The sequence below is a fragment of the Chryseobacterium sp. DZ-32 genome (assembly GCF_059587025.1).
The window spans coordinates 173,015-288,357 of the sequence record NZ_JCAIOM010000002.1 but is presented as its reverse complement, the minus strand read 5'-3'; the positions used below and the strand labels follow the sequence as shown (position 1 = coordinate 288,357).

At 36.6% G+C, this 115,343-nt stretch carries 102 protein-coding genes and 4 tRNA genes (2 of these 106 running past the window's edge); 56 read left to right on the top strand and 50 right to left on the bottom strand.

Annotated elements, in window-relative coordinates:
• Positions 1-2,242 carry the 5' portion of an ATP-dependent helicase gene (locus tag AC59HC_RS03360; RefSeq protein ID WP_202843329.1) on the bottom strand. It extends 89 nt beyond the left edge of the window, so 2,242 of the gene's 2,331 nt are visible here — the first part of the coding sequence; it begins with the start codon at positions 2,240-2,242; its stop codon lies beyond the left edge, outside the window.
• 303 nt (positions 2,243-2,545) lie between these two features.
• On the opposite strand from AC59HC_RS03360, the gene AC59HC_RS03355 reads away from it, so the two are divergent.
• The 3 genes from AC59HC_RS03355 (at position 2,546) to secG (ending at position 6,439) form a co-directional block, all read left to right on the top strand.
• On the top strand, positions 2,546-3,859 hold the full coding sequence (locus AC59HC_RS03355) for a M16 family metallopeptidase (RefSeq protein ID WP_047429324.1): 1,314 nt from the start codon (positions 2,546-2,548) through the stop codon (positions 3,857-3,859).
• A 53-nt stretch (positions 3,860-3,912) separates the two neighbouring features.
• Positions 3,913-5,958 carry a M16 family metallopeptidase gene (locus AC59HC_RS03350; protein ID WP_496558003.1) on the top strand — a complete coding sequence of 682 codons (2,046 nt, stop codon included), beginning with the start codon at positions 3,913-3,915 and terminating at the stop codon, positions 5,956-5,958.
• A 133-nt stretch (positions 5,959-6,091) separates the two neighbouring features.
• Positions 6,092-6,439, top strand: coding sequence for a preprotein translocase subunit SecG (gene secG, locus AC59HC_RS03345; protein WP_110010885.1), 348 nt, complete (start codon positions 6,092-6,094; stop codon positions 6,437-6,439).
• Positions 6,440-6,489: 50 nt separating this feature from the next.
• Here the strand turns inward: secG and AC59HC_RS03340 are convergent, their stop codons facing one another.
• Together AC59HC_RS03340 and recR are read right to left on the bottom strand one after the other, a co-directional pair.
• A complete protein-coding gene (locus AC59HC_RS03340) occupies positions 6,490-7,329 on the bottom strand; it encodes a glycosyltransferase family 2 protein (RefSeq protein ID WP_496558030.1) in 840 nt (279 codons plus the stop codon).
• On the bottom strand, positions 7,325-7,936 hold the full coding sequence (gene recR, locus AC59HC_RS03335; protein WP_496558002.1) for a recombination mediator RecR: 612 nt from the start codon (positions 7,934-7,936) through the stop codon (positions 7,325-7,327). Before recR ends, AC59HC_RS03340 begins: the two co-directional genes overlap by 5 nt.
• Positions 7,937-8,173: 237 nt before the next feature.
• Between recR and AC59HC_RS03330 the strand changes: the two genes are divergently transcribed.
• From AC59HC_RS03330 to AC59HC_RS03310, 5 genes are all read left to right on the top strand, one after another.
• A complete protein-coding gene (locus tag AC59HC_RS03330; RefSeq protein ID WP_496558001.1) occupies positions 8,174-8,779 on the top strand; it encodes an LURP-one-related/scramblase family protein in 606 nt (201 codons plus the stop codon).
• Between the two features lie 23 nt (positions 8,780-8,802).
• Complete coding sequence (locus AC59HC_RS03325) at positions 8,803-9,294, top strand: hypothetical protein (protein WP_496558000.1); 492 nt, start codon at positions 8,803-8,805, stop codon at positions 9,292-9,294.
• Between the two features lie 80 nt (positions 9,295-9,374).
• The gene (locus tag AC59HC_RS03320; protein WP_482399682.1) at positions 9,375-10,817 is read left to right on the top strand and encodes an aminoacyl-histidine dipeptidase; all 1,443 of its coding nucleotides are present in this window, start codon (positions 9,375-9,377) and stop codon (positions 10,815-10,817) included.
• Between the two features lie 215 nt (positions 10,818-11,032).
• Positions 11,033-11,614 (top strand): LOG family protein, encoded by a 582-nt coding sequence (locus AC59HC_RS03315; RefSeq protein ID WP_496557999.1) that lies wholly within the window; start codon positions 11,033-11,035, stop codon positions 11,612-11,614.
• Positions 11,615-11,631: 17 nt separating this feature from the next.
• Positions 11,632-12,000, top strand: a complete 369-nt coding sequence (locus tag AC59HC_RS03310) for a hypothetical protein (RefSeq protein WP_202843343.1) — start codon at positions 11,632-11,634, stop codon at positions 11,998-12,000.
• 64 nt (positions 12,001-12,064) lie between these two features.
• Here AC59HC_RS03310 and AC59HC_RS03305 read toward each other — a convergent pair whose 3' ends face one another.
• On the bottom strand, positions 12,065-12,394 hold the full coding sequence (locus tag AC59HC_RS03305) for a 2Fe-2S iron-sulfur cluster-binding family protein (RefSeq protein WP_034697026.1): 330 nt from the start codon (positions 12,392-12,394) through the stop codon (positions 12,065-12,067).
• A gap of 12 nt (positions 12,395-12,406) precedes the next feature.
• Entirely contained in the window at positions 12,407-13,462 is a 1,056-nt protein-coding gene (locus AC59HC_RS03300; protein WP_062675398.1) for an NAD(P)/FAD-dependent oxidoreductase, read from the bottom strand.
• A 153-nt stretch (positions 13,463-13,615) separates the two neighbouring features.
• On the opposite strand from AC59HC_RS03300, the gene AC59HC_RS03295 reads away from it, so the two are divergent.
• Complete coding sequence (locus tag AC59HC_RS03295; RefSeq protein ID WP_202843345.1) at positions 13,616-14,386, top strand: DUF3108 domain-containing protein; 771 nt, start codon at positions 13,616-13,618, stop codon at positions 14,384-14,386.
• Between the two features lie 408 nt (positions 14,387-14,794).
• On the opposite strand, the gene pheS is transcribed toward AC59HC_RS03295, so the two are convergent.
• Positions 14,795-15,805: a phenylalanine--tRNA ligase subunit alpha gene (pheS, locus tag AC59HC_RS03290; protein ID WP_343641627.1), complete on the bottom strand. Its 1,011-nt coding sequence runs from the start codon at positions 15,803-15,805 to the stop codon at positions 14,795-14,797.
• A 126-nt stretch (positions 15,806-15,931) separates the two neighbouring features.
• Entirely contained in the window at positions 15,932-16,591 is a 660-nt protein-coding gene (locus AC59HC_RS03285; protein WP_202843347.1) for a YceI family protein, read from the bottom strand.
• Between the two features lie 75 nt (positions 16,592-16,666).
• Here AC59HC_RS03285 and AC59HC_RS03280 point away from each other — a divergent pair, with 75 nt between their 5' ends.
• Positions 16,667-17,602 carry a sulfate/molybdate ABC transporter ATP-binding protein gene (locus AC59HC_RS03280; protein WP_433627918.1) on the top strand — a complete coding sequence of 312 codons (936 nt, stop codon included), beginning with the start codon at positions 16,667-16,669 and terminating at the stop codon, positions 17,600-17,602.
• 303 nt (positions 17,603-17,905) lie between these two features.
• Here the strand turns inward: AC59HC_RS03280 and AC59HC_RS03275 are convergent, their stop codons facing one another.
• Positions 17,906-18,250: a zinc ribbon domain-containing protein YjdM gene (locus AC59HC_RS03275; protein ID WP_062675403.1), complete on the bottom strand. Its 345-nt coding sequence runs from the start codon at positions 18,248-18,250 to the stop codon at positions 17,906-17,908.
• 585 nt (positions 18,251-18,835) lie between these two features.
• Here AC59HC_RS03275 and AC59HC_RS03270 point away from each other — a divergent pair.
• The 14 genes from AC59HC_RS03270 (at position 18,836) to AC59HC_RS03205 (ending at position 32,807) form a co-directional block, all read left to right on the top strand.
• Positions 18,836-20,041 carry an RsmB/NOP family class I SAM-dependent RNA methyltransferase gene (locus AC59HC_RS03270; protein ID WP_062675404.1) on the top strand — a complete coding sequence of 402 codons (1,206 nt, stop codon included), beginning with the start codon at positions 18,836-18,838 and terminating at the stop codon, positions 20,039-20,041.
• 187 nt (positions 20,042-20,228) lie between these two features.
• Complete coding sequence (locus tag AC59HC_RS03265; protein ID WP_496557998.1) at positions 20,229-21,896, top strand: GLPGLI family protein; 1,668 nt, start codon at positions 20,229-20,231, stop codon at positions 21,894-21,896.
• Between the two features lie 321 nt (positions 21,897-22,217).
• Positions 22,218-23,885, top strand: a complete 1,668-nt coding sequence (gene asnB, locus AC59HC_RS03260; protein ID WP_496557997.1) for an asparagine synthase B — start codon at positions 22,218-22,220, stop codon at positions 23,883-23,885.
• 294 nt (positions 23,886-24,179) lie between these two features.
• Positions 24,180-25,022: a hypothetical protein gene (locus AC59HC_RS03255; RefSeq protein ID WP_227944262.1), complete on the top strand. Its 843-nt coding sequence runs from the start codon at positions 24,180-24,182 to the stop codon at positions 25,020-25,022.
• Positions 25,023-25,161: 139 nt separating this feature from the next.
• Entirely contained in the window at positions 25,162-26,565 is a 1,404-nt protein-coding gene (locus AC59HC_RS03250; protein ID WP_227944261.1) for an MFS transporter, read from the top strand.
• Positions 26,566-26,727: 162 nt separating this feature from the next.
• Positions 26,728-27,603 (top strand): pirin family protein, encoded by an 876-nt coding sequence (locus AC59HC_RS03245; RefSeq protein ID WP_496557996.1) that lies wholly within the window; start codon positions 26,728-26,730, stop codon positions 27,601-27,603.
• A gap of 153 nt (positions 27,604-27,756) precedes the next feature.
• Complete coding sequence (locus AC59HC_RS03240) at positions 27,757-28,068, top strand: GNAT family N-acetyltransferase (protein WP_496557995.1); 312 nt, start codon at positions 27,757-27,759, stop codon at positions 28,066-28,068.
• 60 nt (positions 28,069-28,128) lie between these two features.
• On the top strand, positions 28,129-29,028 hold the full coding sequence (locus AC59HC_RS03235) for a pirin family protein (protein WP_496557994.1): 900 nt from the start codon (positions 28,129-28,131) through the stop codon (positions 29,026-29,028).
• A gap of 21 nt (positions 29,029-29,049) precedes the next feature.
• Positions 29,050-29,580, top strand: a complete 531-nt coding sequence (locus AC59HC_RS03230) for an NADPH-dependent FMN reductase (protein ID WP_202843361.1) — start codon at positions 29,050-29,052, stop codon at positions 29,578-29,580.
• Positions 29,581-30,159 (top strand): TMEM175 family protein, encoded by a 579-nt coding sequence (locus AC59HC_RS03225; protein ID WP_062675413.1) that lies wholly within the window; start codon positions 29,581-29,583, stop codon positions 30,157-30,159.
• Between the two features lies 1 nt (position 30,160).
• Positions 30,161-30,379, top strand: coding sequence for a (4Fe-4S)-binding protein (locus tag AC59HC_RS03220; RefSeq protein ID WP_120233505.1), 219 nt, complete (start codon positions 30,161-30,163; stop codon positions 30,377-30,379).
• Entirely contained in the window at positions 30,379-30,774 is a 396-nt protein-coding gene (locus AC59HC_RS03215; RefSeq protein WP_330745392.1) for an OsmC family protein, read from the top strand. The genes AC59HC_RS03220 and AC59HC_RS03215 overlap by 1 nt, the downstream gene beginning before the upstream one ends.
• A gap of 1 nt (position 30,775) precedes the next feature.
• The gene (locus AC59HC_RS03210) at positions 30,776-31,063 is read left to right on the top strand and encodes a GNAT family N-acetyltransferase (protein ID WP_171006298.1); all 288 of its coding nucleotides are present in this window, start codon (positions 30,776-30,778) and stop codon (positions 31,061-31,063) included.
• 184 nt (positions 31,064-31,247) lie between these two features.
• Positions 31,248-32,807, top strand: a complete 1,560-nt coding sequence (locus AC59HC_RS03205) for a sodium:solute symporter (protein ID WP_343643446.1) — start codon at positions 31,248-31,250, stop codon at positions 32,805-32,807.
• 75 nt (positions 32,808-32,882) lie between these two features.
• Here the strand turns inward: AC59HC_RS03205 and AC59HC_RS03200 are convergent, their stop codons facing one another.
• Positions 32,883-35,117: a reprolysin-like metallopeptidase gene (locus AC59HC_RS03200; RefSeq protein ID WP_496557993.1), complete on the bottom strand. Its 2,235-nt coding sequence runs from the start codon at positions 35,115-35,117 to the stop codon at positions 32,883-32,885.
• 322 nt (positions 35,118-35,439) lie between these two features.
• On the opposite strand from AC59HC_RS03200, the gene AC59HC_RS03195 reads away from it, so the two are divergent.
• From AC59HC_RS03195 to AC59HC_RS03185, 3 genes are all read left to right on the top strand, one after another.
• Positions 35,440-35,958: a hypothetical protein gene (locus tag AC59HC_RS03195; RefSeq protein ID WP_110010859.1), complete on the top strand. Its 519-nt coding sequence runs from the start codon at positions 35,440-35,442 to the stop codon at positions 35,956-35,958.
• 77 nt (positions 35,959-36,035) lie between these two features.
• Positions 36,036-36,920, top strand: coding sequence for a transketolase (locus tag AC59HC_RS03190; RefSeq protein WP_227944265.1), 885 nt, complete (start codon positions 36,036-36,038; stop codon positions 36,918-36,920).
• Between the two features lie 99 nt (positions 36,921-37,019).
• Positions 37,020-37,964, top strand: coding sequence for a transketolase family protein (locus AC59HC_RS03185; RefSeq protein ID WP_110010857.1), 945 nt, complete (start codon positions 37,020-37,022; stop codon positions 37,962-37,964).
• A 195-nt stretch (positions 37,965-38,159) separates the two neighbouring features.
• Here the strand turns inward: AC59HC_RS03185 and AC59HC_RS03180 are convergent, their stop codons facing one another.
• The 4 genes from AC59HC_RS03180 to AC59HC_RS03165 all read right to left on the bottom strand — a co-directional run bounded on the left by AC59HC_RS03180 (position 38,160) and on the right by AC59HC_RS03165 (position 40,312).
• Complete coding sequence (locus AC59HC_RS03180; protein WP_496557992.1) at positions 38,160-38,678, bottom strand: hypothetical protein; 519 nt, start codon at positions 38,676-38,678, stop codon at positions 38,160-38,162.
• Complete coding sequence (locus tag AC59HC_RS03175; protein WP_110010856.1) at positions 38,656-39,135, bottom strand: hypothetical protein; 480 nt, start codon at positions 39,133-39,135, stop codon at positions 38,656-38,658. The genes AC59HC_RS03180 and AC59HC_RS03175 overlap by 23 nt, the downstream gene beginning before the upstream one ends.
• 143 nt (positions 39,136-39,278) lie before the next feature.
• The gene (locus tag AC59HC_RS03170) at positions 39,279-39,812 is read right to left on the bottom strand and encodes a DUF4303 domain-containing protein (protein WP_496557991.1); all 534 of its coding nucleotides are present in this window, start codon (positions 39,810-39,812) and stop codon (positions 39,279-39,281) included.
• 179 nt (positions 39,813-39,991) lie between these two features.
• On the bottom strand, positions 39,992-40,312 hold the full coding sequence (locus AC59HC_RS03165) for a magnetosome magnetite crystal formation protein family (protein WP_496557990.1): 321 nt from the start codon (positions 40,310-40,312) through the stop codon (positions 39,992-39,994).
• A gap of 238 nt (positions 40,313-40,550) precedes the next feature.
• Between AC59HC_RS03165 and AC59HC_RS03160 the strand changes: the two genes are divergently transcribed.
• From AC59HC_RS03160 to gwsS, 9 genes are all read left to right on the top strand, one after another.
• On the top strand, positions 40,551-42,401 hold the full coding sequence (locus AC59HC_RS03160; protein WP_496557989.1) for a helix-turn-helix transcriptional regulator: 1,851 nt from the start codon (positions 40,551-40,553) through the stop codon (positions 42,399-42,401).
• A gap of 611 nt (positions 42,402-43,012) precedes the next feature.
• The gene (locus tag AC59HC_RS03155; protein WP_227944251.1) at positions 43,013-43,222 is read left to right on the top strand and encodes a TIGR04139 family peptide modification target; all 210 of its coding nucleotides are present in this window, start codon (positions 43,013-43,015) and stop codon (positions 43,220-43,222) included.
• Between the two features lie 69 nt (positions 43,223-43,291).
• Positions 43,292-44,152, top strand: coding sequence for a hypothetical protein (locus AC59HC_RS03150; RefSeq protein WP_496557988.1), 861 nt, complete (start codon positions 43,292-43,294; stop codon positions 44,150-44,152).
• On the top strand, positions 44,149-45,051 hold the full coding sequence (gene gwsG / locus AC59HC_RS03145; protein WP_496557987.1) for a grasp-with-spasm system ATP-grasp peptide maturase: 903 nt from the start codon (positions 44,149-44,151) through the stop codon (positions 45,049-45,051). The genes AC59HC_RS03150 and gwsG (AC59HC_RS03145) overlap by 4 nt, the downstream gene beginning before the upstream one ends.
• Positions 45,052-45,443: 392 nt before the next feature.
• Positions 45,444-45,671 carry a TIGR04139 family peptide modification target gene (locus tag AC59HC_RS03140; protein ID WP_496557986.1) on the top strand — a complete coding sequence of 76 codons (228 nt, stop codon included), beginning with the start codon at positions 45,444-45,446 and terminating at the stop codon, positions 45,669-45,671.
• Positions 45,672-45,722: 51 nt separating this feature from the next.
• Entirely contained in the window at positions 45,723-46,343 is a 621-nt protein-coding gene (locus tag AC59HC_RS03135) for a GLPGLI family protein (protein WP_496557985.1), read from the top strand.
• A gap of 191 nt (positions 46,344-46,534) precedes the next feature.
• Positions 46,535-47,437, top strand: coding sequence for a grasp-with-spasm system ATP-grasp peptide maturase (gwsG, locus tag AC59HC_RS03130; RefSeq protein WP_343643456.1), 903 nt, complete (start codon positions 46,535-46,537; stop codon positions 47,435-47,437).
• 239 nt (positions 47,438-47,676) lie between these two features.
• Positions 47,677-48,483, top strand: coding sequence for a GLPGLI family protein (locus tag AC59HC_RS03125; protein ID WP_496557984.1), 807 nt, complete (start codon positions 47,677-47,679; stop codon positions 48,481-48,483).
• 17 nt (positions 48,484-48,500) lie between these two features.
• Entirely contained in the window at positions 48,501-49,571 is a 1,071-nt protein-coding gene (gene gwsS, locus AC59HC_RS03120) for a grasp-with-spasm system SPASM domain peptide maturase (RefSeq protein WP_496557983.1), read from the top strand.
• 84 nt (positions 49,572-49,655) lie between these two features.
• On the opposite strand, the gene AC59HC_RS03115 is transcribed toward gwsS, so the two are convergent.
• From AC59HC_RS03115 to AC59HC_RS03105, 3 genes are all read right to left on the bottom strand, one after another.
• Positions 49,656-50,033, bottom strand: a complete 378-nt coding sequence (locus AC59HC_RS03115) for a hypothetical protein (protein WP_202843392.1) — start codon at positions 50,031-50,033, stop codon at positions 49,656-49,658.
• Between the two features lie 69 nt (positions 50,034-50,102).
• Entirely contained in the window at positions 50,103-50,573 is a 471-nt protein-coding gene (locus AC59HC_RS03110; protein ID WP_002984446.1) for an Lrp/AsnC family transcriptional regulator, read from the bottom strand.
• A gap of 134 nt (positions 50,574-50,707) precedes the next feature.
• Positions 50,708-55,498, bottom strand: a complete 4,791-nt coding sequence (locus tag AC59HC_RS03105; protein WP_496557982.1) for a translocation/assembly module TamB domain-containing protein — start codon at positions 55,496-55,498, stop codon at positions 50,708-50,710.
• Between the two features lie 4 nt (positions 55,499-55,502).
• Between AC59HC_RS03105 and tsaD the strand changes: the two genes are divergently transcribed.
• Genes tsaD through AC59HC_RS03090 form a run of 3 tightly spaced genes read left to right on the top strand, consistent with a single transcriptional unit; the run spans position 55,503 to position 57,603 of the window.
• The gene (gene tsaD, locus AC59HC_RS03100) at positions 55,503-56,519 is read left to right on the top strand and encodes a tRNA (adenosine(37)-N6)-threonylcarbamoyltransferase complex transferase subunit TsaD (protein ID WP_110010838.1); all 1,017 of its coding nucleotides are present in this window, start codon (positions 55,503-55,505) and stop codon (positions 56,517-56,519) included.
• Entirely contained in the window at positions 56,516-56,911 is a 396-nt protein-coding gene (locus AC59HC_RS03095; RefSeq protein WP_110010837.1) for a hypothetical protein, read from the top strand. Before tsaD ends, AC59HC_RS03095 begins: the two co-directional genes overlap by 4 nt.
• Positions 56,908-57,603 (top strand): RsmE family RNA methyltransferase, encoded by a 696-nt coding sequence (locus AC59HC_RS03090; RefSeq protein ID WP_496557981.1) that lies wholly within the window; start codon positions 56,908-56,910, stop codon positions 57,601-57,603. Before AC59HC_RS03095 ends, AC59HC_RS03090 begins: the two co-directional genes overlap by 4 nt.
• Before the next feature lie 47 nt (positions 57,604-57,650).
• Here the strand turns inward: AC59HC_RS03090 and AC59HC_RS03085 are convergent, their stop codons facing one another.
• Entirely contained in the window at positions 57,651-58,331 is a 681-nt protein-coding gene (locus tag AC59HC_RS03085) for a TrmH family RNA methyltransferase (protein WP_202843407.1), read from the bottom strand.
• 159 nt (positions 58,332-58,490) lie between these two features.
• On the opposite strand from AC59HC_RS03085, the gene AC59HC_RS03080 reads away from it, so the two are divergent.
• From AC59HC_RS03080 to AC59HC_RS03065, 4 genes are all read left to right on the top strand, one after another.
• Positions 58,491-59,507 (top strand): asparaginase, encoded by a 1,017-nt coding sequence (locus AC59HC_RS03080; RefSeq protein ID WP_343643849.1) that lies wholly within the window; start codon positions 58,491-58,493, stop codon positions 59,505-59,507.
• A gap of 55 nt (positions 59,508-59,562) precedes the next feature.
• A tRNA-Ser gene (locus AC59HC_RS03075) sits at positions 59,563-59,649 on the top strand.
• A gap of 177 nt (positions 59,650-59,826) precedes the next feature.
• Positions 59,827-60,243, top strand: a complete 417-nt coding sequence (locus AC59HC_RS03070; RefSeq protein WP_047428034.1) for a hypothetical protein — start codon at positions 59,827-59,829, stop codon at positions 60,241-60,243.
• Positions 60,244-60,647: 404 nt separating this feature from the next.
• Positions 60,648-61,442 carry a DUF2490 domain-containing protein gene (locus tag AC59HC_RS03065; protein ID WP_343643850.1) on the top strand — a complete coding sequence of 265 codons (795 nt, stop codon included), beginning with the start codon at positions 60,648-60,650 and terminating at the stop codon, positions 61,440-61,442.
• A gap of 121 nt (positions 61,443-61,563) precedes the next feature.
• Here AC59HC_RS03065 and AC59HC_RS03060 read toward each other — a convergent pair whose 3' ends face one another.
• From AC59HC_RS03060 to AC59HC_RS03030, 7 genes are all read right to left on the bottom strand, one after another.
• Positions 61,564-62,259: a hypothetical protein gene (locus AC59HC_RS03060; RefSeq protein ID WP_110010832.1), complete on the bottom strand. Its 696-nt coding sequence runs from the start codon at positions 62,257-62,259 to the stop codon at positions 61,564-61,566.
• A 604-nt stretch (positions 62,260-62,863) separates the two neighbouring features.
• Entirely contained in the window at positions 62,864-64,396 is a 1,533-nt protein-coding gene (locus AC59HC_RS03055; protein WP_202843419.1) for a M20/M25/M40 family metallo-hydrolase, read from the bottom strand.
• A 321-nt stretch (positions 64,397-64,717) separates the two neighbouring features.
• Entirely contained in the window at positions 64,718-65,482 is a 765-nt protein-coding gene (gene map / locus AC59HC_RS03050) for a type I methionyl aminopeptidase (protein WP_496557980.1), read from the bottom strand.
• Positions 65,483-65,683: 201 nt separating this feature from the next.
• Positions 65,684-67,141 (bottom strand): TolC family protein, encoded by a 1,458-nt coding sequence (locus AC59HC_RS03045; protein ID WP_202843429.1) that lies wholly within the window; start codon positions 67,139-67,141, stop codon positions 65,684-65,686.
• A complete protein-coding gene (locus AC59HC_RS03040) occupies positions 67,113-70,304 on the bottom strand; it encodes an efflux RND transporter permease subunit (RefSeq protein WP_496557979.1) in 3,192 nt (1,063 codons plus the stop codon). The genes AC59HC_RS03045 and AC59HC_RS03040 overlap by 29 nt, the downstream gene beginning before the upstream one ends.
• 21 nt (positions 70,305-70,325) lie before the next feature.
• Positions 70,326-71,408 carry an efflux RND transporter periplasmic adaptor subunit gene (locus AC59HC_RS03035; protein WP_411414327.1) on the bottom strand — a complete coding sequence of 361 codons (1,083 nt, stop codon included), beginning with the start codon at positions 71,406-71,408 and terminating at the stop codon, positions 70,326-70,328.
• Between the two features lie 146 nt (positions 71,409-71,554).
• Complete coding sequence (locus AC59HC_RS03030) at positions 71,555-71,941, bottom strand: hypothetical protein (RefSeq protein ID WP_110009503.1); 387 nt, start codon at positions 71,939-71,941, stop codon at positions 71,555-71,557.
• 639 nt (positions 71,942-72,580) lie between these two features.
• Here AC59HC_RS03030 and AC59HC_RS03025 point away from each other — a divergent pair.
• Positions 72,581-72,973, top strand: a complete 393-nt coding sequence (locus AC59HC_RS03025) for a multicopper oxidase domain-containing protein (RefSeq protein ID WP_496557978.1) — start codon at positions 72,581-72,583, stop codon at positions 72,971-72,973.
• A gap of 38 nt (positions 72,974-73,011) precedes the next feature.
• The gene (locus tag AC59HC_RS03020) at positions 73,012-73,446 is read left to right on the top strand and encodes an META domain-containing protein (protein ID WP_202843434.1); all 435 of its coding nucleotides are present in this window, start codon (positions 73,012-73,014) and stop codon (positions 73,444-73,446) included.
• Between the two features lie 54 nt (positions 73,447-73,500).
• On the opposite strand, the gene AC59HC_RS03015 is transcribed toward AC59HC_RS03020, so the two are convergent.
• The 9 genes from AC59HC_RS03015 to AC59HC_RS02975 all read right to left on the bottom strand — a co-directional run bounded on the left by AC59HC_RS03015 (position 73,501) and on the right by AC59HC_RS02975 (position 84,171).
• Positions 73,501-73,761, bottom strand: a complete 261-nt coding sequence (locus AC59HC_RS03015; protein ID WP_343644050.1) for a SemiSWEET transporter — start codon at positions 73,759-73,761, stop codon at positions 73,501-73,503.
• Between the two features lie 34 nt (positions 73,762-73,795).
• Positions 73,796-74,830 (bottom strand): NAD(P)/FAD-dependent oxidoreductase, encoded by a 1,035-nt coding sequence (locus tag AC59HC_RS03010; RefSeq protein WP_429816435.1) that lies wholly within the window; start codon positions 74,828-74,830, stop codon positions 73,796-73,798.
• 138 nt (positions 74,831-74,968) lie between these two features.
• Positions 74,969-75,907, bottom strand: a complete 939-nt coding sequence (gene porN, locus AC59HC_RS03005) for a type IX secretion system ring subunit PorN/GldN (protein WP_110009508.1) — start codon at positions 75,905-75,907, stop codon at positions 74,969-74,971.
• Positions 75,908-75,929: 22 nt separating this feature from the next.
• Entirely contained in the window at positions 75,930-77,522 is a 1,593-nt protein-coding gene (gene porM, locus AC59HC_RS03000; RefSeq protein WP_202843440.1) for a type IX secretion system motor protein PorM/GldM, read from the bottom strand.
• 51 nt (positions 77,523-77,573) lie between these two features.
• Positions 77,574-78,266 (bottom strand): type IX secretion system motor protein PorL/GldL, encoded by a 693-nt coding sequence (gene porL, locus AC59HC_RS02995; protein ID WP_110009510.1) that lies wholly within the window; start codon positions 78,264-78,266, stop codon positions 77,574-77,576.
• A gap of 56 nt (positions 78,267-78,322) precedes the next feature.
• Positions 78,323-79,744, bottom strand: a complete 1,422-nt coding sequence (gene porK / locus AC59HC_RS02990; RefSeq protein WP_110009511.1) for a T9SS ring complex lipoprotein PorK/GldK — start codon at positions 79,742-79,744, stop codon at positions 78,323-78,325.
• Positions 79,745-79,852: 108 nt separating this feature from the next.
• Entirely contained in the window at positions 79,853-81,706 is a 1,854-nt protein-coding gene (gene glmS, locus AC59HC_RS02985; protein ID WP_110009512.1) for a glutamine--fructose-6-phosphate transaminase (isomerizing), read from the bottom strand.
• A gap of 30 nt (positions 81,707-81,736) precedes the next feature.
• Complete coding sequence (locus tag AC59HC_RS02980; protein WP_496557977.1) at positions 81,737-83,386, bottom strand: DUF4270 family protein; 1,650 nt, start codon at positions 83,384-83,386, stop codon at positions 81,737-81,739.
• A gap of 14 nt (positions 83,387-83,400) precedes the next feature.
• Positions 83,401-84,171, bottom strand: coding sequence for a glycogen/starch synthase (locus AC59HC_RS02975; RefSeq protein WP_411414302.1), 771 nt, complete (start codon positions 84,169-84,171; stop codon positions 83,401-83,403).
• A 170-nt stretch (positions 84,172-84,341) separates the two neighbouring features.
• On the opposite strand from AC59HC_RS02975, the gene panC reads away from it, so the two are divergent.
• Positions 84,342-85,190, top strand: a complete 849-nt coding sequence (panC, locus tag AC59HC_RS02970) for a pantoate--beta-alanine ligase (protein ID WP_330745365.1) — start codon at positions 84,342-84,344, stop codon at positions 85,188-85,190.
• A 183-nt stretch (positions 85,191-85,373) separates the two neighbouring features.
• On the opposite strand, the gene AC59HC_RS02965 is transcribed toward panC, so the two are convergent.
• The 3 genes from AC59HC_RS02965 to AC59HC_RS02955 all read right to left on the bottom strand — a co-directional run bounded on the left by AC59HC_RS02965 (position 85,374) and on the right by AC59HC_RS02955 (position 85,692).
• Positions 85,374-85,446 (bottom strand) — tRNA-Lys (locus AC59HC_RS02965).
• Between the two features lie 55 nt (positions 85,447-85,501).
• Positions 85,502-85,584, bottom strand: a tRNA-Leu gene (locus AC59HC_RS02960).
• A 35-nt stretch (positions 85,585-85,619) separates the two neighbouring features.
• Positions 85,620-85,692, bottom strand: a tRNA-Lys gene (locus AC59HC_RS02955).
• 115 nt (positions 85,693-85,807) lie between these two features.
• Between AC59HC_RS02955 and AC59HC_RS02950 the strand changes: the two genes are divergently transcribed.
• Entirely contained in the window at positions 85,808-86,323 is a 516-nt protein-coding gene (locus AC59HC_RS02950; RefSeq protein WP_047428102.1) for a shikimate kinase, read from the top strand.
• A 19-nt stretch (positions 86,324-86,342) separates the two neighbouring features.
• On the opposite strand, the gene AC59HC_RS02945 is transcribed toward AC59HC_RS02950, so the two are convergent.
• Complete coding sequence (locus AC59HC_RS02945) at positions 86,343-86,780, bottom strand: RNA-binding S4 domain-containing protein (RefSeq protein ID WP_110009516.1); 438 nt, start codon at positions 86,778-86,780, stop codon at positions 86,343-86,345.
• A gap of 55 nt (positions 86,781-86,835) precedes the next feature.
• On the opposite strand from AC59HC_RS02945, the gene AC59HC_RS02940 reads away from it, so the two are divergent.
• Entirely contained in the window at positions 86,836-87,603 is a 768-nt protein-coding gene (locus AC59HC_RS02940; RefSeq protein WP_411414303.1) for a hypothetical protein, read from the top strand.
• Between the two features lie 64 nt (positions 87,604-87,667).
• Here AC59HC_RS02940 and AC59HC_RS02935 read toward each other — a convergent pair whose 3' ends face one another.
• The 5 genes from AC59HC_RS02935 to AC59HC_RS02915 form a co-directional block, all read right to left on the bottom strand.
• Positions 87,668-89,185, bottom strand: a complete 1,518-nt coding sequence (locus AC59HC_RS02935) for an FMN-binding glutamate synthase family protein (RefSeq protein ID WP_496557976.1) — start codon at positions 89,183-89,185, stop codon at positions 87,668-87,670.
• Between the two features lie 54 nt (positions 89,186-89,239).
• Positions 89,240-90,586: a tRNA (N(6)-L-threonylcarbamoyladenosine(37)-C(2))-methylthiotransferase MtaB gene (gene mtaB, locus AC59HC_RS02930; protein ID WP_202843462.1), complete on the bottom strand. Its 1,347-nt coding sequence runs from the start codon at positions 90,584-90,586 to the stop codon at positions 89,240-89,242.
• Between the two features lie 66 nt (positions 90,587-90,652).
• Entirely contained in the window at positions 90,653-91,243 is a 591-nt protein-coding gene (locus tag AC59HC_RS02925; protein ID WP_202843464.1) for a DUF1572 family protein, read from the bottom strand.
• Between the two features lie 84 nt (positions 91,244-91,327).
• Positions 91,328-93,430 carry an FIDD domain-containing protein gene (locus AC59HC_RS02920; protein WP_411414305.1) on the bottom strand — a complete coding sequence of 701 codons (2,103 nt, stop codon included), beginning with the start codon at positions 93,428-93,430 and terminating at the stop codon, positions 91,328-91,330.
• A 193-nt stretch (positions 93,431-93,623) separates the two neighbouring features.
• The gene (locus tag AC59HC_RS02915; RefSeq protein WP_202843467.1) at positions 93,624-94,421 is read right to left on the bottom strand and encodes a hypothetical protein; all 798 of its coding nucleotides are present in this window, start codon (positions 94,419-94,421) and stop codon (positions 93,624-93,626) included.
• 204 nt (positions 94,422-94,625) lie between these two features.
• On the opposite strand from AC59HC_RS02915, the gene glgP reads away from it, so the two are divergent.
• Positions 94,626-96,290 carry an alpha-glucan family phosphorylase gene (gene glgP / locus AC59HC_RS02910; protein WP_202843469.1) on the top strand — a complete coding sequence of 555 codons (1,665 nt, stop codon included), beginning with the start codon at positions 94,626-94,628 and terminating at the stop codon, positions 96,288-96,290.
• Positions 96,291-96,292: 2 nt separating this feature from the next.
• Here glgP and AC59HC_RS02905 read toward each other — a convergent pair whose 3' ends face one another.
• The 5 genes from AC59HC_RS02905 to AC59HC_RS02885 all read right to left on the bottom strand — a co-directional run bounded on the left by AC59HC_RS02905 (position 96,293) and on the right by AC59HC_RS02885 (position 101,762).
• A complete protein-coding gene (locus tag AC59HC_RS02905) occupies positions 96,293-97,390 on the bottom strand; it encodes a formylglycine-generating enzyme family protein (RefSeq protein ID WP_238349700.1) in 1,098 nt (365 codons plus the stop codon).
• A 42-nt stretch (positions 97,391-97,432) separates the two neighbouring features.
• Positions 97,433-99,043 (bottom strand): sulfatase, encoded by a 1,611-nt coding sequence (locus AC59HC_RS02900; protein WP_496557975.1) that lies wholly within the window; start codon positions 99,041-99,043, stop codon positions 97,433-97,435.
• A 16-nt stretch (positions 99,044-99,059) separates the two neighbouring features.
• The gene (locus AC59HC_RS02895) at positions 99,060-100,655 is read right to left on the bottom strand and encodes a sulfatase (RefSeq protein ID WP_496557974.1); all 1,596 of its coding nucleotides are present in this window, start codon (positions 100,653-100,655) and stop codon (positions 99,060-99,062) included.
• Positions 100,656-101,085: 430 nt separating this feature from the next.
• The gene (locus AC59HC_RS02890; protein ID WP_202843477.1) at positions 101,086-101,274 is read right to left on the bottom strand and encodes a DUF6496 domain-containing protein; all 189 of its coding nucleotides are present in this window, start codon (positions 101,272-101,274) and stop codon (positions 101,086-101,088) included.
• A 14-nt stretch (positions 101,275-101,288) separates the two neighbouring features.
• Positions 101,289-101,762 carry a hypothetical protein gene (locus tag AC59HC_RS02885; RefSeq protein WP_062675487.1) on the bottom strand — a complete coding sequence of 158 codons (474 nt, stop codon included), beginning with the start codon at positions 101,760-101,762 and terminating at the stop codon, positions 101,289-101,291.
• Positions 101,763-101,882: 120 nt separating this feature from the next.
• On the opposite strand from AC59HC_RS02885, the gene AC59HC_RS02880 reads away from it, so the two are divergent.
• Positions 101,883-104,012, top strand: coding sequence for a S9 family peptidase (locus AC59HC_RS02880; RefSeq protein WP_496557973.1), 2,130 nt, complete (start codon positions 101,883-101,885; stop codon positions 104,010-104,012).
• Between the two features lie 56 nt (positions 104,013-104,068).
• On the opposite strand, the gene AC59HC_RS02875 is transcribed toward AC59HC_RS02880, so the two are convergent.
• The 3 genes from AC59HC_RS02875 to AC59HC_RS02865 form a co-directional block, all read right to left on the bottom strand.
• Complete coding sequence (locus AC59HC_RS02875) at positions 104,069-104,896, bottom strand: GLPGLI family protein (RefSeq protein WP_202843486.1); 828 nt, start codon at positions 104,894-104,896, stop codon at positions 104,069-104,071.
• Between the two features lie 6 nt (positions 104,897-104,902).
• Positions 104,903-106,462, bottom strand: a complete 1,560-nt coding sequence (locus AC59HC_RS02870; protein ID WP_496557972.1) for a vitamin K epoxide reductase family protein — start codon at positions 106,460-106,462, stop codon at positions 104,903-104,905.
• A 72-nt stretch (positions 106,463-106,534) separates the two neighbouring features.
• The gene (locus AC59HC_RS02865; protein WP_120233440.1) at positions 106,535-106,723 is read right to left on the bottom strand and encodes a hypothetical protein; all 189 of its coding nucleotides are present in this window, start codon (positions 106,721-106,723) and stop codon (positions 106,535-106,537) included.
• A 262-nt stretch (positions 106,724-106,985) separates the two neighbouring features.
• On the opposite strand from AC59HC_RS02865, the gene AC59HC_RS02860 reads away from it, so the two are divergent.
• The 6 genes from AC59HC_RS02860 to recG all read left to right on the top strand — a co-directional run.
• Positions 106,986-108,641, top strand: a complete 1,656-nt coding sequence (locus tag AC59HC_RS02860) for a peptide MFS transporter (protein ID WP_202843490.1) — start codon at positions 106,986-106,988, stop codon at positions 108,639-108,641.
• Positions 108,642-108,775: 134 nt separating this feature from the next.
• Positions 108,776-110,530 (top strand): peptide MFS transporter, encoded by a 1,755-nt coding sequence (locus AC59HC_RS02855; RefSeq protein ID WP_496557971.1) that lies wholly within the window; start codon positions 108,776-108,778, stop codon positions 110,528-110,530.
• Positions 110,531-110,588: 58 nt separating this feature from the next.
• Positions 110,589-111,581 carry a PDDEXK nuclease domain-containing protein gene (locus AC59HC_RS02850; protein WP_496557970.1) on the top strand — a complete coding sequence of 331 codons (993 nt, stop codon included), beginning with the start codon at positions 110,589-110,591 and terminating at the stop codon, positions 111,579-111,581.
• 23 nt (positions 111,582-111,604) lie between these two features.
• Complete coding sequence (locus AC59HC_RS02845; protein WP_343641814.1) at positions 111,605-113,116, top strand: peptide MFS transporter; 1,512 nt, start codon at positions 111,605-111,607, stop codon at positions 113,114-113,116.
• 41 nt (positions 113,117-113,157) lie between these two features.
• Positions 113,158-113,691 (top strand): thioredoxin family protein, encoded by a 534-nt coding sequence (locus tag AC59HC_RS02840; RefSeq protein WP_202843502.1) that lies wholly within the window; start codon positions 113,158-113,160, stop codon positions 113,689-113,691.
• Between the two features lie 167 nt (positions 113,692-113,858).
• Positions 113,859-115,343 carry the 5' portion of an ATP-dependent DNA helicase RecG gene (gene recG, locus AC59HC_RS02835; RefSeq protein ID WP_343641811.1) on the top strand. The gene runs 603 nt beyond the window's last position, so 1,485 of the gene's 2,088 nt are visible here — the first part of the coding sequence; the start codon lies at positions 113,859-113,861; its stop codon lies beyond the right edge, outside the window.

Below are 115,343 nucleotides of genomic sequence, written 5' to 3'. Positions count from 1 at the left end.
CTGTTCCATCCAGGAAAGTCACTTCTCCAATTCCGAAACGATCGTGTCTCACTTTATCACCCACTTCAATATCCTGAGAAGAAGCTCCGCTTGGATTGATAATTTTAGCCGTACTTACCGGTTTCAGTTTTCTGACTTCAGGAGCAGGTTTGGAAGTATCTCCTCTGTCGATGGTCTTTTTCTCAACCTTTTTGAAAGATCTCATTTCAGATGGATGCTCATCAAAGATATTGGATTTCACTCCTGAATTATTGATAAACCTTTTTTCCAAAGCCGGATTAAGGAATTCAATATATTCATCATCAATTTCGCTTAAGAATCTTGAAGGTTCAGCATCTGTAATTTTTCCCCATTGAAAACGGGAAACCGCATAAGAAAAGAAGGCTTGTTTTTCCGCTCTTGTCAATGCCACATAGAATAATCTTCTCTCCTCTTCCAGGTCTTCTCTGGTTGCAGAGCTCATAAAGCTAGGGAAAAGGTTTTCTTCAAGTCCTACCAGGTGAACCACCGGGAACTCCAGCCCTTTTGAAAGGTGAATCGTCATTAAAGAAACCATGTCATCTTCCAGATCTTTATCCTGGGTATCTGCAGAAAGGGCAATATTTTCAAGGAAGTTGGAAAGACTAGGATCTCCGTCCTCAAGCTGCATCTGTTCTTCAATGAAACCCTGCATGGAGTTCATCAATTCCTGAACGTTTTCTACTCTGGAAATTCCTTCCGGAGTCTGATCATCTTTTAAAAACTTGATTAAACCGCTTCGCTTTGCCACTTCCATAGCCACGCTGTAAGCTGTTTCTGTTTTCAGTAATACCTGAAAAGCTTTGATCATGGACCAGAAATCGTTCAGTTTGTTTAAAACTCCGTTGTTCAGGCCTAACTGCGGTGCATACATAGGAAGGTTCTCCAACACTTTTGAAACTGCAATATTATGAGCATCTGCAAAAACGATCAGCTTATTCTGAGTAGTTTCTCCAATTCCTCTTGCAGGATAATTGATAATCCTCATCAATGCTTCAGAATCATTTTCATTGATCAGAAGACGAAGGTATCCAATAAGGTCCTTTACTTCTTTTCTTTGGTAGAAAGAAAGACCTCCATACACTTTGTACGGAATATTTTTACGTCTCAGCGCATCTTCAAAAGCACGCGTCTGAGAATTGGTTCTGTATAAGATGGCAAAATCACTGTATTTTCTCTGGTCGCGGTTACGAAGTTCCCAGATATTTCCTGCCACAAAATTCGCTTCATCAGCATCGGAAAGGGAACGGTATATTTTGATCTTGTCTCCTTCTTCATTATCACTGAAAACATTTTTCTTAAACTGCTGCAGGTTTTTAGCGATAACAACATTAGCAGCGTTTACAATATTCTGTGTAGAACGGTAATTCTGCTCCAGAGATACCGTTATAGCATCGGGATAATCTTTTTTAAAGTTTAAGATATTGTAGATATTCGCTCCACGGAAAGAGTAAATAGACTGTGCATCGTCTCCTACCACACAGATATTTTCAAATTTCGAAGCCAGAGCTTTTACGATAAGATACTGAGAATGGTTGGTATCCTGATACTCATCTACCATGATGTATCTGAATCTGTCCTGATATTTTGCCAGTACTTCCGGGAAACGGGTCAATAGTTCATTGGTTTTCAATAAAAGATCATCAAAATCCATAGATCCGTTTCTGAAACACTGATCTACGTATTTCTGATAAATCTGCCCGATGAATTTCATATTCGCTTTTTCATCCGCTTCCATGAGTTCCGGATTGTTGAAATAAGCTTTTACCGTAATCAGGTTATTTTTATAAGTCGAGATTCTTGCCTGAACTTTTTTAGGTTTATAAAGATCGGCATCAATATTCATATCCTTCAGTACTTTTTTAATCACATTCAGGGCATCCTGCTGATCATAAATGGTAAAATTGGAAGGATACCCAAGATAATGGGCTTCAATCCTTAAAATCCTTGCAAAAACAGAGTGAAAGGTTCCCATCCAAAGGCTTCTTGCATTGCTGTCTCCTACTACCTTCGCAATACGTTCTTTCATCTCACGTGCCGCTTTATTGGTAAAGGTAAGCGCCAGAATATTGAAAGGGTCTATTCCATTGTGTATTAAATGGGCAATACGCATAGTCAATACACGCGTTTTACCGGAACCAGCTCCGGCAAGCACCATCAGAGGTCCCTGTAAAGAGGTAACGGCTTCATATTGTGATTCGTTGAGTCCTTTCAAATAGTCCATACAGCAAAAAATTTTGGGAACACAAAATTAAGGTATTCAGAGGAGAATTCAAACTTTCATAGAGAAGTTAGGGATATGAAGCATTAAGACTGTATTGATAGCATTTGTCAATGGTCAATTTTGCTTCGCAAGTAAATCGTAAATGGTTATTCTTAATCTCAAATCCCGCAACCCGAATCACGTAACAAATTGACAAGCGAAGCGAATTCACCATTAACTATTCACCGTCACCTTTATATTTATACACATTCTGTAACATTTAATTCACTTTTCATACTAATTGGTAAACAATTTCTAAATTTTATGAAAAAGCGACTTCTTTCTGCTGCTGCCGTAGCTTTCTTCGGGCTCATGCTGAATGCACAGCAAATCAAATTCGAAGAGTATGACCTTCCCAATGGTCTGCATGTAATTCTTCATCAGGATAATTCGGCACCGGTGGTAACGACAGGTGTAATGTATCATGTAGGTGCAAAAGATGAAGTAAAAGGCAGAACAGGTTTTGCTCACTTCTTTGAACACCTTTTATTCGAAGGAACTCCTAACATCAAGAGAGGAGACTGGTTTAAAATCGTTTCTTCAAACGGAGGGCAGAACAACGCCAACACGACCAATGACAGAACGTATTACTATGAAACATTCCCTTCCAACAATGAACAGCTTGGTCTTTGGATGGAGGCAGAAAGAATGCGTCACGCTGTTATCAACCAAATTGGTGTAGATACCCAGAGAGAGGTTGTAAAAGAAGAGAAAAGATTAAGAATGGATAACCAGCCTTATGGGAATCTTTTCACGACTATTCAGAAAAATTTATTCACAAACCACCCATACAACTGGCCGACAATCGGTTCAATGGAAGATTTAAACTCTGCTAAACTAGAGGAATTCCAGGCGTTTTATAAAAAATATTACGTTCCGAATAATGCTACTTTAGTGGTTGCAGGAGATATCAAACCCGAGCAGACAAAAAAATGGATCGAAACCTACTATGGAGGCATTCCAAAAGGAACCCTTTATCCAAAAGATTTCCCGAAAGAAACACCTATCACTCAGGAAAAAGAAGTAACTGCTACAGATCCCAACATCCAGCTTCCGGCTTATGTTTTCGCATATAGAACTCCGGCTAACAAAGAGAAAGATGCTTATGTTTTAGATATGCTTTCTTCTTATTTAAGCAGCGGTAAATCTTCGGTTTTATATAAAAAATTAGTAGACCAGGACAAAAAAGCACTTCAGGTGGCTGCTTTCAACCAGGGACTTGAAGATTACAGTATTTTTGCCTTCTTCGCAATTCCAATGGGACAGACTACGAAACAGGCTTTACAGACTGACATTGATGCTGAAATCAAAAAGCTTCAGACTACTTTAATTTCTGAAGAGGATTATCAAAAACTTCAAAACCAGTACGAAAACCAGTTTGTAAATGCCAATTCAAGCATTCAGGGAATTGCCGCTTCATTGGCAACCAACCACGTATTGATGGGTGATACGAATCTGATCAACAAAGAAATCGACATTTACAGATCTATCACAAGACAGGATCTTCAAAATGCTGCTAAAAAGTATCTTAATTCCAACCAAAGAATAATCATCAATTACGTACCTGAGAAAAAGTAATCATGTTCAACTTTCAGGTTACCTTATGATTATTAAAAATTAAATTTTTACAAATGAAAAAGCAATTAACATATATAGCTGCAGCATTTTTCTTTACAGGAATGGTTTCAGCACAAAAAATAGATCTTAATGCAATGCCAAAACCAGGACCTACTCCTGCGATTAACATTGCGAAGCCAAAAACCTTCCAGCTAAGCAACGGTCTTACCGTAATGGTGGTGGAGAACAACAAATTACCAAGAGTAAGTGCCAGCCTTTCTATGGACAGACCTCCATACAACGAAGGAGCAGTAACCGGAGTAAGCGGAATTATGGCTGAGCAGTTCGAAAACGGAACTACCAATATCAGCAAAGACGACTTCAACAAAAAAGTAGATTATCTTGGAGCAAACCTTAATTTCTCTTCGGGAGGTGCTTCTGCCAATTCACTTTCAAAATATTTCCCTGAAGTTTTAGGTTTAATGGCTGATGCCATCATTAATCCTAAATTTTCTGCTGAAGAAATTCAAAACTCTAAGGAGAGAACGATTGAAGGATTAAAAGCTGACGAAAAAAATGCTTCTTCTATTGCTGAAAGAGTATCCAACGCTTTGATGTATGGAAAAAATACTTCAAGAGGTGAGTTTGAAACGGTTGAATCTATCAACAAAATCCAGCTTGCTGACGTACAAAATGTTTATAAAAAATACTACGCTCCGGATAATGCTTATTTAGTAATTGTAGGAGACGTAAAGTTTGACCAGGTAAAACCTTTGATCGAAAAAGCTTTCAGTGGCTGGAAAAAAGCAAACACTCCTATTACACCATTGGAACCTGCTTCTAATGTTGCCAAAACAGAGATCAACGTAGTAGATGTTCCTTCTGCAGTACAGTCTGTTGTTTCTTTAAACAACCTGAACACCCTGAAAATGAAAGATGCCAACTACTTCCCTGCTACAATCGCCAATTACATCCTTGGTGGTGGCGGTGAAGCCAGACTTTTCATGAACCTTCGTGAGAAAAACGGATTTACCTATGGGGCTTACTCAGAAATGGTGGCCAGCAAATATTCTCCACAATTCTCTGCGAGTGCAAGTGTAAGAAATGAGGTTACAGACAAAGCTGTTAAGGAATTCATGAATGAACTTAATGCGATCTCTACCATAAAACCAGAAGAATTAGCGAACGCTAAAGCTAAATTAAAAGGAGCTTTCATTCTTGCCCTGGAACAGCCTGCCAATATCGCAAGATTTGCTTTAAACCTGAAGGTTCAGGATTTACCTGCTGATTTTTATACCAATTACTTAAAATCTATTGATAAGGTAACTGCAGCAGATGTTTCCAATGCTGTAAAAGCTACAATTTTGCCCAACCAGAGCAGAATTTTCATCGCTGGTAAGGCATCTGATATTTCTGAAGGATTGGAAAAACTGGGTTATCCTGTAAAATATTTCGATAAAGATGCCAATCCTGTGACGAAACCAACGGTACAGAAAGTAGATGCCAGCGTAACTGTTGCATCTGTTGTTGACAAATACATCAATGCTATCGGAGGAAAAGCTAATCTTGCAAAAATCACTTCTTATACTACCAATGCCTCAATGTCTATGCAAGGACAAAACATCGATTTTAAAATCGTTAAGGCACAAGGCGGAAAGGAACTTACCACGGTAACGGCAATGGGACAGGTTGTTCAGAAGCAGGTTTTCGATGGAAAAACCGGTTATTCGATGCAAATGGGACAAAGGGTGGATATCACACCGGAAGAAATTGCTGAAAAACAAAAAAATCCTGAGATTTTCGAAGAATTGGGGTTTGCAAAATCTCCCGACTATAAATTAGGAGGAATTGAGAAAATTGGCGGAGAAGATTCTTATGCTATTAAAGGTGGAAATACAACGTATTACTACAGTGTGGCAACGGGATTAAAAACCGGAGAGACAAAAAAAATAAAAGCTAAAGGTCAGGAAATGACCATTCCGACAACCTACTCTAATTATAAAGATGTAGAAGGCGTAAAAATGCCTTTCACGATCTCTGTAAGCCAGATGGGAATGGATATGACCATGAATGTAAAGTCTTATGAGATCAATAAGGCTACAGATGCTGATTTTAAATAATAACATCCTATTTTTATAGAAAAAACGGCAACAAATGTTGCCGTTTTTATTTTTATCAACATTTGGCGATATCTTTTTTTGTAATTCAGTAAAAAAAGATTAAATTTGCCCATTCAAAAAGATATCAGAATTAATGGATACTATATTTACACTATTGATGGTTCTTATTATGATTGCCAGTGTCTTATTGGTAATTATTGTTATGGCACAAAATCCAAAAGGAGGAGGCCTTTCCAGTACATTCGGAGGTGCATCATCTGCACAGTTCGGGGTACAGAGAACCAATGATTTCATGGAAAAAGCAACATGGACTCTGGGCGGAACTATCATCGTTCTTATCCTTTTAAGCGTTGTTATTACAGGTAAGCCTTCTCAGGCACTTCCTACACAACAGCCTGCTAAGAAAGAAGCTCCGGCAAAACAGTCAGCTCCTGCTTCTTCTACAACCACTCCGGCACAGACTCCTGCACCGGCAAAATAAGAAGAATATCATCTTACATACAACAAAAGCAACTCAAATTGAGTTGCTTTTTATTTTAACCTGATCTTTTCAATCTGATGCCGAAGCTTTAATCCTGCCTTTAAAAATGAATACTGTACAGGCTTTGATTCTTTATAATATTTATCAATAAAGATCTGCATGGCTCCGTAAAATCTATTGAGGTATACTTCATCTTTAATGGTACTTTCCCCTTTGTGATGAAGAATTGAAACTTTTCCATAATAGAAGTTTTGATATCCGTTTCTTAAAAAGGTATAACAAAGATCAATATCTTCTCCATACATAAAATAAGCTTCATCCAATCCTCCTATTCTCTCGTAAACGTCTTTTTTAGCCAATAAAAATGCTCCGGTGATTACTTCCACTTCAGCAATAGCATTTTCTTCTATATCGTTTCTGTAATAGGATTTCGAGTTGTTCTTTTTAAAATTGGTAAACAGCTTTTCAAACGAGTTGAACATATCCGGAACCGATCGCTTGCTTTCAGGAAGAAAATTTCCTCCGGCATCATGCATTCTCACCCCCAGACATCCGAATGAAGGCTGTGCATCTGCAAAATCCAGCAATTCTTTCATATAAAATCCTTCCAACTCCGTATCAGGGTTTAAAAGCAGAATATACTCCCCTTTTGCCATTTGAACAGCTTTGTTATTCGCCTTTGCAAAACCACCATTTGTTGTAGAAGATATAAAGTATACATTGGGAAACTCAGGGATAAGGTCACCCCATGAATTGTCTGTAGAAGCATTATCAATGACAATCACTTCATAATCTATTTCCTGTACATACTTCCGGAGCGACAGTAGGCAGCTTCTGAGCAATTGGGTAACATTATAATTAACAATAATAACGGACAACTTCATATTAATCCTTTTCGTTGTAAGGCAGTCTGTTGATAATAGATCTTCCTAAAGAAATTTCATCTGCATATTCCAGTTCATCTCCCACAGAAATTCCTCTTGCAATGCTGGAAAAATTCACATTGAAATTTTTAAATTTCTTGTAAATATAATAGGCGGTGGTATCACCTTCCATTGTAGCACTCAGAGCAAAAATAAATTCCTTTACCTGTCCGTCATTCAGTTTCTTTTCTATGCTTGGAATATTCAGCTGGCCTGGCCCTACTCCTTCCATGGGAGAAATTTTCCCGCCAAGAATCAGATATTTCCCGGTGTATTTTCCTGTATTTTCTATAGCAATCACATCCCGTACATCTTCAACAATACAAATCAGTTCACCATTTCTCTTTTCATTGCTGCATATTTCACAAATGTCAAAATCTGAAAAATTATGACATTCTTTACAATATTTTATTTCATTGACAAGGTTAATCAGGGAGTTGCCAAGGTTTACAGCTCTTGAATTGGGCTGCTTCAACAAATGTAATGCTAATCTCAAAGCCGTTTTCCTGCCAATTCCAGGCAGCCCGGAAATTTCATCTACTGCCTTTGCCAATACTTTACTAGGGTAATCCATAAGTACAAAAATAAGGATTAAAGTTGATAATTGATAGTGAATAATGAATCGTCGATTCGCTTCGTTTGTGAATTTGTATAAAGTGATTATTGACTATTGGCTTTGCGCAGCAAAAATTGACTATTGACCATGAGGTTAATGTCCCATTATGATATTTTATATTTCCCGTGTATCTGAGGACACTAAAAAAACCTTTATATTTGCGGCTTAAATTAAATATGAAAAAAATAAACTGACATGGTACTTAACAATCTTAATTATCCTCTGGATTTCAAATTCAAAATCACTACTTTAGCAAGTGACTTCAACATTACTGACAAAAACGGAAATTATGTGGCATATGTTCGTCAGAAAATGTTCAAGTTGAAAGAAGATGTTATCATTTTTAATGATGAAAGCAAGTCTAAGGAACTTTTCAGAATTAAAGCTAACCAATGGATTGATTTCAACGCTTCTTATTCTTTGAACGACCTCATCGACAACAAAAACTTCGGCAGGCTGGCAAGAAAAGGAATGCGTTCTCTGTGGAAAGCAAGTTATGATATCCTGGATGCACATGATCAGCCTAAGTTTAAAATTCAGGAAGACAGCGCATGGGTAAGATTCTGGGACAGCTTTGTAGGAGAACTTCCTATCATCGGGATGTTTACAGGGTATTTCCTTAATCCATCTTACACCGTAACAGGAATTGATGGAAAGGCTTATTTTAAGCTTAAAAAAATGCCTTCATTCTTTGGAAGAAGATTTCAGCTGGACAGACTGATTGATATTGATGATGAGGAAGAAAGCCTGGTAATCCTTTCTTTATTGATGATGACACTTCTTGAAAGAGCAAGAGGATAAACAAATTATAAAACCACAAAGACATGAAATATGTAATCATTGTATTTTCCGCATTTCTATTGGTAGCCTGTAAAAAGGAAAAAGAAACTGTGTCGGGTTCTGCTCCTGCTGATTCTTTACATATCACTAAAGATACTGCTTCTATCGGACCTTCTTCAGGAAATATTCTGGTGGGGACCATTCCGTTTCCAAAAGAAATCAAAGAATGTTCCTGCTATTTTGCAGCCAGCAAATCTGATTTTGAAAATGAAAGATATATCTACGCGGATGATGCCGGAAAAACAGCATACATGATGCTTGACGGTAAAAGAGTGGCGATGAATCTCATTTCATCAAGTGACATGGAAGTAGATGAATTGCTGACCAAGGAAATAGAAAATGATGATTACAAAATTTCTGTAAAAGGTAAAAAAATAAAGGGCGAAGAGGCTTTACTGTTTGAAGGAACTCTGACTATAGAGAAACCGGACGGAACTACATTTACCACTCCGATCTATGGAGAGTGTGGATGTTAATAAAGCTAAATCCTGCAAAAATGCTTCTGTATCTCATGGAAGCATTTTTTATTTCGTAAATTTGAGAAAAATAAATTTCAATGGAATTATCTAATATAGAACCGCAGATTATATGGAAAAATTTCTCCAGATTAAATGCTGTTCCAAGGCCTTCAAAAAAGGAGGAAAAAGTAATAGCTTTTATCAAAGGATTTGGTGAAAATTTAGGACTGGAAACTACGGTAGATGAAGTAGGAAACGTTATTATTAAGAAACCGGCCACGGCAGGAATGGAAAACCGTAAATCGATCGTGCTTCAATCGCACCTTGATATGGTTTGCCAGAAAAACAATGATGTGAATTTCGATTTTGAAACGGAAGGAATCAAAATGGAAATTGATGGTGACTGGGTAAAAGCAAAAGGAACTACTTTGGGCGCTGATAATGGTTTAGGAGTAGCAACCATTATGTCTATTCTTGAAAGTTCAGATATTCCACATCCTGCATTGGAAGCTCTTTTCACGATTGATGAAGAGACCGGAATGACAGGTGCTTTAGGATTAAAACCAGGACAATTGACAGGACAAATTCTATTGAATCTTGATACGGAAGAGGATGATGAAATTGATATCGGCTGTGCAGGAGGTGTAGACGTGACAATCACTCAAACCTATGCTGCAGAAGCTTCAAAAGGACAAATTGTAAGACTTGAAGTAAAAGGTCTTCAGGGAGGACACTCCGGAATGGATATCCATAAAGGTTTCGGAAATGCCAATATCATTCTGGGAAGACTTCTTTACAGCGGATTGGACAACCAAAATATTGAACTGGTTTCTATCGACAGCGGAGGTTTGAGAAACGCTATTCCAAGAGAAGGAGTTGCTATAATCTCAGTGAGAAATGCTCAGGAGTTTATTGAAAATGTAACGGTTCTTAAAAAAGAGATCTTAGAAGAATTTGCTGCTGTAGAACCGGGAATCCAAATCAATATTGAAAACTCTACGTCTTCCGACAAAGCTATTTCAGAAGCAGATTCTAAGAAAGTGATCCTTACTTTAAAGGCTCTTCACAACGGAGTATACAGAATGAGCCCTGATGTGGCTGATCTTGTAGAAGCGTCCAACAATGTAGCAAGAGTAGAACTGAAAGGCGGAGAACTTAAGATCTTAAACCTTACGAGATCTTCTGTAGATTCTTCCAAATATTCAGTGGCAGAACAATTGAAATCGGTAGCAGAGCTTGCTGGAATGAATGTTGAATTCAGCGGTTCATATCCAGGATGGAAGCCAAAACCTGGTTCAGAAATTGTACAGCTGATGGAGAAACTTTATATTGAAAAGTTCACTGAAAAGCCTCATGTAGTAGCATGCCACGCAGGTCTTGAATGTGGTATCATCGGTGCCAACTATCCTGAAATGGAAATGGTAAGCTTCGGACCTACTATCAGAGGTGCACACTCTCCTGACGAGAAGGCAAACATCCCTTCCACTCAGAAATTCTGGAGCTTCCTGAAAGATATTTTAGCGAATATTCCTCAGAAATAGAACATTAAAATTGCTATATTCAATATCCAAAGTCTTATGATTTTGGATATTTTTAGTTTTAATCTGAATATATTTATTTAATTATAAAAATGCTTCGACAGGCTCAGCATGACGCTGCTAAAAATTTATCTCTAAAAAAAGCAGTTAGTATTAGAGATGTCATGCTGAGCTTGTCGAAGCATCTCAACAATAGCATAAAAAACAAATCTAATACAATGAAAAGTATCACCGTATTCTGTGGCTCAAGCTTTGGTTCGCATGATATTTACAAAGAACAGGCATTTTTATTGGGACAAACTTTAGCTCAACAAGGTATACAGCTTATATATGGCGGTGCTGATGTTGGTTTGATGGGAACTATAGCAGACGGAGCATTAGCCAAAGGAGGCAAGGTTATTGGAGTCCTTCCCCAATTTTTACAATCCAAAGAAATTGCTCACAAAAACCTGACAGAGCTTATCATCGTGGAAACCATGCACGAAAGAAAAACCAAAATGAATGACCTTTGTGATGGGGTTATCGTTCTTCCCGGCGGATATGGTACATTAGAAGAATTCTTTGAGATGATCACGTGGGCACAGCTCGGGCTTCACAAAAAACCGATTGGGATTTTGAATATTGACGGATTTTATGATGATCTGATCAAACTGGTTCAGACGATGGTCGATAAAGGATTTTTAAAGCAAATAAACAGAGATATGCTGCTGATCAGCAATACCATTGACGACCTGCTGGAAAAGATGAGAAATTATCAGGCTCCTACGGTTGGAAAATGGATTTCTAAGGAAGAAATTTAAGTTTTATAGTCTTTCACATGAATAACTACAACGTTAATAAAGAAATGCTCGGAGTTGCCACAGCATTTGTAACTATATTCGTTATTGTTCCTGCTCTTTCTTCTTATTTTATGGAAGATTGTAAGACTGCGATGGAAAGAGTTAAGAAGCAAAAATGTAAAATTAGAGTCGAAAGTATTGAAGGTATAAAATCTCTTAAATTAAAGGGAACTATTCCTGAAAGCATTCAACCTTGTGAATGTTATGAAAACGGCCAATGGTGGGTTTCCTATAAAGATGAAATAGAACCGGGAGATTACTTTATAAAGAATGAAGGTGAAAGTTACTTAGAAATCATTAAAGAAGACACTCTAATCAGACACGAGTATATATGTTCTCAGAAATAAATATAAAAACAAAACCCGTCCGAAAAATCCGGACGGGTTTCTTATTAAGATTAAAAAATATTTTCTAAGGATAAGGAGCAATTTCCACTTCGAGCCCTTCCATAGCATCGGCAATATGTAACTGGCATCCCAATCTGCTGTTGTCTTTCACATGGAAAGCTTCAGCCAGCATGGCATCTTCTTCATCTCCCATCGGTTCCAGACCCGGATCATTGATTACATATACCTGGCATGAAGCGCACATCGCCATTCCTCCGCATACCCCAATAGTACCTTCTTCTGCCAATTCATAGGAACGGATAATTTCCATTAAATTCATGGACATATCCGTAGGCGCTACGACATCATGGGTTACCCCTTCTCTGTCGGTGATTTTAATATTAACGTCTGACATAATTCTGCAAAATTAGTCAATTTTTTTCACAACTGCCTTCTCAGCTTCTTTACGGCTTCCGTCAAATCCGTCTACACCACTTACCGTTGTATATTTTAATACGAATTTTTTACCAGGATTTAGTCTGTTGTACACACTCTGACACATTAAAGTAGCTTCGTGGAAACCACAAAGGATCAACTTCAGTTTTCCGGGGTATGTATTGATATCTCCGATAGCGTAGATCCCATCAATGTTAGTTTGATAATCAAGAGCATTGTTTACAACGATTGCATTTTTTTCGATATTTAATCCCCAGTTTCCGATCTCACCCAATTTTGGTGTCAATCCGAATAAAGGAATGAAATAATCTGTTTCAATATCGTAAGCTTCCTGGCCTTCTACTTCTACAGTAATCGCTTCTACTTTTCCGTCACCTTTAATACCGGTAACTTCAGCAGGCGTAATTAGTTTGATTTTCCCCTGGTTTTTCAGATCCTGAACTTTCTCTACAGAATCCAAAGCTCCTCTGAACTCGTTTCTTCTGTGGATCAAAGTTACTTCACTGGCAACATTGGAAAGGAAGATACTCCAGTCTAACGCGGAGTCACCTCCACCAGCAATCACCACTTTTTTATTTCTGAAGTGTTCAGGTTCTTTAACGAAATATTCAAGACCTTTTTCTTCATAATCAGCGATATTTTCAAACGTAGGTTTTCTTGGCTCAAAAGTCCCTAAACCTCCTGCGATGGCAATCGCTTTACATCTGTGAACGGTTCCTTTGTTGGTAATCACCTCAAACCATTCATCATCTATTTTTGTATAAGAAACAGCGGTTTCCCCTAAGGTAAATCCAGGCTGGAACTGCTTGATCTGCTCCATCAGATTATCCACCAATTCTCCTGCATTCACAGAAGGATAACCAGGGATATCGAAAATAGGTTTTTTAGGATAAAGTTCAGCCAATTGCCCTCCCGGCTGAGGAAGTGCATCAATAATATGGCACTTCATTTTTAATAAACCAGCTTCAAAAACTGCAAAAAGTCCTGTAGGTCCCGCACCTATGATCAATATATCAGTGGTTATCATAATCTTTAAGATAATTTAATTATACATGTAACTGCAAATTTACTAATTTTAATGCGAAGCATATTTAATTGATTCTAAATAAAAACCTGAGATTTGTCAAATATCTATCTTTTAAGATTTTAAATTTGGCAATATTTTTGTAAATGTCTTGTTATGAATAAACTTTTGAACCTTTTTGCTGTATTTATATTCTTTTTAGGCTCTGCCCAGATTGATAATATCGCAGATGGCGAATCTATTACTCTTAGAATCCACTATGGTTTCCTTAATGCAGGAACTGCCAATCTTACTACCAAACAAACTACCTACAAAGGAGTTCCTCATCTTTATGTAAAAGGGACAGGACAAACTACAGGTGCCGTAAAAGCATTCTTCAAAGTAGAAGATTTATATGAAAGTTTCATCAATACACAGACGGGATTACCAAGCTTTTATGTCAGAAATGTACGTGAAGGAAGTTACCGCCAGCATTTTGAAACCGTTTTTAATCACGATAACAACACTTTAATTTTAACAGATAAAAAGACACCAGCCAATGGTTCTAAAGTTCTGAAATCAGTAAAAGGTGTTCAGGATATGCTTTCCTGCTTTTATTATTTAAGAAGTAAAAGCCCGGATGAACTGAAAGTGGGAACTGTTATTAATATGAATGTATGGATTGATGATGAAATGTTTCCTTTTCAGCTGAAAGTAACAGGAACAGAAAATTTAAAAACCAAATTTGGAACTATTAACTGTTTAAAAATTATTCCGTCTGTAAAAAGCGGAAGAGTGTTTAAGGAAAAAGAAGGCGTAACCATGTGGGTTTCCAATGATTCCAACCACATTCCTATGCTGTTGAAGGCTGAGCTTGCAGTAGGATCACTGAAAGCCAGTATTGATGATTATAAAAATGTGAAGTATCCTTTAAAGTTTAGTAAATAACAATCCACAGTTGTAAAGATAAAACCTGTCTCAAAAGTCAAATAATTTGATTTTTGTCATTGACTACGTCGAATCTTCGATTTCTGACGAAGGAAGAATCTCATCGATAATTAATAACCTGAGATTCTTCACTCCATTCCATTTCGTTCAGAATGACACTTTTGAGACAGGCTTTTTTATTTTCAATGTAATATATTCCTGCTACAGATTGTCTTTATAATAGAGGCAGACAAAGAGCTGCAGCATGTCAATACTTCATTTGAGGTACCTGGCGGTTCCGAACCGAAGTATGGGCATAAGAAACAGACACGTGTAAATTTTTCAATAAGATCAGTTTTTAATTACGTTTTGTTTCTTAGGTCAGTAATTAAAAACAAAAAACCTCCGGAGCTCCGGAGGTTTGATTTTTTATAGCGTTTTGAATTGTTCAAGTGTTCTGATATCATTTTCAAAGAACATTCTGATGTCACTCATCTGGTAAAGAAGCATCGTGATTCTTTCAATACCCATTCCGAATGCATATCCTGAATATTTCTCAGCATCGATATTCACATTTTTCAGTACGGCAGGGTCTACCATTCCGCATCCCATAATTTCCAGCCATCCTGTACCTTTTGTGATTCTGTAATCTGTTTCAGAGTTCAATCCCCAATACACATCAATTTCAGCACTTGGCTCTGTGAAAGGGAAGAAAGAAGGTCTCATTCTGATTTTGGATTTTCCGAAAAGTTCAGTGGTAAAGAACTGAATGGTTTGCTTCAGATCAGCAAAGCTCACATTTTCGTCAATATATAATCCTTCAATCTGATGGAAAATACAGTGAGAACGTGAAGAAATAGCTTCATTTCTGAACACTCTTCCCGGAGATAAAATTCTGATAGGCGGCTGGTTTTCTTCCATATAACGTGTTTGTACGGAAGAAGTATGCGTTCTTAAAAGAATATCCGGATTCTGTTCAATGAAGAATGTATCCTGCATATCTCTTGCCGGGTGATATTCCGGAAGGTTTAGCGCGGTAAAGTTATGCCAGTCATCTTCAATCTCTGGTCCGTCTGCTACTGCAAAACCGATAGATTTGAAGATTTCAATAATTCTGTTTTTTACCAGGTTGATCGGATGTCTTGAACCCAATTCCAATGGAAAAGCAGGTCTTGTAAGATCTTCTTTTTCAACCACAACAGAAGATGCGGAAGCATTTTTCAAATCCTCCAGTTTTACAGCAACTGCCTGCTTCAAAGTGTTGATCTTCTGTCCGAATTCTTTCTTTTGATCGTTAGGAACTTCTTTAAATTTTTCAAAAAAATCATTCAGAACCCCTTTTTTACCATTGTATTTGATTCGGAAGTTTTCGATCTCTTCCTTAGAGGTAGCATTGAAGCCATTTACTTCGACCAGTAATTCTTCTATCTTTTCTATCATTGTTTTACCCTTTCAAAATGTTTTGCAAAAATACGATTTTAAGTTGAATAATAAGTCCGTCAAAAAAAAATCTGCCTCTTTTTCGGGAGGCAGACTTCAATCACTTATTTCACTTAAATAAAAAAATTATTTCTTTTCTAAAGCTTTAACGCTGATCTGAAGAGTTACCTCGTCTTTAATCACGCCGTTTTCAGCAGGAGCCTGAAACTTTACTCCAAACTCTTCTCTCTTGATATCTTTTGGCTCAGTAGCTACACTTACTTCTCCATCTTTCACAGAAACATTAGCTTTAAACTGAACAGGTTTTGTAATTCCTTTAATGGTTAAATTACCATCCAAAAGAGTATTATAATCACCTTCTGCAGCAGGAGTTACCTTTGTAATTTCATAAGAAGCTGTCGGGAATTTTTCAACTTCAAAGAAATCACCACTTTTCAGGTGGCCATTTAATTTTCCTAAATCTTCCGGGCTGTCTTTCAGGTCCACAGAAGTTAAAGAATTCATATCAGCAACGAATTTTCCGCTTTCCAGTTTTCCGTCTTTCACCGTCACATCTCCGCTTTCAAACCTGATGGTTCCAAAATGGCTTGTATTCTCAGATTTAAATACTTTGTATCCCTTCCATTCAACCTTACTGTTTAGCGTATCCAGAGTGAACTGGCTACCTTCTTTAGTAGTCGTCACCTCATTACTTTCACTCGTAAGTGGTTTGTCTTTTTTACAAGAAACCACTACAGCAGCAATAAATAATGCAGGAATAGCTAACGAAAACAGTTTTTTTCTCATTTTTGATTTATTTTTATTAGTTCCGCTAATATAATAAAAAAAATTATGTTTTCATAAAAACCTTACATTTGTAATATGCTATTAGAAATAAACAATTTATTTTTCTCTCATAACAAAGAAAATCCCCTGTTTCAGAACCTTAATCTAAGGTTTGAAGAAAACAGAATTATAGCGCTGGCCGGTGAAAGCGGATGTGGAAAATCTACTCTTCTCAACCTGATTTATGGTCTTTTGGATTGGGAAAGCGGAGAGATTATTTTTAACGGAACAAAGCTTTTGGGACCGAAAGGAAATCTTGTTCCAGGAGAACCGGAAATGAAATTCGTAGCGCAGAATTTTGATCTTATGCCCTACGCTACAGTGGCTGAAAACGTAGGAAAATTTATTTCTAATATCAATTTAAAACAAAAAAAAGAAACTGTAACGGAGCTTCTTGAGGTGGTAGGGCTTCAGGAATTTGCGAATGTACTTCCAAAATACTTAAGCGGCGGACAACAGCAAAGAGTGGCTATTGCCAGAGCATTGTCTGTACTTCCCAAACTTCTTATTTTAGATGAACCCTTCAGTAATCTTGATTTTCCGAGAAAAATTGAACTGAGGGAAAGACTTTTCAGATATGTAAAACAACATGGCGTTTCTCTGATTATTTCCACTCATGAACTTCAGGATATCATGCCATGGCTGGACCAGATTGTTATTCTGCAGGATGGAAGACTGATTCAGAATGACAGCCCGGAAGAAACCTACAGAAATCCTTACAACTCTTATGTTGCTAAGCTATTTGGGGAAGTGAATATTTTCAGTGAAGCAGAAGCTGAAGATTTCCAGCTTACCAAATTCTCTTATTATCCCAAAGAAATCAGAATTACAGAAACTGGTCTCGAAGCCGAAGTTCTTGAAAGCAGATTTGCAGGAAATTATTATTGGAATAAATTAAAGGCAAAAGGAAAGGAACTCATTGTGTATACGGATGAGAAAATTTCAGGAACCATAAATGTTTCGTTTATTTAAGCGAAAAGACTTAACAGAAAAAGAGAAACACTCCATTCTCTATGAGCCCGTTTTAACTTTCAATATTCGCTGCATAACTCATACATTTACTTACACTTATCAATAAAAAAATACAAACATAAGAATCTGTATATGAAACTTTTTCTTACATTTGTATTTCTAAAGTATAAGGAAATTTTTGGTTAATTCTCTTTCTGCCTTCCAGACGGACATTAGCAATCTTGCAATTAAGTCTGTTGAAAGATTACACTGTCCAATTTTTTCCTTTTCTTTATTTTCAGGGCATAGAAAAACAAAGTTTTCTTATGCTTTCTTTACAAATTCTGACTTAAGAGCCATTGCTCCGAAACCATCAATTTTACAGTCAATATTGTGATCACTTCCCGGTCTCAAACGGATATTTTTCACTTTAGTTCCGGCTTTTACCGGTTTTGGTGCTCCCTTTACAGGTAAATCTTTTATTACCACTACAGAATCACCATCCTGAAGTTCATTTCCGTTGGAATCCAGGATTTTTCCTTCATTTGCGGCTTCAGCAGCGGCTTCTGCCGGATCCCATTCGTAGAAACACTGGGAACATACCATCATATTATCGCTCGGGTATGTAAACTCAGAGCTGCATTTTGGACAAATTACTGTGTCACTCATATTTTTATTTTTTGCAAAGGTAGAACTTTTTAGAGGTTGAAGTCAATAGATAAAGCTCAGTATAGTAGATCATAAGCTCCTGTTAATTTTACACAGACAGGTGAATTAACACAAATTAAATAAACTTGCTGCAAAGAAAATAAAGTATAGTAATAAACAGTGTATATTTTGTCAGCAAATATTTTTCATTAAGCAAAAAACACAGGTTTATCCGTCTTAGAGAAAAGGCTATCGTCAACAAATAAAAAATATAAATAATCGGAAAATCTTTACAAATTCAGCATTAAAATTTATTTCTACCATGTAAAAAATTAATAAACACACAGACCATTCACTACTGAATCTCAGATTGTCAATAGTCAGTTTTTGCTTTGAAAAGTGAATCGTGAATGCGCAACCTTCCATTAAAAAACTGATCTGTACAATTTATAATTACTTATACCCTCTCAACCGGAAACCGAAAATTCACAAGCGAAGCGGATTGATCATTCACAATTCACAACCCTTCATCAACTCTCCCACCCCAAATTCCAAACTCTCAATTAAAAGTCGTATTTTTGCAGATTCAAACAGCGAAGCAAATTTATGGAACTTATTCACAGAAACTTGGCAATCGGAATTCACGATGCCTTACAGGAGACATTTTTTGAGAAAAACAAATATGCCGATAAAGTTATTGAAAGACTTTTGAAAGCAAACAGAAAATGGGGAAGCCAGGACAGAGCCGTTGTTTCTGAAATCTTTTACAATATTATCCGTTGGAAAAAACGCCTTGAATACTATATGGGTGAAGGTGTAAAACCCAACAATATCTACAAACTGATTATTGCGTATTTACTTTGGAGTAAAACCAATTATAAAAAATTTGAAGAATTTGACGGAATCAAAATCGCCGATATTCTTACCAAACTTAAAAAGAACACTGTTCCTACAAAAGCGATAGAACACTCTATTCCTGAATGGCTTGCTGAAACTCTTGAAAAAGAACTGGGTGCCAGCTGGGAAAGAGAAATGATTGCTTTAAACGAGCAGGCTCCTACGGTTTTAAGAGCCAATTCTTTAAGAACAACCACCAAAGAGCTTATCTCTGATCTTTCAGATGAGGGTGTTGTTTCTTATCCTGTTAAAGGTTATCCTGACGCTGTTCAGCTGGAAGAAAAGAAAAATGTTTTCCTTACCACAGCTTTCAAAGAAGGATTATTTGAAGTTCAGGATGCTTCTTCTCAGAAAATCGGGTATTTTCTTGATGTAAAAGAAGGACAAAGAGTAGTAGACGCATGTGCAGGTGCAGGAGGAAAAACATTGCACTTAGCCGCATTAATGAAAAACAAAGGTCAGATCGTAGCATTAGACATCTTTGAATGGAAGCTTGCAGAACTGAAGCGTCGTGCCAAAAGAGCCGGAGCACACAACATTGAAACCCGTATGATTTCCGATAACAAGGTGATCAAACGACTTCATGAAAAGGCTGACAGACTTCTGATTGATGCACCATGTTCAGGTCTTGGTGTTTTGAAAAGAAACCCGGACAGCAAGTGGAAAATTGATCAGGACTTTATTGACAGAATTAAAAAGGAACAACAACAAATTCTTCAGGACTATTCTAAAATGCTTAAAAAAGGAGGAAAAATGGTATACGCTACCTGTTCTATCCTTCCATCTGAAAACAATCTTCAGGTAGATGAGTTCATCAAAAACAATCCTGGATTCAAGATGATTAAAGATGAAAAAGTAATGCCTAGCGAAGGGTATGACGGATTCTATATGGCTTTGATTGAGAGAATTTCTTAATTTAAATCCTCTAAACGATATTTAAACTACTCTATTTTCTGGAGTAGTTTTTTTTTATTTAAATCTTTCAAAAAAAAATGTAACATTTTTTGTAACATTTACAGTACGTTTTCTACTAACTATATAGATTAAACCGGTTTGACGCTGTGAGAAGTTAAGAGTAACTTTGCAGTAAACTCATTTATTTATGCATACAAGACTTGTCTTCAATTTTCTGGCTGTTTTTTTATATTGTCTGTTTTCTGCACAGACCTATGAAATTCAGTACTCCAGTTCTTATAACGGAAAAGCATTAACAGATCAGCCTTCTACAATTATCTGGGTCAATGAAAAAGAAAACTTCATTCTTAACAGCACGATCAAAGAACAAAAAAGCAGCTATCCTTATGAAATCACTAAGGTGGAAAAGCCATCCAATACTATAGTTTCTTATGCCTTTTTAAAACCCGGCTCAATCATCTCAACCTCAGATGCTGAATCTGTAGGAAAACAGGATTTTGAACTGACTAATGAAACGAAAAAGATCTTAGGGTACAACTGTAAAAAAGCCTTTACGAAAATCAATTCAAATACCATTGAAGTCTGGTATACGAATGATCTGAAACTAAAAGGCGGCCCATCTGTATTGGGGCAGAATTTAGGATTAGTTCTGGAAGTGGAAAGAAATAAGAACTCTTTAACGACTGCCGCTTCAATCAAAAAAATAAAGAACACAGGGATTGAAAACATATTGAAAGGAAACATACAAATAACCGATCAGCTGGGATATAAAGATCTCCTGTGGAAAAGCAGATTTACCACGCTGAATGTTTTTGAAAACGAAATCATCAACTTCTCTGATGCCTCAAAATCTGACGGCCAAATAAAAAGATACGCCAAGGGAACTATTATCCTAAAAAAAGTAAAATTTCCTGCTATTACAGAAGGAGAGACTATTTTTGCAGAACTAAAACAGCAATCAAATGGTGATGCCTATGACAGAACCGGAACTGTATTTTTCATTCCGCAGGATAAAGAAAAGTCTTTTTTTGACGGCCTGGAAAAGGGGGCAAAAACACTTCCTCTTTACGAAAACGGAAATGGAAAACAATATTACGGGGTAACGGCTACCGGCAGCTACAGCCCTGCCATGGAAATGATGCGGTTCTTTACCGCTTTTGGCATTCAGAAGTTTAATCATATTCAGCTTAAGGGAAAAGACTGGCAGACGATCAGCCCTTACCGGCAGGATATTACAGAATTGAAGCCTGCTCTATCCGGAAAAGAGCTTTGGATAGGAACTTTTATTGGAAATTATGATAAAGGAGGACACAAAGTAAGTCTTGATATTACGATTCATAAAAGCGATCAAAACGTTAATAAAAATAATGTAGCCATCCCGTTATTCAACACTTTAAACATTATGGAAATGGCCGGACAGGACTATTCTACTATGTTCAGTCAGGATAAAGGCCTTCTTGTTGATTTCACTTTGGATAAAGATCTGAAAAACGCTCAGCTAAGATATACCACAACAGGACATGGCGGTTGGGAAAATGGTGATGAATTTGTTCCAAAAGCCAATTCTATATTGGTGGATGGAAAACCCGTTTTTTCATTTGTACCCTGGAGAACAGACTGTGGTTCATACCGTTTATACAATCCGGCCTCCGGAAATTTCCAGGATGGTCTTTCGTCATCAGACCTCAGCAGATCAAACTGGTGCCCGGGAACCGTTACCAATCCTGATTTCATTCCTCTTGGGGATCTGAAAGCAGGAAAGCATACGATTCAGGTAAAAATTCCACAAGGTCCTACTGAAGGAACAAGCTTCAGTTCATGGAATGTTTCCGGAGTATTACTGGGGGTCCAATAAAAACAAAACCTTCTTGCATGAGAATTGCAAGAAGGTAAAAACACAAATGATGAAAAAAAATTATTTCGAGCCACAAAGTAAGGGGTAAAATTCATATAATTACTTACCATAGATTAATAAATATGTCATTTTTATTTCGTATGGAGATTATGCAATTTTAGTCGCGACGAAAAAAATTAATCAAAAACATCATAATTCAAATAAATAGTTAAAATTTTTAACTTCAAAACACAAATTGATTAAAAATTTTCTCATTTAAACATTTTTAATTGTTATTTATAAACATCACTTCTACTTTTGTCTCATAAATAATAAAAAATTATGTGTGGAATTGTATGTTTATTTGACGCCAAGCAAAAAACCGAAGTATTAAGACCTCAGGTATTGGAAATGTCAAAAAAAATCCGTCACAGAGGACCGGATTGGAGTGGAGTTTTCCAGGATGAGAAAGTCATTTTTTCTCATGAAAGACTTGCCATTGTAGATCCAACTTCCGGAAAACAACCTTTATTTACGAAAGACGGAAAAGTAGTATTAGCCGTAAACGGTGAAATCTACAACCATAGAGAATTAAAAGTAGAATTTCCTGATTATGAGTTTCAGACTCAGTCGGACTGTGAGGTGATCCTTGCACTATACAGAAAATATGGAAAAGATTTCGTAGAGAAACTCAACGGAATTTTTGCCTTCGCTTTATATGATACTGAAAATGATGTTTATCTTATTGCCCGCGATCATATGGGAATCTGCCCGCTTTATCAGGGTTGGGACAAAAACGGAAACTATTATGTCGCTTCAGAATTAAAAGCTCTTGAAGGGGTATGTAAAAAAATAGAAACATTCCTGCCCGGTCATTTCGTTTACAGCAAAGATGGCGCTGAGCTTCAGCAATGGTACACAAGAGACTGGGACAGCTTTGATCATGTAAAAGACAATGAAACTGATATTTCAAAACTGAGAAAAGGTCTAGAAGATGCCGTTCACAGACAACTGATGAGTGATGTTCCTTATGGAGTACTTCTTTCGGGAGGTTTAGATTCATCGGTCATTTCCGCTATTACTGCAAAATTTGCCCGCCAGAGAATTGAAAGCGGCGATACACAGGAAGCGTGGTATCCGAGACTTCACAGTTTCGCCGTAGGATTGGTTGGTTCTCCCGATCTGGCAGCAGCTCAGAAAGCTGCAGAACACATCGGATCTGTACACCATGAGGTTAACTTTACCGTACAGGAAGGACTGGACGCTGTACGTGACGTTATTTACCACCTTGAAACCTATGATGTTACCACCATCAGAGCATCCACACCGATGTATCTTTTGGCAAGAGTCATCAAATCCATGGGAATTAAAATGGTTCTTTCAGGAGAAGGTTCGGATGAATTGTTCGGAGGTTATTTATACTTCCATAAAGCTCCTAATGCAAAAGAATTCCACGATGAAACTGTGAGAAAACTTGGTAAGCTTCACCTTTATGACTGTTTAAGAGCCAACAAAGCGTTGATGAGCTGGGGAATTGAAGGAAGAGTTCCTTTCCTTGACAAAGAATTCATGGATATTGCAATGACAATTAACCCTCAGGATAAAATGATCAGTACTGCTGAAGGAAAAATTGAAAAATGGGTATTGAGAAAAGCTTTTGAAGACCTTCTTCCAGATTCTATTGTCTGGAGACAGAAAGAACAGTTCTCGGATGGTGTGGGATATTCATGGATAGATACCTTAAAAGAGGTAGCTGAAAGAGAAGTGACGGACGAAATGATGGCGAATGCAAGATTCAGATTCCCGCTAAACACTCCTCAGAACAAAGAAGAATACCGGTACAGAACGATTTTTGAAGAACATTTCCCAAGTGAAACCGCCGCTGCTACTGTTCCATCGGTTCCATCGGTGGCATGCTCCACTCCTATTGCTTTGGAATGGGATGAAGCGTTCAAAAAAATGAACGATCCAAGCGGAAGAGCAGTGAAAGTACATGAAACTTCGTATTAGGAAGGGATGATGAATAGTCAATCGTCAATTCGCTTCGCTTGTCAATTTGTTGCGGGATTCGGGTTACGGATTACAGCTTTATTATTCACTTGCGAAGCAAAAATTGACAGTTAATAATTCACTTGCAAAGCAAAATTCACTAATGACATGTATATTTTTTTCATTCAAACCTATAACTCTCTCAGTAATAATTTATCAATCCTGTAGCAATACAGGATTTTTTCTTGAATTAACAATAACAATATGGCATAATTTAACTCACAATCCAAAATAATATCTAATAAATAATTATATTTGGAAAACGAAAATATCAATTATAAAAAAATGAGAAGAAACCTTACTGTTTTATTTGCCTTATTAGCGATTAGTTTTGCTTTTGGACAAGGGAAATACGGCAAATATCTGAATTCAAAGAAGCTTGCTTTGGCTTACAAGAGTGTGAAAGACCAGGATAAGGACGACTACTATCAACAATTCTACTGGCTGGTAAAAGCAGAGCAACTGAAAACTTATCCTCACCTTAAAGATATAAAACCTGTCGTTTTATATGAATTTGTAAAATATGTAAACCCTCAGAATCCGACCAAAAAACTGGATGCAAGAGGCAAAGAACTGAGAGCAACTGCAGAATTATCATTAAATCAATATTTTAAAAATAAAAAATTTGAAAACAATTCTGTATTAATGTACAATCTGGAAACGTACGTAGATCCTTCAAAAGGGCAATATTACACTAAGGTTGATCCGGAAAAAATCAAGGAGCTTGTACCAAAGGAATTATTTGCTTTCAACTCGTTCAACAGAAATATAGGAGAAGAAAAAACCTATTATCTTTGGATTGACAAGAAAAAAGATGATCTTAATATTGTAGATATCATTCCTAGCGAAAAAGAAGACAAAGCTTTTTATACCAGATTAAGACAATATCTTCCAAGCTATAAATTCTCAAAATATGTTCCTACTGTAAAAAAAGGGAACAAGTCTGACAAAACGGATATCGAATATTATTATATCATGCCTTTTGAACAGAATACCGATAACATCGAATACAAAACAAAGGATTTCAAAACTTTCACTTTAAGCCAGTACAGAAAAGCCGGTGATGAATGGAAAGGAGTAGAAAAGCCTAGAAAATAAATCAAAAAGTCCTGTGAAATTTCACAGGACTTTTTTAATTTTATATGGATTTCTTTATCTAAGAATCAAAACGCTTAGAGTAAGCGGTTCTTCAAATCAAATAAGTCTGGGGATTTTTTTATAACCCAGCCGGTACAAAATGACAGAAGCAAATACACAACAGACCTCCGTAAAAAAAATACTTCCCTTAATTCTGGCCACTGCTATTTTCATGCAAATGCTGGATTCCACGATTCTGAATACTTCCCTGCCTGCAATTGCAAAAGATCTGAATGAGTCTCCCCTCAATATGCAGAATGCTATTATCAGTTATGTTCTGACCCTTGCTGTTTTTATGCCTGCCAGCGGATTTCTTGCAGACCGGTTCGGAACCAAAAAGGTATTTATATTTTCTCTGGTATTGTTCAGTCTGGGTTCGCTATTTTGTTCTTTGTCTCAAAACCTCACCCATCTTGTTATTTCAAGGGTCGTTCAGGGAGTTGGAGGAAGCCTGATGACTCCTGTCGGAAAACTGGCACTCATCAAAACATTTGACAAAAACGAACTGCTCAAAGCCATGAACTTTGCCATTATTCCGGCACTTATCGGACCTGTACTCGGGCCTTTAGTGGGAGGTTATATGGTAGACTATCTTTCATGGCACTGGATATTCCTGATCAATATTCCGATTGGGGTGCTGGGAATTCTTTTAGGATTAAAATTTATGCCGAATTATAAATCTGATGATGTAGATTTTGATTTAAAAGGGTTCCTGATTTTTGCCGCAGCCTCTCTCCTGCTTTCTGTTTCACTGGAACTTTTCGGAGACATTCAGAATATCACACCTGTCTTATTGGTATTTATCATGGGATTTTTGTTCCTGTATTATTATTATAAACATGCAAAAAGAGGCGGAAATCCAATTTTCCCATTAAATCTGTTTCAGGTAAGAACTTTCCGTGTGGGTATTGTGGGCAATCTGGCGACCAGATTGGGAATCAGCTCCGTTCCGTTATTACTTCCGCTAATGATTCAGATTGCCTATAAACAATCTGCGGTAACTTCCGGCTGGATCATTGCTCCTATGGCTTTAACAGCTATATTCGGAAAATCTTCTGTTATAAAAATTTTAGATAAATATGGCTATCGTCAGACCTTAATGGTGAATACCTTCATCATCGGAACACTAATATGCCTTCTCGCCATTCCAAACATTCACACTTCCTTATATTGGTTTATTCCCATCATCGCGGTGTTAGGTTTTTTCAACTCGATACAGTTCACTTCCATGAACACTATTTCCATTGCCGATCTCCGAAATTTTCAAACCAGCAGCGGAAACTCATTACTATCTGTCAACCAACAGTTAGCCATCGGTTTCGGAATTGCTTTCGGACTGATTGTTTTAAAGCTGTTCGAAAATACAGATCTGATCAAAGGAGAAATCCACAATGCCTTCCGGTTAACCTTTCTCACGGTAGGAATATTAACAATTTTATCAGGATTGGTGTTCAGAAGACTCCATATTTCGGATGGGAAGAACATGCAGTCTAAGGAAGATTAATCAGAAAAAAAGTAAAGTCATAAAAATAATGCATCTATGGCGGATCAGTAAGCAGTTCTGCCAATTTGTATTTTCTGTATTCTACCCTTCTACGAACTTAACACAGATCAATGCTTTTCGCATATATGTATGGTAATTTTGTTTACATAAATCAACAATGTGATGGCAACTAAAAAAATAGAAATCGTAGTATCTCCAAAACCTGCGCACTTTGTAGGCGATGGATTCAGGGTTCACAATTTCATTCCGGGAATACCTGGATTGGATATGAAAAGAATGGATCCGTTCATTATGCTGGATTATAATTCAAAATTTCATTTCAACGGATCAGACAGACCGAGAGGTGTTGGGGTGCATCCGCACAGGGGTTTTGAAACTGTAACTATAGCATATAGCGGAAAAGTAGAACACCATGACAGTGCCGGCGGCGGCGGTGTTATCGGAGAAGGTGATGTTCAGTGGATGACAGCAGCCAAAGGAGTTCTTCACAAAGAATATCATGAAACGGAGTGGGCAAAAGAAGGAGGAATTTTCCAGATGGTTCAGCTTTGGGTGAATCTCCCTGCAAAAGATAAAATGAGCTGCCCAAAATACCAGGCTATTGAAAACTCTAAAATGGAAAGAGTTGATCTCGGTGATAATGGTTTTATAGAAGTAATTGCCGGAGACTATGATGGCCATAAAGGACCTGCAAGCACTTTCACTCCGGTCCATATGATGAACGCAAAGCTTAAATCAGGAGGAAAAGCGGAATTTAATTTCCCTGCTCATTTTAATACTGCGGCTTTGGTGATTGAAGGAAGTATTATTATTAATGGAGAAGAGAACGTTAAATCCGATCATTTTGCATTGTTTAAAAATGAAGGTGAAACATTCACCATCGAAGCAAAGGAAGATGCTGTTGTTTTAATCATCAGCGGTGAACCTATCAATGAGCCCATTTACCCTCATGGTCCTTTCGTAATGAATTCCAGAGAAGAAATCATGCAGGCCTTCGAGGATTTTAATACCGGAAAATTCGGATATCTGGAAGATTAAAAGAATTAAATTTATCTTAATCTTTGATTATTCCTTTTTTATTAACTTTATATAATGGCAAACCTTATAGGTTTTAAAACCTATAAGGTTTAATTGTCTTAACACGCAATTTCCTGTATTTATAGGAAATGTAGCACACTTAGTACAAATATTATGAAACCAGAATTTGAAAATATACCTCTTGTAAAAGCTGAAAAAAGATTTGAAATAGAGTTCAACGGACATTATGCATTCATCGATTACCGTGAAACCATGCACCAGATTTCTTTGATACATACAGAAGCAGAACCGGAACTGGCAGGAACCGGCGCAGCAGCTGCGGTAGTAGAGAAATCATTGAATTTTATTGAGGAAAGCGGAAAAAAACTTCTTCCCTTCTGTCCTTATGTTTTCGCCTTTATTAAGAAACATCCTGAATGGAAACGTATCGTAGATGAGAGATTTGAAGGCTATGACAAACTGTAAATCTTTATCAGAACTCATCATTTATTTTAAATAACAATATCTTAAAAGTATCACATCATTATGTCAAATATTGGACTTATTATTGAAGAAAAAGCGGCAGATATCGGAAATTTCCTCGTAGGAAGACTTCTTCCTTTCCGTGAGAAAAGAGCCGTTGGACCTTTTGTTTTTATTGACCACATGGGACCTTCAGAATTAAAAGATTATCAGAATCTTGATGTTCCGCCACATCCTCATATCGGATTATCTACCTTAACTTACCTGTTGGAAGGGTCTATCTTTCACAGAGACAGCATTGGAAGTGCTATTGAAATAAAACCGGGTGCCGTTAACTGGATGACTGCCGGAAAAGGAGTGGTACATTCAGAAAGAACACCTGAATATTTAAGACACAGTGATAAAAGGCTTCACGGATTTCAGATCTGGGTAGGTCTTCCAAAGCATCTTGAGCAGTCTGAACCTACTTTCCATCATATTGAGGCAGATGAAATTCCGGTTTGGGAAGAAGATGGTATCCAGTATAAATTAATTGCCGGTGAAGCATTCGGAAGAACATCTGCAGTTCCGGTACACAGCAAATTATTTTTCCTTGAAATTAAAACAAAAGAAGCCAAAAAAATCAGCATTGGAAAAGATCTTTATGGAGAAGCAGCCATGTACGTTCTGGATGGAACGGTGACCACAGATGGAAATTCTTATGGTTCTAAACAGCTGATGATTGCTAAAGATACCAAGCTTTGCGAATTTGAGATGAGCGAAAACGGAACGGTTTATCTTTTCGGTGGTGAGCCATTCGATGAAGAGCGTTTTATATTCTGGAATTTCGTTAACTCTGACAAGGAATTAATTGATCAGGCAAAGGTAAACTGGAATGATCAGAATCACGAAGCATTTCCTCTGGTTCCTGGTGACGAAAACGAATATGTGCCGCTTCCTAAGGCTATTCTAAACAGAAAATAACTTCAGTTCAGATTATTAACTATGAAAATATTAGCATTTGCCGGAAGTACATCTTCCACGTCTATCAACAGGGAACTGGTAAAATTTGTTCTGAAAGATTTTCAGGATGAGGAAATCAATCTGATTGACCTCAACGATTTTACAATGCCCGTATTCTCTGTAGATCTTGAAAAGAAAGGTTTTCCGGATGAAGCGCATCAGTTTTTAAAAGCGATTGAGGAATGTGATGTGATCATCTGCTCTCTTGCTGAGCACAACCGTTCTTACAGTGCAGCTTTTAAAAATGTTTTTGACTGGGCTTCAAGAATTAACGTAAAAGTATTTCAGAATAAACCAATGCTTCTGATGAGCACCTCTCCCGGAGGCTATGGCGGCGGAAATGTGATGAATACGGCAAAAACATTTTTCCCACAGTTTGCAGCAGACATTAAGGATACTTTTTCATTGCCAAAATTCTATGAAAATTTTGATCTTGAAAGCGGGGTCATCAATCCTGATATGCTGAATGATCTGAAAGGTAAAATACAAAACTTTAAAAATCAGATAAAGTAAATGAACAAAGGAAGACTGGAGGCATTTAGTGATGGTGTTCTTGCTATTATTATCACCATTATGGTACTTGAACTGAAAGTACCTGAAGGAAATAGCTGGGCCAGTGTCAAACCTCTTCTTCCTAAGTTTCTGGCTTATATTTTCAGTTTTATTTATGTAGGAATCTACTGGAACAATCATCATCATTTGTTCCAGACAGTAAAGAAAGTAAATGGCAGCATTCTTTGGGCCAACCTTCACCTTCTGTTCTGGCTTTCTCTGATGCCAATTGCTACGGAATGGATCGGGACGACAAATTTTGCAAAAAACCCCGTTGCAGTCTATGGTATAGGGCTCATTATGTCGGCCATTGCCTACACTATTCTGGAGCATGTGATTATCCGCTGTGAAGGAGAAGATTCAAAACTGAAAGAAGCCATCCACTCGAAATATAAAGAGTATATCTCAATTGTATTTTATGTCCTTGGAATCGCTACTTCATTTTTTTATCCTTATATTGCCATAGGTTTTTATTATATCGTGGCTCTTATATGGCTGATTCCGGACAGAAGAATCGAAAAAACATTAAAAGAAAATTGATATGGAAACACACGAATATCCTAACGGAAACATTACTGTCATCTGGCAGCCTAAAAAATGTATCCATTCTGCCATATGTGTAAAAACACTCCCCAAAGTCTACGATCCTAAAGAAAGACCTTGGATAAAAGCAGAAAACGCAAGTCCCGAAGAACTAAAAAATCAGATCGACCTATGCCCATCAGGTGCATTAAGTTATAAATTCAATACAGCAAAATAATGGCGGTAACAGTAAAGGCAAGTTTAGGAAAAACAAAATATTATACAGAAGTAACAGCCGGCGAAAACACAATCATTACAGATGAACCGATTGATAAAGGCGGACAGAACAAGGGTTTCAATCCGCTGGAAATTTTGGCCACATCACTGGCAAGCTGTACAGCAGCAACCTTGAGAATGTATATTGAAAGAAAGGAATGGGATATAGAAAACATCAATGTAGAAGTAGAGCTTGAAAACTTTCCATTAACAAAAAGAGCGGTCTTCAAAAGAGAGATCAGCTTTGAAGGTATTCTGGATGATGAGCAGCGTAAAAGGCTGCACACTATTGCAGACGCATGCCCTGTTCACAAAATATTAACCAACGACATAGAAATACTAACTAAATTCTCATAATATGATCGAAGTAAAACAAAACAACGACGAAAAACACGGAAGTTTTGAAGCTTTCATAGATGGAAGACGCGCAGGAATGATGACCTATACCTGGGCCGGAGAAGAAAGATTTATTATAGACCACACCGAGGTGGAAGAAGCTTACAACGGAAAAGGTGTAGGCAAGGAAATGCTTCTGGCAGCCGTAGATTTTGCCAGAAAAAATGATAAGAAAATTATTCCCCTCTGTCCTTTCGCTAAAGCAAGTTTCCAGAAAAGTGAGGAACTTCAGGATGTTTTAGTGAATTAGTCACTGTATTACACCCTTACGATACAACCCTTCCGGACAGTCTCTGGAAGGTTTTTATTTTTAATGAAAAACATTGGCTGAAAGTAAATTAACAATTGTAATCTGCCAGGAAATGAACAGGTTTTTAAATTCATGATTCACGACTGATCTTTTTTATATATTTGCTAAAATTTAAAAATCAAGAATGAATCCAGGAACTATCCTTTTGTTATTTGTTTTCGTCTATTTTATCGGTCTTTTGGTGATTTCTTATTTCACCAGCCGGAATTCTGATAACCAGTCTTTTTTTATCGGTAACAAAAAGAGTAAATGGTGGCTCGTAGCATTCGGAATGATAGGAACCAGTCTGAGCGGGGTTACTTTTATTTCAGTTCCGGGAACCGTCGGAAAAATGACCGGCTCCGAATATATTTACGGAGGTTTTGAGTACTATATGATGGTGATCGGTTTCTTCATCGGATATTTTATTGTAGCAGCGATACTTTTACCGCTTTATTACAAGATGAATCTAACCTCTATTTATACGTATCTGGGGAAAAGATTTAACGTGGAAGCTCATAAAATAGGTTCTATCTTTTTCATTATTTCAAGAGCAATTGGAGCTACCGCAAGATTATACCTGGTAGTAAATGTTTTACAGATATTTTTACTTGAAGGGTTGGGAGTTCCGTTTTGGATAACTTCCCTTGTACTTCTGCTGATGGTACTTCTGTACACTTTTGAAGGCGGTGTAAAAACGATTGTTATTACAGATACCCTGCAGACTTCATTTATGATCATCAGCCTTGTAGCTTGTATTGTTTATATTTTATCCAACCTGAATTTATCATTCGGTGAAGCTTATACGATTCTGGAACAGAAGAACTATACGCATTTCATCAATTTTGATCCTAATTCCAAAACCTTTTTCCTGAAAACCATTCTGGGAGGAATTTTCATTACCATTGCCATGACAGGGCTGGATCAGGAAATGATGCAGAAGAATATTTCTGTAGACAATCTTAAGAATTCAAAGAAAAATATGCTGACCTTCGCCGGAACACTTCTTATCGTGAACCTTGCATTCTTATTCCTGGGAGGGTTGCTATACCTTTTTGCGCTGCAGCATGGAGCGGAATATGGGACTATAAACGGTGAAACGGTAACGAATATTTTCGGATTTAAAGACCCTTCAGGAAACATTAAAAATGTAATGGGAGACGATCTTTTCCCGGCTTTATCGCTTCAGGGATATTTTCCTATGGCTATTTCCGTTATTTTCATCATCGGATTAATTTCAGCCTTATTCCCTTCTGCAGACGGTGCTTTAACAGCTGTAACAAGCTCATATTGTGTAGATTTATTAAACCTTAATGAGGATAAAACCAAAACTGAAAAAGAGAAGAAACGTCTTCGTATGAAAGTGCATTTAACTTTCACTGTCGTTTTCTTTATTCTGATCATGGTTTTCAAGGCATTAAATGATAAATCCATTGTGTACCTGATCATGGAAATTGCAGGATATACCTATGGACCGCTTTTAGGACTTTTCGCCTTTGGAATTTTCACCAGGTTCCAGATTTCAAGAAAATATTCAATTCTTGCGGTAACTATTTTTGCCCCTATCCTGACCTATTTAATCAATCTTGCTGTTACCACGTATACAGATTACAGAATCGGTGTAGAACTGATTGTTCTTAACGGATTGCTGACCTTCATTGGTCTGTGGCTGGTAAAAAACAAGCAGCACTTAAAAGTCGTTTAACACTTATAAAAACATAAAAAAGGCTGTTTTCAATGAAGACAGCCTTTTTCTTTTTATTGGAATCAATGAAATAGATTATTCTTTAATCCACTTAATTGTTTTCTCCAGATTCTTAGATTTAACTTTAATCAGATAATCTCCCTGGACAAGGTGTGACAAGTCAAAAGTACCTGTTTTATCATGATTCAATTTGTTAGCAGCCTGCGTGAACACTAATTTTCCGCTTACATCGTATACAGTAATATCATATACTTCATTTGAATTGGTAAATTTCACATTCAGTAATCCTTTACTTGGATTAGGATATACGACAAATACGTCTTTATTGGCAGCAGTCTCGTTCACACCTAATGTCTGGGTAATGGTGAAGTTGACAGGGTTAATGTTGTAGAATACGTTCGTTTCTGCAGCCACCATAATTCTTGCCTGTGTTGTATTTACGTTAGGAATAGTAACAGCTTCAGAACCATCATTCGGAGTAGAAGCCAGGATCAGTGTAGGATAGGTAAGACCGCCGTCTGTTGAAAGATAAATATTCACAGTAGCAGCATTCACAGGAAATGCCGTTGTATTGGCGACATCCCATGTTACCGTCTGAGTGGAATTACCAGCCCAGCTTACCGCTGTAGCAGGTGCAGTTACATTGAAAGGTCCGGAATTTCCATCAACGGTAATAACAGCATCATCATTGGCTACACCGGCGCAACCCGCATTATTATCTCTTACGGTCAGTCTGAACTCCATCGTTCTTGCATAAGATGGTCTAACTTCTCCTTTGGAAATCGTACCATTGATTACATCTGTAAGTTTTGGGAAATATCTGTAAGGAACGGTTACAGGTACATATGATCTGAACAGAGGTGCATTTCCGGTAGGAGCATTCCAGTCGCCTGCCGGGCCTACATCATTCTGCTCCCAGCTGTACGTAAGCGGATTATTATCAATATCTGTCGCAGAACCTTCCAATCTGAATGGTGTACTCTTCGGGATGGTATAATCACCTCCAGCGTTTACTGTTGGAGCAAAATTATTAACAGGAAGCGTAACCTGACATGTTGTTGACTGAACTTTTGTTGTGATAGACTGATATGATTTGGTATGGAAAGTCGGAATACTGTTAGGAGCCAGGTTATTGGTACTTCCACAAATTCCGGCGTAAGCCATTATGGTAATTCCGCTTCCAGGTTCTACGGCATTAGATGCACTACGGTTACCATTACAACTCCCTGTAATGGCATTAAATGTATGCGGACCACCAAACTGATGCCCTACTTCATGGGCTACATAATCAATATCATAAGGATCTCCAACAGGATTAGGTGAACCGGTAATCCCTCTACCTTTATTGGTTGCATTACAGATTACTCCCAATCCGGCTAATCCTCCGCCACCCGTACTGAAGGTGTGTCCGATATCATAATTTGCATTTCCTATCAATAAATCAATCTGAGTCTGGCTCTCATTAATTAACGTGCTGGCATTGTTATTTCCGTTAAACGCATCTGTAGCGGCATTTGTAAAGACCACATTGGCTTCATTATCCACCAGTACCAATCTTGAAGCAACTTCCTGTTCGTAGACTCCATTCACCCTGTTTACGGAGGTTACTATGGCTGAAAGTGTCTGTGCTACAGTAGGTGTGGCGGTACCTGTTGCTGCTACAGCATATTCTCCTGTACAAGCCACCGCAAGTCTGAAAACTCTAATCTGATTTCCTACGCTTGGTGCTACGGTCTTTTGAGCGTTTTTTTTTCCCAGTGGAGAGTCGTCCTCATCCTTTACTCCACAAGACCTTGGGTTTTTATCAATCAAATCACTTTTTTTATAAATGATATAATTGCTGATATCCTGTTTTGCATAGGGGTCAATATAAGAATCTCCGGCTACTATAGATTTTATCTGTGCATGGAATCCCAGCTCTGTAAAATCCAGTTTTATGGTGGCGTACTTGTCGTCAATTCCCTGTCCTGTAAAAGTAACAATCTGAGGAAACTGGCTGGCTAACCCGGGAGCCATCACTGAAGATTTCCAGATTCTGAATTTTGCTTTGGTGCCGTCAGGCATTGGCAGAACAATAATAGGAGCATTGTCTTTACGATCGCTGTCTTTTAACTCCGGAACGGAATTAAAATAACTTTTCATTCCGGCTACATCCAGTGTGTACGTTAGTGCCTTTTCCGGTTGTACTGTTCTGTTTTTAGGGTCTGCTTTAATGGATCTTTCACTAATTACTGTAAAAAAATCCTGTGCTTTCCCGGAGGAAACGGATATTATAAATATCCCCAGATAAAATAATTGTTTAATTTTCATATATAATGGTTTGTAATTTTTATTCATTCAAATAATAAGGCCAAAGCTAAAAGATAATTAACCAAGGAATAATAATTCAAATAATCTGGAATTATAAAATTAATTAAATTAATCAGATTATTACATACAAAAAGTAAAAATTTAAATATAAACCTATAGAAAATGTAAAAATTCGCCTGTATAAAGGCATTAAGCTAAAATAAATTAATTATAATTTTTTCTTTTATTTACACAGATACTTTTACGATTTTAATATCTTTGAAATGTATAAAATAAACAGAATTAAAAATTAATCAAAATAAAAAATACAAACCTAAAAACCATGAAAAAAATTATCTCATTTTTCGCTTTCCTATTAACATTCAGTTTTATGAGCGCTCAGGACAATTTTGAACTATCAACATTAAGAATCGGGCCGTTTAAAGTCTTTATGCCGAAGGCTGAAGCCGAAAAAATTGCAGGAACAAAGCTGGTTAACACGGGTGGAGAGAAAAAAAACATGGTAAAGTATAATGGAGAAACCATACAGATTGATCTTTTTGATAATTACATTAATGAGGCCAATCCAAGTGTTCCTTCAATTACCTATATGACAACAACTAGTAAAAAGTTTAAAACCAAAAGCGGAATCGGAGTTGGAAGCACCCGCGACGACCTGATCAATGCCTACAGAAATTACCCCAACTTTAGTGTACGCCCGGATTGGGACTCTAATGGCAAACCGATTAAAGACACCGGTTATTTTAATCTTGAAGACAGCCAAGCAGGAACGCTGTTAAGCTTTAAATTTGTTAATAATATAGTCACCGAAATCTCCGTTTACCTTAATGAAGGTTGTTAAAAGCAGAAAAATATTAAAATCATACAAAAATCCGAGTTTTATCTCCGGGCTTTTGCATTTCCGTAAGCCGGTAAAAAATTGTAAATTCGCATACAAATAAATCAGATATAATGAGTAAAAGTATTGAGGAGTTAAAGACTCTTACTACGCAGATCAGAAGAGACATTTTAAGAATGGTTCACGCTGTTAATTCAGGACACCCGGGTGGAAGCTTAGGTTGTACAGAATTCTTTACAGCCCTTTATGGTAAAGTGATGAACTATAAGCTTCCTTTCACAATGGAAGGCAAAAATGAAGATCATTTTTATCTATCAAACGGACATATTTCTCCGGTATTCTATTCTACTTTAGCAAGATTTGGTTTCTTCCCTGTTGAAGAACTGAGCACTTTCAGAAAATTAGATTCAAGATTACAGGGACACCCAACTACACATGAAGGACTTCCGGGAGTCAGAATCGCTTCAGGTTCTCTTGGACAAGGGCTTTCTGTTGCACTTGGAGTAGCTCAGGGTAAAAAATTAGATGGTGATCAGTCTCTTGTTTACTCTCTTCACGGAGATGGTGAGCTTCAGGAAGGTCAGATCTGGGAGGCATTGATGTATGCTTCTGCTAAAAAAGTAGATAACATCATTTCTACTATTGATTACAACGGACGCCAGATTGACGGAGATACCGATGATGTATTAAGCTTAGGAAATCTTCATGCAAAACTAGAAGCATTCGGATGGACTGTTTTGGAAGAAAAAAACGGTAATGATCTTGAAGCGGTCATTGCAATTCTTGAGAAAGCAAAAACAGAAACCGGAAAAGGAAAACCTGTAGCCATCCTTCTTCATACAGAAATGGGATACGGAGTTGATTACATGATGGGATCTCATGCGTGGCATGGTAAAGCTCCTAATGATGAGCAGTTAGACACGGCATTCAAGCAATTGTACCTGGAAGCTCCGGCTGATTATTAATTATAAATGATAAATTATTATTGATAAATGATACTCCTGGAACTTTATAATATGATTAATCACTCATCATTTATCAATGATCAAAAACTTTAGTAAAAAATGAAATATACATATACAGAAAAAAAGGACACTCGTTCAGGATTCGGAGCAGGATTAGCAGAATTAGCGGACAAAAATCCTAATGTAGTAGCACTTTGTGCAGACCTTATCGGTTCTTTGAAGATGGAGAAATTCATTGAAAAGGCTCCTGAAAGATTCTTTCAGATCGGTATTGCAGAAGCGAACATGATGGGAATTGCTGCAGGTCTTAGTATTACAGGAAAAATTCCTTTTACAGGAACTTTCGCGAACTTCTCTACTTCAAGAGTATATGATCAGATCCGTCAGTCTATTGCTTATTCTGACAAAAATGTAAAAATCTGTGCATCTCACGCAGGTCTTACTTTAGGAGAAGATGGGGCTACTCACCAGGTTCTTGAAGATATCGGTATGATGAAAATGCTTCCCGGAATGACCGTGATCAACACTTGTGATTACAACCAGACTAAAGCTGCTACCCTGGCGATTGCAGATTTTGAAGGTCCTGTATATTTAAGATTCGGAAGACCTGTGGTTCCTGTATTCATCCCTGAAGATATGCCTTTCGAAATCGGAAAAGGAATTATGCTTCAGGAAGGTACTGATGTAACGATTGTTGCAACAGGACATCTTGTATGGGAATCTCTTGTAGCGGCTGATGAACTTGAGAAAGAAGGTATTTCTTGTGAGGTGATCAACATTCACACGATCAAGCCTCTTGATGAAGAGATCATTTTAAAATCTGTAGAAAAAACAGGTAAAATTGTAACGGCTGAAGAGCACAACTATCTTGGCGGTTTAGGAGAATCTGTTGCAGGTATGCTTGCAAGAAGAAGACCTACAAAACAGGAATTTGTGGCGGTAAATGATACTTTCGGAGAGTCTGCAACACCAGCAGAATTGATGAAAAAGTATCAAATTGACGCGGCTGCAGTAAAAGAAGCTGTAAAGAGAATTTTAGCTTAAAATAAGGTATTATATAGACAAACTCCGGCGGTTTCTTCGAAACCGCCGGAGTTTTTTGTTGGCAGATTTGTGAAAATCTGTTTTTTGTGATGTATCAACCACCCCGTAAAAAATTCTTTGAATTTTTGCCACCCTTCCGGAGGAGGTGAATGGTTATACACCCATTCTTCATTGTATTAGTTTTTACCCTGATTATTATTGTTCCGGTTGATTCAAAGGGATTCCGACAGCGATGAGAACGGGACATAAGATTTCTTTGATGTATTCATCTTCTCTTCTGTTGGAAGCTTTAGATCCGGAAAAGTAATTGCTGATTCTGTAGTTTTTTACAAACTGATTTCTTTTCTTTCCGATGGAATAGTAATACCCACCTCTTTCATCATTAATAAAATAGGTCATTTCATCAAAATTCATCAGCTTTTTGGAAAGTAGCAGTTTTCTGTAAATACACTTTTCTGATTTATCAAAAATATATTTCACAGGAATTATGAAAAGAAGGTCAAACAGGAAATAAATCATATAAATACTCCATAAGCCCATTGCTATTTTAAAGTGGTCGCCAGACATCTTATCCCTAAAATAATACACAATAACAGGAAGTGCAATCACTCCCAGTCCCAGCCACCATACCAGAGTACGCAGGAAACTGTAATTGGGCATAAAGCTTATTTCACTTCCGTTTTCTTCAAATCTATAGCGGTCTCTGATATCCATTCTCAGGATTATTAAGGTTCATTATATCTTCCGTCTCATTGACCATTTTCTGAATTCCTTTCTGAGTAAGTGCCTGACCTATGGTAAGCTGCTTTTCTTTTCCATCTACTTCAAAATACATAGACAGCATTACATTAGTGGTGATAAAACCCATATATTTTGTGGCCAAAACATGAAAATTTCTGAAATTTTCTATGGGATAGGTTTTTACCGGAACAAAAATGGAGTGTTTTCCGGTAATCGTTTTCCGGTCCATATCAATAACGAATTTCTTGGTAAAGAAATTGATCATAATAAGTACTACTACAGCAATAATAACATAACTGAAAGTTCTTACGCTATTAAAGAGTAATGCTGCTACAATCAGGAAAATAATACAGAGCACGGATACAAATACCGGCTGATTTTTAAAAATATATTGGTTTCCTTCCTGTTTATAAAATTGGTAGTTGTTCATAATGAATGTAATTGTTCTTTATATTTTGGTTGGTGGTTGAGTCTAATGCTTAAGAGATTGCAATGTATAAGAGGCTTCTGAGACAATTATTTTATCGGGCTTCATATGTATATATTTAAAGTGTTTTTTTATGCGTCATATTTTTAATTGCCCCAGGCAGCCATCCAGTTCAGATATTCACTTTTGTATTTATTATCGTTAAGTCTGACGATAAGATCTTTTAGCTCTTCCTTCTCAAACTCATAGTCTGAGACCGTGAAAATCAGGAAAATATCTTTGCCTGTGATCTTTGTGAAAAAGTTTTCATTTTTAAGTTTCTCCAGCACTTCAATACAGGTTGAATACAACTTCATCTGAAAACCTTCAAACCAATGACCATCGTCATCATGTTTAGTAAGCTCTGCCCTCAATTGGGTACAGATCTCATCAAATTCTTTATCGACTCCTTCCATTTCGTAGGTCCATTCTGCCGGTTCATATTTATAATAAAGAGCATCTTCGTCATCTGTATTCTCCATTGCTTTCAATGTATTGGCAGCAGGGCAAACCGTCATTGCTCCCTCATCACTGTACAAAGCAAAACTGTAAATACCTTCTGCTCCATGCTTTTCATACACTTCTAAAAAAGCTTTCCTTGCAGCGTCTTCAATCTGCTGTTTCAAAATTTCAAAATCCATACTTCTTTTCTTTTTTAAAATGGGCGTTAAAATTACCTTTATCCTGTCAAATCAGCACATTATATTCGTTATAAGACCAGCCGGTTTCCTGATTATAGCTATCCTATTTTCACCATTTTTTGGCTGTCTGATTTTATTATCTTCAAAATAGTCTTTTGTACCCTGTTAATCATCAGATATTATCTAATGAAAGAAAATTTATCTTCAAACATTTTTCCGATCAATGGCAAAGGTTTTTCAACATCGTTGGCTGCATTAATAATCCCGATAATCATCAACACCAAAGGAATCAAACCCAATATTCCCAGAATTCCGATTTTAGTAACCATCAATACAATATTGAGAATGATAGATAAAAAAATAGAAAAAAGAATTAATCCCAATGATTGTTTCAGATGGTATTTTAAAAGGCTGTCCGACTTTTCTTTTCCAATAAAGAAGGATATCAGCCATCCGAAAAGCGTAATGTAAGAAACAATTGATAAGGTTTTGTTGTCCATAGCTGTAAAATTTTAAATTAATATTCTTTGATTTTTTCTGGCCCAAAATTGCATAAGAAAAAGATCCCAGGCTTCTTTTCAGCAACTACAAAACATCTTCAATGCTGATTACAGATGACTACAAAATGTCTACAAAAACAATTAAACAACTAATATTCAACAAATTAAAATCGAAACATAGTTCTACTTTTTCAGACAGGAAATTGACAGGTGTCTACAATTTTTGTACTTTCACCTTATGAAATTAAAGTACTTACTTTTATACTGTATACTTTTTATCTGCCCACTATATCCCGCACAGAATGCATTTATTGATGGTCTTAAGACCCAGTTGAATGAAGATTATATTTCTACTGCAGAAAAATTCAGAATTTACAATGAACTTACCGAATATTACAGAGTCAGCGATCAATATTCTACAGCTGAAAAATATGTTCAGCAGCAACTTGATCTTGCTAAAAAAGAAAATGATTATGCTGAAGAAGTAAAAGCTCTCAGTCAAAAAGGAGTCATTAAGCTTAATCAGTCTGAATATGATAAGATTCCTCCCATCCTTGATGCTGCGAATGCAATTGTTCAAAAGAGTCATAACAAAACGGCTGAACTATATGCCACCTATCTGAATATCTACTACAGAAATGCACTTGGCGAACTTGAAAGTACAATCAGGCTTGTTCAGAAAGTTCTTCCCACCGTTGAAAAACAACCTTCTGAAATCTTATTAAATGCAAAGCTCAATTATCTCCTGTATGGAATTTATACGGAATGGAACGATGCTGAGAATGCCACCAGATATGCCAAAAAATCCATAGAGCTTGCTGAAAAGGCGGGAAACAAAAATTTACTCAGTTCTACCTATTCAGCGCTGGCTGTCTGCTACTCCTTTCAATATGAGAAAAGCGGAAACTTAAAAGATCTGAAACCCGTCATAGAGATGTGTAAGAAAGCTGTTGGCCTGTACCATCAATTTCCCGGTCATGTCTCAGCCCATGTGCATGCAATGGCATTGTTGAATCTTACAAACTATTATCTGAGCTATCCGATTATGACTCCCGAAATCCGTGAGGAAATTCAGAATAACGCCCACGAAATCCTGACCCTTACCCAGCATACAACTCTTAATCAGAGTATGCAGGCAGGTGCACTTGGTGTTTTGAGCAATCTTGCATCACGGGATCAGAATGATGCTTTATCAGAGCAGTATCTTCTGAAAGCTGAACAGATTCTGCTTACCCAGCAGCCGGTTTATTATCACGTGATGATCAATGTGGTAAAAAACCTTGCAGAACTTTATGCAAAACAGAAAAATTACCAGAAAGCTTATGAGTACGAGACAAAAGTAACTGAATACAGCAATCTTCTCTTTGATGAAGGCCAGGCTGAAACTGCAAAAAGATTGGAAGCCCAGTATCAATCGCAGAAAAAAGAATCTGAACTCAGATCTCTCACCGAAAAAACGGCCAGTCTGAAAAAAGAGAAATTCCTTTATATTATATTAGGAATCATAGGATTGATTGGAGCCTTCTTTATGTTCCGTTCTTATCATTTTAAACTGCGGTATTCTATAGAAAGGGAAAATAAGCTTGATACAGAAAAGCATGAAGCAGAAATGCAGGTCAAACTTCAGGAGGAAGAGCAGGCCCGATTAAGGGCAGAACAGGAACTACTTACCCTTCAGCAGCAAAAACTTCAAAGTGAGGTACTGGCGAGCCAGCTTCATATTCAGCATAAGAATGAGGTTCTGCAGCAGCTTCAGACCCAGCTTTCCGATACGGATATTAATATTCATCAGGTGGTAAAAGGAGAAAATCGGGTTGACAATGATTTTGAAAAAATCAGATTCACCATTCAGGAACTGCATCCTGATTTCTTCAAAAATATCAATGAAAAAGCTAAACAAAAGCTTACTGCTCTGGATTTGAAATACTGTGCTTACCTCTATCTGGGAATGGATACTAAACAAATTGCCAACCTCCTCAATGTAGAACCCAAAAGTGTAAGAATGACCAAATACCGTCTGAAAAAGAAGTTCGGTCTGGATCAGGATACCGCTTTAGAATCTTTTTTCCAGGGGGTGTTTTCTGAGTAACAACTATTTTACTTTATACTCAACTGAAAGCTTTTCATCTTGAGATTGAAAAGCTTTTTTATACTTAAAATTCATTTGTTAATATCCAAAGTTTTAAAATCAGAGTTTTTTTTATAAAACTGAGGGGATACTTACGTGGTTTTTGGTGCTAAAAAAGTTGATTTTAAATAAAACAAATCACAAGAAGCATACAAATAGTACCCAAAACAAGTTATTCAACATCTTATTTCCAGGCTTACATCCCTTATTTTCCGGTATTGTACAATAGAAAATATTACCGTACAAACTATTGTTAAAGTCAGTAGCTTTCTTTTTATAGCCAGTATGTAATTTATACTTTTTCGAATTTCAAATATTTCACCAAAGCCCTGCTCTTATTCAGAGTAAAATTTGCATTTGTACACAAAGCAAAATACAAATCATTTACACATTTTATCCCTATAAAGTGATCTAAATATTTATAGTTTTATCCCATCAACGTTGACAAAATACATTCTTCAAATTTAAACTACAAGTGTACAGTGTATAATAAATAGGAAGAATTATTCACCCAAAGTCAAGGGTTAATTTGACACAAATGATTTATATAAAAACAATTAAAAATTACACACATGAAAAAATTAAATGGAATGAAGAGTGGCTTCTCTTCTTTGGAAAACAAGAAACTGAAAGATCTTAAATCAATTCAGGGAGGCAGCTATAATGTTAAATCTAATGTTCCCGCTGGAGAAGGCTGTGAAGAATACGACACCTATACAGCACCGGGAGGAACTTATATAGGCAGAATTACTGTATGTAGCCCAACAGCAACATTAAACTAATGAAGGAGGGGCAACCCTCCTTTTTTTCCTTTCAAAGTTACCATATAAATAACGTCCTTTTACAGGCTTATGAAACCATATACGTATTATATTCTTTTAATTATTTTAGTTTCTTTCTTATCATGCAAAAACAGGAAAATTAACTACATTACATATTACAGCAAAGTGAATGAAGTTGACAGTATTTACAGAATAGCTAATCAACCTGAAAAAGCGATAAGAAAAATCAAAAGATTGTTTCAGAAGTATGAACCCAAAAATCAGGAGCTTACTGAAGAATATAAAACTTATATTCAACTTGCAGATCATTATCATAAAGATTTTGGTGGAAAGAAAAGTCTATACAAACTTATTACACTGGCCGCTCCCTATGGTAATGACTATAAAAAACTTTACCCGCTCTGCAGGAAATATGGGATAGACAGTCTGGAAGTCGATCAAAAAGTAGCAGATTGGAAAAAAAACCTGAATAAAAGGCTTGTGGACTCCTTTACTATAGCCATGATCCGTGACCAGGATGGAAGACCGGATAATATACCCCTTGTATACAGGAATATTGAAAAAAATGCAGACCTTTTTTTCTGGACATTTGAACATTATGGATTTCCTGATGGGCAAAAAATAGGAAGATTAGGAAACAACGATGTTTTTATAGCCATGCCTACATTGCTAAGCCATATGATTGGCTCTAAAAAATATCCTGAATTCAGGAAAAGATTGTTCGAATATGTACAATCAGGCCATTGTTCTCCTCAGGAATATGCCTTAATGTCCGATACGTATGATTACTATAGAAATACTGCAGTACGATACAGCTTACGAAATAATAGTCAGGATTCTGTACGGATTAATCGTAACCGAAAAAGTATTGGCCTTCCCAGTATAAAACATTCATCTAAAATCAGAAAAGATAAAGTTAAGAAAAAATGATTCTCATCCTTTCCGCTAATCAGGAAACAACCACAAATGAAGTTATTAAATGGCTTAAAGCTTTAGGTAAGCCATTTATCCGTATCCATGAAGATGAAATTTTTGAAATAACAGCACATCAAAACAGAATCTTTTTGCAAAGCCAAAGAAATAGTTTTTATATTGAAGATATCAGCAGTGTCTGGTATCGCAGAGGAGGGTTACAATTTAGGAGAAAAGAATATGAGAATCCTTCCATTAATGCTCATATGAATGAAACTCAATATTGGCTTGAAGATTATGTAATAAAAATGCTTGAAATGAAAAAGCATATTAATAAACAAAGCAACAGCCATTTAAACAAGCTTCTGGTACTTGAAAAGGCTAAAAAAGTAGATTTGAAAGTCCCGAGCTATTACTTGGCAGAAAACACAGAGCAGCTAATTGTGAATAAAACCATTACGAAATCTATTGCTGAGAACATAATATTGAAATCAGTTGGTGGCTTTTCTGAAGGTATTTTGTATACTTCACTTGTTACAGAAAAGGAAAGGGAAAATTTCTTTATTACCTTTTTTCAGGAAATGATTGAAAAAGATTTTGAAGTGCGGGCCTTTTATCTTCATGGCAAAATCTGGGCTACTGCTATTTTTTCTCAAAATGATAAGAAGACTCAGCTTGATCATAGAAAATATAATCACGAAGTTCCGAATCGGAATGTTAGATATAATCTTCCAAGAGAGATTGAAGAAAAAATACATATCCTTATGCAGGAACTGGATATCAACTGTGGTTCACTTGATTTTATAAAAGCCAAAAATGATTTTTATTTCTTAGAAATCAACCCGGTTGGTCAGTTTTTAGGATTATCCGCAATTTGTAATTATGCACTTGAAAAAAAAATAGCAGAATATTTATGAAAAAGAAATTCAAAGAAAAAAATAAGTTACCTCTTACTCTGAAATATATAGAAAATTTCAGAAATGATTCAGCTGAGATACAAGATAGCTATCAACAGAATTATGTTGTCTGTATACAATATCAAACTGACTTTTTAATGAGCATAAAACCTGTGAAACCTCTTGTTAGATTATTATGAAATGTTTTAGTATAAAAATATATGGTCTTACTAACCTATGAACTATTTCAACCTATTTGCCAATATCCTCATCACCAAAGGAGCCTCCAGAATTCTCATTTCGGATTACAATACAAGTGTACAGTGTATAATAAATAGGAAGAATTATTCACCCAAAGTCAAGGGTTAATTTGACACAAATGATTTATATAAAAACAATTAAAAATTACACACATGAAAAAATTAAATGGAATGAAGAGTGGCTTCTCTTCTTTGGAAAACAAAAAGTTAAATGATTTAAAGTCAATAATTGGTGGCAGCGGAAGCTCCTATTCAATCAAATGTAATTTAGTTAATTCTGAAGGATGTACAGATACTGATTATTATAATGATGATGGATCTTATAAAACCAGAGGATGGCTTTGTGTAGGGCCTGCCCAAATTTCAAATGATCTGAACTAGGAAATAGGAGAGAGAGATCTCTCCTTTTATTTCAATTCAAAAAAATTAATTATGAAAGTTTTGGTTTTTTGGTGCTGTTCTATGTGTTCCTTAGTATCCACATTTTTAAAGGCACAAAACTCTAGCTTTATATATGAGCTAAATTATAAACCTAGCTCAGATAGCTTTAAAAATGAGAGAATTGTTTTCTACTTAGATGTTAAAAATAAAGAATCTTTGTTTCGATCAGATAAATTTCGTGAATCGGATTCATTAAAAGTGAATAGAGGCTGGGAGAATGGATTTGATATGGAATATAATAATAAACAGCTGTATGTGTATAAGAAAAATAATAATCGCGAGATTTTTAAATACGTCTTTGTTCCTTTAATTCATAGCGTATATGCTATTCCTATTAATGATGAACTTCATTGGAAAATTATTGAAGAAAAAAAGAAAATAGGTAATTACAATTGTCAAAAAGCAGAAGTAGAATATGGAGGAAGAAAGTGGAATGCCTGGTTTACAAATGAAATTCCTTTACAACAGGGTCCATATGTTTTTTATGGATTGCCAGGACTGATTGTAAAAATCTCTGATGAAAAATTTGATTATGATTTTGAACTAATTCAAATAAAAGACTTTAAATGGAAAGAGCTTTATACAAATAAATTTCAAAAGCAAATTACCTGAGAAGACTTTCAAAAACTTCAAAAAAACTACTATACTGAACCATTATCTATGATCAAAAATTCTGATATAACATCTTATGATGAAAGTGGAAATATAATGAAAACTAATTTCAAAGAAATGAAAGAAAATATTCAAAAAAGAATTCGAGAGAAAAATAATCCTATTGAGCTAAATCATAAAGTAGAATATAAATGATATTAATTATCTCAAAAAATTCTGATAGGTCAACTATACAAGTTATAAAATGGCTTTCTTCAATAGGAAAGAATTGGATTCGAATACATGAGGACGAATTTTTTGAAATCAAAACTATAAAAAAAAGAATCTTCCTTAAAAGCCAAAGAAATAAATTTTTCCTCGACGAAATCGAAAGCGTATGGTATCGTAGAGGTGGAATTAATTTTAAACGTTTACAATACAACAACTCATCTATAAACATTCACATGAATGAAGCTCAGCATTGGCTTGAAGATTATATTATAAAAACTTTGGAATCCAAAAGGCATATTAATACTCAAACGAATGCTCATGTTAATAAACTTGTCGTATTGGAGGTTGCAAAAAAAATTGGTCTTGAAGTTCCTGATTATTTTCTTGCCGAAAATACTGATGATATTATATTGGAACAAACAATAGTAAAATCTATAACTGGAAATGTAATATTAGAATCTATTAATAAAAATGAAGACGGCGTGATGTATACAACGACAATTAAAGAGACAGAAGAAAAGAATTTCTTTATCTCTTTTTTCCAGAAAAAAATTGATAAGGATTTTGAAATCCGAAGTTTCTATTTAAATGGGACATTCAATTCTATGGCTATTTTTTCACAAAATGACGAACAGACTAAAACTGATTTAAGAAAATACAATATGGAAAAGCCTAATAGAAATGTACCATATAATCTACCTAGAGCTGTTGAGGAAAAAGCACAGTTACTTATGACAGCTTTGGACCTCAATTCGGGATCAATTGATTTTATAAAAAGCGGAAATAATTATTATTTTTTAGAAGTAAATCCTATAGGTCAGTTTGGGAATCTATCTACGGATTGTAATTATTCTTTAGAAAGAAAGATAGCAGAATTTTTATAGCATAAAACCAGATGAAAAACAATTTTAATGAAACCAACTTATTACCCCTTACTTTTAAATACATAGAAATATTTAAAAATAAAATCTCTTTAAAAAATAATAAAAAAGAAGAAATCATTTATTTTATAGAATGTCAAAAATTTCATTCCAATTTTTATATAAGAGAAAGACCACTTAAATTCCTTGTAAGACTAATATAACCACTAGAAAAATGGTCCCAATCTAAATTATAAAAGAAAATGAATAAAATAAGTCTAATTTTTGTAATGCTCACTTCCTTTTGCTTCGGACAAAAAATGAGTTTTATTTATGAGGTAAATTATCGGTTAAACCATCAGTTGCCAGATGAATTTACAACCAAAACAATGATATTAGATTTTGTAGACAAAGAATCTGTTTTCAGAGAAAGTATGGATCGAAAATCTGATTCACTGAAAATGAATAATGGCTCGCCCATGCTTTCTTCAGGGTTTGAAAATCAATTTTATATAAAGAAAAACCTTTCAACTAATAAAATATCAAAAATAATTACAAATGGACAGTTCAGCTATCTTCTTCCCATAGAAGAAACGTTAAAATGGAAGATACTTTCAGACAGGAAAAAAATTGGCAATTATGATTCTCAAAAAGCGGTAATCACTTATGGCAATAGAGAATGGACAGCATGGTTTTCTAATGATATACCAATTAATGATGGCCCTTATATTTTCAGTAATCTACCCGGATTAATAGTATCTGTGGCAGATGAAAGTGGTGATTATAAGTTTAATCTGGTACAAATTAAAAAATCAGCAAACCTGTTTAATGTCAGAACAAAACCAATATTAATTGACTGGAATAAATATGATCAATTGGCGAAGGCATATTATGTAAATCCTAATGCTGAAATAGAACAAAAAATCAGAAATGCAAAAAAAGTTGTTATGCAAGATGCTCAAGGAAATGTTATTGATTTTAATATCATACAAATGAATAAAGATGAGCAAGAAAATATCAGAAAAGATAATAATCCTATTGAACTCAATCACAGAATTGAATATAAGTAGCTTTAAAATGATATCTCATGAAACACTTCAATTTATTCTCAAACATCCTTGTTACGAAAGGAGCCACCAGAATTCTCATTTCAGATCTACAGAGAAATATATCAGAACTGTATCCGCTGGAGTTGTATGAAATTATAGAAGAGTTGAAAAACAAATCCGTTGAAGACCTGATGAAAGATTATGATCAGGAATCCAAAATAATCATTCAGGAATACATCCATCTTCTGTTGGAAAAAGAATATGGATTTATTACAAAGAGTGATTGGGACAGAAATTTTCCTCCTCTTTCTTTTGAACATCATGAGCCCAGTGCTATCACCAATGTCTTTATCGAAATGGAAGATATCAGGATCATAAGAAAGATATATCCGTCAATAGAAAATCTTGGGATTAAGCATTTGGTAATTTACAGCTTGAAACCTTTACCCTTAAAAGATTGTATAGAAATTGATGAAATTTTTAAAACCTCGGTATTATCAGGAATAGAAATTTTTTCACCGTTTCACCAGGAAGTCAACCTCTCTTTTATACAGGCTCTTCAAAAAAATACAGTCAGAATATACAGTCTTATTTTTTACAATTGTCCGGAATCTCCTTTCAAAGCTAAAGATGAATATAGATTCTCACTGAATTTTCTGAAAGACGATCTGAAAATATCTACCTGTGGAAAAGTAGAACTGAAATACTTCAACACGAATATTACTAAAGTTATAGAAGCAGTGAACCACAATTCCTGCCTGCATAAAAAGATAGGCATTGATAGAAAAGGTAATATTAAAAACTGTCCACTGATGAATGAAAGCTTTGGAAACATCCAAAAACAAAGCCTTGAAGAAGCCATCAATCAACCTGATTTTAGAAAATACTGGGATCTTACTAAAGACCAAATTGAAACATGTAAAGATTGTGAGTTCCGTTATGTCTGCACAGACTGCAGGGCATATACTGAAAACACGTTAAAAAACAAAGAGGGCCTTAGTATATCAAAACCTCTGAAATGCGGCTATAATCTTTATACAGGCGTTTGGGATGACTGGTCAAAAAACCCTTTAAAACAAGAAATTTTTAATTCCCTGGTACTCAGATAATTTTTTTCATAATCCCTGTTAATTGAAAACCGCTTTTAAATCTAATTTAAAAGCGGTTTGTTATCTTATCGTATTGATTACATTTTATTTAAAAAACTTCCATTTTGGGATAATAGCAAGCATTCCGAATCCTGTAAACAGAAAAAGATTGGTTACATCCGTATACAAAAATGTAGACAGATAGTAATTGTGCATAAAGAAATGCAGCACCAGTAAAGCCGGAAACATAAAGATTCCTGCCTTTTTGTAGAAGAACATCAGCACAAGCCCTATCATCATCAGTATATCAATAGAAAAAATCACATAGAAGTACCACCTCGGAATCTGAAGGTATTCATGCTGCAGATATTCATCCACATCGATACCAAGTCCCATAATAGTAAACAACATCAAGGCTGCAAACGCCAAAATAAATCCCCATCCTTTCTTTGGGTCTTCGTCAAAATAGCTGTATTCTTCCATACCTACAAAAATAAAGAACTTATGAGAGATTTCATAAGTTCTTTTATAATTATTCGTTTAAAATTTGACTTACACAGAGATTGCGTTGATCAGTCTGTTTTTGTCACTTAAGAATTCCTCCATAGAGATCATACTTTCAGTTCTCATTACATCCTGAATGTCGTCGATCTGGTAAATAATTCTTTTGGCATCATCAGTATTTTTAGCTCTTACTTTACAGAAAATATTATATTTTCCTGAAATAACGCTAGCCTCGATTACGTTAGGAATAGTTGACAATTCTTTCAATACTTCCTGAGTACGGTTTGATTTTGTCAAAAGGATACCTATGAAAGCTGTAAAGTGATAATCCAGCTTACCATAATCGATGTTAAGAGATGATCCCAAAATAATACCTGCATCTTCCATCTTTTTCACTCTTACGTGAATTGTTCCAGCAGAAACATCCATCTGCTTTGCAATTTCAGTAAAAGGCATTCTTGTGTTTTCTACTAAGAAATCAAGAATCTTCTTGTCTATTTCGTCCAGTTGATAGTTCATATTAGTTAAATTACAATTTCTTTAAAAAATCTATGTATTTTTTGCAAATTTACGAAAAATAATTTAACTAAAAAATATATATCAAATATTAACAATAATTAACACAGATGATAAAAATCATTAAAATATTCTAATTATTTACCATTCGATTTTATAGAATCTGTTTTTATTTCACCTTTTGCGTCTGAAGTTTTTTTGTCTTTTTTCTTCTTTTTAAACAAAGAATTGAAGCTTTTACTCCACACTACCCCTCCTCCATAAGCTTGATTAGCAGAACCGTTTGTACTCACCATTCCGATGTTTGTAGGCTTGGAATACGCACGTATCACCAAAGAACCGTCATTCTTTTTAGACAGATCATATTCTACAGATCCTTCCGTGGAAAGGTAATTGTTTTGTGCACCATCCGTTTTTGATAACGGAATACCCAAACCAGTCTTGATATTGACTCTCGGGGAGAGGGCTACACTTACTCCCGCATTGGCTCTGTCTCCATAATTTGAGTTCTGATCTCCTTTCACATAATTAAGGTCAATCTGAAATTCGTTACTCATCGTATTAAGAACGGATCCCAACTGCTTCAGAAGTATATTATATCCTGAGGATTCCGCTACATTTCCTACATTTACATCGAACCCACCAGTGTTGGATACGTTAAAGGTACTCAATAACAATACAGATCCGAACTGGAGAACCTTCTCTCCTTCCTGGCTCATTTTCGCAGCTAGTGTTTCTCTTACCTGGCTTGATACATCCATTGCCGTCACATTAAGATCAATCTGAGGGTCTACCAACGACTGGGTAATATGGGCCTGCAGCAAAATACTGATAGGCTGTAGTTTTCCCATACTAAGATATTCTCCCGCATTGGAAACCATTCTGATGTAGTTGGCATTAATATCCAGCATTGGTTTCATCGCATCACCATCCCACCTTATACTGCTGTTTCTTTCGATCTGGAATGTTTTATTAAGAATGGCCTTAGAGACAAATGTTCCGTTATCTACTTTATAGGTACCGCTCATCGCAATATTCCCCTGTCTGTTCATATGGAACCTCAACGGATCAGCTGATCCTTTTACCGTAATATTTCCCACATCGTCTCCTACCAGTACATTTACGGTGGTTCCTTTATCTACCGCGAGATTGAAGTCAATATTCATATTGGCTCCTGTTTTCTTCTTTTCTTCCAGCGTAATCAGACCATCTTTTCCTTCTTTCAGGAACCTCAGCATTTTAAATTCTTCTACATTGGAAGTAGAGCTGGAATTAAAGGTAAAGGTACTTCCGTTAAGCGCCTTCATATTAGGAGTGGTTATACTTAATCCTGATACAGGTCCGTCCACGTACAGATCTCCCTGTCCGTACACTCTTCCCCAGAAAAGGTCAAAATCTTTTTGCGTGGTATTCAGCATCAACAGGTTGTCTGCTCTCATTACAAGAGATACCCCCATGGAAGAAAGGGTTTCAAACTGAATCGCTCCGGAGATATTCCCTTTGGAATTGGTTCTTCCGTCGTGTACTTCAATATTATTGAGGATAGCAAGTCCTTTGGAAAGCTGAATCACAGTATCATCAAATGAATAATCTACCCCGGTAAACAATAGTTTTAATCCAAAATCTTTTAAAGCAATATCTCCACTATAATCAAGATTGTTAAGCTTTCCATTGATTTTAAGATCCCCTGTTGCCTTTCCGCGAAGGTTTCCGAAAATAGTCTGCACAAACTGCTGCGTAAATGCCAGGTCAAAATCACGCATTTCCGCAGTAAGATCAATAATCGGCGAAGAAGTATTATTATTAACCGTTCCCGTAAGGTTAAGGCTGTTGTTTCCAAGTACGCCGGCAGAGTGAACTTTCACATCAATATCATACACATTCAGCGAGAATCCATTGGTGGCAGAAATAGAGATATCCCCCATATCATCACCATTCATCTTAATATCATCAATGTTAAGATCTACCAGCGGCTGAAGTGTACTTTTATCCATTTTGATCTTAACGCTTCCGTTGGCAAGACCTTTAATATCCATAGTATTTCCTCCGGACTGCATTTCCAGCAGCTTTTCTACCGCAAAATCGTTGATATCTGCATCTACATAAAAGTCTTTCGCAGACTTAAACTGGGCTTCTTTAATAAACAAAGCACTTTTATCGGAATATACCCTCAGATTCCTGATATCAAAATCTCCGATTTTCTTTCTGTAGGTAATAGAGTGATTCAGCTCAGGACTTGTATCTATAGCCCAGGTAACTTCATTGAATTTTACCTCGGTAGGTTCAAACCTGAATACATAATCACCTGCTGCATCAGTAGACTGGTCTACGTTGATGGCGTATTCCTTAAGCTTTTCATTAAGCTCATCATCAGGACTTCCATGCTTGAACACGGTTGCTAAATGAAGTGTATTTCCATTTTCATTATTCCCTTTAAGCTCAAAATCTTTAATTACATTTTTATTATAAATGACCCTGTTGATCTTAGCATACAATTGCTGGTTAAGGTCACCTGTGTTAATTCTCACTTTAACACTATCCACCATTGCACTGTCTCTGCTGAGATTTTTTCGGTCATTAATTTTATAATCAGGATTTGAAGATGCCAGCGCCTGATCAGCATCTGTAATCTCCTCTTCCTTGGTCATTATATATTTTAAAGATGCCGCATCAAGATTCAGGATCAGGTTGTTGGAATTCCCATCATATTCCCCTTCTACAAGAGCTCCCTGTGGTAATCTCAATTCGGGTAAGAAATAATTAACAAGGCCCTGCTGGACATCAAACTTCAACGCAAAATTCTGTCCACGGTATAATTTTCTTGGCGGCGGTCCCACCAATATTTTCCCTACTCCATTTTCTACCATTCCTGCAAGATCTGCAAGGTTATATTTTCCTGAGATTTTACCTGTCGCTGCTCCCGGAGCATCTACATCAATGACACGACCTCCTGCTTCAACAAACGTTTTTAACCTGGCATTCGGAATATTATATTTTTGAGTAGCTGAAGCAAAGTGAAGGTTATTGGCATTCACATCTAAAGTAAGATCGTTGATAGAAGACATGGCCATTTTCCCTTCAACCTGACCACTTACCACCTGAGTGCCGGGCTTGTTGGTAAAGTAATTCATGTTCAGGTAAGTAACGTCTGCATTAACGTCCATAGCAATTCTTGAAGTACTGAAATCGATCAATCCTTTGACCGTAGCTTTAGCCTGCTCATCATTAACAGTAATAAGTCCGTTATATTTTTTATGATCCAATAAACCATCCAGATACAGATTATTGATCGTTTTATCCATAATTTCAATACTGGCAATCTGAGATTTTGTGGTCAGACGCATGGTATTGACATCAAAACTTTGTCCGTTAAGATCAAATTTACCGGAAATTAAACCTACTGCTTTATTCTTTGTGATGACTGAGGTATTCAGATCTTTTACATCAAGATAACCGGAATATTTCGGCATAGCAGTACTGTAGCCAGTCAGGGTAAGTTTGGAAATTTTCGTCTGGCCGATTCCTGTCATTAAGTTACCATTATCCACATAAATCTGATCCGGATTCACTTTTGCGGTTCCGTTATATTTCAGTTTTCCGAAATCATCTGCAAAGTTCTTCATCTTTTTGGAGATGAATGAAGGCATCATGGCTTTTAAATCCTTGTACGTAAAATCTGTTGAAAGATCTTTTGTTTCAATAGCAAAATTTCCTTTCAGCAGATTGTCAACCTTCATCGTTTTGGTAGCAATATTGACGTCAGGATTTCTGATCAGAAAGTTCTCCAGGTGGAATTTATTCAATGGCCCTGTCATTACCCCGGAAAGATTGAAGGGTTTGATATTATCCCAGTTGGTTACAAAATAACTGATATCATATCCGCTTAGCTGGCTTCCCTGTTTAATATTCATATCCCAGCGTACTTTGTCTGCAAAATCTGCCCAGGATCCGTCGTGAAGATTAAATTTGATATCTCCCTGAAGTAAGGTATGATCCGTATTCAGGGTAAGGTCTTTTAACGACAAAAACTGCTTCGTTAGAGACAGTTCTGTTGAAAAGGTATCCACAAAGTGAGATTTTCCCCACCTTGAAGTTACAAATGACATATTATTAATCAACGCCGAAACATTCGGTCCGTTGACTTTTACGTTCGGTGCTTTTAAATTGAATTTTGTTGCGGTAAGCCATTTTCCCTGTTCTCCGGGAGAATTTTCATTAACGATGGAAACCTTAGAATCAATAATCTGAATTCTGGAATTCAGTTGAAAAGGAGGTTTCTTGGGATCTCTTTTCTTACCATTGTCAAAGAGTTCTACAAACCTTACAAAATTGGATATACTATCTCCTTTATAAGTAATCACTTTTACATCGGCATTCACAAGAGCCAGAGAGTTAAAACTTAAAGAATTGCTGTTTCCTGAGATGGCATTTACCGCAAGAGACATCCAGTCTGAATCTGCGCGAAACTCACGGGCTGTAATAAAATCAAAACCTTTATAATCTTTTACTTTTAAGCCTTTAATGGTTACATCACCGAAGTAATTTACATCTACACTTTCTGTAGAAAAATCAGATTTAAAATCGTTATTAACAAGCTTCAGAGCCTGATCAGCAGCCCATCTTTTTGTTACCGGAAGGTTGATGGCAATAAGGACTCCACCTACAAGGAAAATACCCAGCCAAAAGAGAATCAGGAGCAGTTTTGCCCACCAGGTATAGCTGGTAACATCCTTTACAGCCTGTTTCCCAAATTCTTCAGCTGTTTCTACAGGATGATGTATCGCATCCGAAGCAAGCTCAGAGGCTTCTTTTACTGTTTCCCTTACTTTTCCCTCTACATTTTCAACAGTTTTCTGTACCTGATCCCCTAGGTTTTCAGCTACTGATTTTTTATTCTCATTCTCGTTATTATTCTCTAACTTTGCCATTATTATGAGCGACTCTATAATTTTAGGTATTGAATCGTCCTGTGACGACACCTCAGCAGCTATCATCAAGGGAAATTCTATTCTTTCAAACATTGCCGCGAACCAGGCCATCCACAAAGAATATGGCGGCGTTGTCCCTGAATTGGCTTCACGAGCCCATCAGCAAAATATTATCCCCGTTGTTGAAAAATCTTTTTCTAAAGCAAATATACAACAAAATGCTATCTCTGCTATAGGATTTACTCGCGGACCGGGACTTTTAGGATCTCTTCTTGTAGGAACATCATTTGCTAAGTCTTTGGCGATGAGCCTGAATGTACCTTTGATTGAAGTAAATCACCTTCAAGCCCACATTCTGGCCCATTTCATCGAGGATGCAAATCCTGTGCCGCCTACCTTTCCTTTTTTATGCCTTACCGTAAGCGGCGGACATACCATGATTGTATTGGTAAAAGACTATTTTGATATGGAAATCATCGGCAAAACCATTGATGATGCAGCAGGAGAAGCTTTTGATAAAATTGGAAAGATTTTTGACCTTGATTACCCTGCAGGCCCCATCATCGACAGATTGGCTAAGGAAGGAAATCCCGATGCTTTTACATTCAACAAACCGAAACTGGAAAACTACGATTATTCTTTCAGCGGTATTAAAACTTCCGTGCTGTATTTCATTCAGAAAGAAGTCAGAAAAAATCCGGATTTCATTAAGGAAAATCTTAATGACCTTTGTGCTTCCGTACAAAAATCAATTATTGAAATTCTGATGAATAAACTTGAAAAAGCAGCCAAAGATCTCAAGGTAAATCAGGTCGCTATTGCAGGAGGTGTATCTGCCAATTCTGCACTTAGAAAGGCAATGGAAGACAATAAAGAAAGACTGGGATGGAGTATTTATATTCCAAAATTCGAATATACTACAGATAATGCAGCCATGATTGCCATGGTAGCAAAACTGAAGTTTGAACGTGGAGAATTTACCGATCTGAGAACTTCTGCAACGGCAAAATACGATTTATGAAAATACTCTTAGAAGAAAAAGTACTGGGAACACATTCTAAAAAGAACTCAAAATATTACTGGGTATTGGAAACTATCACAGGAAGACATGAGGGCTCAGAAACTTTTTCAGAGTTTAACGGAGAAAGTTCTGAGACTGGATATATTCAGGATATCAAAGAAGAAGTTTTAAAATTAATTAATTCTGAACATCTTTTTAGTTTTCCCTATATTCCAAAAGAAGGAGATTATTTATCCATCAAAAATAATTTGAGAAAACAGGAATATTTAAATCTGATTTTCATTAATAATGTATGGATAGAAGAAATATACATGTGTTCTTACCGGGAATGTGATACAGATATATATACAACCATCAAAACAGGAGTAGCATTTATAAACCAGGATATATGAAACTATTCTACGGAGACATCAACAGAAATAAAGTTATAATCAACGACGAAGAACAGCAGCATATTGTAAAAGTTCTTCGCATGAGAGATGGTGAAACGATTCACGTGACGGATGGAAAGGGAAAACTGGCTTCCGGAAAACTGATTATAGAAGGCAAGAAAGCGGGGATTGAAGTTTCTGAGATCAAAGAAAATCTGCCGGAATTCAATCCTCAACTTCATATTGCGATTGCTCCCACCAAGAATATTGACAGAATTGAATTTTTTGTGGAAAAAGCGGTGGAAATGGGGATTTCAGAAATAAGCATTATTATCACTGAAAAAACGGAGCGTAAAAACATCAACATCGATAAAATCAGGAAACAGGCTGTTGCAGCATCCAAGCAGAGCCTGAGATTTCATTTTCCGGTTATCAATGATGCTGTAAAACTGACGGATTTTCTGAAAAATATTGATCTGGAGCATACCTTTGTAGCGCATTGCCATCAGAATCTGCAAAGAATTGATCTTAAAAATATTCCTCAGCTGAAGCAGCTTACTTTTTTAATAGGCCCCGAAGGTGATTTTTCTGAAAAGGAGATTGCATTTCTGGCAGAAAACAAAGTAAGAGCGGTTTCTCTAGGAAGTCAAAGACTGAGAACGGAAACGGCGGGAGTTTTTGTGGCCGCATGGAATTATTACAATATGATATAAATACAAAACGAGAAGGCACAAAACCTTCTCATTTTTATTTCAGATTACTATTTCCAGTCAATATTATTTTCTCTCAGATATTTTTCAAAAATCTGCTGTCCGCTTCTGATTGAATTGACAGCCCAAAGGATTTGCATCCTTAAAAGTTTTTCTTCATTCAGTTTATAATCAATCCCAGACTTTATCAGCTTTTGTTTCAGTTCGTACATACAAATGGAAGCCGCTACAGAAACATTGAAGCTTCTTGTAAAGCCATACATTGGGATGGCCAGTGTTTCATCGGCAAAATCTAAAATCTCCTGGGAAACACCCTCCATTTCAGTTCCAAAAACCAAAGCAATGGGTTCTGTTATTTCATATTCAGGTAACATTTTAGCGTTCTTTTCCAGCGAAACAACCACTATTTTATATCCGCGGTCTTTAATATTCTGGAAAGATTCCATATTTCGGGGAAGTTTTTCTACCTCAACCCAGGTATCAGCTCCTTTTGTTACACGAAGATTGGGTTCAAAACTGTATTCTTCCTGCAAAGCCACTACTTTATGGAAACCACAGGCTTCCACAGAACGTACAATGGCTGCTGCATTTCTAAACTGATAGATATCTTCCACCACCGGAAGGACAAAGTCTGAACTTTCCTGAGAAAAATGTTCAATTTTCTCGAGCCTTTCTTCGGTTAAAAACTGTTTTAAATATTCAAAGGTTTGCGCTAAATCTTTCATCCGCATTTAGTTATTTTTTCAATAGCCTTATGAAACATCAGTCATTTTCATTTTATTTTTATAAAATTTCATGATAAGCGTTTCATTCATTTTCAAATCTTTGCAAATTAACGTAATTTTGACCTATGAACCCTAATCGGGGGCCAATTCTTAATAAATTAGTACATGAAGCGAAAAGTCCTGCTCATCTATACCGGTGGAACCATCGGAATGGAAAAAGATTATGAAACCGGAAGTCTCCGTGCCTTTGATTTTGGAAATATATTCGAAAAGATGCCTGAAATGAGGCTTATGGAATGCGAAGTCTTTGTACATCCTTTCGCCAAACCATTGGATTCCTCGGATATGGGACCTGAAGAATGGAGAGTGATCGCTAATTACATTCACAAAAATTATAACGACTACGATGGCTTCCTGATTCTTCACGGAACGGATACCATGTCTTATACGGCATCTGCGCTTAGTTTCATGCTGAAAGGATTAAGAAAGCCTGTCATCATGACAGGATCTCAGCTTCCGATTGGTGATCTGAGGACGGATGCCAAGGAAAATCTTCTGACCAGCCTTTATTACGCCAGCCTTTATGAAAATGATGAAGCAGTCATTCAGGAGGTTGCCATTTACTTTGAGTATAAATTATTAAGAGGAAACAGAACGTTGAAATATTCCGCAGAATATTTTGATGCTTACGCAAGTCCGAATTACCCTATTTTGGGACAGTCTGGAGTTCATCTGAATATTATTAAAGATAACCTTTTCCGTTGTGACCCGACAGTAGAATTTCACGTGGATGAACATATTTCTGAAGATATTTTATTCTGGAGGATTTTTCCGGGAATGCATCTGAGTCACTTCAGAGAAATTCCTAAAATGAAGGTTCTTATTCTTCAGGTTTTTGGTTCGGGAACTATTTTCAGCAGTGCAAAAACGCAGGAAACGCTTCAGGAAATCCGAGATAACGGGACTGAAATTGTAGTGGTAAGTCAGTGTATTTCAGGAGGCATCTCATTCGGAAAGTATGAAAACAGTAATATTTTCTCCAGAATCGGAGCGATCAGCGGAAGAGACATGACAGCGGAAACAGCGATTACCAAAGCCATGCACCTTATTGATAACCCTAACTACTCCGGAAGCTTTGCCGATAACTTCACCAGAAGTCTTTGTGGAGAAATTACAGATTAATTTGTAAGAATAATTTGGATATTCCAGAAAATACACTATTTTTGCAATCTCAAAAAGAAAGGTGTCCGAGTGGTTGAAGGAGCTACCCTGGAAAGGTAGTATACGGGTAACTGTATCGAGGGTTCGAATCCCTTCCTTTCTGCAAGAAAGTAAAGCCTGTGCTAATGATTAGCACAGGTTTTTTTATGCCTAAAATTTTGGTACCTTTTCTCATAGGTATTTATACTCACTCTAATAATTGGTCATTTATACTCTACTGCAGGTACCTTGTTCTTCGTTACTTTGAAATACAATCTAATCACCTAAAAAACAAATCAATATGACATCAACAAGTGTAAATGCAAATTCTTCAGGTCAGTTAGTACTTGGAAACGGAGCACAGTTCTGGGTGTATCTTTCCCCACAAAATGATACTTCTAAAATGATTTCTACATGGCGTGTAACTTTTTCACAGGGAGACTGGAGCGACTTCATCTCAAGCGAAAATCCTACTAAACAGATTCAGACTCCCAATCTTTCCGGGATCTTTGAAATCAGAGTAGAATTATTAAGCGGATCTACCGGTACCTGGCGCCAGATTCCCCCTCAGGCCGGAAGTCATAATGAAATAGGCTGTAACTCCAACTGTGCTTCAATGGTAGGAATTGTTGCAGACAGTACAAATCCTCCTATCGGAGCTATTAATGCCCATTTCTGGACAACATGGGATGCTATGTGCGGAGTAAGACAGAATTAATAGTAAATAAACCAGTCCATAAACCAAATTGCCACAGTATTTATATTGTGGCAATTTACTTTATATACCATACAAAATCAAATAATTACACAGTAAACCAATAAATACATAGTGCTTTTCCACAAACTACTAACAAGTTACTCACATTTTATCCACAATTAAAATATTATTACAACATTAAGTTTTCCATTAGAATCTTATTCCTAATTCTATCCTAAATCAGGCCTTTACTTTGTCTTGTTTTTAAACAGTATTAAAAGATTTTGAATAAACATTCTATGAACAAAGCCTCTAATTTTGCTATTATAAAGTATTCTCTCTGCGTATCAACAGTATTCTTATCCGTCTCATGGTTTCGCAGCTATTTAAGATTAACAGTAAAACAGTTATCCATACTATTGAGCATGAAGAAATTTTTTGCAGGATTATTTTTATTGGGATGTATAGGAACATCGATCAAAGCGCAGATCAGTCCACCTGGACTGGGAGATGCCAACAATGCATTCTGGGGAGCCTTCGGAGTGAAGCGACAACTCGACTCTTTGGGTAAAAAACAGGCTTTGAGCTACGTAGCCATCGGGAGAAAAAGCAGTCCGGATGATCATAATCTGTTTTCGAAGCAGGCGATCATTGTTTTAAATCATGAAGTTTATCATTCATTTGCGCCACACCAGCAATATAGTTATGCATTAAGTTACCGGCGTCAGCCACAGTATGAAAGTACAGCTCCTTATGATAAAGAAAGTACGGAACAGGAATTCAGAATTTACGGAAGATATGCCTATACTTTTGATCTCGGCAGGAAATGGAAACTTAAAAGTACCATACGCCAGGAATTCAGGAAATTTTTTGATGCAGACTTTCATCAAGTCGAAGAGGATTTTCAGTTGAGAACACGGATCAAGAATCAGCTCACCTATAATTTATCTCCAAAAAACAATCAGAAACTGGCCTTGAGTGCAGAAGCCCTGTTTTCTATAAGCCATCTCAATGAGCCGGATTCTGAATGGAATTCGTTTGGATATCGTGAAATGCGTATTGCGGCGTACTATATGTTTACAATTCCGAACTCTCCTTTTACTGTAGACATAGGATATATGGACGATCTGATCAGAGACAGCAGAAGTATTCATCATGGTGGCGTTCATTATCTGGCAGCCGACCTGGTATGGAATATTCCTTATAAAAAAAACAAGTAATACACATAAGCAAGTATTCATACAATTGCAATACAAAATCCCGATCATTACTGACCGGGATTTTTGGTTGAAAACATAAGTTTTCCGCAATATAATTAAGTATGAATGTTTGGTGTAAAATTTAGTTGCACAAAGTCAGAAACTGACGGCTCAACTGCACATTGAATTTGGCTTCCGCTCTTGAGCGTGCATAAATAGTCTGTTTAAAAGCATGCACAGTTTTTAATTTCTGGTCTATAAACTCTGCAATCTGAACAACAGAAAAAAGAAAATCCCTGTATACTGCCATATTAACGGTCTGTCCATAATAGGGAAGATAAGCTTTTAAAAATGGAATGGCTTTCTGATGACGGTTGTAGCTGATACAATACCCTACTCCTTCCATTGAAGTAATAATACTGTAATTATTAATATAGTCCTGAATATTTTTACTTCCATCAAGAGCATGAGCATTTTTTGAACAAAACTTATTGATCTTATCCAGAATATGCTGGGCATACTCCATCATGGAGATATTTTTAAATTCAAATACCTGATTCATTCCATTGGATGGAGAAGTTTCACTATCACAATCAATACAGAAAGAGATTCCGATTTTTTCATGATAAGGAAAAAAGCAGTCTTTCACTTCAATGGAAGCATCCGGCTTTAGCATATCATCTGCAAAGTTATAATACACATAGGGCCTGTAAAGCTCAGCAAGCGCTTCCAGATAATCTGTTTCGCTGGTATTATGATATTCTTCAAACCATTTTTCAAGGTTATCGTAATAATTACTTTCAAAGTCGTTAAAGTTTAAGTAAAATGGCAATTCCATAGCTCTGTAATTTTGATATGACAAAGCTATAGCCGTAATGCGACAAAACTTGACGTAATATATTTTTTTGTAAAAAGATTTTTGTCAATGGTCAATTTTTGCTTCGCAAAGTCAATCGTCAATCATAATTAAAGCTAAAGTTCGCAAGGTCTATTAATATACAGAATTTATCAGTTCGCAAAGGGCACTCCGTTCAGCCAAGACATTAGTGTGTACATTGCTGAGTGAAACGCCTTCGCGATCGTTTTTTATAATAAAATATCGTAGCGGACTTTGTGTTAAAATCTATGTAAGTGTATCAAAAACTTGACGCAATATATTTTTTGTGAAAAAGATTTTTGTCAATGGTCAATTTTTGCTTCACAAAGTCAATCGTCAATCATAATTAAAGCTAAAATTCCCAAGGTTTATTAATATACAGAATTTATCAGTTCGCAAAGGGCACTCCGTTCAGCCAAAGACCTTAGTGTGTACATTGCTGAATGAAACGCCTCTGCGGTCGAAAAAAAGTAAACATCATAAAAACTTTGCGAACACCACGTTTAATTATATACGAGCTTATAAAATTCACAAGCGCAGCGATTTGACCATTCACCATTGACACTTATTTATCATAATTCTTCATAATGTACTCAAAGTAGTGGATCATTTTCAGATAGTTTTCAATACTAAGATATTCATTGGTACTGTGAATACTCTGCTGCTCGGCACTGTTGATCTTAATCGGCATGAACCTGTAGACGTTTTTGCTTACAATTTCATATTTACCGGCATCGGTTCCAGCCATAGTAAGATAAGGGGTAACAATGGCTCCTGGATGAATTTCTTTCACTCCGGCTTCTATCATTTTAAAAGCTCTTGTATTGGTTGGGGAAATAGCAGAAGCTTCCCTTGTATTATCAATTTCTTCTACCTCAACATCAAAACCTTCAGTCGATTTAGCAATATGATCTCTTACATCTTTCACCGAATTTCCGGGAAGTAATCTGAAATTAACCACAAATTCCACTTCTGGAGAAAGGACGTTAGTTCCATCACTTCCTTTCATCATCGTTAAAGCTGTTGTGGTTCTCACCAAAGCATTGGTTGTATTATTTTTGGTAAGCTGGGAAATCAGTACCGGTTTTAAAAGCCATTGATTCGCCAGTGCCATTCTTGTGGCAAAAGGCATTTCACCTCCGATATTCGTAAAAAATTCTTGGATTAAAGGGGTAATAACAGGTTTCATCTGGTGATCTTCCAGACGCTGCATGATAACAGCAGCTTTTCCGATTGCGCTTTCCATAGGAGGCATAGAAGAATGTCCGCCCAGCCCTTTTACTTTGATTTTTGCAGAAAGAAAACCTTTTTCAGCACATCCTACTACGGCAACGTCTGTATCAATTCCGGCTACATTTCCTTTTCTCATAATCAATCCTCCTTCGTCATAAACAGCATCGAATTTCAATCCCTTTTTCTTAAAATAATCGGCAATCTGAATCGCTCCTTTCTTTCCGCCTACTTCTTCATCAAAACCGAAAGCCAGATAAATATCACGCTGTGGAATCTGTTTGTTTTTAATCATAGAATTCATGGATTCCATCAAGGAAAAAAGCATTCCCTTCATATCTATGGCACCTCTTCCGTAGATCCTTCCGTTGGCAACAGCTCCTGAAAAGGGGGCAAATTCCCAATCTTCTGCGACTTTTGAAACGGGTTCTAAAGGTTTATCATCCGGACGGAATACATTTGGATCATTATTCTTTATATCAGCATCTCCGGGAGGAACTACGTCCATATGGGAAAGAAATAAAATGGGTTCCAGAGCAGGATTGCTTCCTTTAAGCCTGAACACCAGTCCATATTGGTTCACCTCAACATTTTCCGTATTTTGATAGACCAATGGATAGGATGTTTTCAGATAGGTTTTAAACTGATCAAACGGAGCATAGTCGAATTCACCCAAACTCCCTGTAGAAACGGTGGGTACTTTTATTCCTCCTGAAAGTCTCATGACTGCAGAATCATTTTTTACCGGTTTCCAGCCCTCGCCTGCCCCGATATTATTTTTTTTAAATGGATAGGTGTAGGTTTTGATTAATACGACAGCAGCCAGAATGACAACGATTCCCAAAAGGATTAAAAGAAATTTTTTCATAGTGAATAGTTTGTGAGGTGATTTTATTCTATAAATATAACAAAGTATTTTATGCCCAACAATTTAAAGCCTGGTTTTTTCATCAATGGAACATTTACAACAGATTCTTTTGGGTATAAGATGACGGATCGTTTTTATAGTAAACGTAAAGTTTTATATTCCTAAAACTGAATATAAGAGAGCTAAGCAGTAATCAACAAGTTGATTCGATGAAGCTTTGAGTCTTTCTAGTACTTTGTGTTTTTTCTTTAACGCAAGGACACAAAGTTTTTTATTACTGATATATTTAAGGCAATCGTTTTCACACCGTTGCGGTTTCTTTTAATCCAGGATTTCGTTCATTTCGGTTAAAATGATAGGTTTTCCATCAGTAATTACAATGGTATGCTCATGCTGGGCCATGTAACCGCCTTTATTACCTACCATAGTCCATCCGTCTTTTAATTCTACAGCAATATTGGAATCGGTGGAGATAAATATTTCAATAGCCACCACAGAGTTTTTCTTAAAACGTCTGGAATCAAACCGGTTTCTGTAGTTCAGCAGTTCATCAGGCTGTTCGTGTAAGCTTCTCCCTACTCCATGGCCTGCAAGATTCTTAATAACTTTAAGACCTCTTTTCTTCGCTTCTGTTTCCATTAAATGCCCTATGTCTGCTATTTTGACACCACCTTTGATATTGTCGATAGCTTTTCTCAGGATATCCTTGGAAGCTTCCACCAGTTTCTGATGTCCGTGAATATCTTTTCCGATCACAAAAGAACCTCCATTATCTACCCAATATCCGTCCAGTTCTACTGAAACATCAATATTGATCAGATCGCCTTCTTTCAAAATCCTTTGATCTGTTGGAATCCCATGGCAGAATTCATCATCCACGCTGATACACGTCCAGCCTGGAAATCCATACGTCAGATAAGGTGCTGATTTTGCTCCGAAACCTTCCAGTATTTGGGCTCCATATTCGTCCAGATCTTTTGTGGTCATGCCGGGTTCAGCATAATCCATCATTTTCTTCAATGTATAGGCAACAGCTTCACTTACTTTTTGCATTCCCAGCATCTGATCTTCGTTGGTGATTGACATAGTTTTGTTTTGATTGTTATTGAATATTACAAAGTTAGGAAATTAAAATATTCTTAGATGATCTGTTTTCATTTAACATGATCCTCCAACTGGCGCGGCCACAACGACAAAAACATGTTGCTTAAAAATAAAAAAGGGCCAACTCAAAAGAATTGACCCTTCCAAAAAACATTAACTGTTTATTGATAGAATTATGATGTTTTATTTCCAGCCTCCACCTAAACTTTTATAGATGTCAACTACTGTGCTGAGCTGTTTCTGTTTTGCCTCAATAAGTTCCATTTTAGCATCCAAAGCATCTCTTTGGTTCAAAAGAACCTCAAGATAATCTGCTCTTGAATTTCGGAATAACTGATTGGCAATATCAATAGACTGATCCAGGGCTTTCGTTTCCTGAGATTTCAGTTGATAATACTGATCTATATTTTTAACCTTTGACATCAGATTGGCAACGTCCAGATAAGCATTCAAAATCGTTTTGTCATATTCGTACAATGCCTGAACCTGTTTTGCATCTGCTGTCTGAAAATTCGCTTTTATGGCACTTTTGTTAATTAATGGTCCTGCTAATTCACCCACAAGATTGTAAGCTATTGATTCCGGCATTTTAACAAGGTATGAAGGTTTGAAAGCCTCCAGGCCTAATGTTGCCGAGATTTCCAGGGAAGGATAAAACTCTTTTCTTGCCGCTTCCACATCCAGTTTTGAAGCTTTTAATTCCAGCTCGGCCTGTTTGATATCAGGACGGTTGGCTAATAACTGAGATGGTATTCCGGTATAAACCGTCGGAGGAATGGTAGACATAAAGTTTTCCTTCGTTCTCACAATCGGCTGTGGATATCTTCCCAGCAAAGCATTGATTTCATTTTCTTTCTCAGTAATCTGCTGGCGGATGGTATATTCTGCCGCTTTGGATTTTGCCAGTTCTGCTTCAAATTTCTTCACCGCCAATTCTGTTGCAGCAGCGGCTTCTTTCTGAATTTTAGAAATTTCCAGTGCTTTTTGCTGAAGCTTGATATACTGCTGTATAATATCCAATTGATTATCCAGCGCCAGCAATTCATAATAATTATCGGCAACTTCTTCAATAAGATTAGATAAAACAAAGTTTTTCCCTTCTACTGTAGAAAGATAATGGGCTACGGCAGATTCTTTTTCCGTTCTGAGCTTTTTCCAGATGTCAATCTCCCAGCTGGCATTTAATCCTGCTTCAAAATTTCCAAGCGGATCTGGCATTTCCTTTCCCGGTTCAATTTCTGTGGTAGCATCACCTGCTCCTTCGCTGGTATAGCGTCCGGATTTTTTCAGTCCTGCTCCTACTCCTGCAGACACCGTTGGGGTTAATCTTCCTTTTTTAGCTAAAACACCACTTTTAGCAATCTCAATCTCCTGAAGAGTAATCAGCAGCTCCTGATTATTTTTTAAAGCCGTTTCAATAAGAGTTACCAGGTTTGGATCCGTAAAGAACTGTCTCCAGGGTGTGGTTCCGCTGTTATTGTTGGCATCCTGCTGCTCTTCCTGATTAAAGTTCTGAGGAATATTTTCTTTTACCTCATCTTTTATAACAGTCGCCATCGGCGCCTTACAACTTGCAAGTACAAGTGATAAGGTAATGGCTGTGATTATATTTTTAGTCTTCGAATTTTCCATCATGTTCATAAGGTTCAGTTTGTTCTGTTAAAGGATTCTCTTCTTCATATCTCGCCAATCGTGACTTATCATCAATGGTTCCGAAGATATAATACAATCCGGGGATAATCATCAATCCGAAAATAGTTCCGATTAGCATTCCTCCTGCTGCTGCTGTACCAATGGTTCTGTTACCAATTGCTCCCGGCCCCGTTGCAATCACCAATGGAATTAATCCGGCAATGAAGGCAAATGAGGTCATCAAAATCGGACGGAAACGGATGGCAGCACCTTCAATAGCAGCTTTTGCCACTGGGATTCCTTCTTCGGCTTTCTTCTGTACGGCAAATTCAACAATCAACACCGCATTTTTACCTAATAGTCCGATCAGCATCACCATCGCCACCTGTGCATAAATGTTATTCTCCAGTCCTAAGAGTTTTAAGCATAAAAAGGCTCCAAAAATACCTGTAGGCAGAGATAAAATAACCGGAAGCGGAAGGATGAAACTTTCATACTGTGCAGAAAGAATCAGGTAGACAAATCCTAAACAAACCAGGAAGATAAATATAGCTTCATTACCACGGCTTACTTCGTCTTTAGAGATACCCGCCCAGTCGATACCAAACCCTCTTGGAAGTGTTTTATCTGCAACTTCCTGAATCGCTTTGATCGCCTGGCCACTACTGTATCCGGGAGCAGGCGTTCCACTTACTTCTGCAGAGTTATACATATTGTGTCTTGTAATCTCCGATAGTCCGTATACTTTTTCAAGCCTCATAAAATCTGAGTAGGGAACCATCTGGTCTTTATCATTTTTAACATACAGCTTCAACAGGTCAGTTGGAAGTGCACGATATTGAGGGCCAGCCTGAACAATGACCTTATACGGCCTGTCAAAGCGGATGAAACTCGTTTCATAGTTGGAACCGATCAATGTAGACAGGTTATCCATTGCTTTTTCAATGGTTACTCCTTTTTGCTCTGCAAGATCATTGTCTATCCTAAGCATATATTGCGGGAAACTTGCAGAATAGAATGTAAATGCCGAACCAAGTTCCGGGCGCTTCTTAAGCTCCTTCACAAAGTCATTACTCACCTGTTCCATTTTATGATAGTCGCCACTTCCTGCTTTATCCAGCAAACGAAGTTCAAAACCTCCTGCAGCTCCATATCCGGGAACGGAAGGCGGCTGGAAGAATTCAATATTGGCTCCCGGAATATTTTTGGCCTTTTCTTCGAGCTTTTCAATGATTTCGGCAGCAGATTCTTTACGCTCTTCCCAACTTTTAAGGTTGATCAGACAGGTTCCTGAATTAGATCCGGTACCTTCCGTCAAAATCTCATATCCTGCAAGGGAAGAAACTGATTGTACTCCATCAATATCTTCTGATTCTCTCAGAAGTTCTCTGGCAATCTGATTGGTCCTTTCCAAGGTGGATCCCGGAGGTGTCTGAATAATGGCATAAATCATTCCCTGGTCTTCAGCCGGAATAAATCCGGAAGGTAAAGAGTTGCTCAGGAAGAATGTGCATGCACAGAATGCTAATAACAGCGGTAGTGTTATTGTCTTTTTCGTCACTGTTTTATTCAACAGCTTTTCATATCTCCCTGCTCCTTTTGTAAACAGGTTGTTGAATTTATCGAGGAAAAGAGTAACCGGAGTTTTCTTCTTAGCTTTTCCATGATTATTTCTCAGGATCAGAGCACATAATGCCGGTGTCAAAGTAAGTGCCACAACCCCAGATAAAATAATGGACGAAGCCATTGTAATGGAGAACTGACGATAAAATACCCCAACCGGTCCGGACATAAAGGCAATCGGAATGAATACGGATGCCATTACCAGCGTAATAGCGATAATTGCTCCACTGATCTCATGCATGGCCTCCTCGGTGGCTTTTAATGGTGAAAGATGTTTTTCTTCCATCTTGGCGTGAACAGCTTCAATAACTACGATCGCGTCATCTACAACAACCCCGATGGCCATTACCAGGGCAAATAGAGAAATCATATTCAGGGTAATTCCAAAAGCGGACATGACAGCAAATGTTCCCACCAATGAAACCGGAACAGCTAATGCCGGAATCAATGTTGAGCGCCAGTCTCCAAGGAACAGGAATACTACGATAGCAACCAGGATGAAGGCCTCAAACAATGTGTGGATAACTTTTTCCATGGAGGCATCCAGGAATCTTGATACGTCATAACTGATATCGTAATGCATTCCTTTCGGGAAGTTATTTTTTTCAAGATCCTTCATCAATGCTTTTACATTTTTGATAACGTCACTTGCATTGGATCCGTAGGATTGTTTTACGGTGATCGCTGCGGAAGGTTTTCCGTTCAGTGTAGAATAAATATCATACATTGAACTTCCAAACTCTATATCGGCAACATCTTTTAATCTTACAGATTCTCCGTTTGGTTTTGCTTTTAAAATAATGTTTCCATAATCTTTTTCGTTATTAAAACGTCCGGGATATTTTAATACATATTCGAAAGACTGTGAGCGTTTTCCGGAACTTTCTCCTGTTTTTCCGGGAGAAGCTTCCAAACTCTGCTCATTCAGAGATTCCATTACTTCATCTGCTGAGATGTTATAGGCGGTTAATCTATCCGGTTTAAGCCAGATACGCATGGCATATTCACGGGTTCCCAGGATATCTGCAAAACCTACACCGCTTACCCTTCTCAATTCAGACATTACGTTGATATCTGCATAGTTGAAAAGGAATTTCTGGTCAGCTTTAGGATCATCACTGTACAGGTTAATATACATCAACATGTTAGGTTCTTCACGCGTGATCTTTACTCCTTCACGTACTACCAGAGGCGGAAGTTTATTGACCACTGAAGATACACGGTTCTGCACGTTTACTGCAGCTACATTGGGATCCGTACCCAGATCAAATACAATCTGAATGGATGCTTCCCCGTCATTTCCGGCATCTGAAGTCATGTATTTCATACCGGGAACTCCATTTAATCCTCTTTCTAAGGGGATTACTACGGATTTAATCAACAATTCGTTGTTAGCTCCGGGATATTCTGCGGTGATATTTACTTTAGGCGGAGAAATGGAAGGAAACTGTGTCACCGGAAGTTTTACCAATGACAATATTCCCATAAATACAATAATCAATGAGATTACTATGGACAGAACTGGTCTGCGAATGAATTTCTTAAACATACTGTTTCGTTTTAGAGACCACTACTCTGCTTTTAGTTTCAATGATTGAAGAACTTTCTTAGGATCCTGGAATTTTGTTTTCACTTTCTGATCATCCTTTACTTTCTGAACTCCTTCCAAAAGAATCTGATCTCCTTTTGAAATTCCTGATGCCACTACATACAAGTCCGGAAGTTCATAGGCTACTTTGATATTTCTGGATTTAGCTACTCCATTTTTATCAATCACAAATACATATTTCTGATCCTGGATTTCATAGGTTGCTTTCTGTGGAATGATCAATGCATTATGAACCGGCATTGACATCTGTACTTTCCCGGTTTCTCCGTTTCTCAGAAGTTTATCAGGATTAGGGAATTTCGCTCGGAAAGCAATATTTCCTGTTTCATTATCAAATTCTCCTTCAATCGTCTGAATTTCTCCTTTTTGTGTATACATTTCTCCATTGGCTGTAATCAGAGAAACCTGGTTGCTGCCACGATCTGCAGCATGAGTCTGATAGCTCAGATATTCAGGTTCAGAAACATTGAAATAGGTATAGATACTTGTATTGTCTGACAATGAAGTCAGCAGATCACCTTCATCTACAAGACTTCCCAACTTCAGAGGAATTCTGTTGATAATACCGGAAAACGGTGCTTTGATGTCAGTAAAGGAAAGATGGATCTGCGCCAGTTTCATTTCTGCGTTGGCAGCATCCAGTTTGGCTTTTGCCATTGCTTTTTCATTTTTAGAAACGATATTGTTTCCTGCTAATGTACTTGCGTTTTTCAGCTCAATGGAAGCCTGTTCCACTTCTGCTTTTGCTTTTAATAATTCTGCCTGATACAATTTAGGCATGATCCGGAACAATGTTTGTCCGGCCTGTACGTACTGGCCTTCATCTACAAAGATTTTTTCCAGGAAACCTTTTTCCTGAGCTCTCACTTCAATGTTTTTTACAGATTGAATCTGGGCTACATATTCTTTATTGATTACGGTATCCATTACCACAGGAGATGTCACCGGATATACGGTAACTTCTTCTTTTTCTTCTTTTTTCTTATTGCAGCCAACTACCAGCAGAAGGACACTCAGCGCAATTCCCGAAACAACTCTCTTTATCATAATTCTAGAGTTTATATAAATCGTTAATGTTTTGATAGAATAAAACGGTAATAAAAGCGGTACGATGTGATGATTACCGGCATACACAGCGTAAAGTATTTCTACCTGGAATCAGGCAGAAAATCAATAAAAACGGGGAATTCTTAAATTCTAATGGAACGGATAAGAATGAATCTTTTGGTAGATAGGCCAAGAACAAAACCATGAATATCCGGTTTTGACCGCTTACAACTTTTCAATCCAAAAATATAAACAAGACTGAAAACTCCGGCAAAAACAACAATAGCCTGCCATACATCAGACAGCTGGAAATCGTTTTCGGTAAGTTCTAAAGTGGAATTGTCTACATTGTCTGCCATTTGCTGAATAGAGAGCTTTTCAAAAGTCTGATTCAGGCGGTTGGCTCTTTTGGGCATATGATGAGAAACATGACCGGAATAGTCATTTCGAAGCGTTTTAACGTTGAGTCTGCTTTCCACTACAAAGAGCAGAAAAAGACCGGTTAAAAAGTATACTATAAAGTTTCTCATTTTGAAGTTGCAAATGTACACCCAGATTATGATACTATCATAGCAGATTAACAAAATTTAACTCTCCTTTAAAATACCTGAAAATAAAAGAATGAAAAGTATTTAACATTTCCTTTATTTAAGCATAATTCAAGCAATCCTAATCTTTCATCTGTGCCCATTTAAATTTTCAAATATTAAGCCACTTTTTTGGATTTAAGGAAATTTTAATTTTAATGCTGTTGCTTTTTTGAACATTTCCAAGTGTCCCGGTATTCTATTCTGCCCCCTCCCTTATCCAAAACTAAACTTCATCATAATTTCAGATTATTAACATTAACTTATTGTTCTTCTCTTCTTTTTGAGTTATTTTTGCCAAAAATTTACACAACAAATGAAAAATGAAGAAAAACTACTTTATCCTTCTGGAAAAAAATCCTTTTAAAAATCCTGAATTAACAAGGTTTATCCTAAATTTTCCACAATAATTATTACTTTCTGTTTCGTGAATTCTGTTTCAAAAAACTGTGAGTTAAATGAGCTAATATTTTAATTATCTGTTAGTTTATGAAAAATTAACACATATTTATTAAAAATATTTGTAAATTTATATAGCATTAATATCATAATTCATGAAACACTTTAAAATCACTTATCACTATGAAAAATTTATTAGTACCAATCCTTTTTGGATTGACCATTATTTCCCTAACAGCGTGTAAGCATCCCGGAAAAGAAGCTGAAACCATTACCGCTGCTGCCCCAGAAAATACAGATGACATTTCAAAAAATGTGTATGTTGACAGTTATGGAGAAAAAATAGAAGTGACCATCAACAATACCAAAAATACAGCAACAATACATTTAAACGGTAAAACTTTTGACCTTAAAAAAAGTGATGCCTTACCTGAATATACAGCCTCTAATGAAGAGTATCAATATTCTGATATTAAAGGCAATATCACTTTCCTGAAAAAGAATGTAGATATGGTTCTGTTTCATCTTAAACAGGCAAAAAAAGAGTCTGGTCCTGCAAAAATGGCATCGTATTAGCATAGGGATTAGCAATTCTAATTAAAAAAATAAACATTATGAAAAGTTTATATTATTATTTTTCGGCACTTGTAATCGCAACATTTTTAGTTGTTTCGTGTAAAACACAAAATGCTCAAAAAGCGACAACTGATATTACAGGAAAAACGTGGAAACTTACAGAGCTTAACGGGAAACCGATTGAACTGAAGAATCCTAAAAACAATCCTTATTTCAAACTTGAAATGGATGGAATGAGATATCAGGGACATGCCGGATGTAATGGCTTGGGAGGAACATTTGAGATCAAACCTGAGGTAATGAGAATTAAGTTCAATCAGGGAATGTCTACCATGATGGCTTGTGAAGATCTTGATATTGAAAATCAATTTACGAAAGCAATCCTGGCAGCAGATAATTACTCTGTAAACGGAAATACCCTTACTTTAAACAAAGCAAGAATGGCCCCTTTAGCTAAATTTGTTCTTCAATAATTAAATTTCACTTACATAAAAAAAATACGCTTCATCATGATGAGGCGTATTTTTTTATTTTTTTTTATTGTACATCATATAGCATACCAGAAGGCTGACATTGACCAGAACAGCAAATGCGTTTGACAAAATAATGGGAAGTTCATCTTTTGCAAAGCCATACCACACCCATAAAGAGAGTCCTGAAATAAGAACCAGGAGCATAAGTAAGGAAATATCTTCCACATTTTTTTCTCTGATTACTTTGACAAGCTGTGGAATCATCGAAATAGAAGTAAGAACGCCGGCAACGATACCTAATATATTTTCATCCATAGATTTTCAGTTTGGAAATTAACACTAAGATACACTATTGAAATCTTTTCAATGAAACTTCTTCATGCAATGGAATATCCTGTTCAATAAAACGGAATAAATCTCTTGCAAAATAGCAGCCGTTGAGGATACCACGGGCACCAAGCCCGTTAAAAACGTAAAGATTACCGAATGTTTCATGTCTTCCAATGATGGGTCTTCTGTCTTTTACTGTGGGGCGGAATCCAAAATGTACTTCTTCCACTTCAAAATCATAAGGATAAAATTCTGAAAGTCCCTTCACCAATTGGTCAACTGCTGATTCATCAATGTGATGGTGAAGCTGCTCTCTGTCATAAGTGCCTCCGTAAAAATACAGTCCGTTTCCGGTTGGAAATAAAAAGTGTTTTTTCTTAATGGTTATGTTTTCAGGAATTGGCTGGGAAAGTTTCACCCTGATGTGGTGGCCTTTGTTAGGATTCACGGTGATCTCTGAAAAATAGGGATTGTCTTTCACACCCATTCCTTCACAGAAAATAATATTTTTGAAGGTATAATCTTTATAAGTGGATTCAGATGGATTTAATTTTGAATAATCAAATTTTTCCTTTACCAATTGATCATTTTTTTCAAAATAATCGAATAAACCGCTAAAAAATCCATTAACATTCAATCTAGCAGATTGATTCACCTTTCCTGTAAGAAAGTCGTTTTTTACTACCTCTAAACGATCAAAATTCTGATCAAGAAAATTCGACAATTCTTCATTTGCGGATTTTTTCAGCCATAAATTCTGTTCATTCTCATCATGAAAAATTCTGTGAATAGGAGCATTGATCAGATAATTTTCCCCTGTATATGATTCTATTTCTTTAAGACTGTCTTTAAGAAAATCTATTTGTTCCTGCGCTTTCCAGAATGTGGTAAACTTCTTCAGGACCACAGGATTGATAATTCCTGCTGAGACCTGGGAAGCACTTTTTCGTCCTTCAGTAAAAATGACGAAAGATTTATCATTTTTAATTAGCTGATGGGCCAGAAAAAGCCCTGCATATCCGTCTCCTACAATAATATAATCTACATGCTTCATATGAGAAATTTCATTTGTTTAAAGGTCATATGTGATCGCCTGTGTCATTGGTTATTGTTCGGTATAAACAAAGGGCGATTTTATCATAAAAAAACCTGAGTAAAAATACTCAGGTTTTCTATAAATATCAAGTGAAATTTAGTAATTCCACATATCATTTTCCATGTCAAGAATCTGTGCTTTGATTCTGTCGCTTTCTTCCAGCTGCTCTTCAGCATTTCTAGGAATATAGTCTTTGATAGTACCATCTCCTAAACCGCTTGAAGATTTGTAGATAATAGAAGAGAACCTTCTTGCATTGATGACATCATCGAAAGATAAGTCAGCAGAAGAATTTTTTCTATTGAAAACATAGTTGTTTGCTAAAATATCACGAGCACTTGGATAGTAAATCCAGAACAAATCGATCAGTTCATCAGCACCAGCTAAAGGTTGACCATCAGGACCAATTCTTCCAACAGATGTCGGATCCGGACCCATAGCTGCGATACCAAGCGGTCTGTATTTCATCTGACCATCTCTTTTATCGATAAACCACATACCCATCACTTTAAGAACTTTTACTTTATCAGTAGTTGTTCTGATGATATCTGTTAATCTTTTCTTCTCGTCTTCTGTAAGTGTTCTTCCAGAGTTAAGGATATCGATAGCTTCTTCGTCAAGTCTTACACTTTCCAATCTTTTCTGAATGGCTTCCGGTGAAAGTCTGGTAACGAAGTTTTCGTCATCATAAACTTCTTTGATGTCACCTTTAAGGGCTCCATCAAGTAATAATTGATATAATGATCTTGTAGAGCTGGAAAGAAGACCATCCGGATTGTCATAATAAAACGGCTGGTTGATCTTATCATTCATATCAATGATTTCCCAAACAAACATACTTTTGTAAATATCCTTGTCATCAACGAAACCATATTCAAGAGGCTTTACTTTATTGCTGATAACAGTATCCCCTGCTTTTCTCATTGACTCAGCTCTCATTTGTCTGAATTCCTCAGGAGAAGCAGCATTCAGAATAGTCTGGGAAAAAGCGAATCCCGAAACTAAAACTAAAAGGGTGCTAATATATTTTTTCATAATATGATTTTACAAATTAACCTTATTGAACATTAATAATTACAGGTGAAATTTCCTTAAGTCTCTGGTTACCCAATCCTGTAGCCGTAGCCTGAATATCATAAATCTGAACTACATCACCAGGTCTAAGGTTTCTAAGCATACCTTCTGCTCCTGATAGTGAGCTACCTTGAATCAGAGTACCTGCTTTTCCTGGAAGCTTAATAATAAAGCTATTAACAGTGAATGAAACAGGGAAGTCAAAGTCTGGTAAAGTAGCAGAAACAATCTGGTTAGGAATAGAACCTACCGGCATAAAGTTTACAGCTTTACCTCTGATCTGACCTTGTGGTCTAGGGATATTCTTAATTCTATATTCAAATACCTGAGAAACTGTTTTACCATATGGATCTGTTCCTGATAATGTTAACTTCACTACATTTCCTGTTGTAGGAGTAACATTCCATTTACCCTGACCTGTACTCTTCACAGTAGCTCCTGCTGCAGATAATGAAAGTTTAGAATTGTCAGCACCTAAGATTGATCCTGAAACAGGGTTCTCAAGTCCTCTATACATTACATTCATCTTATCGGCAGAAAGTAATAATCCTTTTTCAAGTTTTACTTCTCTTGGTCCTGCAATTACATTATAAGTATGTGTCCAAGGGAAAGACTGAGGTTTCCCTGAAGCATCTGTTAATGTAATCGTACCTCCTAATTTATGTTCGCCAATTCCAGAACCTGAAATTTGCATAACACCTTTACCGTTTTCTACTCTGCTTACTCCAGAGATGCTGATCTTGTTACTGTTAGAATAAGTTCCCAGCATTACTTTTACTTCAGCCTGTTTTCCTGCCTGGATATCTACCGGACCTGAAACAATAGGCTCATAGCTTGAGAATTTGATATTTGCATCTACTTTTTCCTGAAGTAATAGTGCCAATGCATCAGACTGAACGTTTCTGGCATCATTTTGGATAATTTCCAAATTAGATATCGCAGCGATTAGCGGCTGATGGTAAAATTTATTCTGAAACCAGGTCTTTTCATTGGGAGATGTTCCTTTAGGATACTCCGCAATAAGAGACTTATTGGCTCTTGCTACTAAATCCTGTAACTGGGCATTGCTTCCGAAAGTAGCATTGATGTAGTTTCTTACATCATCAATTTTAGCTTTCAGATCCAGTGCATTCTTTGATGGAGTATTTTCATCTCCTTCCTTAAAGAAATATTCAGTAGTAGCTTCGTTGTTGTTCAATGCAGCAAAGTTTTCACTTACATCAATATCTTTTCCTGTTTTAGGATCCTTATCGTGAAACTCAGATTGTTTTTTCAATAGATCTTTAACATCCTGAGCAGATTTCACCAACGCATCAATTTTGGTTTTCAATACTTTGTACTGAGCCCAAGGCTGTGCGTAAGTATCAGGAACTTGCTGAGCTTTAGCTTCCAACGTTCTCTCAAAGATCTTCTCGTTCTTTCTTTCTGTTAAAGTTCTGGTTTCATTTAATGCTCTGGTAGAGTCATAGTATGATCTGATGATTTCTGCATCAATATTTAGGGCCATCATCGCGATGAACACCAAATACATCAGGTTGATCATCTTCTGACGAGGGGTCTGTTTTCCTTGTGCCATTCTCTTTTCTTTGTTTTTTGATTAAGTAGTTAATTTAGAAATGGTTAGGAATTAAGACTTCATAGCAGTTAGCATACCACCATAAACTCTATTTAAGTTATTAAGATTAGATGTTAAACCTTGTAGCTCTTGGTTGAATTTCTCAGATTGCTCTGCAGATTTCTGCATATCAGCAACATACTTGTTAGCAAATTCAGATTGTCTCTTACCGCTTTCAAGCTGCATTGCATAAAGTGCATTCATACTTTCCATATGCTGAGCTGCTTTATTCAACTGGTCGTTATATTTATGAGTAGAAGCAGATACGTCAACAGTCTGATTAATCTGATCAACAGAGTTTGAGAATTTATCAATTCCTGTTCTTAATCTTTCAAATAATTGAACGTCTAATCTGGCATCTTCAAGCATTTTATCCAATTTGCTGGAAAGAGAGTTTTCCAATTCAGCAAATTGAGCGCTTGTATTTTTAGTTGTTACATTAGAATGTAAAGGATTTGGATTCGCATGTTTATCTAATAACTCAGGATAAACATTTTCCCAGGCATAAGACTCTTCAGTTTTTGGAGGGTCAAATGCAAAGATGATAAAGATAATAGCCTCAGTAATAAGTCCTACAGTAAGCGCGATGTTACCATTAATAGGTCCTAAGGTAATGTGAGTAATTTTAAGCCAAGCTCCAAGAATTACAATTGCAGCACCGAATGAATAAAAGAAATTCATCCAAGCATCTTTAGTCTTAAACATATTGAGTTAGTTTTTTTAATGTTAAATAAAATTGTTATTGAAAATTGTCTGATTAGTTATCTGTTAACTCTTCTTGGTTTAACGGCTGCTTCAGGAATGTCCTGTACAGTTCTGAATCCGATATAGCTTCTTGCGGAATCTTTTCTTTCCCAATCTCTCGCACCTGTCATCAGTGCATATCCTATATCTTTCCAAGATCCACCTCTTACGGATTTCTTCGTATCCTTTTTATCCTTAGTAGAAGGATTTAATGTAGAAGTGAATCCAGCTGAAGAGTTGTTAAAAGAAGATAATGTCCATTCAGAAACGTTTCCAGCCATATCAAATAACCCAAACCCATTTTTCTTAAATTTCTTAACTGGAGCTGTATATGTATAAGTACCTTTTTTCTCGTCTTCCATGTAGTTACCTCTCTTAGGCTTGAAGTTGGCAAGGTAGCAACCTCTGTCATCCATTAAATATGGACCACCCCAAGGGTAAGTAGCATTTTGCATACCACCTCTGGCAGCATATTCCCATTCAGTTTCTGTTGGAAGACGGAATACTAATGGTTTTTGTTTTTTTCTTTTTAAACTTTCGTTGTAATCTGATTTCAATTTAGATCTGAAGTTACAATAAGCCCTTGCCTGATCCCAGGTAACCCCGACAACAGGATAGTCTTTATAAGCCTTGTGCCAGAAATACTGTTCAAACAATGGCTCATTGTAAGCAAAGTGGAAATCTTTTACCCAAACTGTAGTATCAGGATAGATCGCGATACTTTCACTTTTCAGGTAGTTAGCTCCTCTTTCGTTATCTGCAACAGCAGCGTCCATATCTCCCCAACGGTAAGTATATTTCAGCTTACTTACATCTAAAATTCTTTCGTTTCCAATTCTTGAAGAAGAAGGCAGATACATAGATTCTAAAACTTCTGCGTATTCTACATCCGGATATTTTGATGTGCTCCAGTGTAAAGGGATTTTCCAATCTAATCTTTTGCTGGCATCATAGCTTCCGTCTTCACGGCCGCCCTGGCCTTCCATATATTCTTGATAAGGTGTTAAATTTTCTTCTTTTTTAGCAAGGTATGCGTAATCTCCTATGCTTGCTCCTTTACGTCCACCTTCGTCACCACCTTCTCCGGCAGCTTCAGCTAGTAAAGTTCTTGCGATAGAGTCTCTTACATAATTGATAAATACTCTGTACTCCGCATTGGTAGTTTCTGCTTCATCCATGAAGAAAGAAGAAACAGTAACTGTCTTCAATGATGCTTTTTCAGGTGTATTCGTCGGATCCTGGTCTGCTAAACCAGCAACAAACGAACCTGCAGGAATTGCGACCATTCCGTATGGTCTTTCCGCAACAAATGATTTAGTTTTTTCTCTTGGTATCAATTCTCCTTTTGTTCCTGGCTTCCCTACAGAAGAGCTGCCACCACCTGAACAAGATACCGATGCTACCGACGCAGACAATAATAAAAGAAATATCCTTTTCATGTTAATTTTTATAATTAAGCCGTAAATATATAATTTTTTTAAGAAACTTTTAAGATTTTTTTTGAAATAACGGAAGAAATCTAAATTTATTTTATTTACAACAACTTTTTATTCCACGGTAACAGATTTTGCAAGGTTTCTCGGTTGATCTACGTTGGCTCCTCTATATACTGCAATATAATAAGCAAGCAGTTGAAGAGGTACGGAAGCAACGATTGGAGAGAAACATTCTGAAGTTTCAGGGATTTCGATAACATAATCTGCCATTTCGCTCACCTGACGGTCTCCTTTATTCACTACAGCGATAATTTTTCCTTTTCTCGCTTTAATTTCCTGAACGTTACTTACAATTTTATCATAGTGACCTTTTCTAGGTGCTATAATTACAATCGGCATGTTTTCGTCGATCAGGGCAATCGGACCGTGCTTCATTTCTGCAGCCGGGTATCCTTCTGCATGGATATAAGAAATTTCTTTTAATTTTAAGGCTCCTTCCAGGGCTGCAGGATAATTGTATCCTCTTCCCAGGTAAAGGAAATTGGTAGCTTTCACAAAATCTTTTGCAATATTCTGCGTAAGCTCATGAGTGGTATTGAGCACATCTTCAATTTTCTTAGGAATAGCATCAAGCTCAGCAATTAAGCTCATAAATTCTGCGTTTCCTAAGTTTCCGTTGTGTTTTCCTAATTTAAAGGCAATTAAAGTAAGAATGGTAAGCTGTGCTGTAAATGCTTTGGTAGAAGCAACCCCGATTTCCGGGCCAGCATGGGTATACGAACCTGCATCTGTAATTCTTGCTATAGAAGAATCTACAACATTACATATACCATATATAAATGCACCTTTTTCTTTTGCTAATTTTAAAGCAGCCATTGTATCAGCAGTTTCTCCGGACTGAGAAATAGCAATTACCACATCTTTATCTGTAATGATCGGGTTTCTGTATCTGAACTCTGATGCATATTCTACTTCAACAGGGATTCTTGCATATTCTTCAATCAGATATTCTCCGATAAGACCCGCATGCCATGAAGTACCGCAGGCAATGATAATAATCCTGTTGGCGTTTTTGAATTTCTCAACATGATCCCAGATTCCTGCCATTTTAATAACTCCTTCATCTACAAGAAGTCTACCTCTCATTGTATCGTGTACAGATTTAGGCTGCTCGAAGATTTCTTTAAGCATGAAATGCTCGTAACCCCCTTTTTCAATCTGTTCAAGACTTAATTTAAGCTCCTGAATTTCAGGCTCAATTTTAGAGTTTTCATTGATGGTTCTGATATCTACTCCGTTTTCAAGAGAGATCGTTGCCATATGTCCTTCTTCAAGATAAATAGCTTCTTTTGTAAATTCCACGAATGGAGAAGCATCAGAAGCGATAAAATATTCTTTATCACCGATTCCGATTGCAAGAGGAGAACCTAATCTTCCTACGACCAATACCCCTGGATAATCTTCATGAAGTACAGTGATGGCATATGCTCCATATACTTCATTCAATGCATATCTCACTGCTGTAGGGAAATCAATTTCAGGATTAAGATCCATAAAATACTGGATAAGGTTTACCAATACTTCAGTATCTGTCTCTGATTTGAAAGTGAATCCTTTTTCAGTAAGCATTGTTTTAATAGTATCATAGTTTTCAATAATACCATTGTGTACAATTGCAATTTTACCGTTGTTTGACAAGTGCGGATGGGAGTTTCTGTCACTTGGAACTCCATGGGTTGCCCAACGGGTGTGTCCCATTCCAATTTTAGACTTTCCTTTTAGCTCTTTGGAAATATTCACCAAATCCTCCACTTTACCTTTTGTTTTTTCTACTTCCAGCTTGTTATCTGAACCTTCTAAAACAATTCCGGCACTGTCATACCCTCTATATTCCAATCTTCTAAGACCATTAATTACAATTTCATAAGCGTCTTGAAATCCTGTATATCCTACTATTCCGCACATATTTTATTTTGTATAGTGTTGTTTGTTGTTCTATTTTTTCGTTCCGTAAGTCACCAATAACTGGATTCTCTTCGGATTCGTATTGGTTTTATCTACTCCTGTAAGAATAATTCTGTTCATATCAAATGCTCTTGTTGTATTACGAACTCCTAAAAGGGTTCCTGTAGCATTGGCAGCAAATGTTCCTGCACTGATTATTAAAGGTTTATTAACAACCAGCTGTTCAACTCCATCTACTGTTTCTTTCTTCCCTTCTACAAGATCCTTAACTGTTTTTGTTACGACAAAATCATAATAACCTGGTTCAGGTTTATCTTTAAAATAATATAATCCAAGCCCGTTGGTAAGATCTGAAGTAAACGCCAGTTTTTTGTAGTCAATTTTACCACCAGCATCTAATGTATTGGTTAAAAGTGAAAATCTGCGGTCTTCAGTAGAACCTGTATTTTTCCACGTTGCAGCATCAAGATAGATTCTGATTTTAGCACTTACAATACCTGCTTTATCTTTAACAAAAATATCCTTAAGCTTTGCAATCGTCTCATCTTTAATCTTAACTACCACAGATGGTCCTCCCATTCCCTGAACAAAAAGTCTTTCATCTCCTTCACTAGGGTTACTTGCAGCCAATGCAGCCGCAACAGATGATCCGGATCTGCTGTATTCATACAGCCCGAGATGCGCATTAGAACCTCCTAAGTTGAAATTAAGGGTTGTCTGCGGTCTTGTTGTTGTTCCGTTCTCTGTTTTATCATATTTATAATACATGATAAGCTGCAAATCATTAGGAGAGAACTGGTAAAGATATTTATCCGTTTCATCTACAGAAATTTTTATTCCTTTAAAATATCTGATGAAGTTGGAAGCATCCTGAAGCTCAGGTTTTCCTTTTTTATCAAGAATATGAGTCTGGAAAAAGTCTGTATTACTCAACTTCATTCTGAATCCTAAGTTTCCGGTAAATACAACTGAGTTGTCAGATTTTTTAGTGATAGATGTAGAATTGATAGTACCGTCAAATACTCCTGATCCTAACAGTTCACCAGTACTTATTGTTTTATTGGAACGTTTGAAACTGTCATCATTTGCATCTATGAACGTGGTTACTTCATGTACATTGATTTTCATTGATTTTGAACCTGCTGTTTTACCGTATTTACGAACAGGGTACATTTTCTTTTCAATGGAAACCGCTGTAGCAACTCCATCTACCGGGAAATCAGTTTTCTCAAATGTTTTTGTTTTTAATGAATCGCCTTCAAAGAAGTAGGTATTCGCAGCAGTATTTGCAGGTGGTCTCACTACAAGAACTACAGAATCTACTTTTGGATTCGCTCCGTTAAAATCATAATTATCTACCGGCATTCTCAGCTGAGTAACATAAGAAGCTTTCTGCATTCCAAACTGGTTTTCAGTAAATGCTCCAAGAACACCTACATAGGAAGCCGAACCAGATTCGCTCACCGCACTGATCAGTCTGGCAGCATCACTTCTGATTGAATCGTTGTTACTATAATTGTATGCGATAACGGGATATGCAATTTCATTACCTTGTGCTGCATCATCATTAAACAACTGCTCACCAAGAGAATCCGGATCCGGTTCACAGTTATGAAGGAATGTACTTCCGAAAAACGCCATCAAAAGTATGGCGAAGGTCCTTTTAAGATTATGAGTCATTAAAAATGTGTTTTTTAATAAAGTTGATTTATTGAATCTATGTCCAGATACTCTGATTTTTGGGTAGCAGTTTCATTGAAAGCTTTATCCAGATCTTCATCCAGAAACTCGTCACCTTTCACAACGGCATCTACATAGTTCATACTTTCGATAACAAAACTTTTAATCGTTGGGTTATCTAACGCTTTTAATCCTGAAATATTATCAAACTGTAGTTTATCGTCAATCTTTTTATCCAGGTCGGCATCTTTCTCATTGTAAAGAGAAAGTATAATTTTCGCGTCTTTGAAATAAGTATCTGATTCGTAGTACGTTTTAAGATAAATTGGAACAAAAGAAGACATCCATCCATTTAAATGGATAACATCCGGCACCCAGTTTAGTTTCTTAATGGTTTCAATAACTCCTCTGGCAAAGAAAATAGCTCTTTCGTCGTTGTCTTCAAAAGGGTTTCCTTCATCGTCGAAATAATATTGTTTTCTTTTGAAGTATTCTTCATTGTCAATAAAGTAAACCTGAAGTCTTTCCCCCGGAAGAGACGCTACTTTAATGATCAGAGGCTGATCCAGATCATTGATAATAATATTCATCCCTGAAAGACGGATTACTTCATGAAGCTGGAATTTTCTCTCACTTATTTGTCCAAATCTTGGCATAAAAACTCTTACATCATTGCCTTCTTGGTGCATCTTAAGTGCCATTTTGTTTACCACTGCAGCCATATTTGTATCTTCCTGATATGGATACATCTCTGTAGTAATGTACAGTATTTTTTGATTCGGCATAAACTTTCTATCTAATTTTTGTAAAAATGCTTTAATGTGCAAAATTACAAAAAAACATCCAACATTATTTTAATTAACATTTTTTTACGAAAATTCCCTTTTCAAATTATTAAAACCACATATTATTATGCGATATTTTTAGTATTTTTGAAATAGTATTAAAATAAACTATGGAAGTTCTAAAAAACAGAAAAGTCCTTCAGGATTTCATTGAAAGACAGAAAGAAATGGGAAAAAGAATTGGCTTTGCCCCTACCATGGGTGCCCTGCACAAAGGCCATCTTTCTCTGTATGAAGAGGCAAGAAAGGAAAATGATCTTGTTATTTCTTCGATTTTTGTAAATCCAACTCAATTTAACAATCCTGAAGATCTGGAAAAATATCCAAGAGATGTCAACAGAGATATATTGATTCTTCAGAATTCTGGTCTTGTAGATGCAGTTTATATTCCGGAGGTAGCAGATATTTATCCTGAGAAAGCCGAAAGCCAGCGATATGATTTTGACGGACTGGAAAATGAGATGGAAGGTAAATCAAGACCAGGCCATTTTGACGGCGTAGGAACTGTTGTGGAAGAACTTTTCAGACAGGTAAAGCCTGATAATGCTTATTTTGGTGAAAAAGATTTCCAGCAGCTTGCTATTATTAAAAAAATGGTAGAGAAAAAGCATCTTCCTGTTAAAATAACCGGAGTTCCTATTTACAGGGCAGAAAACGGACTGGCGCTAAGCTCAAGAAATCAAAGGCTTCATGAAGACCGGAGAGAAGCTTCTAAAGTAATTTATGAGACTTTAAAAAAAGTAAACGACTGGTTCAGAACTGTTACGATTCCGGAAATCAAGGAAAGAGTAGCTGATATTTTTGATGACCAGCAGGGAATGAAACTGGAATATTTCCTGATTGCTGATGAAAAAACATTACAGGAGACTGATTTTTTCTATAAAGACAGAAGTTTCAGAGCATTTATTGTAGTGGTAGTAGATGGTGTAAGATTAATTGACAATATGCATCTGGATTAATCTTTCCAGATTTAAATACCAGATCCCTGACTTAGGTCGGGGATTTTTTTATTGAATAAAGTAAGGCAAACATTATTTTACAACCTTGATGCATACAAAAATCAAAGGCCTCCTGAAGGAAGCCTTTGAAACACCAAATCACAAAATATTAATATGAAAAAAATTTACTTTTCAGTAAACTTGTGACCCGGCTGGGATTCGAACCCAGGACCCATACATTAAAAGTGTATTGCTCTACCAGCTGAGCTACCGAGTCGGCCACAATTAAAATGAAATAAATTTCAATATTAATTATAAAATTTTCTTTGCAGTGCCTGCGACTGGACTCGAACCAGCACATCCTTAGGAAACCACCCCCTCAAGATGGCGTGTCTACCAATTTCACCACGCAGGCAATAAAATCACAAATTAAGTAATTATTATTGCTAGTGACCCGGCTGGGATTCGAACCCAGGACCCATACATTAAAAGTGTATTGCTCTACCAGCTGAGCTACCGAGTCGGCCACTTGTGCAACAAGTTTTCATTTAAGTAATGTCCCTTGTTTTAAGTGGTGCAAAGATATGACTTTTTTCTTTATCTCAAAACTTTTTCGCAAATTTGTTTAAAAAAAATTCATGGTAATTTCATTGATCGGATACATGGGAAGTGGCAAATCGCACATTTCCAAAATATTAAGCGAAAAAATCGATTTTAAATTAATTGACCTCGATAAAGAGATTTCCAGAAGAAATAAATTAACCATCCCCGAAATTTTCGAGAAAAAGGGAGAGATTTACTTTAGAAAACTGGAAAGGGAGGCACTTGAAGAGATATTGGCTTCTGAAGAAAATGTAGTTTTAAGTCTTGGCGGAGGAACCCCGGTGTATTATAATAACATGGAGATCATCAATCACAACTCCAAGAGCGTTTTTTTAAGAACCGGAGTGGGAACACTGGTGGAAAGACTTTCAAAGCAGAAAGAAAAAAGGCCACTGATTGCCAATATATCAGATGAAGACCTGCCGGAATTTATTGCCAAACATTTATTTGAAAGAAATCAGTTTTACAGCAAAGCACAATTCACTGTCGGGACAGATTCCAGAGAACCGGAAGACATCGTTAACGAAATAATAGAAAAGCTCTATCTCTAGAGCTTTTTTACTTTTTATATTAATCTTCATCCTCACCTTCACTGCCGGTCTCTCCGAAGAAATCATCCCAGTCTGTAAAATCGGAGTCGATATCATTGCCTACATATTCATCCATTTCTCTTCTGTCTTTTTTGGTAGGCCTTCCCTCTCCTTTGTTTCTGTAATAGTCCTGTGACATTTTACGAAGTTTCAGCAATTCGTATTGTTCTTTGTCTGTGACGTCCTGAATGTGAAGAGGTACCAGCTTGGCTCCAATTCTGCTTTTGGGGATCTGAATTACCTTTATTTTATAATCAATCTGATTCTTACGGATTTTGATCGTATCTCCTTCTTTTACCTCTTTAGACGACTTTACGGCAGACGTTCCTATAGAAACTCTGTTTTTTTTAATCTCCTCTGCTGCAATACTTCTCGTCTTATAAAAACGAATGCTCCATAAAAATTTATCTATTCTCATATTTTTTTATACTTTTGCCGTTATATTATTTGTAAAGTAATTAAAGTTTTTTGAAATGAAAAAAATATTTTTATATATCCTTGCAGGATCTTTGTGTTTTTCTGCTTGTAAGAAAGATGATGATGTATCAACCTATGTAGAGCCGGAAGATGTTGCTACGCAAAACACGTATGATGATCAGGCCATTAAGAAGTTCATGGATGAGAATTATCTGGATGCACAGGGTAATATAAAAGCTTTCAGTTCTACAGATACTGCGGATGATACTGAAAAGAAGCTGTCTGAACTGAGTCCCATAACACTGCCTTCAGGAACTATCTACATTATGAGAGACGGAGCTCAGCCACCAGCTGCCTCTGCAAAAACCATTGGAGATACTGATATTATTAAAATCATGGGAAGAGCATACTCTTACCTGGCGGTTAATTCTGACGGAAACACTTCATTTACATCAAAAACCGCTTTTTTAAATACTATTGACGGAACAGGTGTTCCTGTTATTGACCCTACATATTATTATGTAAAAAAATCAATACTGGATGCTGGTACAACTGATGCTGCAAAAAAAGCAAAATATTATCAAATCCCTGGGTTCAGAGAAGCTTTACAGAAGTTCAAAGCATACAATAATCTTTCCAGCGAGGCACCTTACAACCTACAGGGAGTAATCATTGTTCCTTCCAGAGCTGCTTTTGCAAGAAACCCTCATTATCCATATTTAAACATGTCTTACAGAAACAGGACTTTTGTATTCAACTTTCAGATTTATGGAAGAGAGGACAGACCTGATAGTGATAAACAGACAACAGAACAACAACAATAAAAAATATTCATACAATAAAAAAACACCGCATAAATGGCGGTGTTTTTGTTATATGTAATGTTGATTACGATCTTGCTTTCTGTTTTACATTTCCTAAAATATCCGGGAAATAAAGATCTGCAAGGTGGTCAAACTCATCTCCTCTCATAAACATGGTGGCGTCTACTTCTTCATAAGAACTTCTTCCTGCAGCCGCAATGAGTTCATTGCAGGTGTGAAGTGTATTTTTATGGAAGTGATACACTCTTTCTGCCTTATCTGTTACATCGAGTCCTTTAATAAGCATTTTATCCTGTGTAGCAACTCCTGTAGGACAATTGTTGGAGTTACATCTCAGGGCCTGGATACATCCCAAAGAGAACATAAATCCTCTGGCATTGTTACACATATCGGCTCCCATGGCAATGGCTCTCAGAATATCAAGACTGGTAAGAACTTTACCACTGGCAATCACTCTTAATTTACTTCTCAGGTTATAGTTATTAAGCGTTCTGTTCACAAAGATCAAAGCAGGTTCCAACGGCATCCCTACTCCATCTGAAAACTCCGGTGGTGCAGCTCCTGTTCCTCCTTCTGCACCATCTATGGTAATGAAATCAGGATAAATTTTCAATACATTCATCTGTACACAGATATCTTCAAATTCTTTGGTATCACCGATACAAAGTTTAAAACCAATTGGCTTTCCTCCTGAAAGTTCTCTTAACTGCTGTACAAACCTCAGCAATCCGGCAGCATCAGAAAAAGCGCTATGGGATGGTGGTGAAATAACAGTCATTCCCGGTGTGACATGACGAATCGCTGCAATTTCCGGTGTATTTTTTACTCCCGGAAGCACTCCTCCGTGTCCTGGTTTTGCTCCCTGTGATAATTTGATTTCAATCATTTTAACATTAGGAAGCGTGGAATATTTTGTAAATAATTCAGGGTTGAATTTCCCTTCCTCGTCACGGCATCCGAAATATCCTGTTCCGATCTGCCAGCAAAGATCTCCTCCTTCCAGGTGATAAGGTGAAATTCCTCCTTCCCCTGTATTATGATAGAAGTTTCCTTTTTTGGCTCCTCTGTTCAGTGAGATCTGTGCTCTGTCACTCAAGGCCCCGAAACTCATTGCTGAGATGTTAAATAAAGAAGCATGATAAGGCTGTGTACATTGTTCTCCTCCAACCCATACTCTCGGAAGTTCTTCTGATGGTGATTTTGCATAAATAGAATGCTTGATCCCTTCATACTTTCTGTGATTTACTTCCAGCTGCGTACCAAAAGCTACCGTATCACTTAAATTTTTTGCACGTCTGTATACTGCAGAACGCTGGTTTCTTGGAAATGGTTTCCCATCTGTTTCCCTTTCAATAAAGTATTGTTGCATTTCGGGTGAAATACTTTCGAAAAAATACCTGAAGTATCCCAATACAGGAAAGTTCCTCAAAATAGCATGTTTCGATTGGTAAGCATTGTAAACACCCAATGCATAAATTGCGGATAACAGCGTAGGTATCCAATAATGCGCTCTGATCAGTATTGCTACAATCCATGTAGCAGCTACTAATACAATTCCCCAAGATAAAAACTTATCTCTCATGAATGTAGTATTTAAAAGTTTAAAAATAAATTTAGTAGAATTTTTGCAAAGAGCCTATGCTTTTGCTAAAAAATTTTGGTAAGAAGATTGCACAGAAACCGTGCCATCTGACAGGATTTTTTCTAAATTTAGAAATTCAATTTGATTGATGGATGCAGGATCAAAGTCTTTCTGGACTCTCACATAGTTTTCTGTGAAGCCGAACATTTTCCCGTCTTTATTTTCGTGCTCCCAAAGAACAGGCAGCGTTTTTCCCAATTGGGTCTGATAAAATGCCATTTTCTTCTTTTCAGAAAGAATTCTCAGCATTTTATTACGTTTTTTTCTTTCTGCTACGGGAACTACTCCGTCCATAGCTGCAGCTTCCGTATTTTCTCTTTCAGAATAGGTAAATACGTGAAGGTAAGTGATAGGAAGTTCATTAAGGAAATTATAGGTTTCCATAAATCTTTCTTCTGTTTCTCCCGGGAATCCTACAATAACATCTACTCCGATAGCCGCATCAGGCATTACCTCGCGGATCTTGTTCACTCTGTCATTATACAGTTTGGTCAGGTAACGACGTTTCATCCTTTTCAAAAGATCATCGCTTCCGGATTGTAACGGGATGTGAAAATGCGGAACAAAGCTTTTGCTTTTAGAAACCAGTTCAATACTTTCATCTTTCAAAAGATTGGGTTCAATAGAAGAGATACGGATTCTTTCTATTCCTTCTACCTTATCCAGTTCTGAAATAAGATCAAGGAAAGTATGCTCGTGTTTTTTATTTCCAAATTCTCCTTTACCATAATCACCGATATTCACCCCTGTAAGAACAATTTCTTTGATATCTTTCGCAGCGATCTCCGTGGCATTTCTAAGAACATTTTCGATGGTATCAGAACGTGAAATTCCTCTTGCTAACGGAATGGTACAGTAGGTACATTTATAATCACAGCCGTCTTGTACTTTCAGGAAAGCTCTGGTTCTGTCCCCAATAGAATAACTTCCGATAAAGAAATCGGTTTCTTCAATTTCACATGAATGCACTACGCCTTCATTCTCAGATTTCTCCAAATCATCAAGGTAGCTCAGAATATTGAATTTTTCTTTTGCTCCTAAAACCAGGTCCACTCCTTCAATCTGTGAAATTTCTTCAGGTTTTAGCTGTGCATAGCATCCTACAATAACGACCAGTCCTTCCGGATTGGCTTTCATTGCTCTTTTCACGTGAAGTTTACATTCACGGTCAGCATTTTCTGTCACGGAACATGTATTGATAACATACACATTCGCTTTTTCATCAAAGCTTACCTTATCATAACCTGCATCTGTTAATTGACGGGCAATAGTAGATGTTTCTGCAAAGTTTAATTTGCAGCCCAGTGTATGAAACGCGGCAGTTCTGTGAAAAGTAGACATTTGTTACTCCTGAATTTTATGGGTGCAAAGATAGTAATTTTAATAAGAACTCAAGATTGATTCAATCTATTGTTTATATTCATCTCTTACATCGGGGCTGTTTTGAAAGCAGACGGGCGACGAATTGGAAGCTGTATCCTGACCTGAAAATTTGGTTTTCATTTCTGTATTAAATTCCTGAGATCGGTTTCTGGCAATTGAAAGTGTACTCCAGTCTTCATTTTTTATCATTTTAGCAATATAAACAATCTGTCCGATGTGGTAAGGATAGTGAGCCAATTGACGAAGAACGGCATCAATAACAGGATGTGCTTCTCCTCTGATGTACGTTGTGGAATAGAGATTCTCCTCGTTTATTTTATCAAGAGCATCAAAAAAGCATTCCCAACCCTGTTCCCAAAAATCAAGAACCTGTTGTTTAGTAGTAAATGTATTGACAAATTCTCCGTCACGGTTACGCCAGGATTTCTCACCATCTTCGGTAAGGAAATTAGTCCATCGTGAAAGCATATTTCCTGCAAGATGTTTCACAATCACAGCAATAGAATTACTTTCTTCATTATACTGCCAGAACATCTGGTCATCTGTTAACTGTTCAAAGGTTTTATCACCAAGAGATTTATAGTATTCAAAACGTTTTACAAACAGGTCTTTCATTCTTTCTATTTTATTTCCTAATTTAATAATTTTTAAAACTAAAAACCACCTCAATTGAAGTGGTTTTTTCTATCTGTTTTATTATTATTCTCTGTTTTTCACCAGAACCCAGCCTGTATATTTAATGGCCGTATTCTTTTTATCATTTTCATTCCATGTGATAGAATACCAGTATGTCCCTGTAGGTACTCTTCTTCCACCCTGGGTTCCATCCCATTTGTAGCCGTTGGATCGGTCTGCCTGGAAAATTTTATTTCCATAACGATCGAAAACATTCATGATCAGATTTTGTTTGTTGGCAAGGGCTGAATAGTCGATCACATCATTTATTCCATCTGCATTAGGGGTTATCACATTAATCAAATTAGGTACAACGATTCCAATTTCTATCGGATCACAATCATAGGCATCTTTTACATATACTTTATGATCTCCTCTGGAAAGGTTATTGAAAACATTGGAATCCTGCCAGATGATATTATCTATTGAATATTTATAAGCCGGAGTTCCACCTATTACGGATACTGTGATTGTATTGTTCGAAATATCAATCCCGGAAACAACCGGCTGCTCGGAAGGAAGCACTTTTACCGTTTGTGTCGTCACACATTCTCCTGTTTTAAGTTTTACCCAATATACTCCTATTCCTGCTTTAATGCTTTGCGTAGTAGCTCCTGTACTCCACTCGTAGCTTTTAAATCCGGGTCCTGCATCCAGCGTAGTCTGGTCTTCTGCACAAATTGTCACATCTTTGAGCTTATCAGAATATACAGGCGGAATAACGATTAAAGTAACTTTAGCCACATTATAACAACCCTGAGCATTAGAAACTCTTATATACACAAAGCCATTAGGTGCAATGTAGTTATTGGGATTCAGGATTTCATTGGTCTGGTTAACAGCATCTGTCAATGAAGGATAATATTTTTTTGTCGGATTAGTTTGACCAGTTACTGAAGCATTGACAAGATTGAAAGAAGCGGTGGCTGGACTGGATTCGATGAAGCATGATCTCAAAGTCGTTTCATTTACGACTACAACGGGATAAAATTTCAACGTAATCTGTGCCACTGCAGTACAGCCAAATTCTGATATTACCTTTACGTAAATAACTCCTTCTGCAGAGACAAATGCCATTGGGTTGGTAATCTCATTGGTTCCGGCATTGAGATCCGCCATTGTAGGATAATATTTCTTAGTAACATTAGGGTTTGCAATAACATCTGCTGTGGTTAAATCAAATAAAGCTGTCCCTGCATTATTATTGTTACACTGGGTCAAAGTTGCGTTTGTTGCTGTGATAGAACCATTTTTAAATTTAAATGTTCCAACCTGCTTACATTTGTTGAGCGGATTAGATGCATTGGCCGGATCGGTATAATTGATACTGTAATAATAGACCGTTGTTGTATTGACTGTAATAGGAACTGTAATAGGGTTATTCCCCGTTAAGGCATCATTCTGGCTCAGATGATAACTTACCCCAAAGTTTTGATTTCCATTAAGAATTCCTGAGGATAATGTAGAAAAATCAAATAAAGCTGTTGCAGAACATATGACAACTTCTCTTGGGTCAGCAGGATTGGCAGCCGGAATTCCGGGAGGATTAAATGGCTGGGTCTGAATAGCCGGATCGGTAAATGGTGAAGCCAGTGTTGCAGTTCCTCCCCACGTTAAAGAAAACGGTGCTGTAGTGGAACTGGTACTGCTCACCCAGTTGTCAATAAACAAGTAATAGGTTTGCCCTGGTAAAACATCAAGATATCTGCAATAAGGAGTCAGAGAGCCTCCTGCAGCGCTTAAAAGTGTGCTTGTCATATTCAATCCTGTAGCAGGACCTGGTCCGATAACTGTTGCAGCATTACAACGGATTGGTGATCCTAAACTTCCACAGGTTACATTAGGACCAAAAATCGCCCAGTCATAATCGGCATCCGGATTATTCGGGACAAGGTCGAAGGTAAGTGTACCTCCTGTAGCGATTGTAATTTTATACCAGATTGAGTTGTGTTCTCCCGTAAAATCTATACAGCTCCCGGAATTGACCAGTTCCTTTATGTTACCATATCCGGTAGGACTATACGTGATATTTGAGTTTCCGCAAACGGAAAGTGCAGTAGCACAGTCAGCCTGGGCATAGAAAGTATGAGAGAGACAAAGAAGTATGAAAAGTAAAAGTTTCCTCATAGATTTAATGTTTTTATGGTTATATCAGTTACACATTGCATTGATAATCAACACACATCAAATATAACCTTATTTTAATTAAAAACAATAAAATCTAAACAATTTTAAACTATTACAAATTAAAACATAGAATAATTTAAAATAATCTACATTATATCAAATTATACAGCAAATAATCAAATACACATCCTATTTATTTTATACTTGTAATATTTCCACAAAGATTTTCCAGGTGAAATATTTTATGGAAAGGGCTTTTTACTTCTTTCAAATGTTCCTTATCCTGAATGAAGGTATATCTTGAGGCAATAGAATTCATATCGGAAACAATCACCAGCCAGCATTCATCTACTGACGTATCATAATAAGGGAATTTTTCGTTCTTCTTTTCAATAAGTTCCAGAATCTTTTCGGAGCACAGTTCATCAAACAGATTCATGCTGTACTCATGGGTTATGAATACATTTCTGCGATGGAAAGATTTTCTCAGACTTTTTACACAGCCTACAGCCTTATTTTTTTTAATGCTTTTATAAATACTGATAACGTTTTCCTGTTGTATTTCCAGATTATCAAATTTGGTTGCCGGGTGGAATTCTAAAAAATAAACACCACGATATTTCGTAGTGTCTTCCTGTTCTAATAATATTTCTGCCTGACGGAACATCTTGTTTAAAGTGCTTTCCACTTTTTTCATTTCCAGATGGTTGATTACTTCGGTCAGTTCTATTCCGATTTTTTTGTCGTTCAGTTTGGCGATAAAGTCCGGACTCTCGCAGGTAAGGTTTTCAAATTTCACTTCGGGAAAATGATGCATAAAAGAGTTGAGAAGAAGAATCTCGGATTTCTTTCTGTATTTTTCACGGTCGTGCAGCGGAGATTCGTCTATGGTACGGTGATACTTCTCTATGGGCTTTTTTTTCAAATGCCTGTTCAGGTAATATAAACTCAGATTCTTGATCAGATCTTCATCAGAAAATGTCTTTTTCATGTGTGATTTTTTTATTTAAATTAAAGAACACATGCAGCCATTGGCTTTCATCATTAAAAGTTTTTGATAATCAAAAATTTACACTCTTAAAGATAAGTAAAAAAACAATTCAACACTTAGTTTTTAATTAATTTATCGATTAATTAATGTAAAGTTTATTTTCATAATTAATACCTTTGCCTTTTTAAACACAAACCCACATTTATGGATTTCAGGAATTTCAGAATACCTTACACGATTAATCCTCAATATTCAAAAAAAGCCGTTTATTTCTCAATGGAATTTGCTCTTGAGCAGGTACTTAAAATATATTCGGGAGGACTTGGCTTTCTGGCAGGCTCTCATATGAGAAGTGCCTATAACCTTAAGCAGGATCTTATTGGAATCGGTATCCTATGGAAATTTGGTTATTATGACCAGGCAAGAAACCACGATCAGACTTTACAACCTGTATGGACGAGAAAAATGTACAGTTTTCTTGAGGACACAGGAATAAAATTTCAAATCGAAATCCACAGTGCTCCGGTTTGGGTAAAAGTATGGTATCTTGATCCTGAAATCTTCAATACGGCACCCATGTTTTTCCTTTCTACAGATGTTCCGGAAAATGATCACGTTTCAAAAACAATCTGTCACAAGCTGTATGATGCGAATGAATCTACAAAACTTGCTCAATATATTTTATTGGGAAAAGGAGGAGCCAAGCTATTGGATGAAATGAACATTGAGAGAGAAGTTTACCATCTTAACGAAGCCCATGGGCTTCCGGCAGCTTTTTATCTCCTGAGAAAATATAACGGAGATCTGAATAAAGTTAAAGAAAAACTGGTTTTCACCACTCACACTCCTGAAGAAGCTGGTAATGAAAAGCACAGCTTCAGATTATGTTATGACATGTCCTATTTTTCAGGATACAGCATGGAAGAAGTGAAAAAGATTGAAGGATCTGATGATGACCGTTTCAATCATTCTCTTTGTGCATTGAGAATGGCAAGAATGGCCAATGGAGTTTCCCAGCTTCATGGGGTTGTTTCCAGAGCCATGTGGAATAAATATCCGGGAATCTGTGAAATCACATCTATCACCAATGCTCAGGAATTTAAATACTGGTCTGATAAACCTTTATACAATGCAAAAGATGAAAACGACGCAACTGTTTTTGATTTCCGTAAGAAATATCTGAAGAAAAAACTGTTCAGCATTGTTGCAGATCAGACAGGAAATTTATTTAACCCTAATGTCTTTACCATGGTCTGGGCAAGAAGATTTGCCGGCTACAAAAGAGCAGAACTTCTTCTCCATGACAAAGAAAGATTCTACAGACTTCTGAACAATCCAAAATATCCGGTACAGATTATCTGGGCAGGAAAACCTTACCCAATGGACTACTCTGCTATTTCTACATTCAATACCCTGGTAGAAGAAAGTAAAAATCATAAAAATATGGCTGTTCTTACGGGTTATGAGCTTTCTTTAAGCAAGTCTTTAAAACAGGGCTCTGATGTATGGCTTAATAACCCAAGGGTTCCAAGGGAAGCTTCAGGAACTTCCGGTATGACGGCTGCCATGAACGGATCTGTCAATTTATCTACAGATGACGGCTGGATCCCGGAATTTGCAAAACATGGAGACAACTCTTTCGTAGTTCCCAAAGCAGATTATCTGAATATGAGTATTTACGAACAGGATAATTATGATTTAAATAAGTTGTATGAAATTCTTGAAAATGAAATTCTTCCCACCTATTACGACCGCCCTGATGAATGGAGAAAAATCCAGCACAATGCAATGGATGATGTGAAAGATCATTTCAACAGTGACAGAATGGCGGATGAATACTACAGAATCCTCTATAATAATCAAAAATAGAATTAATGAGCAATGTCTTGAACACACCTGAATCCGGTATGTTCAAGACTTGTATCAGGACTGCTTTTCATACGTCTGGCCACCCTGTATCCACTGCAGTAACTATCATTGCATAAAAAGCTTCCTCCCCGAAGACTGCGTTTAACACTATACGGTTCCTGAGGGTCATAAGATCTGTCAGCGCCCTGAGGATTTAAAACCAGTCTGCCTTCCAGTTTTTTATAGTAATCATAATTGTATAAATCGCTGCACCATTCCCAAACGTTTCCAGCCATATCATACAATCCATATCCGTTGGCTTTAAATGATTGTACAGGGGCAAGGGTACCATAGCCGTCTTTCTTTTCATTGAGGTACGGAAACTTTCCTTCCCAGCTGTTTGCTTTAGGAATTCCTTCATTGATGGGTTCATTGCCCCACGGATAGATATTATTTTTTAATCCGCCCCGTGCTGCAAATTCCCATTCTGCTTCTGTGGGCAAACGTTTACCGGACCATTTACAATATGCCTGTGCATCATCCCAGCTTATATGTACTACGGGATAATTGTCTTTCCCTTCAATATTGCTTGCCGGCCCCTGGGGATGTTTCCAGCTCGCACCTTTTACCCATTTCCACCATTGGCTGAAATCATTCAGATTCACAGGCTTGGTTGTTGGTTTAAACACCAATGAAGCAGCTACCAACAAACTATCCGGAGGTTTTGGAGTACCCTTAGGAAGGTTTTTCTTTAATTCGTCCCAATCGGGTTTACGTTCTGCCGTTGTGATATAGCCTGTAGCATTTACAAATTTATTGAACTGTGCATTCGTCACTTCTGTTATATCCATATAAAACGGAGAAACCTTCACTCTATGTTTAGGGTATTCATCTGGATCAGCCTGACTATTATCGCCTCCCATATCAAACTCTCCTCCGGGGATTAGCACCATTGCTTCCAGAGAAGTTTTTCCATTAAAACTGATATGAGAAGAATCTGTTGTCCCTAATCTCTTCGGAATAGTCATGCAGGTATGCCCGGGTTTATTTCCCACAGGTTCTACGGCTTTATTTTTATTACAGGAACATACCAAACTTAATACTCCTGTACAAATTATCATTTTTATGGAAAACATCATCTTTATCTGAATATTTACAGTTTTTTATGATTTCGGTTTACTGTATCTCCATCCTTTTTTCAACTGAAGTGAAAGCTGATTGACTATTTTTTTAGAAGGAACTTCTTCAGCAATATTTATATTTTCGTCAGGATCATTTTTATGATCATAGAGCTCTCGGGCCAGATAAGCTCCGGGCTTTTCAGTCTCTTTATTCCATTCGAACCATTCTACATATCGATACCTGTCGGTACGGATGGCATATCCCATTCTTTCTACATTTTGTCCCCCTTTGGCTTTTACCCCGTATCTTCCCAATAAAAACTGACTGTAGGCTGCTGTTTTCCATTTACGGTCAGAATCCGAAAGCAGAGGTTTCATACTCGTTCCCTGAAGATAATCGGGAATTTTTATTCCGCTCATATCACATAAAGTAGGATAAATATCTACGAACTCTGTCAGAGCATTGCTGGATTTTCCTTTTGCTTTCACTCCTGCCCCACTGATAATAAGCGGTACTCTGGTATCAATCTCATAGTTGCTCTGTTTGCACCAGCTGTTATGCTCTCCCAGTTTCCAGCCATGATCTCCCCACAATACAATAATGGTATTTTCACTCAAACCTAATTCATCCAGAGCTTTTAACAATCTGCCTATCTGAGCATCTGTATAAGAGACAGAGGCATAGTAGGCATGGATAATTTCCTTTTGCTTTTCCAAATCATATGGCTTTTCCGATGGTAAAGGCAGGTCTGATCTGTCCGTATACCCTCTCAGTTCAGCATCACCATGTACGGCAAATTCCGGAGCATTTTCAGGTATGAATTGATTTTTCGCAAGAGGTATGTCGTTTCTGTTATACAAGTCCCAGTATTTTTTAGGAGCGTTAAATGGTAAATGCGGACGGTAATAACCTACTGAAAAAAAGAAAGGCTTATCTTTTCCTTTTAATTCTTTCAACTTTTGAATGGCCATGGTTGTTTGCGCTCCATCATAATAGGCATCATCATCAACGTCTGCCATTTCAACAGAATTAGCCTTTGTATAGATAAATCCATAAGCATCCGGTTTTCCTTTTCCTATTTTCTCAAGGGCAAGCTCCTTTTCTTTCTGAATCAGTTTGTTTTTCTCCAGCTGATATACTGCGTCCGGATCAAAAGGGTATCCATTTACATGAAGTTCTTCATTCCAGGACTTATCATCAGGTAAAGTATTATGAAAGGTTTTTCCGATTCCTACCGTATAATACCCGTTATTCTTGAATACCTGCGGAAGAGTGATTACATCCGGCAGGTTTTTCCTGAAATCTGTCTGAAGATCCCATACACGAACAGAATCTGGTCTCAAACCTGTAAGGAGGCTTGCCCGTGAGGGGTTGCATACAGCCTGCTGGCAATAGGCTCTATTAAAAACAACTCCTCTTGCTGCAAGTTTGTCCATATTAGGAGTTTTTATAACAGTGTTTCCATAGCAGCCTATTTCAGGTCTTAAATCATCAATAGGAATAAACAGGATATTGGGTCTTGTTTGCTTGATAGCGGATCTTACACTTTTTTTAGGTTTGGGATTATCTTTATTAAAGCTTACACCTCTCACCGCTATGCAATTACAAATCAATATAATGAATACTATTTTTAAAAAGTTGAAATTCTTCATGAGGTATAATTTTCTTTTATTGATAAGACTTATTTGTTATCAGCTTATTTTTCACTTCTTTCCATCCTTTTTTACGTTGTTCAGAAAGCTTTTCCAGAATGTCTTTATTTTCGGGATACACTGCAATATTGAAATTCTCTTTCGGATCTGAGGTAAGATTATAAAGTTCCCGTGCCACAAGTTCTCCCGGCTTTTGGGTCACTTTATCCCAGTAGTACCACTCTATCAGATGATAGCTTTTGGTCATCATTGAATATCCCATATAATTTTTTTTGTTAAGGTCTATCCCTTCTCCTGCCGGACGCAGAAACTGGCTGAATACGGCTCCTTTCCATTCCACGCTGTTTTCATTCAGAAGTTTTTTAAAGCTCGTTCCTTGCAGATAAGCAGGAGTTTCTATTCCTGCAAGATCACAAAGGGTTGGATAAAGATCTACCATCTCTACCAGTTCATTGCTCTTACTTCCCGGATTTTTCATTCCAGGTGCATATACAATAAGAGGAACCCGGGTATCATTTACATAATTAGTCTGCTTACCCCATGCATTATGTTCTCCTAATTTCCAGCCGTGGTCTCCCCATAAAACAATAATAGTATTATCTATTAATTTTTGTTTTTCAAGCTCATCTACGAGTCGTCCAATACAGGCATCAACATAGCTTACAGAAGCATAATACCCATGTTTCAGAATTCTGGCTTCTTTTTCCGGCATTCTGAAGTAGGCAGGATGTTTTACATATTCAAGATCATAACAAGCAGTCATCTCCCTTTGGTTATACATGGCCATGCTTGGTGCATTAAACGGAATAAAGCTGTTATCTGCCATTGGTATTTCCATAGGGTCATAAAGATCCCAGTACTTTTTGGGAGCTACAAAAGGTAAATGCGGCCTGAAATACCCCAGTGCCATGAAGAAGGGTTTCTTTTTATTTTTAATACGGTTGATGGTCTGAATAGCAAGTGATGTCTGAGCTCCGTCATACAGCGAATCATCAGGACAGTCTGCAACTTCTACAGAACGTCCGTATGCCCAGCCATTCCCATATCTTTTAGGATCTTTGGCTAATCTTTCCAATCTTTTGGCAGCAAGCTCAGCTTTAAGTTCACCACTGAAATAAAAAGATTCGGGATCTCTGTCTCTCATATTTTTAACGGCATATCCTTCAGGGCGAAGATCCGGCTCGCGGAAAGAGATAGAATCAGGCATGTGATTATGAAAAATCTTTCCGATGGATACTGTATGATAATTGAATTTTTCGAACTGCTGTGGAATCGTTACCACATCAGGATGTATTTTACGAAATTCTTCTCCCAGCACCCACACTTTGGTGGAATCCGGCCGCAAACCTGTTAAAGCACTGGCTCTGGAAGGGGCACAAACTGCTACCTGACAATATGCATTTGTAAAAGTTGTACCTCTTCTTGCCAGCTTATCTATATTGGGTGTTTTAATGGTTGAATTACCGTAAACTCCCAGTTCCGGCCTCAGGTCATCAACGACAATAAAAATTACATTGGGCTTAGACTTTTTTTGTGATTGTCCTGCAATTATATTAAATGATAAAATCAATAGAAGAATATAAACTGATTTTAAAGTTGAAACTCTGAACATATCAATTAGTTTTAAAAACCAGCCTTGTAAGAATGTGAGTTGCACCGTAATAGTAAAGAAAAAATCCCCAAGGCTGTTATTGATTAAATATTGAAAAAAGAAAAACTTTAACATCCACAAAACATTAAGAATTCTTTTTCATCATTTGTGTTTTGTATTGAAATAAGATATAATGAGTTATGGATGTGATGCGAATTTGCAACAAAAAAGAATAAACTCTTGCAAAGTAAACTACATCACATATACATCAATAACACAAGATTCACATTTACAGCGTTTTATAAATCACAAAATGATCAAAACATAGAAAAAATTATAGTTTAGGAAAACAAATCAGCTGATTTTCCATGTACTCCATTTATCTCACTTCATCTCGAAATTTCGAATTAGATAAAAAAAATCCGGAAAGTTGAGCTTTCCGGATGATGAATTACATATTTTTCTTTTTTGATGGTACTTTCATACCTTTTTCCCGCGCTTCAGAAATACCGATGGCTACGGCTTGTTTTCTGCTTGTCACTTTCTTTCCGGAAGAAGACTTTAATTTTCCTTCCTTGAATTCGTGCATTACCTTTCCTACTTTGTCCTGAGCTTTTTCTGAATATTTAGTCTTGCTCATGATCAGATTTTTTTTTAAGATTTTGGCAGGGATACCCCTAATTCATAAACACAGGCATGTTTCAAATATTTTGAACGCTCTCTTGATGTTACCGATTCAAAATGATCATTTTTGATCACAATAATCGGATCTTCCGCATTTTCAATCTCAAAATTGGCTAAATATCTTTCATCCGGTGGAGATTGTTGCAGTTTTGCTTTTATTTTCTGCAGCTCATCTGCATATTTTCTAAATCCCGGATCTGAGGAATGGATAAATTTATACTCATCGCCTGCATACACATAGTAATGAATTTTTTTCTCTATCAACCCCGCCTCATCAGTAATTTCGGGATTATCATTTCCGTCTCTAAAAACTACTTCCACTAATGTTCCTCCTTTTTTATGAGCACATTCTTCAGCGTCTTTAAAACTGGAAAAACCTGTATAAACAATCTGATCGTTTAATACATAACGGTTCAGTTTCTGGTTGTATGCATTCGTTTCCATAATTATTATTTGATTTGATTATAAGGTATGATATTCAATTTTTTTGCCAAAAAGCTTATTTGAAAAGCTTTTTTATACATTTAATAAAATTATTATCTTTGAAATCCATTACTATTAGAAATGAAAAAATTACTCTTAACTCTTACTGTTGCGGCGGTATTCCAAAATGTGTCGGCACAGGAAATCACTTTAGATAAAATATACTCAGGATATTACCGTGGAAAAGGGATCGCAGGGATCACTTCAATGAAAAACGGAGAAAATTATCTGGTCATTGAACCGTCAGGAATTGCAAAATATTCTTACAAAACTTCACAAAAAGAAGGGAATCTTGTAGATGGAAAATTTGAAAGCTATATTTTTTCTGATGATGAATCTAAAATTCTTTTACAGGTTGAAAGCCAGCCTATTTACAGACATTCTTTTCTGGGGAAATTTGATGTAAAAGATTTAAAATCCGGGAAAGTAATCAGCCTGAATGAAGGGAAACCTGTTCAGGAGCCTGCGTTTTCACCGGATGCTACGAAAGTGGCCTTTATTTCTGACAATAATCTTTTTTATCAGGACCTTAATTCAGGAGAAATCACACAGATTACAACGGATGGTAAAAAGAATTCAATCCTGAATGGTTTGGCAGACTGGGTATATGAGGAAGAATTCGGGCATGCAAAACAATATGAATGGACAAAAAATTCTGATGCCATCGTATTTGTGAAGTCTGATGAAAGCCAGGTTCCGGAAATCTATATTCCTATCTATGGGAAAACGCTTTATCCTACAGAAATGCGTTATAAATATCCAAAAGCAGGTGAGAAAAACTCTGTAGTTTCAGCACAGCTATACCGTCTTGATAACGGGAAAACAATGCAGCTGAACCTGGGTTCTTTCAAAAATTATTACATCCCGAATGTATTTCAGACTGCAAAGCCGGACGAAATGGTTCTGATCACTTCTGAAAGGATACAAAATGCTTCTGATATTTTAAAAGTGAACACAAAAACCGGAGCAGTTCAGAAGTTATTTACAGAAACAGATGAAAAATGGGTAGATACAGACAGCCCTACTCTTGAATTCCTTGAAGATGATTCCTTCCTTTGGGCTTCTGAGAGAGACGGGAACCGTCACCTGTACTGGTATGACAAAGATGGTAAGTTGAAAAAACAGATCACAAAAGGAAACTGGGAGGTAACCGATTATTATGGGTTTAATCCAAAGTCCAAAGAAATTTATGTTCAGACTACTGAAAAAGGAAGTATCAATAAAGTCATTTCCAAAGTCAATATTGAAAACGGAAAGACCCAGCTGATCTCTAATGCAGAAGGAAACAACTCCGCAAACTTCAGTAAAAACTATAATTATTTCATTGAAACATCTTCTACAGCAGCTAAACCTTATACCTATGTTTTAAAAGACGGTAATGGAAAAGCAGTAAAAGAGCTTCAGAACAACAATGACCAGTTACAGAAACTAAAAGCTGATAATTTTGTTGAAAAAGAATTCATTACGATTCCAAACGCTGTAGGTGATCAGATGAATGCCTGGATTATGAAGCCTAAAAATTTCGATCCTAATAAAAAATATCCGCTGTTTATGTTCCAGTATTCAGGCCCGGGATCTCAGCAGGTAGCCAACTCATGGGATAACGGAAATGCTATTTGGTTCAATCATCTTGTACAAAAAGGATATATTGTTGCTTGTGTAGACGGCCGTGGAACAGGCTATAAAGGAGCAAAATATAAGAAAGTAACTTATATGAATTTAGGAAAATATGAGATTGAAGATCAGATCACAGCAGCCAAGTGGTTCGGAAGCCAATCTTATATTGATAAAAGCAGAATCGGAATGTTCGGATGGAGCTTCGGTGGTTATATGACCAGTTTAGCCATGACGAAAGGAGCTGATGTCTTCAAAGTAGGAATTGCTGTAGCACCGGTAACCAACTGGAGATATTACGACTCTGTATACACAGAAAGATTTATGAGAACACCTCAGGAAAACCCGGATGGATATGATAAAAATTCTCCTACGGAATATGCTAATCTGTTGAAGGGGAAATTCCTTCTGATTCACGGAACGGCTGATGATAACGTTCACTTCCAGAATTCTATGGAGTTCTCTGAAGCTTTGATTCAAAACAAAAAACAGTTTGATTTCATGGCTTATCCGGACAAAAACCACGGAATTTACGGTGGACAGACAAGACCTCAGTTATACCAGAAAATGACGGATTTCATCCTGAATAATCTATAATATTAAATTTATAACTCATAAAAAATCCCTTTCAGAAATTCTGAAAGGGATTTTTATTATTTAGGGTATTTCACCGCTTTATCCAGTTCTATAGGATTATTAAAGGCTTTTAACTTTTTTCTTTCGTTGGCTTCTGCGGGTTTCAGCTGTTCTTTGGAGAGAATTGTACCATCATCAAGCTGCAATTTTTGTCCTTCGCGCATGGTCAGATTTCCATTCAAGACATATTTAAAGGGATTGGAATAGAGGTCCAGCCTTAGTTTATTTAAATCTTTCTGAGTAACGGGAATTGCTCTGGATATAGAGGCATTTAATGAATTACGTTGATATTCATCCGGAATCTTTTCACTCTTAATTACATTAAAATAATAATTCTTTTTTGTATCATACAATTCCATAATCAATCCCGGTAATCCGTTAAACTTATAAGGTCCGTAGGGCATTGGGATATCTTTAGTAAACCATGCGATCCAGTTTCTTCCTCCGAACTGTGTAGTAGCTTTTTGAAGTTGGAAATTACTGAAAATCTTTATACTGTCTGTAATATTCCAATGTTGCTTCGTTTCTTCAGACAGTCTATAAAAATTCACATCTCCAATATATTCATAGTTTTGGTATATATTATCATCCTTCTTTTTTATTAAAAAAGAAGTCAATCTATTACCTTTAAATCCATAGTGCCCGGTAGCAGTAAATACTGAATCATTAATATAATTCAGTCTGTTGTAATACGCTATATCCTCTTTTGTGATATCCAGATAATAATTTTCCCTGGTAATATCTTTTGAGGTTGAATCTTTCTTGTATTTCACCTCATAGATGAACCTGTTGTTCTGGGAAAAAAACATTACAGTTCCCAGCAATATAAATAATAAGCTTTTCATAACAATTTAATTTTCGGATAATAATTCCGGGATAAAGAATTCCAGATCTGCTCTTTCATACTGAACCGGGTATTCCGTGTCATTGATAAAGATATTGGGTGTAAAATGCACCCCATTGCTGCTTACCCATTCTTCATGTCCTTTTAATAATGCAAGTGCATTCTCTGAACTTCCAAAATATTTAGAATACTTATGATACCAGCCACTTTTGTCTTCATTATAGCCCTGAACATCATACCAGCTGCTCAACGCTTCCAGAAATTCTATTTTATTTTCACTATTGATATAAATATTGGTAAGGTTGACATGAACCGTTCTATTATCAAGATCATCCCTGCTAAGATCTATATCAAAGAAAATATTGATTCTCAACTCATTAGAATACTTTTTTACCAGCTTTAGAAAAACAGGATAAAATTCTTTGCAATGTTTACAAAAAGGATTGGTAATAAAGGTTAAAGTTTGATCTGCTTTTTCATTTCCAAACACAAAAGCGTTCGAAAAATCTTTATTCTCAACTTTTTTCTGTAAAGACAAATTATTTTTGAAAAACTGATAGTTTCTCCTGAATTTCAGATTTCTTTTTAGGGTATTTTCATCTTTCTGTCCCTTCTTATTTTTTATCCTAAAATTCATCAAAACAATGAGCGAACCTAAACTTCCTATTAGAAACAGAACAACAGTTATGTCCGGTTTTTTACTGGTAAATGAGATAAGATTGGCAGCCACCAGCTGAATACATACTGAGGTTATGATTACCATGCAGACAGGACAATACTTTTTAACAACAAATACCTGATAGAATAAGGATAAGAAAGCAACGGGTATGAATGCAAATAATCCATATTGATAGATCTCAAAAAAGAATTCAATATTTTTTATCAGACTCAATAAAATAAAACACACGATCTGACTGGTAAAAAACAGCAGTGAAATCTCAGATAAATCTATTTTATTAAAAATCTTCCATTTTTTCGAATTAAAAACTAGGTCACAATCCGTATTCAGATAATTGCTTTTACATACTCCAACCGGTATGAATGTTCCTTTCCCATGCGTTTTTTTGTAGGCTTCACGGGCAAATATGAATCCGATAAGTCCTGTAGCCGCAAAGATCAGTTTCAAAACCAGATTGGAATCATCATAAACGAAAAGGAACAGAAACAGCAGCGTTACAATTCCCCAGTTAATGTATGTATAATCTAGTTTTGATTTTGTATTGAACTGCTCCTCAGGCTTTTCTATAATAAGTATTATATTTTCCCATTCTGAAAAAAAATCTTCCGTTTGAGAACCATTGACTGTTATTTTATCACCTATATTATTCACCACTGCCAATTCTCCTTTTACTAAAGCCAGAAAATCCTCAGGTAAAATATCTTTTTCATCATTATCAATTCTGTAACTGTAATTTTCAATATTGAAAAAATGTAAAGCATCAGAAAATGCCAGAAGGCTTGGAAAATTGGGATGCCCTTCCAATTGAAGTTCAAACTCATCCTTATCAATATGTATTTTATTATCATCCAGGTAATTGATAACAGCAGTATAGCTTTTGCGTGTCATTTTACTATAACTTTTTGTATTTAAAAAAAATAGCAACAGTTTCCTGTTGCCATTTTAAAAGATTTACTTTAATTACCCACAACAAAAAGTACCGTTGCAATACGAATCACCATTCCCATTATGAGTATTTGCACATGCTGCATTGGTACATGCACATCCTGCATCCGAAATAGGATCTTCCTCTCTTAATCCCCCTTTAATGGTTTTCAACTCATTTCGGGATAAACTTCCTTTCATCTTTTTTAAATTGATCTTTTTCATAATAAATGTTTTTTTAATTACGTGTCACTATTGACATAGGCGAAAATAGAAAACAAATATCACTCACAAAGGAAATACATATGCATATTTTATGTTTATTCATTGTATTTTAATTTGTGAAATATGTACAAGTTTTTAAATAAAGAAAACCTGTCTGCACATTCATTTTTCTTATTTATTTCATTAATCATTTACGCAGCTATTATTTATTTTATCAATTAAAATTAAAAAGCTATTTTTGGGAAATTTGAAAATTGATTATATGAAGACTAAACATCCTAAAGGGCTGCCCTATCTATTCTTTACAGAAATGTGGGAGCGTTTCGGGTATTACCTGATTCTTGGAATCTTTGTTCTATATGTTATTGAGCCTACGGGCATGAAAGGCGGACTTGGACTTCCGGATAAAACTGCTGATGACATTTTCGGAACTTATATTGCTTTAACTTATCTGACTCCCTTTATTGGAGGATTCCTGGCAGACAGAGTGTTAGGATATATCAAATCTATTTATCTTGGAGGTTTTTTAATGGCTGCAGGATATATAGGTATGGGAGTTTTTAAAGATTTACCCCTGTTTTATACCTCTCTGGCATTAATTATTATTGGAAACGGTTTCTTTAAGCCTACTATTTCCACATTATTAGGAAACCTTTATTCAGAAGAACCTTATAAAGCTAATAAAGACTCTGGGTATAATATTTTCTATATGGGAATCAATATCGGGGCATTTATCTGTAATATTATTGCCGCTTTCATGCGTAATAAATTCGGTTGGGGTGAAGCTTTTATCACTGCGGGTGTAGGAATGCTTATCGGAATGGTTATTTTTACCATCGGAAGAAAGCATTACATTCATGCTGCACAGATGAAACCTGTACAGGAAGGTGATACAAAACTTTCAGAGATTCTGATCAAAGTATTTGTTCCTGCTATCGTTGCCGGAGCAATAGGTTGGTTTATCCCTGATAATATTTTTGGAAGTGACAGTACGGATGCCTTTATTTTTGCGTGTGTACCTGTTATTTATTTCTATGCATCCCTTTACTTTAAGGCTAAACCTGATGAAAAAGCCTCTATCGGAGCATTACTTTCTGTATTCCTGATCAGTATGTTCTTCTGGGCGGTTTTCAAACAAAACGGTACAGCATTGACAAGATGGGCTAATTATTACACGGACAGAAGTGTTCCTGCTTCTCTTGAAAAGCCATTGGAAGGTATCTATATGGTAGATGGGAAGAGCTATGAAGACAAAGAAACTCCTGTCTATGATAATCAGTTCCGTTCTCAGAAAGATGATAATGGGGAGACTAAAAAAGAAATGGGAAAAGATGTATACTTTAAAAACATATCCCCAGAGCAGCGTGCGACTCTTGAGAAAAACCCTGAAAACAAAGTTTATCTGTACAATACAGAACTGTTTCAGTCTATCAATCCGTTCTGGGTTATTGCGCTAACTCCGGTTATTGTAGGATTCTGGGCATTGTTGAGAAGAAAAGGAAAAGAACCATTAACGCCTACCAAGATCGTTTTAGGTTTATTTATTTCAGGACTTTCCTGCCTTGTCATGGTGTTAGCCGTAATGGCCGGAGACAATGGCGCTGTAAAAGTATCTCCTCTATGGCTGGTTGCCAGCTACGGAGTCATTACTATCGGTGAGCTTTGCCTGTCTCCAATGGGGCTTTCTTTTGTTTCCAAACTTTCTCCTGCAAGGATTACAGCATTGATGATGGGAGGATTTTTCCTGGCCAACTCTGTGGGAAATAAGCTTTCAGGAATCCTGGCAAGTACATGGTACAATTATGAAAACAAAACGAATTATTTCCTTGTTAATTTCGCTTTGTTAATATTTGCTACACTTTTAGGTCTTTCTATGTTAAAAAGGCTGAATAAGATTATGACAGAAAAAGGGCATTAAAATGCTCAATATGATAAAGATAACTAAGCTGCGGAATAGTCCCGCAGCTTTTTTATTTAAAAATAAAATTAAAACCTTGCCAAAAACCCAAAATAAACTATATTTGTCAGTCTTAACAAAAATTAACAATAGAAATGGATAATATTGAAGCATTGAGTCCGAAACCGGATGAATTTGTAGAGAATAAGAATTCCAGGCATCCTAAAGGATTATGGGTTCTTTTCGGAACAGAAATGTGGGAGCGTTTCAACTTTTATGGAATGAGAGCTCTTTTGACGCTCTTCATGGTAAATTCCTTATTGATAAAAGAAGCTGATGCAGCGATCATCTATGGTGGATTTCTAGCTTTATGTTATTTAACACCTCTTTTGGGAGGATTTATTGCTGATAAATATATCGGAAACAGATATGCGATCATCATTGGTGGATCGTTAATGGCTATTGGCCAGTTCTTATTATTCATCAGTGCCTCAACTTTTTCAGCGGATATTGGTAGTGCCAAACTTATCATGTGGCTGGCATTATTCGTGATCATTTTTGGTAACGGATTCTTCAAACCGAATATTTCTTCAATGGTGGGAAGCCTTTATCCAAAACAGGAAAAGTCTAAACTGGATTCTGCCTTCACTATTTTCTACATGGGGATCAACATCGGAGCGTTCTTAGGTCAGTTTATCTGTCCATACGTAGGTGACGTAAAAGATGCTGCAACCGGAGTAAGAGATATCTTCGCTTTCAAATGGGGATTCCTGGCAGCTTCTATTGCCATGGTAATCGGAACGGTAACATTCTTTATCCTTAAAAACAGATATGTAGTAACTCCGGAAGGAAGACCTATCGGAGGATTACCGAAAAACAATACAAGTGCTGACTTTGAAGAAGGAGAAACGCAGACTGCTAAATTCTCTGGCCAGGCTTTAGGAATCACTGGTGGAATATTTGTAGTTTTATTCTTCCTTTTCAGATATCTTCTTGTAGGTGAGTTTGGATTCAATTCTGTAGAAATGGGGCAATTGATTAAAGGAATCATTTATCCATTCATCTATTCAGCTGGTATTTCTCTTGCCTTCTTAATTATGTCTTCTGCTGAAAATAAAGTTGAAAGACAGAGAATCTGGGTAATTTATATCGTATCATTCTTTATTATTTTCTTCTGGGCTGCGTTCGAACAGGCAGGATCTTCATTAACATTTATTGCAGATAACCAAACAGACAGAAACATTTTAGGATGGAATATGCCGCCTTCAATGGTTCAGATCTTCAACGGAATCTTCGTTGTTATTCTGGCAGTTCCTTTCAGTTTAATCTGGGATAAATTAAGAGCTAAAGGAAAAGAACCGGTATCTCCGTTCAAACAGGCAATGGGATTAGCTTTGATCGCTCTTTCTTATTTCATCATTGCACACAATGTAAAAGATCTTGGAAACTCAGGTTTATTAGCCATCAAATGGTTAATGCTACTATACTTCATCCAGACATGTGGTGAGCTTTGTCTTTCTCCAATTGGTTTATCATTGGTTGGTAAGCTGGCTCCGAAAAGATTTGCTTCATTACTATATGGTGTTTTCTTTATTTCTAACGCTGCCGGTTATGCATTAGCCGGTTCATTGGGAGCACTTATCCCTGCAACAGGTGATAAATTCAAGAAAGCTGAAGAAATGGGTGTTAATCTACAGGATGTTTTGGATAAAAAAGTAACCCTGACAGCGGATCAGGTAGCTGCTTTTGATAAAGCTCAGTTACCATTACACAACCCTACTTTTGTAGGATTCGAAATCCATAACTTATTTGAATTCTTCATGGTATTCGTAGTACTTTGTGGGATTGCTGCTGTAATTTTAGGATTAATTTCACCTATCTTAAAGAAAATGATGCATGGTGTAAACTAATTGTATCAACAAAATATCATAAAACCTCTGCCAAGTCAGAGGTTTTTTTTATTTTCGTATGATGGAAATTTCCGAAGATTCTTTATTCCAATCCGTAAAGGAAATCATTAGGCAGTCGCGCGAAAAAGTGTTTCGTATAGCGAATTCTACTCTACTGCTCACTTACTGGCAGATTGGAAAATTGATTGTTGAAGATGAACAACAAGGAAAAGAACGCGCAGAATACGGAAAATATACGCTGAAAAAACTTTCTCAGAAACTTACCTTAGAATTTGGAAAAGGATTTGATGAAAGTAACTTAAGAAACATGCGCTCTTTTTATCATGCATTTCCAATATGTGACGCATTGCGTCACGAATTGAGCTGGACCCATTACAGATTACTGATAAGGTTTGACAATGCTGATAAAATGAATTACTATATCAATGAATCCGTTCAAAATAACTGGAATTACAGAGATCTTAAAAGACAAATCAATTCCCTTGCTTATGAACGCGTTTTAGAACATAAAAAATCTTCTCCGGAAACTATTCACAGTGTTTTAAAAGATCCTTATATTTTTGAGTTTCTCGGTCTAAAAGCTGATGAACAATTTTCTGAAAAAGAAATTGAAACAGCCATTATTGACCATATTCAAAAGTTTTTGCTTGAATTTGGGAAAGGATTCGCTTTTGTAGCCAGACAACAACATATTTCAACAGATACATCGGATTTTTATATCGACCTTGTCTTCTATAATTACATCTTAAAATGCTTTGTCATTATTGATTTAAAAACAGGAGAACTTTCTCATCAAGATATAGGACAGATTGATATGTATGTAAGAATGTATGATGATCTGAAACGCGGTGAAGGTGATAATCCGACCATCGGAATTTTATTATGTTCAGAAAAAGATGAGACCATTGTAAAATACTCCGTTTTGAATGATAAAAACAATTTATTTGCCAGCAAATACCTGCTGTACCTCCCAAAAGAAGAAGAATTAAAACAAATTATTGACCAGGACAGAATCCGTTTTGAACTGGATCAGGAAAATAAAAACCCTTAATTAGAACTTAATCATATATCATTATGAGCTTAACTTTAGATGAAATACAAAATTTCAAAGGAAAATATCCCAGACAAATCTGGAGCCTGTTTTTCTCTGAAATGTGGGAACGTTTCTGTTTCTACGGAATGCGTGGAATGCTGGTCTTCTTCATGATCTCACAGCTTAATTTCCATGAAAAAGAAGCCAACCTTCAATACGGTGCCACTCAGGCCTTTGTATATGCCTTTACCTTTGTGGGAGGTCTTTTTGCTGATAAAATTTTAGGATTCCGAAAATCCCTGTTCTGGGGCGGGCTGCTAATGATCGTAGGAAGTTTAATCCTGGCTACCGATCCCCATAAATTCTTTTTCTTAGGAATAGCTTTCACTGTCGTAGGAACAGGTTTCTTCAAACCTAATATTTCATCTATGGTAGGACAGCTTTACAAACCTAATGATTCAAGAGCAGATGCCGGATTCTCACTTTTTTATGCAGGAATTAATCTCGGAGCATTGCTAGGCGGTTATTTATGTATTGCCATTGGTAAAGGAGAATTCTTAAGCAACATTATTGCAGAAGAAATGAGGTGGCATATTGCTTTTGGTCTTGCTGCAATAGTAATGGTTGTAAGCTTAATTAATTTTGTATTTACACAGAGAACACTAGGAACTATCGGTTTACAGCCGGGACACCCTTTAGCAGAGGTAAAAGCAGCTCCAATTCCAAAATGGAAAGAATACGGAGTATATGTTTTGTCATTGGTTTTTGTACCCATCATCATGACCATGGTAGCCAAGACTGAGTATACAGATTATTTTATGTGGACCATCGGACCTTTAACTTTAATCTATCTGTTCTATGAAATGTCTAAAGTAACGGCATCTGAACGTAAAAAACTTTGGGCAGCTTTGGTTTTCATTATATTTTCAATCATATTCTGGGGAATCTATGAGCAAAGCGGAGGTTCTTTGAGCATTTTCGCAGCTAAAAACCTGAATAAAGATCTTTTTGGATTAGACCCAAATGGAGTGAATAACTCAGGAGGAGCTTTCTTCATTATTTTTCTTGCCCCATTGATCGGACTTCTATGGATCTGGCTGAACAAAAGAAAAATTGAACCCAACACGATTATCAAATTCGGATTAGGATTTATTTTCTTAGGATTAGGATATTATGTTTTATTTGCAACGCGCCTCTTCGCAGACCTTCAGGGAATCACTTCACTGAACTTCTTCACACTGGCATTGCTTATCATTACCCTTGGGGAATTATGCCTTTCTCCTATCGGTTTATCCATCATGACCAAGCTTTCTACCAAGAATCTTCAGGGAATGATGATGGGAATGTGGTTTCTTGCATCAGCGTATGGGCAGTATGTTGCAGGAATTATTGGGGCCAGTCTTGCCACAGCCAAAGAAGGTTCTACCAACTATGATGAATTGATCACTTATACCGATGGATATAAACAATTAGGATTATATGCGGTAATTGCCGGAGTGGTATTAATTTTGATATCTCCGTACGTGAAAAAATTAATGCAAGATGTAAAATAAAAAATAAGTAATCATGCTTATTTTTATCCAAATATCACAATATGAAGAAAATTTTAAGCATAACACTCTTATTTTTATTAAATTTTAGTTTTGCACAAGTAAAGTGGATGACCATTGAAGAAGCTTTAAAAGCCCAAAAGGAAAGTCCCAAAAAAATATTAATTGATTTCTACGCAGACTGGTGTGGTCCATGCAAAATCATGGATAAAAAAACGTACGGCCACCCTGTACTGGCTCAGATATTAAATGAGAATTATTATCCTGTAAAGTTTAATGCAGAAGAAAAAAAGAGCATTGAAATTTTCGGAAGAACATTTTCCAATCCCAATACTGAACATAGAAAGGGAAAAAATTCTCTGCATGAGTTTACCCAATATATGAATGTAGGAGCCGTTCCAAGTACAGTATTTCTGGATGAACATGGCGATCCCATCACCATTCTTCAGGGAGAATTGTCTGCCAAAGAACTGGAACCTTATCTGGAACTGATTTCCAAAGATCTGTTTAAAAAGATTAAGACCAGAGAACAATGGGAGGATTACCAGAAAAAATTCAAATCTAAAATCAAAAATTAATTCAGAACTTTGAAACACCGATTTTCTGTTTCAATGCTAAAAAATTCATTATAGAGACTTCCAATTTTTTTGGAAGTCTTTTTTATTTTACCGAAATTCGGACCTTTATTTTTATTATCCGAAATAAGAATCAAAAAGTTCGAAAAACAGTATCCTGAAACCTGACAATGAATCTCGAAACCTCCATAGAATATGTAAAAGGAATAGGTCCGGAAAGAGCCAAACTCATCAAAAGTGTGTTGGGCTTATCTACTGTGGAAGATATGTTGAATTTCTACCCTATCCGTTATCTGGACAAAAGTAAAATCTATACTGTTTCTCAGCTTAGAGAAGAGACCAGTCAGGAAATACAGCTGAAGGGTAGAATTACTCAGGTACAGGAAATTCAGACCGGTAAAACCAAGCGATTATCTGCAAAGTTCAATGATGAAACAGGTAGTATAGATCTGGTTTGGTTTCAATATTCCAAGTGGTTGAAAGAACAGCTTCCCATCAACAGGGAAGTTTATATCTTCGGAAAGATTAATGTTTTCAACCGCCAGTTTTCTATGCCGCATCCGGAAATTGAAGCGGAAGAAAAAAAAGAGGGTGACACCCGCCTTAAACCTATTTATCCAAGTTCTGAAAAACTAACCAAAAGAGGGTTAAATCAACGATTTTTCCAGAATGCTTTAAGAAATATCTGCAGAGAGATTCCGAGTCTTATTGAAGAAAATTTTCCGGAATATCTGATGAAAACCTTTAAATTCATGTCCAGGCAGCATGCTTTTCTGAATGTACATTTTCCAAAAGATCAGGAGCATTTTGATAAAGCAGATTACAGACTGAAATTTGAAGAATCATTTTTCTTTCAGTTAGGATACGGTTTAAAGAAGCTTCATCATAAAACACAATCCCACGGTAATCCTTTCCCTATTATTGGAGATCACTTCAATGATTTTTATGAAAACCATCTTCCTTTTGAGCTTACCAATGCACAAAAAAGAGTTTTAAAGGAAATTCGTATGGATATGAAAAGGCCGATTCAGATGAACAGGCTTTTACAGGGAGATGTAGGATCAGGAAAAACAATGGTTGCCCTTCTTACCATGCTTATCGCAATGGACAATGGGTTTCAGAGCTGCCTGATGGCTCCAACGGAGATTCTTGCCCAGCAGCATTACAATGGTATCAAAGAGCTGTTGGAAAAAACAGGAATCAATATCCGCCTCCTCACAGGTTCTACCAAAGCAGCAGAAAGAAGAATTATCCATGAAGAACTGGAAAGTGGTACACTTTCTATTTTGGTAGGAACTCATGCCGTTTTAGAAGATAAAGTTAAATTTAAAAATCTGGGATTAGCCATTATTGATGAGCAGCATAGATTCGGAGTTGCTCAAAGGGCTAAACTCTGGGCTAAAAATAAGATTCCGCCTCATATTCTGGTGATGACCGCCACACCAATTCCAAGAACTCTGGCCATGAGTTTTTATTCTGATCTGGATGTTTCGGTAATTGATGAAATGCCTGTGGGAAGAAAGCCTATTATTACAGCCCACCGCCGGGAAAAAGACAGACTGTATGTATATAACTTTTGTAAAGATGAAATAAAAAAAGGAAGACAGGTTTATTTCGTATATCCTCTCATCGAAGAATCAGAAACGCTGGATTAT

Coding starts and splice junctions, on each gene's coding strand:
- panC (WP_330745365.1), top strand. CDS start 84,342: ATGGAAGTTCTAAAAAACAGAAAAGTCCTTCAGGATTTCATTGAAAGA.
- AC59HC_RS02840 (WP_202843502.1), top strand. CDS start 113,158: ATGAAGAAAATTTTAAGCATAACACTCTTATTTTTATTAAATTTTAGT.
- AC59HC_RS03015 (WP_343644050.1), bottom strand. CDS start 73,761: ATGGATGAAAATATATTAGGTATCGTTGCCGGCGTTCTTACTTCTATT.
- AC59HC_RS03150 (WP_496557988.1), top strand. CDS start 43,292: ATGAAACCATATACGTATTATATTCTTTTAATTATTTTAGTTTCTTTC.
- AC59HC_RS02860 (WP_202843490.1), top strand. CDS start 106,986: ATGAAGACTAAACATCCTAAAGGGCTGCCCTATCTATTCTTTACAGAA.
- AC59HC_RS03300 (WP_062675398.1), bottom strand. CDS start 13,462: ATGATAACCACTGATATATTGATCATAGGTGCGGGACCTACAGGACTT.
- asnB (WP_496557997.1), top strand. CDS start 22,218: ATGTGTGGAATTGTATGTTTATTTGACGCCAAGCAAAAAACCGAAGTA.
- AC59HC_RS02975 (WP_411414302.1), bottom strand. CDS start 84,171: ATGCCGAATCAAAAAATACTGTACATTACTACAGAGATGTATCCATAT.
- porL (WP_110009510.1), bottom strand. CDS start 78,266: ATGTTTAAGACTAAAGATGCTTGGATGAATTTCTTTTATTCATTCGGT.
- AC59HC_RS03315 (WP_496557999.1), top strand. CDS start 11,033: ATGAAAAGTATCACCGTATTCTGTGGCTCAAGCTTTGGTTCGCATGAT.
- AC59HC_RS03095 (WP_110010837.1), top strand. CDS start 56,516: ATGAAAATACTCTTAGAAGAAAAAGTACTGGGAACACATTCTAAAAAG.
- AC59HC_RS03025 (WP_496557978.1), top strand. CDS start 72,581: ATGAAAAATTTATTAGTACCAATCCTTTTTGGATTGACCATTATTTCC.
- AC59HC_RS02935 (WP_496557976.1), bottom strand. CDS start 89,185: ATGAGAGATAAGTTTTTATCTTGGGGAATTGTATTAGTAGCTGCTACA.
- AC59HC_RS02900 (WP_496557975.1), bottom strand. CDS start 99,043: ATGAAGAATTTCAACTTTTTAAAAATAGTATTCATTATATTGATTTGT.
- AC59HC_RS03080 (WP_343643849.1), top strand. CDS start 58,491: ATGAAGCGAAAAGTCCTGCTCATCTATACCGGTGGAACCATCGGAATG.
- AC59HC_RS03045 (WP_202843429.1), bottom strand. CDS start 67,141: ATGAACATGATGGAAAATTCGAAGACTAAAAATATAATCACAGCCATT.
- AC59HC_RS03325 (WP_496558000.1), top strand. CDS start 8,803: ATGAAATATGTAATCATTGTATTTTCCGCATTTCTATTGGTAGCCTGT.
- AC59HC_RS02895 (WP_496557974.1), bottom strand. CDS start 100,655: ATGTTCAGAGTTTCAACTTTAAAATCAGTTTATATTCTTCTATTGATT.
- AC59HC_RS03295 (WP_202843345.1), top strand. CDS start 13,616: ATGAATAAACTTTTGAACCTTTTTGCTGTATTTATATTCTTTTTAGGC.
- mtaB (WP_202843462.1), bottom strand. CDS start 90,586: ATGTCTACTTTTCACAGAACTGCCGCGTTTCATACACTGGGCTGCAAA.
- AC59HC_RS03220 (WP_120233505.1), top strand. CDS start 30,161: ATGGAAACACACGAATATCCTAACGGAAACATTACTGTCATCTGGCAG.
- AC59HC_RS03040 (WP_496557979.1), bottom strand. CDS start 70,304: ATGTTTAAGAAATTCATTCGCAGACCAGTTCTGTCCATAGTAATCTCA.
- recR (WP_496558002.1), bottom strand. CDS start 7,936: ATGGATTACCCTAGTAAAGTATTGGCAAAGGCAGTAGATGAAATTTCC.
- gwsG (WP_496557987.1), top strand. CDS start 44,149: ATGATTCTCATCCTTTCCGCTAATCAGGAAACAACCACAAATGAAGTT.
- tsaD (WP_110010838.1), top strand. CDS start 55,503: ATGAGCGACTCTATAATTTTAGGTATTGAATCGTCCTGTGACGACACC.
- AC59HC_RS03235 (WP_496557994.1), top strand. CDS start 28,129: ATGTCAAATATTGGACTTATTATTGAAGAAAAAGCGGCAGATATCGGA.
- porM (WP_202843440.1), bottom strand. CDS start 77,522: ATGGCACAAGGAAAACAGACCCCTCGTCAGAAGATGATCAACCTGATG.
- AC59HC_RS03355 (WP_047429324.1), top strand. CDS start 2,546: ATGAAAAAGCGACTTCTTTCTGCTGCTGCCGTAGCTTTCTTCGGGCTC.
- AC59HC_RS03215 (WP_330745392.1), top strand. CDS start 30,379: ATGGCGGTAACAGTAAAGGCAAGTTTAGGAAAAACAAAATATTATACA.
- glgP (WP_202843469.1), top strand. CDS start 94,626: ATGGATTTCAGGAATTTCAGAATACCTTACACGATTAATCCTCAATAT.
- AC59HC_RS03140 (WP_496557986.1), top strand. CDS start 45,444: ATGAAAAAATTAAATGGAATGAAGAGTGGCTTCTCTTCTTTGGAAAAC.
- AC59HC_RS03105 (WP_496557982.1), bottom strand. CDS start 55,498: ATGGCAAAGTTAGAGAATAATAACGAGAATGAGAATAAAAAATCAGTA.
- AC59HC_RS02845 (WP_343641814.1), top strand. CDS start 111,605: ATGAGCTTAACTTTAGATGAAATACAAAATTTCAAAGGAAAATATCCC.
- AC59HC_RS03135 (WP_496557985.1), top strand. CDS start 45,723: ATGAAAGTTTTGGTTTTTTGGTGCTGTTCTATGTGTTCCTTAGTATCC.
- AC59HC_RS03085 (WP_202843407.1), bottom strand. CDS start 58,331: ATGCGGATGAAAGATTTAGCGCAAACCTTTGAATATTTAAAACAGTTT.
- porN (WP_110009508.1), bottom strand. CDS start 75,907: ATGAAAAAATATATTAGCACCCTTTTAGTTTTAGTTTCGGGATTCGCT.
- AC59HC_RS03210 (WP_171006298.1), top strand. CDS start 30,776: ATGATCGAAGTAAAACAAAACAACGACGAAAAACACGGAAGTTTTGAA.
- AC59HC_RS03185 (WP_110010857.1), top strand. CDS start 37,020: ATGAAATATACATATACAGAAAAAAAGGACACTCGTTCAGGATTCGGA.
- AC59HC_RS02855 (WP_496557971.1), top strand. CDS start 108,776: ATGGATAATATTGAAGCATTGAGTCCGAAACCGGATGAATTTGTAGAG.
- map (WP_496557980.1), bottom strand. CDS start 65,482: ATGTCAATCACCAACGAAGATCAGATGCTGGGAATGCAAAAAGTAAGT.
- AC59HC_RS03205 (WP_343643446.1), top strand. CDS start 31,248: ATGAATCCAGGAACTATCCTTTTGTTATTTGTTTTCGTCTATTTTATC.
- porK (WP_110009511.1), bottom strand. CDS start 79,744: ATGAAAAGGATATTTCTTTTATTATTGTCTGCGTCGGTAGCATCGGTA.
- AC59HC_RS03170 (WP_496557991.1), bottom strand. CDS start 39,812: ATGGATTTTGAAATTTTGAAACAGCAGATTGAAGACGCTGCAAGGAAA.
- AC59HC_RS03195 (WP_110010859.1), top strand. CDS start 35,440: ATGAAAAAAATTATCTCATTTTTCGCTTTCCTATTAACATTCAGTTTT.
- AC59HC_RS02920 (WP_411414305.1), bottom strand. CDS start 93,430: ATGAGGAAACTTTTACTTTTCATACTTCTTTGTCTCTCTCATACTTTC.
- AC59HC_RS02850 (WP_496557970.1), top strand. CDS start 110,589: ATGATGGAAATTTCCGAAGATTCTTTATTCCAATCCGTAAAGGAAATC.
- AC59HC_RS03320 (WP_482399682.1), top strand. CDS start 9,375: ATGGAATTATCTAATATAGAACCGCAGATTATATGGAAAAATTTCTCC.
- AC59HC_RS03230 (WP_202843361.1), top strand. CDS start 29,050: ATGAAAATATTAGCATTTGCCGGAAGTACATCTTCCACGTCTATCAAC.
- AC59HC_RS03115 (WP_202843392.1), bottom strand. CDS start 50,033: ATGGAAGAATACAGCTATTTTGACGAAGACCCAAAGAAAGGATGGGGA.
- gwsS (WP_496557983.1), top strand. CDS start 48,501: ATGAAACACTTCAATTTATTCTCAAACATCCTTGTTACGAAAGGAGCC.
- AC59HC_RS03070 (WP_047428034.1), top strand. CDS start 59,827: ATGACATCAACAAGTGTAAATGCAAATTCTTCAGGTCAGTTAGTACTT.
- AC59HC_RS02870 (WP_496557972.1), bottom strand. CDS start 106,462: ATGACACGCAAAAGCTATACTGCTGTTATCAATTACCTGGATGATAAT.
- AC59HC_RS02885 (WP_062675487.1), bottom strand. CDS start 101,762: ATGGAAACGAATGCATACAACCAGAAACTGAACCGTTATGTATTAAAC.
- AC59HC_RS02880 (WP_496557973.1), top strand. CDS start 101,883: ATGAAAAAATTACTCTTAACTCTTACTGTTGCGGCGGTATTCCAAAAT.
- AC59HC_RS03250 (WP_227944261.1), top strand. CDS start 25,162: ATGACAGAAGCAAATACACAACAGACCTCCGTAAAAAAAATACTTCCC.
- AC59HC_RS03240 (WP_496557995.1), top strand. CDS start 27,757: ATGAAACCAGAATTTGAAAATATACCTCTTGTAAAAGCTGAAAAAAGA.
- AC59HC_RS03155 (WP_227944251.1), top strand. CDS start 43,013: ATGAAAAAATTAAATGGAATGAAGAGTGGCTTCTCTTCTTTGGAAAAC.
- gwsG (WP_343643456.1), top strand. CDS start 46,535: ATGATATTAATTATCTCAAAAAATTCTGATAGGTCAACTATACAAGTT.
- AC59HC_RS03350 (WP_496558003.1), top strand. CDS start 3,913: ATGAAAAAGCAATTAACATATATAGCTGCAGCATTTTTCTTTACAGGA.
- AC59HC_RS02945 (WP_110009516.1), bottom strand. CDS start 86,780: ATGAGAATAGATAAATTTTTATGGAGCATTCGTTTTTATAAGACGAGA.
- AC59HC_RS03265 (WP_496557998.1), top strand. CDS start 20,229: ATGCATACAAGACTTGTCTTCAATTTTCTGGCTGTTTTTTTATATTGT.
- AC59HC_RS03285 (WP_202843347.1), bottom strand. CDS start 16,591: ATGAGAAAAAAACTGTTTTCGTTAGCTATTCCTGCATTATTTATTGCT.
- AC59HC_RS03180 (WP_496557992.1), bottom strand. CDS start 38,678: ATGGATATCAGAGACCGCTATAGATTTGAAGAAAACGGAAGTGAAATA.
- AC59HC_RS02905 (WP_238349700.1), bottom strand. CDS start 97,390: ATGATAATTTGTACAGGAGTATTAAGTTTGGTATGTTCCTGTAATAAA.
- AC59HC_RS03310 (WP_202843343.1), top strand. CDS start 11,632: ATGAATAACTACAACGTTAATAAAGAAATGCTCGGAGTTGCCACAGCA.
- AC59HC_RS03055 (WP_202843419.1), bottom strand. CDS start 64,396: ATGAAAAAATTTCTTTTAATCCTTTTGGGAATCGTTGTCATTCTGGCT.
- pheS (WP_343641627.1), bottom strand. CDS start 15,805: ATGATAGAAAAGATAGAAGAATTACTGGTCGAAGTAAATGGCTTCAAT.
- AC59HC_RS03330 (WP_496558001.1), top strand. CDS start 8,174: ATGGTACTTAACAATCTTAATTATCCTCTGGATTTCAAATTCAAAATC.
- AC59HC_RS02915 (WP_202843467.1), bottom strand. CDS start 94,421: ATGAAAAAGACATTTTCTGATGAAGATCTGATCAAGAATCTGAGTTTA.
- AC59HC_RS03165 (WP_496557990.1), bottom strand. CDS start 40,312: ATGGACAACAAAACCTTATCAATTGTTTCTTACATTACGCTTTTCGGA.
- AC59HC_RS02875 (WP_202843486.1), bottom strand. CDS start 104,896: ATGAAAAGCTTATTATTTATATTGCTGGGAACTGTAATGTTTTTTTCC.
- AC59HC_RS03060 (WP_110010832.1), bottom strand. CDS start 62,259: ATGGAATTGCCATTTTACTTAAACTTTAACGACTTTGAAAGTAATTAT.
- AC59HC_RS02925 (WP_202843464.1), bottom strand. CDS start 91,243: ATGAAAGACCTGTTTGTAAAACGTTTTGAATACTATAAATCTCTTGGT.
- AC59HC_RS02890 (WP_202843477.1), bottom strand. CDS start 101,274: ATGAGCAAGACTAAATATTCAGAAAAAGCTCAGGACAAAGTAGGAAAG.
- AC59HC_RS03270 (WP_062675404.1), top strand. CDS start 18,836: ATGGAACTTATTCACAGAAACTTGGCAATCGGAATTCACGATGCCTTA.
- AC59HC_RS03175 (WP_110010856.1), bottom strand. CDS start 39,135: ATGAACAACTACCAATTTTATAAACAGGAAGGAAACCAATATATTTTT.
- AC59HC_RS03010 (WP_429816435.1), bottom strand. CDS start 74,830: ATGAAGCATGTAGATTATATTATTGTAGGAGACGGATATGCAGGGCTT.
- glmS (WP_110009512.1), bottom strand. CDS start 81,706: ATGTGCGGAATAGTAGGATATACAGGATTTCAAGACGCTTATGAAATT.
- secG (WP_110010885.1), top strand. CDS start 6,092: ATGGATACTATATTTACACTATTGATGGTTCTTATTATGATTGCCAGT.
- AC59HC_RS03110 (WP_002984446.1), bottom strand. CDS start 50,573: ATGAACTATCAACTGGACGAAATAGACAAGAAGATTCTTGATTTCTTA.
- AC59HC_RS03305 (WP_034697026.1), bottom strand. CDS start 12,394: ATGTCAGACGTTAATATTAAAATCACCGACAGAGAAGGGGTAACCCAT.
- AC59HC_RS03275 (WP_062675403.1), bottom strand. CDS start 18,250: ATGAGTGACACAGTAATTTGTCCAAAATGCAGCTCTGAGTTTACATAC.
- AC59HC_RS03280 (WP_433627918.1), top strand. CDS start 16,667: ATGCTATTAGAAATAAACAATTTATTTTTCTCTCATAACAAAGAAAAT.
- AC59HC_RS02950 (WP_047428102.1), top strand. CDS start 85,808: ATGGTAATTTCATTGATCGGATACATGGGAAGTGGCAAATCGCACATT.
- AC59HC_RS03225 (WP_062675413.1), top strand. CDS start 29,581: ATGAACAAAGGAAGACTGGAGGCATTTAGTGATGGTGTTCTTGCTATT.
- AC59HC_RS03020 (WP_202843434.1), top strand. CDS start 73,012: ATGAAAAGTTTATATTATTATTTTTCGGCACTTGTAATCGCAACATTT.
- AC59HC_RS03245 (WP_496557996.1), top strand. CDS start 26,728: ATGGCAACTAAAAAAATAGAAATCGTAGTATCTCCAAAACCTGCGCAC.
- AC59HC_RS03160 (WP_496557989.1), top strand. CDS start 40,551: ATGAAATTAAAGTACTTACTTTTATACTGTATACTTTTTATCTGCCCA.
- AC59HC_RS03090 (WP_496557981.1), top strand. CDS start 56,908: ATGAAACTATTCTACGGAGACATCAACAGAAATAAAGTTATAATCAAC.
- AC59HC_RS03125 (WP_496557984.1), top strand. CDS start 47,677: ATGAATAAAATAAGTCTAATTTTTGTAATGCTCACTTCCTTTTGCTTC.
- AC59HC_RS02940 (WP_411414303.1), top strand. CDS start 86,836: ATGAAAAAAATATTTTTATATATCCTTGCAGGATCTTTGTGTTTTTCT.
- AC59HC_RS02865 (WP_120233440.1), bottom strand. CDS start 106,723: ATGAAAAAGATCAATTTAAAAAAGATGAAAGGAAGTTTATCCCGAAAT.
- AC59HC_RS02980 (WP_496557977.1), bottom strand. CDS start 83,386: ATGACTCATAATCTTAAAAGGACCTTCGCCATACTTTTGATGGCGTTT.
- AC59HC_RS03065 (WP_343643850.1), top strand. CDS start 60,648: ATGAAGAAATTTTTTGCAGGATTATTTTTATTGGGATGTATAGGAACA.
- AC59HC_RS03200 (WP_496557993.1), bottom strand. CDS start 35,117: ATGAAAATTAAACAATTATTTTATCTGGGGATATTTATAATATCCGTT.
- AC59HC_RS03030 (WP_110009503.1), bottom strand. CDS start 71,941: ATGAGAAACTTTATAGTATACTTTTTAACCGGTCTTTTTCTGCTCTTT.